Annotated in this window: 114 protein-coding genes, 6 tRNA genes and 3 rRNA genes (2 of these 123 running past the window's edge); 36 read left to right on the plus strand and 87 right to left on the minus strand. The window is 58.8% G+C overall.

The window, feature by feature from the left end; genetic code table 11:
* The 4 genes in view from HU724_RS24945 to HU724_RS24960 are tightly spaced (at most 35 nt apart) and all read right to left on the minus strand, a layout consistent with a single transcriptional unit that may run on beyond the window.
* Nucleotides 1-3,058, minus strand: partial view of an alpha-2-macroglobulin family protein gene (locus tag HU724_RS24945; protein ID WP_186568831.1) — the 5' portion only. The gene continues 1,517 nt to the left of window position 1, outside the view; only the first 3,058 of its 4,575 coding nucleotides appear in the window; the start codon lies at nt 3,056-3,058; its stop codon lies off the left edge, out of view.
* On the minus strand, nt 3,055-3,705 hold the full coding sequence (locus HU724_RS24950; protein ID WP_186568830.1) for a DUF1175 domain-containing protein: 651 nt from the start codon (nt 3,703-3,705) through the stop codon (nt 3,055-3,057). Before HU724_RS24950 ends, HU724_RS24945 begins: the two co-directional genes overlap by 4 nt.
* Complete coding sequence (locus tag HU724_RS24955) at nt 3,690-5,402, minus strand: DUF2138 domain-containing protein (RefSeq protein WP_186568829.1); 1,713 nt, start codon at nt 5,400-5,402, stop codon at nt 3,690-3,692. The genes HU724_RS24950 and HU724_RS24955 overlap by 16 nt, the downstream gene beginning before the upstream one ends.
* Nucleotides 5,403-5,437: 35 nt before the next feature.
* Nucleotides 5,438-6,229 carry a YfaP family protein gene (locus tag HU724_RS24960; RefSeq protein WP_024014479.1) on the minus strand — a complete coding sequence of 264 codons (792 nt, stop codon included), beginning with the start codon at nt 6,227-6,229 and terminating at the stop codon, nt 5,438-5,440.
* Nucleotides 6,230-6,507: 278 nt separating this feature from the next.
* Here HU724_RS24960 and HU724_RS24965 point away from each other — a divergent pair, with 278 nt between their 5' ends.
* From HU724_RS24965 to HU724_RS24985, 5 genes are all read left to right on the plus strand, one after another.
* Nucleotides 6,508-7,641 carry a Fic family protein gene (locus tag HU724_RS24965; RefSeq protein WP_186568828.1) on the plus strand — a complete coding sequence of 378 codons (1,134 nt, stop codon included), beginning with the start codon at nt 6,508-6,510 and terminating at the stop codon, nt 7,639-7,641.
* 105 nt (nt 7,642-7,746) lie between these two features.
* Complete coding sequence (locus tag HU724_RS24970) at nt 7,747-7,989, plus strand: exodeoxyribonuclease VII small subunit (RefSeq protein WP_016772991.1); 243 nt, start codon at nt 7,747-7,749, stop codon at nt 7,987-7,989.
* The gene (gene ispA / locus HU724_RS24975) at nt 7,986-8,873 is read left to right on the plus strand and encodes a (2E,6E)-farnesyl diphosphate synthase (protein WP_186568827.1); all 888 of its coding nucleotides are present in this window, start codon (nt 7,986-7,988) and stop codon (nt 8,871-8,873) included. Before HU724_RS24970 ends, ispA begins: the two co-directional genes overlap by 4 nt.
* Before the next feature lie 91 nt (nt 8,874-8,964).
* The gene (gene dxs, locus HU724_RS24980) at nt 8,965-10,863 is read left to right on the plus strand and encodes a 1-deoxy-D-xylulose-5-phosphate synthase (protein WP_186568826.1); all 1,899 of its coding nucleotides are present in this window, start codon (nt 8,965-8,967) and stop codon (nt 10,861-10,863) included.
* Nucleotides 10,864-11,003: 140 nt separating this feature from the next.
* Nucleotides 11,004-12,887: a TonB-dependent receptor domain-containing protein gene (locus HU724_RS24985; RefSeq protein ID WP_186568825.1), complete on the plus strand. Its 1,884-nt coding sequence runs from the start codon at nt 11,004-11,006 to the stop codon at nt 12,885-12,887.
* A gap of 137 nt (nt 12,888-13,024) precedes the next feature.
* Here HU724_RS24985 and HU724_RS24990 read toward each other — a convergent pair whose 3' ends face one another.
* The 12 genes from HU724_RS24990 to nrdR all read right to left on the minus strand — a co-directional run bounded on the left by HU724_RS24990 (nt 13,025) and on the right by nrdR (nt 21,741).
* Nucleotides 13,025-13,825, minus strand: a complete 801-nt coding sequence (locus HU724_RS24990; RefSeq protein ID WP_186568824.1) for a cobalamin-binding protein — start codon at nt 13,823-13,825, stop codon at nt 13,025-13,027.
* Nucleotides 13,825-14,244, minus strand: coding sequence for an MFS transporter (locus HU724_RS24995; RefSeq protein WP_186568823.1), 420 nt, complete (start codon nt 14,242-14,244; stop codon nt 13,825-13,827). The genes HU724_RS24990 and HU724_RS24995 overlap by 1 nt, the downstream gene beginning before the upstream one ends.
* Nucleotides 14,241-14,858 carry a GTP cyclohydrolase II gene (gene ribA / locus HU724_RS25000; RefSeq protein ID WP_024014485.1) on the minus strand — a complete coding sequence of 206 codons (618 nt, stop codon included), beginning with the start codon at nt 14,856-14,858 and terminating at the stop codon, nt 14,241-14,243. Before ribA ends, HU724_RS24995 begins: the two co-directional genes overlap by 4 nt.
* 144 nt (nt 14,859-15,002) lie before the next feature.
* Nucleotides 15,003-15,740, minus strand: coding sequence for a substrate-binding periplasmic protein (locus HU724_RS25005; RefSeq protein ID WP_186568822.1), 738 nt, complete (start codon nt 15,738-15,740; stop codon nt 15,003-15,005).
* Nucleotides 15,741-15,765: 25 nt separating this feature from the next.
* Nucleotides 15,766-16,269, minus strand: coding sequence for a phosphatidylglycerophosphatase A family protein (locus tag HU724_RS25010; protein ID WP_130888587.1), 504 nt, complete (start codon nt 16,267-16,269; stop codon nt 15,766-15,768).
* Nucleotides 16,266-17,231, minus strand: coding sequence for a thiamine-phosphate kinase (gene thiL / locus HU724_RS25015; protein ID WP_125925914.1), 966 nt, complete (start codon nt 17,229-17,231; stop codon nt 16,266-16,268). The genes HU724_RS25010 and thiL overlap by 4 nt, the downstream gene beginning before the upstream one ends.
* Before the next feature lie 27 nt (nt 17,232-17,258).
* Nucleotides 17,259-17,759, minus strand: coding sequence for a transcription antitermination factor NusB (nusB, locus tag HU724_RS25020; RefSeq protein WP_024014489.1), 501 nt, complete (start codon nt 17,757-17,759; stop codon nt 17,259-17,261).
* Nucleotides 17,756-18,232, minus strand: coding sequence for a 6,7-dimethyl-8-ribityllumazine synthase (gene ribH / locus HU724_RS25025; RefSeq protein WP_003228649.1), 477 nt, complete (start codon nt 18,230-18,232; stop codon nt 17,756-17,758). The genes nusB and ribH overlap by 4 nt, the downstream gene beginning before the upstream one ends.
* A 91-nt stretch (nt 18,233-18,323) precedes the next feature.
* Entirely contained in the window at nt 18,324-19,415 is a 1,092-nt protein-coding gene (gene ribBA / locus HU724_RS25030; RefSeq protein ID WP_039761895.1) for a bifunctional 3,4-dihydroxy-2-butanone-4-phosphate synthase/GTP cyclohydrolase II, read from the minus strand.
* A gap of 21 nt (nt 19,416-19,436) precedes the next feature.
* Entirely contained in the window at nt 19,437-20,099 is a 663-nt protein-coding gene (locus HU724_RS25035; RefSeq protein ID WP_016772981.1) for a riboflavin synthase, read from the minus strand.
* Nucleotides 20,100-20,146: 47 nt separating this feature from the next.
* Entirely contained in the window at nt 20,147-21,280 is a 1,134-nt protein-coding gene (ribD, locus tag HU724_RS25040) for a bifunctional diaminohydroxyphosphoribosylaminopyrimidine deaminase/5-amino-6-(5-phosphoribosylamino)uracil reductase RibD (protein ID WP_186568821.1), read from the minus strand.
* Nucleotides 21,277-21,741 (minus strand): transcriptional regulator NrdR, encoded by a 465-nt coding sequence (gene nrdR, locus HU724_RS25045; RefSeq protein ID WP_007910946.1) that lies wholly within the window; start codon nt 21,739-21,741, stop codon nt 21,277-21,279. The genes ribD and nrdR overlap by 4 nt, the downstream gene beginning before the upstream one ends.
* Before the next feature lie 128 nt (nt 21,742-21,869).
* Between nrdR and HU724_RS25050 the strand changes: the two genes are divergently transcribed.
* From HU724_RS25050 to trxA, 3 genes are all read left to right on the plus strand, one after another.
* Nucleotides 21,870-22,334, plus strand: a complete 465-nt coding sequence (locus HU724_RS25050) for a YbaY family lipoprotein (protein ID WP_071173724.1) — start codon at nt 21,870-21,872, stop codon at nt 22,332-22,334.
* Nucleotides 22,331-22,987, plus strand: coding sequence for a class I SAM-dependent methyltransferase (locus HU724_RS25055; RefSeq protein ID WP_186568820.1), 657 nt, complete (start codon nt 22,331-22,333; stop codon nt 22,985-22,987). Before HU724_RS25050 ends, HU724_RS25055 begins: the two co-directional genes overlap by 4 nt.
* Nucleotides 22,988-23,168: 181 nt before the next feature.
* Nucleotides 23,169-24,041, plus strand: a complete 873-nt coding sequence (gene trxA, locus HU724_RS25060; protein WP_016772977.1) for a thioredoxin — start codon at nt 23,169-23,171, stop codon at nt 24,039-24,041.
* Nucleotides 24,042-24,045: 4 nt separating this feature from the next.
* On the opposite strand, the gene HU724_RS25065 is transcribed toward trxA, so the two are convergent.
* On the minus strand, nt 24,046-24,405 hold the full coding sequence (locus tag HU724_RS25065; RefSeq protein WP_186568819.1) for a hypothetical protein: 360 nt from the start codon (nt 24,403-24,405) through the stop codon (nt 24,046-24,048).
* Between the two features lie 128 nt (nt 24,406-24,533).
* Between HU724_RS25065 and HU724_RS25070 the strand changes: the two genes are divergently transcribed.
* From HU724_RS25070 to HU724_RS25095, 6 genes are all read left to right on the plus strand, one after another.
* Nucleotides 24,534-25,100, plus strand: coding sequence for a hypothetical protein (locus HU724_RS25070; protein WP_186568818.1), 567 nt, complete (start codon nt 24,534-24,536; stop codon nt 25,098-25,100).
* A gap of 155 nt (nt 25,101-25,255) precedes the next feature.
* A complete protein-coding gene (locus HU724_RS25075) occupies nt 25,256-25,849 on the plus strand; it encodes a DUF2796 domain-containing protein (RefSeq protein ID WP_133339259.1) in 594 nt (197 codons plus the stop codon).
* A gap of 139 nt (nt 25,850-25,988) precedes the next feature.
* Nucleotides 25,989-26,699, plus strand: coding sequence for an ABC transporter ATP-binding protein (locus tag HU724_RS25080; protein WP_041477850.1), 711 nt, complete (start codon nt 25,989-25,991; stop codon nt 26,697-26,699).
* Between the two features lies 1 nt (nt 26,700).
* Nucleotides 26,701-27,966, plus strand: a complete 1,266-nt coding sequence (locus HU724_RS25085; protein ID WP_071173729.1) for an ABC transporter permease — start codon at nt 26,701-26,703, stop codon at nt 27,964-27,966.
* A gap of 11 nt (nt 27,967-27,977) precedes the next feature.
* Entirely contained in the window at nt 27,978-28,496 is a 519-nt protein-coding gene (locus HU724_RS25090) for a DUF3299 domain-containing protein (protein ID WP_024014502.1), read from the plus strand.
* 220 nt (nt 28,497-28,716) lie between these two features.
* Nucleotides 28,717-29,415 (plus strand): OmpW/AlkL family protein, encoded by a 699-nt coding sequence (locus HU724_RS25095; protein ID WP_016772968.1) that lies wholly within the window; start codon nt 28,717-28,719, stop codon nt 29,413-29,415.
* A gap of 354 nt (nt 29,416-29,769) precedes the next feature.
* Here HU724_RS25095 and HU724_RS25100 read toward each other — a convergent pair whose 3' ends face one another.
* Both HU724_RS25100 and HU724_RS25105 read right to left on the minus strand, forming a co-directional pair.
* The gene (locus tag HU724_RS25100; protein ID WP_186568817.1) at nt 29,770-30,702 is read right to left on the minus strand and encodes an NAD-dependent epimerase/dehydratase family protein; all 933 of its coding nucleotides are present in this window, start codon (nt 30,700-30,702) and stop codon (nt 29,770-29,772) included.
* Nucleotides 30,695-31,579 carry a sugar nucleotide-binding protein gene (locus HU724_RS25105; protein ID WP_038860943.1) on the minus strand — a complete coding sequence of 295 codons (885 nt, stop codon included), beginning with the start codon at nt 31,577-31,579 and terminating at the stop codon, nt 30,695-30,697. Before HU724_RS25105 ends, HU724_RS25100 begins: the two co-directional genes overlap by 8 nt.
* A 276-nt stretch (nt 31,580-31,855) precedes the next feature.
* Between HU724_RS25105 and HU724_RS25110 the strand changes: the two genes are divergently transcribed.
* Nucleotides 31,856-36,142, plus strand: a complete 4,287-nt coding sequence (locus HU724_RS25110) for a DEAD/DEAH box helicase (RefSeq protein WP_186568816.1) — start codon at nt 31,856-31,858, stop codon at nt 36,140-36,142.
* A gap of 115 nt (nt 36,143-36,257) precedes the next feature.
* Here the strand turns inward: HU724_RS25110 and HU724_RS25115 are convergent, their stop codons facing one another.
* Nucleotides 36,258-38,360, minus strand: coding sequence for a mechanosensitive ion channel family protein (locus HU724_RS25115; RefSeq protein ID WP_186568815.1), 2,103 nt, complete (start codon nt 38,358-38,360; stop codon nt 36,258-36,260).
* 387 nt (nt 38,361-38,747) lie between these two features.
* On the opposite strand from HU724_RS25115, the gene HU724_RS25120 reads away from it, so the two are divergent.
* Genes HU724_RS25120 through HU724_RS25135 form a run of 4 tightly spaced genes read left to right on the plus strand, consistent with a single transcriptional unit; the run spans nt 38,748 to nt 42,722 of the window.
* Complete coding sequence (locus tag HU724_RS25120; RefSeq protein ID WP_186568814.1) at nt 38,748-39,674, plus strand: DUF72 domain-containing protein; 927 nt, start codon at nt 38,748-38,750, stop codon at nt 39,672-39,674.
* Entirely contained in the window at nt 39,671-40,468 is a 798-nt protein-coding gene (locus HU724_RS25125; protein ID WP_056790768.1) for an endonuclease/exonuclease/phosphatase family protein, read from the plus strand. Before HU724_RS25120 ends, HU724_RS25125 begins: the two co-directional genes overlap by 4 nt.
* Nucleotides 40,465-41,739: a cardiolipin synthase ClsB gene (gene clsB, locus HU724_RS25130; protein WP_016772961.1), complete on the plus strand. Its 1,275-nt coding sequence runs from the start codon at nt 40,465-40,467 to the stop codon at nt 41,737-41,739. Before HU724_RS25125 ends, clsB begins: the two co-directional genes overlap by 4 nt.
* Entirely contained in the window at nt 41,736-42,722 is a 987-nt protein-coding gene (locus tag HU724_RS25135; protein WP_024014510.1) for a lysylphosphatidylglycerol synthase domain-containing protein, read from the plus strand. The genes clsB and HU724_RS25135 overlap by 4 nt, the downstream gene beginning before the upstream one ends.
* Nucleotides 42,723-42,818: 96 nt before the next feature.
* Here HU724_RS25135 and HU724_RS25140 read toward each other — a convergent pair whose 3' ends face one another.
* From HU724_RS25140 to HU724_RS25150, 3 genes are all read right to left on the minus strand, one after another.
* Complete coding sequence (locus HU724_RS25140) at nt 42,819-43,577, minus strand: alpha/beta hydrolase family protein (protein ID WP_016772959.1); 759 nt, start codon at nt 43,575-43,577, stop codon at nt 42,819-42,821.
* Nucleotides 43,567-44,676 (minus strand): DUF3182 family protein, encoded by a 1,110-nt coding sequence (locus tag HU724_RS25145; protein ID WP_186568813.1) that lies wholly within the window; start codon nt 44,674-44,676, stop codon nt 43,567-43,569. The genes HU724_RS25140 and HU724_RS25145 overlap by 11 nt, the downstream gene beginning before the upstream one ends.
* A gap of 278 nt (nt 44,677-44,954) precedes the next feature.
* Entirely contained in the window at nt 44,955-45,956 is a 1,002-nt protein-coding gene (locus HU724_RS25150) for a GlxA family transcriptional regulator (protein WP_186568812.1), read from the minus strand.
* A gap of 101 nt (nt 45,957-46,057) precedes the next feature.
* On the opposite strand from HU724_RS25150, the gene HU724_RS25155 reads away from it, so the two are divergent.
* The 7 genes from HU724_RS25155 (at nt 46,058) to HU724_RS25185 (ending at nt 51,315) form a co-directional block, all read left to right on the plus strand.
* The gene (locus HU724_RS25155) at nt 46,058-46,612 is read left to right on the plus strand and encodes a cysteine hydrolase family protein (protein WP_186568811.1); all 555 of its coding nucleotides are present in this window, start codon (nt 46,058-46,060) and stop codon (nt 46,610-46,612) included.
* Nucleotides 46,613-46,842: 230 nt separating this feature from the next.
* On the plus strand, nt 46,843-47,424 hold the full coding sequence (locus tag HU724_RS25160) for a YjfI family protein (protein WP_225914461.1): 582 nt from the start codon (nt 46,843-46,845) through the stop codon (nt 47,422-47,424).
* Between the two features lie 17 nt (nt 47,425-47,441).
* Complete coding sequence (locus tag HU724_RS25165; protein ID WP_016772954.1) at nt 47,442-48,140, plus strand: PspA/IM30 family protein; 699 nt, start codon at nt 47,442-47,444, stop codon at nt 48,138-48,140.
* Nucleotides 48,141-48,350: 210 nt separating this feature from the next.
* Nucleotides 48,351-49,001, plus strand: coding sequence for a DUF2491 family protein (locus tag HU724_RS25170; RefSeq protein WP_186568810.1), 651 nt, complete (start codon nt 48,351-48,353; stop codon nt 48,999-49,001).
* 15 nt (nt 49,002-49,016) lie between these two features.
* The gene (locus tag HU724_RS25175) at nt 49,017-49,442 is read left to right on the plus strand and encodes a DUF350 domain-containing protein (protein WP_016772952.1); all 426 of its coding nucleotides are present in this window, start codon (nt 49,017-49,019) and stop codon (nt 49,440-49,442) included.
* 18 nt (nt 49,443-49,460) lie between these two features.
* On the plus strand, nt 49,461-50,156 hold the full coding sequence (locus HU724_RS25180) for a DUF1190 domain-containing protein (RefSeq protein ID WP_186568809.1): 696 nt from the start codon (nt 49,461-49,463) through the stop codon (nt 50,154-50,156).
* Between the two features lies 1 nt (nt 50,157).
* Nucleotides 50,158-51,315, plus strand: a complete 1,158-nt coding sequence (locus tag HU724_RS25185) for a glutathionylspermidine synthase family protein (protein WP_186568808.1) — start codon at nt 50,158-50,160, stop codon at nt 51,313-51,315.
* A gap of 194 nt (nt 51,316-51,509) precedes the next feature.
* Here the strand turns inward: HU724_RS25185 and HU724_RS25190 are convergent, their stop codons facing one another.
* Together HU724_RS25190 and HU724_RS25195 are read right to left on the minus strand one after the other, a co-directional pair.
* Entirely contained in the window at nt 51,510-52,025 is a 516-nt protein-coding gene (locus tag HU724_RS25190; RefSeq protein WP_016772950.1) for a single-stranded DNA-binding protein, read from the minus strand.
* A gap of 9 nt (nt 52,026-52,034) precedes the next feature.
* Nucleotides 52,035-53,432, minus strand: coding sequence for an MFS transporter (locus HU724_RS25195; protein ID WP_122747494.1), 1,398 nt, complete (start codon nt 53,430-53,432; stop codon nt 52,035-52,037).
* Between the two features lie 191 nt (nt 53,433-53,623).
* Between HU724_RS25195 and uvrA the strand changes: the two genes are divergently transcribed.
* Nucleotides 53,624-56,458: an excinuclease ABC subunit UvrA gene (uvrA, locus tag HU724_RS25200; RefSeq protein WP_186568807.1), complete on the plus strand. Its 2,835-nt coding sequence runs from the start codon at nt 53,624-53,626 to the stop codon at nt 56,456-56,458.
* Between the two features lie 65 nt (nt 56,459-56,523).
* Here the strand turns inward: uvrA and bfr are convergent, their stop codons facing one another.
* The 56 genes from bfr to tyrS all read right to left on the minus strand — a co-directional run bounded on the left by bfr (nt 56,524) and on the right by tyrS (nt 100,193).
* A complete protein-coding gene (gene bfr, locus HU724_RS25205) occupies nt 56,524-56,991 on the minus strand; it encodes a bacterioferritin (protein WP_039761939.1) in 468 nt (155 codons plus the stop codon).
* Nucleotides 56,992-57,158: 167 nt separating this feature from the next.
* The gene (locus tag HU724_RS25210; protein ID WP_122506582.1) at nt 57,159-58,595 is read right to left on the minus strand and encodes a catalase; all 1,437 of its coding nucleotides are present in this window, start codon (nt 58,593-58,595) and stop codon (nt 57,159-57,161) included.
* Between the two features lie 239 nt (nt 58,596-58,834).
* The gene (gene rplQ, locus HU724_RS25215) at nt 58,835-59,221 is read right to left on the minus strand and encodes a 50S ribosomal protein L17 (protein ID WP_003176402.1); all 387 of its coding nucleotides are present in this window, start codon (nt 59,219-59,221) and stop codon (nt 58,835-58,837) included.
* A gap of 42 nt (nt 59,222-59,263) precedes the next feature.
* Nucleotides 59,264-60,265: a DNA-directed RNA polymerase subunit alpha gene (locus tag HU724_RS25220; protein ID WP_016772946.1), complete on the minus strand. Its 1,002-nt coding sequence runs from the start codon at nt 60,263-60,265 to the stop codon at nt 59,264-59,266.
* Nucleotides 60,266-60,287: 22 nt separating this feature from the next.
* A complete protein-coding gene (gene rpsD / locus HU724_RS25225) occupies nt 60,288-60,908 on the minus strand; it encodes a 30S ribosomal protein S4 (protein WP_003176404.1) in 621 nt (206 codons plus the stop codon).
* An 18-nt stretch (nt 60,909-60,926) separates the two neighbouring features.
* Entirely contained in the window at nt 60,927-61,316 is a 390-nt protein-coding gene (rpsK, locus tag HU724_RS25230) for a 30S ribosomal protein S11 (RefSeq protein ID WP_002555466.1), read from the minus strand.
* Between the two features lie 30 nt (nt 61,317-61,346).
* A complete protein-coding gene (gene rpsM / locus HU724_RS25235; RefSeq protein WP_003186020.1) occupies nt 61,347-61,703 on the minus strand; it encodes a 30S ribosomal protein S13 in 357 nt (118 codons plus the stop codon).
* A 130-nt stretch (nt 61,704-61,833) separates the two neighbouring features.
* Complete coding sequence (gene rpmJ / locus HU724_RS25240; RefSeq protein WP_002555468.1) at nt 61,834-61,950, minus strand: 50S ribosomal protein L36; 117 nt, start codon at nt 61,948-61,950, stop codon at nt 61,834-61,836.
* A gap of 27 nt (nt 61,951-61,977) precedes the next feature.
* Complete coding sequence (gene secY / locus HU724_RS25245) at nt 61,978-63,306, minus strand: preprotein translocase subunit SecY (RefSeq protein ID WP_016772945.1); 1,329 nt, start codon at nt 63,304-63,306, stop codon at nt 61,978-61,980.
* Entirely contained in the window at nt 63,307-63,744 is a 438-nt protein-coding gene (gene rplO, locus HU724_RS25250) for a 50S ribosomal protein L15 (RefSeq protein ID WP_003228720.1), read from the minus strand.
* A gap of 3 nt (nt 63,745-63,747) precedes the next feature.
* A complete protein-coding gene (gene rpmD / locus HU724_RS25255; protein WP_003176408.1) occupies nt 63,748-63,924 on the minus strand; it encodes a 50S ribosomal protein L30 in 177 nt (58 codons plus the stop codon).
* A gap of 2 nt (nt 63,925-63,926) precedes the next feature.
* On the minus strand, nt 63,927-64,427 hold the full coding sequence (rpsE, locus tag HU724_RS25260; RefSeq protein ID WP_007955637.1) for a 30S ribosomal protein S5: 501 nt from the start codon (nt 64,425-64,427) through the stop codon (nt 63,927-63,929).
* A gap of 3 nt (nt 64,428-64,430) precedes the next feature.
* Entirely contained in the window at nt 64,431-64,781 is a 351-nt protein-coding gene (gene rplR / locus HU724_RS25265; RefSeq protein ID WP_003186037.1) for a 50S ribosomal protein L18, read from the minus strand.
* 10 nt (nt 64,782-64,791) lie between these two features.
* Nucleotides 64,792-65,325 carry a 50S ribosomal protein L6 gene (gene rplF, locus HU724_RS25270; protein ID WP_003228722.1) on the minus strand — a complete coding sequence of 178 codons (534 nt, stop codon included), beginning with the start codon at nt 65,323-65,325 and terminating at the stop codon, nt 64,792-64,794.
* Nucleotides 65,326-65,337: 12 nt separating this feature from the next.
* Complete coding sequence (gene rpsH / locus HU724_RS25275; protein ID WP_016772944.1) at nt 65,338-65,730, minus strand: 30S ribosomal protein S8; 393 nt, start codon at nt 65,728-65,730, stop codon at nt 65,338-65,340.
* A gap of 208 nt (nt 65,731-65,938) precedes the next feature.
* Nucleotides 65,939-66,244: a 30S ribosomal protein S14 gene (gene rpsN, locus HU724_RS25280; protein WP_003186042.1), complete on the minus strand. Its 306-nt coding sequence runs from the start codon at nt 66,242-66,244 to the stop codon at nt 65,939-65,941.
* Nucleotides 66,245-66,257: 13 nt separating this feature from the next.
* A complete protein-coding gene (rplE, locus tag HU724_RS25285; RefSeq protein WP_003210069.1) occupies nt 66,258-66,797 on the minus strand; it encodes a 50S ribosomal protein L5 in 540 nt (179 codons plus the stop codon).
* A gap of 20 nt (nt 66,798-66,817) precedes the next feature.
* A complete protein-coding gene (gene rplX, locus HU724_RS25290; protein ID WP_003186046.1) occupies nt 66,818-67,132 on the minus strand; it encodes a 50S ribosomal protein L24 in 315 nt (104 codons plus the stop codon).
* Nucleotides 67,133-67,143: 11 nt separating this feature from the next.
* Nucleotides 67,144-67,512: a 50S ribosomal protein L14 gene (gene rplN / locus HU724_RS25295; protein ID WP_002555479.1), complete on the minus strand. Its 369-nt coding sequence runs from the start codon at nt 67,510-67,512 to the stop codon at nt 67,144-67,146.
* A gap of 23 nt (nt 67,513-67,535) precedes the next feature.
* Nucleotides 67,536-67,802, minus strand: a complete 267-nt coding sequence (gene rpsQ / locus HU724_RS25300) for a 30S ribosomal protein S17 (protein WP_003194644.1) — start codon at nt 67,800-67,802, stop codon at nt 67,536-67,538.
* Between the two features lie 2 nt (nt 67,803-67,804).
* Nucleotides 67,805-67,996: a 50S ribosomal protein L29 gene (rpmC, locus tag HU724_RS25305; protein WP_002555481.1), complete on the minus strand. Its 192-nt coding sequence runs from the start codon at nt 67,994-67,996 to the stop codon at nt 67,805-67,807.
* The gene (rplP, locus tag HU724_RS25310) at nt 67,996-68,409 is read right to left on the minus strand and encodes a 50S ribosomal protein L16 (RefSeq protein ID WP_003228729.1); all 414 of its coding nucleotides are present in this window, start codon (nt 68,407-68,409) and stop codon (nt 67,996-67,998) included. The genes rpmC and rplP overlap by 1 nt, the downstream gene beginning before the upstream one ends.
* 12 nt (nt 68,410-68,421) lie before the next feature.
* Nucleotides 68,422-69,108, minus strand: coding sequence for a 30S ribosomal protein S3 (gene rpsC, locus HU724_RS25315; RefSeq protein ID WP_003176422.1), 687 nt, complete (start codon nt 69,106-69,108; stop codon nt 68,422-68,424).
* Between the two features lie 13 nt (nt 69,109-69,121).
* Entirely contained in the window at nt 69,122-69,454 is a 333-nt protein-coding gene (rplV, locus tag HU724_RS25320) for a 50S ribosomal protein L22 (protein ID WP_003103908.1), read from the minus strand.
* A gap of 11 nt (nt 69,455-69,465) precedes the next feature.
* Nucleotides 69,466-69,741 (minus strand): 30S ribosomal protein S19, encoded by a 276-nt coding sequence (rpsS, locus tag HU724_RS25325; RefSeq protein WP_011336172.1) that lies wholly within the window; start codon nt 69,739-69,741, stop codon nt 69,466-69,468.
* Between the two features lie 16 nt (nt 69,742-69,757).
* Nucleotides 69,758-70,582, minus strand: coding sequence for a 50S ribosomal protein L2 (gene rplB / locus HU724_RS25330; RefSeq protein ID WP_016772943.1), 825 nt, complete (start codon nt 70,580-70,582; stop codon nt 69,758-69,760).
* 14 nt (nt 70,583-70,596) lie between these two features.
* Complete coding sequence (rplW, locus tag HU724_RS25335; RefSeq protein WP_002555488.1) at nt 70,597-70,896, minus strand: 50S ribosomal protein L23; 300 nt, start codon at nt 70,894-70,896, stop codon at nt 70,597-70,599.
* Nucleotides 70,893-71,495 (minus strand): 50S ribosomal protein L4, encoded by a 603-nt coding sequence (rplD, locus tag HU724_RS25340; RefSeq protein ID WP_003228735.1) that lies wholly within the window; start codon nt 71,493-71,495, stop codon nt 70,893-70,895. The genes rplW and rplD overlap by 4 nt, the downstream gene beginning before the upstream one ends.
* Nucleotides 71,496-71,507: 12 nt before the next feature.
* The gene (gene rplC, locus HU724_RS25345) at nt 71,508-72,143 is read right to left on the minus strand and encodes a 50S ribosomal protein L3 (protein WP_003228738.1); all 636 of its coding nucleotides are present in this window, start codon (nt 72,141-72,143) and stop codon (nt 71,508-71,510) included.
* An 80-nt stretch (nt 72,144-72,223) separates the two neighbouring features.
* Nucleotides 72,224-72,535, minus strand: a complete 312-nt coding sequence (rpsJ, locus tag HU724_RS25350) for a 30S ribosomal protein S10 (protein WP_003186070.1) — start codon at nt 72,533-72,535, stop codon at nt 72,224-72,226.
* A gap of 154 nt (nt 72,536-72,689) precedes the next feature.
* Nucleotides 72,690-73,883: an elongation factor Tu gene (tuf, locus tag HU724_RS25355; RefSeq protein WP_024014521.1), complete on the minus strand. Its 1,194-nt coding sequence runs from the start codon at nt 73,881-73,883 to the stop codon at nt 72,690-72,692.
* Nucleotides 73,884-73,914: 31 nt separating this feature from the next.
* Nucleotides 73,915-76,020, minus strand: coding sequence for an elongation factor G (gene fusA, locus HU724_RS25360; protein WP_016772942.1), 2,106 nt, complete (start codon nt 76,018-76,020; stop codon nt 73,915-73,917).
* 30 nt (nt 76,021-76,050) lie between these two features.
* Nucleotides 76,051-76,524, minus strand: a complete 474-nt coding sequence (gene rpsG / locus HU724_RS25365) for a 30S ribosomal protein S7 (RefSeq protein WP_016772941.1) — start codon at nt 76,522-76,524, stop codon at nt 76,051-76,053.
* 107 nt (nt 76,525-76,631) lie between these two features.
* Nucleotides 76,632-77,003, minus strand: a complete 372-nt coding sequence (gene rpsL / locus HU724_RS25370; RefSeq protein ID WP_003186084.1) for a 30S ribosomal protein S12 — start codon at nt 77,001-77,003, stop codon at nt 76,632-76,634.
* A 216-nt stretch (nt 77,004-77,219) separates the two neighbouring features.
* The gene (gene rpoC, locus HU724_RS25375) at nt 77,220-81,419 is read right to left on the minus strand and encodes a DNA-directed RNA polymerase subunit beta' (RefSeq protein WP_186568806.1); all 4,200 of its coding nucleotides are present in this window, start codon (nt 81,417-81,419) and stop codon (nt 77,220-77,222) included.
* A gap of 64 nt (nt 81,420-81,483) precedes the next feature.
* Nucleotides 81,484-85,557 (minus strand): DNA-directed RNA polymerase subunit beta, encoded by a 4,074-nt coding sequence (rpoB, locus tag HU724_RS25380; protein ID WP_016772939.1) that lies wholly within the window; start codon nt 85,555-85,557, stop codon nt 81,484-81,486.
* A 221-nt stretch (nt 85,558-85,778) separates the two neighbouring features.
* Entirely contained in the window at nt 85,779-86,144 is a 366-nt protein-coding gene (rplL, locus tag HU724_RS25385) for a 50S ribosomal protein L7/L12 (RefSeq protein WP_007962228.1), read from the minus strand.
* 73 nt (nt 86,145-86,217) lie between these two features.
* Nucleotides 86,218-86,718: a 50S ribosomal protein L10 gene (gene rplJ, locus HU724_RS25390; RefSeq protein ID WP_008081912.1), complete on the minus strand. Its 501-nt coding sequence runs from the start codon at nt 86,716-86,718 to the stop codon at nt 86,218-86,220.
* Nucleotides 86,719-86,916: 198 nt separating this feature from the next.
* Nucleotides 86,917-87,612: a 50S ribosomal protein L1 gene (gene rplA / locus HU724_RS25395; RefSeq protein WP_016772938.1), complete on the minus strand. Its 696-nt coding sequence runs from the start codon at nt 87,610-87,612 to the stop codon at nt 86,917-86,919.
* Nucleotides 87,612-88,043, minus strand: coding sequence for a 50S ribosomal protein L11 (gene rplK / locus HU724_RS25400; protein WP_003176435.1), 432 nt, complete (start codon nt 88,041-88,043; stop codon nt 87,612-87,614). The genes rplA and rplK overlap by 1 nt, the downstream gene beginning before the upstream one ends.
* Before the next feature lie 118 nt (nt 88,044-88,161).
* Complete coding sequence (gene nusG, locus HU724_RS25405) at nt 88,162-88,695, minus strand: transcription termination/antitermination protein NusG (RefSeq protein WP_007957598.1); 534 nt, start codon at nt 88,693-88,695, stop codon at nt 88,162-88,164.
* A gap of 9 nt (nt 88,696-88,704) precedes the next feature.
* Complete coding sequence (secE, locus tag HU724_RS25410; RefSeq protein WP_016772937.1) at nt 88,705-89,073, minus strand: preprotein translocase subunit SecE; 369 nt, start codon at nt 89,071-89,073, stop codon at nt 88,705-88,707.
* Nucleotides 89,074-89,118: 45 nt separating this feature from the next.
* Nucleotides 89,119-89,194: transfer RNA gene (locus HU724_RS25415), tRNA-Trp, on the minus strand.
* A 53-nt stretch (nt 89,195-89,247) separates the two neighbouring features.
* Nucleotides 89,248-90,441, minus strand: coding sequence for an elongation factor Tu (tuf, locus tag HU724_RS25420; protein ID WP_024014521.1), 1,194 nt, complete (start codon nt 90,439-90,441; stop codon nt 89,248-89,250).
* Nucleotides 90,442-90,526: 85 nt separating this feature from the next.
* A tRNA-Thr gene (locus tag HU724_RS25425) sits at nt 90,527-90,602 on the minus strand.
* Nucleotides 90,603-90,629: 27 nt separating this feature from the next.
* Nucleotides 90,630-90,703, minus strand: a tRNA-Gly gene (locus HU724_RS25430).
* A gap of 25 nt (nt 90,704-90,728) precedes the next feature.
* A tRNA-Tyr gene (locus tag HU724_RS25435) sits at nt 90,729-90,813 on the minus strand.
* 142 nt (nt 90,814-90,955) lie between these two features.
* The gene (locus tag HU724_RS25440; protein WP_133336166.1) at nt 90,956-91,387 is read right to left on the minus strand and encodes a hypothetical protein; all 432 of its coding nucleotides are present in this window, start codon (nt 91,385-91,387) and stop codon (nt 90,956-90,958) included.
* 7 nt (nt 91,388-91,394) lie between these two features.
* A complete protein-coding gene (locus tag HU724_RS25445) occupies nt 91,395-92,147 on the minus strand; it encodes a pantothenate kinase (RefSeq protein ID WP_186568805.1) in 753 nt (250 codons plus the stop codon).
* Entirely contained in the window at nt 92,137-93,090 is a 954-nt protein-coding gene (gene birA, locus HU724_RS25450) for a bifunctional biotin--[acetyl-CoA-carboxylase] ligase/biotin operon repressor BirA (RefSeq protein WP_016772932.1), read from the minus strand. Before birA ends, HU724_RS25445 begins: the two co-directional genes overlap by 11 nt.
* Nucleotides 93,091-93,222: 132 nt before the next feature.
* A 5S ribosomal RNA gene (gene rrf, locus HU724_RS25455) occupies nt 93,223-93,338 on the minus strand.
* A 147-nt stretch (nt 93,339-93,485) separates the two neighbouring features.
* Nucleotides 93,486-96,379 (minus strand): 23S ribosomal RNA (locus HU724_RS25460).
* A 238-nt stretch (nt 96,380-96,617) separates the two neighbouring features.
* Nucleotides 96,618-96,693, minus strand: a tRNA-Ala gene (locus HU724_RS25465).
* Nucleotides 96,694-96,703: 10 nt separating this feature from the next.
* Nucleotides 96,704-96,780: transfer RNA gene (locus tag HU724_RS25470), tRNA-Ile, on the minus strand.
* Between the two features lie 123 nt (nt 96,781-96,903).
* Nucleotides 96,904-98,440: ribosomal RNA gene (locus tag HU724_RS25475) — 16S ribosomal RNA — on the minus strand.
* Together the 16S, 23S and 5S rRNA genes with 2 tRNA genes alongside form the textbook arrangement of a ribosomal RNA operon.
* 553 nt (nt 98,441-98,993) lie before the next feature.
* Nucleotides 98,994-100,193: a tyrosine--tRNA ligase gene (tyrS, locus tag HU724_RS25480; protein ID WP_024014528.1), complete on the minus strand. Its 1,200-nt coding sequence runs from the start codon at nt 100,191-100,193 to the stop codon at nt 98,994-98,996.
* 212 nt (nt 100,194-100,405) lie between these two features.
* Here tyrS and HU724_RS25485 point away from each other — a divergent pair, with 212 nt between their 5' ends.
* On the plus strand, nt 100,406-101,830 hold the full coding sequence (locus HU724_RS25485; RefSeq protein ID WP_186568876.1) for a peptidoglycan DD-metalloendopeptidase family protein: 1,425 nt from the start codon (nt 100,406-100,408) through the stop codon (nt 101,828-101,830).
* A 3-nt stretch (nt 101,831-101,833) separates the two neighbouring features.
* Nucleotides 101,834-102,925: an anhydro-N-acetylmuramic acid kinase gene (locus HU724_RS25490; protein ID WP_186568877.1), complete on the plus strand. Its 1,092-nt coding sequence runs from the start codon at nt 101,834-101,836 to the stop codon at nt 102,923-102,925.
* Between the two features lie 69 nt (nt 102,926-102,994).
* Here HU724_RS25490 and erpA read toward each other — a convergent pair whose 3' ends face one another.
* Both erpA and argC read right to left on the minus strand, forming a co-directional pair.
* Nucleotides 102,995-103,345, minus strand: coding sequence for an iron-sulfur cluster insertion protein ErpA (gene erpA, locus HU724_RS25495; RefSeq protein WP_007918905.1), 351 nt, complete (start codon nt 103,343-103,345; stop codon nt 102,995-102,997).
* A 168-nt stretch (nt 103,346-103,513) separates the two neighbouring features.
* Nucleotides 103,514-104,548, minus strand: a complete 1,035-nt coding sequence (gene argC / locus HU724_RS25500; protein WP_110603588.1) for an N-acetyl-gamma-glutamyl-phosphate reductase — start codon at nt 104,546-104,548, stop codon at nt 103,514-103,516.
* A gap of 134 nt (nt 104,549-104,682) precedes the next feature.
* Between argC and hemJ the strand changes: the two genes are divergently transcribed.
* The 6 genes from hemJ to coq7 all read left to right on the plus strand — a co-directional run bounded on the left by hemJ (nt 104,683) and on the right by coq7 (nt 109,216).
* Complete coding sequence (hemJ, locus tag HU724_RS25505) at nt 104,683-105,111, plus strand: protoporphyrinogen oxidase HemJ (RefSeq protein ID WP_186568878.1); 429 nt, start codon at nt 104,683-104,685, stop codon at nt 105,109-105,111.
* 33 nt (nt 105,112-105,144) lie between these two features.
* Nucleotides 105,145-106,113 carry an NAD(P)H-dependent flavin oxidoreductase gene (locus tag HU724_RS25510; protein ID WP_186568879.1) on the plus strand — a complete coding sequence of 323 codons (969 nt, stop codon included), beginning with the start codon at nt 105,145-105,147 and terminating at the stop codon, nt 106,111-106,113.
* Between the two features lie 66 nt (nt 106,114-106,179).
* The gene (locus tag HU724_RS25515; RefSeq protein ID WP_186568880.1) at nt 106,180-107,127 is read left to right on the plus strand and encodes a DUF805 domain-containing protein; all 948 of its coding nucleotides are present in this window, start codon (nt 106,180-106,182) and stop codon (nt 107,125-107,127) included.
* A gap of 61 nt (nt 107,128-107,188) precedes the next feature.
* Nucleotides 107,189-107,977, plus strand: a complete 789-nt coding sequence (locus tag HU724_RS25520) for an SDR family NAD(P)-dependent oxidoreductase (RefSeq protein ID WP_133336122.1) — start codon at nt 107,189-107,191, stop codon at nt 107,975-107,977.
* A gap of 56 nt (nt 107,978-108,033) precedes the next feature.
* On the plus strand, nt 108,034-108,372 hold the full coding sequence (locus HU724_RS25525) for a histidine triad nucleotide-binding protein (RefSeq protein ID WP_016772924.1): 339 nt from the start codon (nt 108,034-108,036) through the stop codon (nt 108,370-108,372).
* A 196-nt stretch (nt 108,373-108,568) separates the two neighbouring features.
* Complete coding sequence (coq7, locus tag HU724_RS25530; RefSeq protein WP_041476678.1) at nt 108,569-109,216, plus strand: 2-polyprenyl-3-methyl-6-methoxy-1,4-benzoquinone monooxygenase; 648 nt, start codon at nt 108,569-108,571, stop codon at nt 109,214-109,216.
* Nucleotides 109,217-109,326: 110 nt separating this feature from the next.
* On the opposite strand, the gene speD is transcribed toward coq7, so the two are convergent.
* Nucleotides 109,327-110,121 carry an adenosylmethionine decarboxylase gene (gene speD / locus HU724_RS25535; protein WP_024014530.1) on the minus strand — a complete coding sequence of 265 codons (795 nt, stop codon included), beginning with the start codon at nt 110,119-110,121 and terminating at the stop codon, nt 109,327-109,329.
* A gap of 237 nt (nt 110,122-110,358) precedes the next feature.
* The gene (locus HU724_RS25540; RefSeq protein ID WP_016772921.1) at nt 110,359-110,781 is read right to left on the minus strand and encodes an OsmC family protein; all 423 of its coding nucleotides are present in this window, start codon (nt 110,779-110,781) and stop codon (nt 110,359-110,361) included.
* 235 nt (nt 110,782-111,016) lie between these two features.
* Here HU724_RS25540 and crp point away from each other — a divergent pair, with 235 nt between their 5' ends.
* Nucleotides 111,017-111,661 (plus strand): cAMP-activated global transcriptional regulator CRP, encoded by a 645-nt coding sequence (gene crp, locus HU724_RS25545; RefSeq protein WP_016772920.1) that lies wholly within the window; start codon nt 111,017-111,019, stop codon nt 111,659-111,661.
* Nucleotides 111,662-111,670: 9 nt separating this feature from the next.
* Here the strand turns inward: crp and HU724_RS25550 are convergent, their stop codons facing one another.
* The gene (locus HU724_RS25550) at nt 111,671-112,372 is read right to left on the minus strand and encodes a lipoate--protein ligase family protein (RefSeq protein ID WP_186568881.1); all 702 of its coding nucleotides are present in this window, start codon (nt 112,370-112,372) and stop codon (nt 111,671-111,673) included.
* 127 nt (nt 112,373-112,499) lie between these two features.
* On the minus strand, nt 112,500-112,782 hold the 3' portion of the coding sequence (trpC, locus tag HU724_RS25555; protein WP_041476681.1) for an indole-3-glycerol phosphate synthase TrpC. 554 nt of this gene lie beyond the right edge of the window; only the last 283 of its 837 coding nucleotides appear in the window; its start codon lies beyond the right edge, outside the window — the gene reads right to left on this strand; its stop codon occupies nt 112,500-112,502.

The raw sequence follows: 112,782 nt of genomic DNA on the forward strand, positions 1-112,782 counted from the left end.
AGCTTTGTGTCTGGGTGACCTGCCAGCCTTCACCGGTGGCACTCAAGCGCACAGCCAGGGCATCGGCGACTTTGCCATCCTGCACCAGCTCCGCCGTCCACTCGCCAGAGGCCAAAGCGAACGCCGGCAGTGGCAGGTAATTGATGCCGCTGTTCAGAGTCACCGGCATACGTTGTTCGTTACCGGCATAGTGAGTCACCAGTTCAGCCTTGACCGGTTTCTCCGCCTGACTGAAAGCGAACACACCCAGTTGCGGCTGATCGCCCTTGCGGAATCTGCTCGGCCCGCTCCACTTCAGGTACAGCGGTTTTTCCGAACGGACAAACTGCTTCTTCTGCCCGACCTGACCGTCATCGGCAATCGCCCGCGCGGTGATGCGCCAGCGGGTCAGCGAGTCCGGCATCTTGAAGGTGAAGCGGGTTTTGCCGTCGGCGCCGGTCAACAACTCCGGCTGCCACGCAGCGGTGTCGACGTCTTCACGGCGCGGACGCTCAAGCACCTTCACGCCGCGCTCGCTGCGATTGGCCTTGCCCGGTGCGCCGGGGCTGCCCGGCAATGCCACGTCGTAGCTGATGAATGACAGGCTGGCACTGGTGCGCACGTTGTTGCGCCGTGGGTGATAGAAGAACTGATCGATGCTCGGCGCGACTTCCGGTTGCAGCGCGTAGACCATTTCGTCGACCACGCTGACCGTCAGATGCGCCGGAACCGCTTTGCCGGCGAACTGAGTCGTCAGGTCGACCGTGACCGTATCGCCCGGCAGATACACCGCTTTGTCGGTGCTGATCGCCACGTCGATTTGCGGCGCGACCACTTTGATCCCGGCGTTCTGGAAGCTGTACTGACCGCCCTTGGTGTAGAGCACGGAGAAGGTCAGGTTCGGCGCGAAGTTGTCTTTCACCGCAATGCGCGCGCGGTATTGGGTGTCGCTGAGTTTTTCCAGCTTCAACCAGTCAGCGCCCTTGGCCAGCAGCGCAGTGGCCTCGACCTTGTCGCGCTCCAGCGACAGCAGTGCATCGCTGACCGGCTCAGGGAAGGTGATCAGCGCCAGCGCTTCTTCGCCCGCCTTGTACTCGGGCTTGTCGAGGACGATTTCCACGGTACCCGGCACCGCTTTCACACCCTCGCCGGTGACCGAATGGCCGGTGGCGCCGAGGACGCGACCGTGTTGATCCTTAAGCGTCAGGTTGTAGGTGCCCGGACGTTCGAAGGCGAGGCTGAAACCTTTATCCGTTGCGGCGAGTTTGCCTTCGCCGGTGCTCTGATCTTCCAGGCGTACCCAGGCGTAGCTGCTCGGTGTTACGGCTTTGCTCTGTTCGGTGCCACCTTCATTCGCGTAGCTGAAGGCGACCTTGTCGCCGACCGCGCTGAACCGCTGCGGCGCGCTCAAGCGGAAACTCGCCGCACCACGGTCGATGAGGATTTCCTTGGTGGTCTTGACCCGATAAGCCGCGCCGTCGCTGGCGAACACGGTGAGCATGTAGCGGCTCGGTTTATCGGCTGCCGGCAAATCGAGGGTCGCGTTGCCCTTGCTGTCGGTAGTCAGTTCGGTGCTGGTCAGCTCTACCGGGAATTGCCCGAGGTATTGCAGCTCGTTGTCGACCATCGACAATTGCTGGGCGCGCAGGCTCAGGCTCAATTTGGCATTGGCCACCGGTTTGCCGTCGGGGTAGAGCAGCACCAGACTGCCTTTCACCGGCTCGCCGGTGCGGTAATCCTGCTTGGCCAGATTCAGCGAGATCTCGAAGTGCGGCTTGATGTACTCAGCCACACGAAAGGCGCTGCTGTAGGCCTGCGCCTTGTAGTTGAAACGGATCTCGTAACCACCGGCCACGGCGTTATCCGGCAACTGGAAACGGCCCTGAGTACCGGCCTTGGAATCAAGTTTCAGATCGAGGGTCTGCAATTCGGTCCCCGTGGCATCAAGCACGCTGACACTGACATCCGCCGCACCCGGCAACACCGAATCACGGGCATTCTTGAACTCGCGACCGACGATTTTCAACGACACCCAATCGCCCGGACGATACAGCGGCCGGTCGGTGAAGGCGTAAAGTTTGGTGTCGTAGATTTCGCTGTCGTAGTAGAAGTTTTCCGAGACGAACACGCCGCCCTCTTCGTCCTCGCCGATGACGAACGAGCGCTCCGGGCTGACGTGTTTCAGGCGCAGCAAACCATCGGCATCGGTAGCACCGCTGCTCATCACACCGAGGCCATCGGTCCACAGCACATTGACCTTCGGCACCGAGCTGCCCTCGTGTTTGCGCGCGGCCCAGACCAGTAATTCGTCACCGGCAATCTTGCTCACCGCGACGGTGTTGGAGACGAAAACCATGGTGGTCGCGCGGTACTTGCCGATCAGCGCTTCAACCAGGTACAGCCCCGGTTTCAGGTTACCCAGCGGGATGTAAACGTTGCCCGGCGCGACGCTGACGAAGTCGCTGGACGAGCCGGCCAGATTAACCCCGGCCGGCGGCTGGATAGGCTTGGCCTGCCACAGTGGATAACGGAACTGGCTGACCACCGGCAGACCCGGGATCAGCGCGAATTGCGGCTGCGCGTCGTACGGCGTCGGCGCGGCCATGGCCTCACCCATTTTCAACTCCGGCACTTCTTCGGTGACCTGCTTGCGCGACTCGTAGGAGAACGCACGCTGCATCACCCGGCGGGATTTGCGATACCAGTTGTCCCACAGATACGCGAGGGTGTTGGACAGACCTTCGCCCTTGAACTGGCCGTCGCTGACGACGCGATGCAGGTTCTTCTGGCGCTTGAGGAAATCCAGCGGCTTGTCGATGCGATATACGCGAATGTCGGCGCCGCCGTACGGCTCCATGCGAAAGCGCCGGTAGTCACGACCCGGGGCTTCGAGGCGGACCATCGCCGGCTCGTCGCTGGCAAAACTGCTGTCGGCGAGCAGGAAGAAACTCTCACCGGCCACCGGCGTGTAATTGCTCGGCTCCACCGAGTCTTCGGCGTTGACGCAGGAAAACGGCAGCAACAACGCCAACAGCAAGGAAATTCGCGAACAGATACGCAACATGCGGGCACCGGTCATTGGGAGAGAAAGTTCAGTCGATAGACGCCGATGAAGTTGGGGTTGGCTGCGTCGGGTATCCATCGGGTGTCCTTCCATGTCATGAGTTGCTGCAGGCTTGCCGAACGCATGCCGTTGTCAGTGGGGGTGGTGGTGCCGGTGTGATAGGCGATGTAGCGGCCCATCCAGATCATCAAGTGCTGGTCGTCGCCCTGATCGAAAAACATCAGGTCACCGGGCCGCGCCTGCGACACATCGCGGCCGACCAGATGGCTGTTGAACTGAACCAGTTTGATCGCGTTGACGTACGGCCCGACCTTGCCGCCGCCCTGCTGCCACTGTTGCGCGAGCTTGCGCTGGTCATCGTTGAGCGACAGTTCCGGCGGCAGATAACGATTGGACAGGCCATTGCTGCGCAGCCATTTGTCGTCATGGACTTTCAGCGCTTCGTTGGCGGCAAAGCGCACCAGCCCGGCGCAGTCCTGCTGATACCAGCGCGGGCTCGGGCCTTGGCTGAGCTGCTCTTGAGCGATGCGCACAAACCAGGCGCGGAATACCTGGGATTGCGCCGGGTCGAGCGCTGGAGCTTCAACCGCACGGGCGCCTGCGCTCAGCAGCAACGCAAGCAAGCCGAGGCTGCGGATCAGTGCGCTCACAGCGCTTTCCATTCCAGCGGCAGCCATTGCCAGTGGCCGTCAGGCTCGCTGCCTTCAGGCAGGGTCAGGGCATATTTGCCGTAACCGCCAAGGGTGCGCAGTTTCGGCATCAGGTAGGTTTGCGCAGCGTTGTAGAACACCGGCTCCATATCCTGCGGCAGGCTGTCGAGGGTTTCGCGCTGCATCAGTTGCGCCATCGCGTCCGGGCCGAAGTAGATCGGCATCAGTACGTCTTTTGGCAAAACGTCGGCCATCGGCGGGAAGCGCTTGTCGAGGGTGCCGAGGGCTTTGTCGACGAGTTTGTCGTCGAGGGAGAACAGCAGCGTCGAGCCGTGACGGGCGAGGCTGACTTTCATGAACGCCTTGCCGGAAATCGCCTCCGGGTTTTCAGCGGTCTTCGCCGCGTACGGACCGAAACTGGAACTGACCTGACGCTGCCAGACGTGGCTCTGGCCTTCCTGCTTGTCGATCACCGGGAATACGCTTTCGGCGACATTCGCTTCGAACGCGCCGACCATCGAGCCGAACAATTTGCCCAGATCACCGTCAAGCTTGCTGCTGTCCTCGTCTTTGAGGCTGGCGACCAGCAGCGGTGTGTACAACCGCGAATCGGCGTACCAGCACAGGCCGGCCGCGCCAGCGACGTGTTCGGTCAGCGTTTGCGCAACAGCTTCATCGGCACCGAGCTTGATCAATATCGGTTTCTGCGGCTCGGCCGCCACCGGCAGGGTCACGCAAGCGCTCGCCCCCAACGGCATCGCCTGCCAGACCGGTTTGAAATCGAAGTCCGGCTGGTTTTCCAGTTCATCCATGGCCAGATAGCTGTGCCAGCCCTTGTCGTCCATGTCGAAACGCAGCCCGGCGAAATTCGGGATGAAGCGCTGATAGCCCATGGCGAGCACGCTGGAATTGACCGACAGACGCTGCTTGGTTTCCGGGCTTTTCGCCGGCAAGCCGAACGCTTCGGGGAAGAGTTTTTCACCGTTGAGCAACGCCGCCAGCGCTTGCGCGGAAACGCGGCCCGACGCTTCCGAGACGCCGCTCTCGGGGTCGTAGTACTTGGCTGGATTGGACAGCATCACCAGTTTGTCGCCGCGCGACGCGAACAGCAGTGATTTGCTGGCGTTATAGCTGAGTTGATACAGCGGCACGTCATCGCCGCCGACTTTGAGAGTGCCGAACACGCTGAGCTGGGTGTCATCCAGCGCCACTTTCGCCAATGGCTCGAGCAGCTTGGCCAACCCGCCGCGATCCATCACCAGCAGGAAATCCTTCAAACGACCATCGGCGCCACGCCACAGCGCAACATCGGCCGGTTGATCGAAAAGCTGCTCGATCAGGCTGTCCTGCAACTTCAGGTCATGCTCGTAGATGATCCGGCGCAGGCTGCCGATCAGGCCGAGGCGGTCGGCGTGAGTTTCGTAATAGAAGACGAAATCCTCGGTAAGCGTGGCCTTGAGGAACGGCACCGTCAGCAGGTCCTTGGGCAACTGGCTCAGTGAACGGGTTTCGAGCAAGGCATCCGGACGGCCGAGGCCGAGCTTGTCACTGGCAAGTGTCGCCGGCGGCGCTTTGGGCTTGAGCAGCAGCCAGCCGAAACCGCCCGCCACACCGGCCACCAGGCACAGGCCGAGCACGACCAGCGGCCAGCGCCGCGAAGGTTTGGCCGCCGGTGTCGCGGCAGCTGGAGTCACAGTGTTATCGCTCATGTTCACAACATCCGAGTTCATCCGTGGCGGGATGCTTAATAGTTGAAAGTCTTGACCAGCAGCAGATCACCGATCGCCCGCAGGGGCACGATGAAGGTTTCGCGTTTTTCGTCGACGGTGTTTTCGTTGAGCACCAGGGTGATCTGCGAGGTGATCACCTCGTTCTGATTACTGGTTTCCTCGAAGTTATAGCCACCATCGCCGTAGTTGCCCCAATAGTTGACGTAGACCAGATACGTGCCGTGCAGCGGCGCGGTCATGGTGAACATTTCCGGGCCGGGGCCGTCGACACCATCCGGGTCGAGGCCGCCGCCATTGCTCAGCGCCGGCCGTGCCCAAAAGGCATGCTGACCGTCGGGGGTGACAATATGCAGATCCAGCTCGGCTTTCGGGTCGTCCCATCCCAAGACAAGACGAATCTTCGCCGGCGTGCGCAGATTATTTGCTTCATAAAATTGCACGCGCTTGAGCGACTGGCCTTCGGCGCTGATCACTTCGACGCTGTTGGAACCGGCGCCAAATGCGTAGGGCCGGGCAAAACGTCCCTGATCATCGGTGTACAGATTCAATGGATTGCCGTTGACGGCGAGGCTGTGCGGCGGACGCATGTGGCCGAGGGCTTTGAGCTGGCCCTGGATCATCGTGCGATTGCGCTGAATGCCGCGATCGATCGGCGGCGTCGGGTAGGCGACCTGCGGATTTTCCGAACGATCGAGCAAGCCGTGATAACGCCAGCCGCCGACCGGCTCGGACAACTGCGCAGTCGGCGCGGCCCACAGCGCAGGCGCGCAGGCGAGGCCGATCAGCAGCAAAAGAAATGAACGCATGTGACGCCTCCTGCCATGCCTTGAACGAAACCTTGCACCCGATCCTCGGTACTTCACAGCGGTGAACTGCGTTTCGTCTGAATGCCCCGCAACTGTCGGGGCCGTAGAAGCCGCGAAGAGTAGCGATTCGGCAGTTTTTTAACAATCGGATACATGTGTGATTGCTGTAGGAATCGCGCCATCCGGGTAGACGATGAGCCGAATAGCCGGCATATTCGGCTCACCAAATGAGCCGAATAGCATTTTTATTCGGCTCACGCTTCTACGACAGGTGATCAATGACCGCGCACTGGATCTGGCAACAACCGGATTGGCCCGACTTCAACTGGCAAGCAGAGCGCCTCGCCCCGCTGCTGCGCGAGTGCGTGCGGACGCAGGGCCGACTCTTGGGAATGGCCGGCTCAGTGGGCGATTCGATGAGCGCACAGAGCGAGCTCGATGCGTTGCTTCAGAACATCGTCACCTCCTCCGCCATCGAAGGTGAGCAACTGAATGTCGGCTCCGTGCGTTCTTCTCTGGCCCGGCGCCTGGGTCTGGAATGGATTGATCGCGATAGCGTCAGCCAGCGTAGCGAGGGCTTGGCGCAATTGATGCTCGATGCCACCCATGGCTTCGACGAGCCGCTGACCCTGGCCCGATTGCTGGAATGGCACACCTGGCTTTTCCCCGCCGAGGAAGCGATGTCCAGCGCGCGGCCAATACTCGTCGGTACCTTGCGCGGCGACGAACCGATGCAGGTGGTGTCCGGTCGGCTCGACCGGCCAACGGTTCACTTTGAGGCGCCACCGCGCCAAGGGCTGGAACAGCAAATTGAGCGTTTTTTGAGCTGGTTCGAAGCCAGCCGCGATCAGGTTTCGCTGGATCCGCTGTTACGCGCAGGCATCGCGCATTTCTGGTTTGTCACTCTGCACCCTTTCGACGACGGCAACGGTCGTCTGACCCGCACAATCACCGATCTGGCGCTGGCGCAAGGCGAAGCGCAGGCGATCCGCTTCTACGCGATGTCCGCAAGCATTCTCGAGGATCGCGCCGGTTATTACCGGATTCTGGAGTCGAGCCAAAAGGCCACGCTCGATATCACCGAATGGCTGACCTGGTTTTTGCAGACACTGCTGCGCAGCCTGCAGCAAGCCATCACCCGGATAGATTCGGTGTTGGGCAAGACTCGCTTCTGGCAGGCGCACCGCGAATCCGACCTTTCAGCGGAGCAGATCAAAGTGCTCAATCGCTTGCTCGATGGCGGTGAGCGCGGTTTCGAACAGGGCCTCAGCGCAGGGCAATATCAAGCGGTTGCGAAAGTTTCCAAAGCCACCGCAACGCGGCATCTGGCGGAGTTGCTGGACAAGGGCTGTCTGCAACGCCTGCCGGGCGGCGGACGCAGTACGCGTTACAAAATCAACTATCCGGATTAACTCGCCGACCGTTATGGAGAGGCTTGGCGACGGCCCGCTCATTTGCCCATACCCCCCCTATCTGCTAGTGTCGCGCCGGTTTAACGTCTACCGGAATTTGCCGCCATGGCCCGCAAAAAAGCTGCACTGGATTTCGAACAATCCCTCGCCGACCTGCAAACACTGGTCGAGCGTCTGGAGAACGGTGAATTGTCGCTGGAAGACTCGCTGACCGCTTTCGAGCAGGGCATCGGTCTGACCCGTGACTGCCAGGCGGCGCTGGCCCAGGCCGAGCAGAAAGTGCAGGTGCTGCTGGAGCGCGATGGCGAGCTCGCCGAGGAACCCTTCGACGCGGATGAGCCAGAATGATCGCGGCGTATTCGGCGAGCAGTCAGGCCCGGGTCAACGCGGCGCTGGAGACGCTGTTCAACGCGCCGCTGCCGGAACTGGCGCGGCTCTACGAAGCGATGCGCTACAGCGTGATGAACGGCGGCAAACGCGTGCGTCCGTTGCTGGCTTACGCGGCGTGCGAAGCCCTCGGTGGCCAGGCTGAACAGGCCAGCGGCGCGGCCTGTGCGGTCGAGTTGATCCACGCCTACTCGCTTGTGCATGACGATTTGCCGGCGATGGACGATGACGATCTGCGTCGCGGCCAGCCGACGACCCACAAGAAATTCGACGAAGCCTGCGCGATCCTCGCCGGTGACGGCTTGCAGAGCCTGGCCTTCAGCGCCCTGCTCGATCCGCGCCTGAGCGATTGCAGCAGCGACATCCGTCTGCAGATGGTCACGGCGCTGGCCCATGCAGCCGGTCCGGCGGGCATGGTCGGTGGTCAGGCCATCGATCTGGGTTCGGTCGGTCTCAAGCTCGATCAAACAGCCCTCGAACAAATGCACCGGCACAAGACCGGCGCGCTGATTGAGGTCAGCGTCAAGCTTGGTGCCCTGGCCAGCGGCCGCGCCCAGCCTGATCAGCTTCAGGCGTTGCAGACTTATGCACAGGCCATCGGCCTGGCCTTTCAGGTGCAGGACGACATCCTCGACGTGGAAAGCGATACCGCGACCCTCGGCAAACGGCAGGGCGCCGACATTGCCCGCGACAAGCCAACCTACCCGGCGCTTCTCGGCCTCGACGCCGCCAAGGCCTACGCTCTGGAACTGCGCGATCAGGCTCTGCAGGCGCTGCGACCGTTTGACGCGGCCGCCGAGCCGTTGCGCGAGCTGGCGCGGTATATCGTCGAGCGACGCAACTGACGGCGTATCGGCCAAAAAAGACCAACGCGTGGGCAGGGGGCGATGCATCAGGTAAACTGCCGCATCTTTTATACCTATAACGATTCGCCTGATGCCCACGACGTTTCATGAGATTCCCCGCAAGCGCCCGACCACGCCCCTGCTCGACCGTGCGAACACGCCGGACGGCCTGCGCCGGTTAGGCGAAGCCGAGCTGGAAACCCTGGCCGATGAGTTGCGCCTGGAATTGCTCTACACGGTCGGCCAGACCGGTGGGCATTTCGGTGCCGGCCTGGGCGTGATCGAGCTGACCATCGCGCTGCATTACGTTTTCGACACCCCGGACGACCGTCTGCTGTGGGACGTCGGGCATCAGGCGTATCCGCACAAGATCCTCACCGGTCGCCGCGAGCGCATGGCCAGCCTGCGTCAAAAGGACGGCATTGCCGCGTTCCCGCGCCGCTCCGAGAGCGAGTACGACACCTTCGGCGTCGGCCACTCCAGCACCTCGATCAGCGCTGCGCTGGGCATGGCCATTGCCGCCCGTCTGCAGGACAGCGATCGCAAGGCTATCGCCGTGATCGGCGACGGCGCGCTGACCGCCGGCATGGCTTTCGAGGCGCTGAACCATGCGCCTGAAGTCAACGCCAACATGCTGGTGATCCTCAACGACAACGATATGTCGATCTCGCGCAACGTCGGCGGGCTGTCGAACTATCTGGCGAAGATCCTTTCCAGCCGCACCTACGCGAGCATGCGCGAGGGCAGCAAGAAAGTCCTTTCGCGGCTGCCCGGCGCGTGGGAAATCGCCCGTCGCACCGAAGAATATGCCAAGGGCATGCTGGTCCCCGGCACCCTGTTCGAAGAGCTGGGCTGGAACTACATCGGCCCGATCGACGGCCACGACCTGCCAACCCTGATCGCCACCCTGCGCAACATGCGCGATCTCAAAGGCCCGCAGTTCCTGCACATCGTCACCAAGAAAGGCAAAGGCTTCGCCCCGGCGGAAGTCGACCCGATCGGTTACCACGCCATCACCAAACTCGAACCACTGGACGCCCCCGCCGCTGCGCCGAAAGCCGTCGGCGGGCCGAAGTATTCGGCGGTGTTTGGCGAGTGGCTGTGTGACATGGCGGCGGCTGACGCTCGTCTGGTCGGAATTACCCCGGCGATGAAGGAAGGCTCGGATCTGGTGGCGTTCAGCGAGCGCTTCCCCGAGCGTTATTTCGACGTGGCGATTGCCGAGCAGCACGCGGTAACGTTCGCCGCCGGCATGGCCTGCGAAGGCGCGAAACCGGTGGTGGCGATCTATTCGACATTCCTGCAACGCGGTTACGACCAACTGGTACACGATGTCGCGGTGCAGAACCTCGACGTGCTGTTCGCCATCGACCGTGCCGGCCTGGTCGGCGAAGACGGCCCGACCCACGCTGGCAGCTACGACCTGTCGTACCTGCGCTGCATCCCGGGCATGCTCATCATGACCCCGAGCGATGAAAACGAACTGCGCAAGATGCTCACCACCGGCCACCTCTACAACGGCCCGGCGGCAGTGCGTTACCCACGCGGCAGCGGGCCGAATGCAGTCATCGAAAAAGATCTCGAAGCGATCGAAATCGGCAAGGGCATCGTCCGTCGTCAGGGCAGCAAGGTCGCCATGCTGGTGTTCGGCGTGCAACTGAGCGAAGCCTTGAAAGTCGCCGAGAAACTCGACGCCACCGTGGTCGACATGCGTTTCGTCAAACCGCTCGATGAAGCGCTGGTGCGCGAGATCGCCGGTGGCCACGAGTTGCTGGTGACTATCGAAGAGAACGCAATCATGGGCGGCGCCGGTGGCGCGGTCAGCGAGTTTCTCGCCCGCGAAAACATCCTCAAGTCGATGCTGCATCTGGGCTTGCCGGACATTTACGTCGAGCATGCGAAACCGGCGCAGATGCTTGCCGAGTGCGGGCTGGATGAGGCCGGGATCGAAGCGTCGATTCGCCAGCGGCTGGATTTGCTCGCCCAATAAACGCAATACCCTTGTGGGAGCGAGCCTGCTCGCGAAAGCGGACTGTCAGTCACAGACGAACTGACTGATACACCGCCTTCGCGAGCAGGCTCGCTCCCACATTTGATTTGTGTACACCTGAAACTCCCGTTGGACTGTCCATGAACCTCTCGCGCCTCGCCCTGCCCTTCCTCCTGCTGCCAACCGCCAGCGCCCTTGCCGATACATTCGAACGCGATCAGGCGCTGAAGCTGCCGGACACGTTGATCAGCGCCAATCGTCAGGTCGAGGCGCGCAACGACAGCAGCGCCGCCAACACCGTGTTCACCCGCGAAGACATTGATCGCCTGCAACCAAGCGACGTGCCCGATCTGCTGCGGCGCGTGCCCGGCGTGCAAGTGGCGCAGACTGGCGGGCGCGGCAGTCTGCCGGGGATCTACATTCGCGGCACGCAATCGGCGCAGAGCCTGGTGCTGGTCGATGGCCAGCGCATCGGCAATTCGACTTCCGGCGACAGCAACCTGCAGCATCTGAACATCGAGCAGATCGAGCGCGTCGAAGTGCTGCGCGGTTCGCGCTCGGTGATTTACGGCAGCGACGCGATTGGCGGGGTGATCCAGATCTTCACCCGGCGCGGCACCGAGCAAGGCTTGCAGCCACGCCTGCATCTGGGCTTCGGCAGTCAGCAGACCTGGGAACGCAGCCTCGGCTTGTCCGGCGGCGACGAGAAAACCCGCTTCAACCTCGGCGCCAGCCTCGACGAAACGGCCGGGATCGACCGTACCCACGAGTCGTATCCAAGCGACAGCGACCATGACGCCTACCGCAACAAATCCCTGAGCCTGAGCCTGAGCCACGCGCTGACCGATGACGTCGAAGTCGGCGCCAATCTGCTGGATAACCGTGGCAGGAGCGAATTCGACAATCCGTTCGGCCGCTTCGACATGGCCACGTTCGAGTCGGTGCAACAGCAGCCATACAGTGATTTCAATGTCAGCAGCATCAGCAGTTATGTCGATGCGCAGGTCAACGAAACCTGGAAAACCCGCATCGAATTCGGCCACAGCGAAAACCGCGAAAAGACCTTCGACAAGCTCAGCGACGAGCGCACGGTGTTCAATACCTATCGCGACTCGGTGAACTGGCAGAACGACCTGACGCTGGACGCGCGCAACAGCCTTATCCTCGGCGGCGACTGGTACGAAGACCGGGTCAACAGCAGCACTGCGTTTGACGAGGACAGCCGCTGGAATCGCGCAGCGTTCATCCAGCATCGCTATCAGGCCGACAGTTTCTCCACCGAGATCGGCCTGCGCCACGACGACAACCAGCAGTTCGGCAGCCAGAACACCTGGAGCGGCACTTTCACCCTGCCGCTGAACCCGGACAACGACGTGCTGCTGAGCTACAGCGAAGGGTTCCGTGCGCCGACCTTCAACGACCTGTACTACCCGGATTTCAGCAATCGCGACCTGAAACCGGAAACTTCGAAAAGCTACGAACTGCAATGGCGCAGCCAGTTGAGCGACAGCGCGCGGCTGGAAGCCTCGATTTACCGTACCGACCTGGAAGACGCGATCATCTTCGGCAGCAACTCACGCCCACAGAACGTTGCGTCAGCGCGCATCAACGGTTTTGAAGCAGCGTTGAAGCAGGAGCTGTTTGGCTGGCAGAGCAATCTCGGCGTGGCGATCATTGATCCGCGAGATCGCGATACCGGGCATACCCTGGCGCGACGGGCGCGGCGCACGGCCAGTTGGGATCTGGATCGGCAGTTTGATCGCTTGGGACTCGGCGCCAGTTGGCAATTGGTCAGCGGCAGTTACGACGACTTGAACAACACCCAGTCGCTGGGTGGCTACGGCACGCTCGGGCTGCGCAGCAGTTGGGCGCTGAACCGTGAGATCAAGCTGGATCTGAAGGTGGATAACCTGCTGGACAAGGGTTACAGCCGGGCGAATTACAGCTATGACGGTGCGCAGTATGGCTATCGCGAGGAAGGTCGGGCGTGGATGTTCGGGGTCACCTGGATTCCTGAACTCTGAACTGACATTTGTGTTGGTTGGCAGGCCTCTTCGCGAGCAGGCTCGCTCCCACAGTAGATTGAGTGCGGCCACACCTTTTGTTTTCACCGCAACTCCAGTGTGGGAGCGAGCCTGCTCGCAAATACAGGCGATGCGGTCTACCGATCCGGCGCGATCAATTGGCAGAGTTTGGCGGTCGCACTGATCATCTGACCACTGGGCCTTTCCAGACCTTTATCACTGACCAATAACAGTCTCCCCTGCCTGACTGCTGCCACCTGCGGCCAGGTCTTCCACGCCCCAAGCTGCGCCTGATCACCGGCGACAATCACTTCGGGATCACGCTGCAATACCGCCTCGATACTCACCTGCGGTGCCGGCAGATTCAGCTCGGCGAAGACATTGCGCGCGCCGCACACCTCAAGCGCATCGCTGATGATCTGCCCGCCCCCCACGGTATACAGCGGCTTGTCCCAGACCTGATAAAACACCCGCAGCGGCACATCACGACGATAACGCTGACGAAGGTCATCCAGTTGTTTACGCAATTCGGCCGCTCGTTGCGCCCCGCGTTCAGGACGCCCGAGCTGTTCGGCAATGGCTTCGATCTGCGCCGCGAGTTGCATCAACGTATGCGGCTCGGCGACGAAGGTTGGAATGTTCAGGCGCTTGAGCTGATCACGCTGCCCGGCGCCAACACTGCCGGGCCAGAGCAGCAGCAAATCCGGTTTCAGGCTGAGCAAGCGCTCCATGTCGAGCTGGCCGTAGCGGCCCACAGATGGAACATCGGCAATCGCCGGCGGCCGCTCGCCCGCATCCAGTACGCCGACCAGCAGGTCAGCGGAATCCAGTTCAACGACGATTTCAGACAGTGAGGGGGCGAGGCTGACCACACGCAGTGCGGCCAGCGCCGGGCTGCTCAGGGCGAGCAGCAGAACCGCCAGCCACAGGCGATGCATCAGCCGAGTTGACGCGGAATACGATAGAGGTAGAACAGCACGGCGGTGGACAGCGCCAGCAACATCAACGGCACGGCTTCGAGGCCGACGAATACCGCCAGTGCGCCGATCCAGGCCGGCAAGGACGCTACCAGCAACGCCGTACGCCGACGCGCCGCAAGGGCAATCCAGGCGGTGGGTTCTTCGGCGGTATCGAGGGCTTTTTGCGTGGCGATCAGGGCGTGTTTGTAGCGGGCGAAATACTTCAGGCTGACAAACATCGAGGCGACGCCGGCGATGAACAAAGGCATTGCCAGCACTGGCAGCAGGCCCTGGCCTTCACCGAACAGCGCGTTGAGCACAAACAGCGGCAACAGGGCCAGCGCCAGGTATTGCCACCAGGCCACCGCCAACCGCCGCCGCACCTGGCCACGGGTCACGCGCGGTCGACCTCGCCCTGATGTTCGTTGCCCATCATGTGGTCGAGCTTGCTGGCCTTGGTCGCCAGATAGAGTTTGTTGTGCGGATTGTGCCCGGTGTGCAGCGGCACGCGCTCGGCGACGACGATGCCCATATCGGTCAGCGCTTTGACCTTGCGCGGGTTGTTGGTCATCAGGCGCAGGGATTTCACGCCCAGATGCTCAAGCATCGGCAGGCACATGGCGTAGTCGCGCTGATCGGCGGCAAAGCCCAGACGCTCGTTGGCTTCCACGGTATCGGCGCCGCCGTCCTGCAACTCGTAAGCGCGGATCTTGTTCAGCAGACCGATGCCGCGCCCTTCCTGACGCAGATACAGCAGCACGCCGCGGCCTTCGCGGGCGATCGCCTGCAACGCGGCTTCCAGTTGCGAGCCGCAGTCGCAACGCTGGCTGAACAAGGCATCGCCGGTCAGGCATTCGGAATGCAGGCGACCGAGTACCGGGGCGCCATCGGCAATTTCACCGAGGCTCAGCACGACGTGCTCACGCCCGGTGCTCTCATCGAGAAAGCCGTGCATGGTGAATTGCGCAAAAGGCGTTGGCAGCTTGGAAGCGGCGACGAAGACGACAGGCACCGATGTGCTCCTGATCTAGAAGACTGAAAATTCGCAGGCGGGCATTGTAACAGCAGGTTCCTGTGGACGCTTAGGCTGAATTATCGGGCATAACCATCAAAAAGTTTGATGACAGCTGCCATACGCTCCCACAGGACATTGTGATCATTTTGGATCAAACGGATACGGCTGCTGCCACTTCTCGAAGACCGGCTTCAACTCTCCGCTCTTGACCAGCTCCGCCATGCGCCGGTCATACAGCGCCATCAACGCGCGAGCCTGTGGGGTATCGGCGAAACCGAGAAACAGCGGCAACTCAGCCAGATGCGAATAGCGATACTGCGCTGGATCCGCGGCATCGCGCACGACCGCTTCAATCTCGGTCAGCGCATCGATGTAGTAATCCGCCCGGCCCTGCTTGAGCATCAGCAGAATGCCGGTACGTCGTTCGATCTGGTTGAAGCGCTGGATGTTCGGCAAGTAGTTTTCGTAGCGGTAGCCGCGCACCCAGGCCAACCGATATTTGTCCAAGGTCGCCTGGGTCGGCGGCGGGCTGCTCGCCAGGCCCAGCGCGTAGATGTGATCAGAATCGAACTTCGATTGCGGGTACAGCACGTGCTCGGCTTCGTCGCGGTAGGAGCCGACCAGCGCGTCGACTTCCTTCAACTGCACCAGCCCGATCGAACGGGTGTACGGCACCGTGCGGATGTCCAGCTTGACCCCGGCCGGCTCGAACACTTTGCGCAACACGTCCCAGGCCAGACCGTGACCATCGGCGGCGGTGTAATCCTCCCAGTCTTCGCTGGCCAGATGGATCACCCCAGGCACAGGCGCGGCGGCCTGCGCGTGGGCGAACGTGCCCAGCAGAGCCAGAAGCAGCAGCGCCAACCCGCGTCGCAGCATTGCGTGGTTCCTCACGTGAGTCGAATCAGGCGAATGCCCATACCAGCCCTTGCATCGCCAGCCAGGCGAACACACCGGCCAGCACGTCGTCGAGCATGATGCCGACGCCGCCATGCACGTGCTTGTCGATCCAGCGGATCGGCCACGGCTTGAGGATATCGAAGAAGCGGAACACCAGAAAACCCGCGAGCAACCAGTACCAGCCTTCCGGCACCAGCCACAGGGTGATCCACATGCCGACCATTTCGTCCCAGACAATGCCTTCGTGGTCGTGCACGCGCAAATCGTCAGCGACTTTGCCGCACAGCCAGAAGCCGAACAGCATGGTGATGCCGAGCATCAGCCAGTAGCCCCAGTCGGGCAGCATCTGCCACAGCGGAATGAACGGCAGCGCCACCAGCGAGCCCCACGTGCCCGGCGCTTTTGGCAAGGTGCCGGAGCCGAAGCCGAACGCGAGGAAATGCCACGGATTGCGCCAGACCGAGGGAGGCACGAATTCGGCAGGGACCTGTTTCGGGTGATCTGTCACGGTGTCTCCTGAAAATGTTGGTAGCCACGAATCTGCGGAGTGATGTCGTGCCCGTCGCGGTCCAGCAGCAGCACGCCCTGGCCCGGCAGCACTCGCCCGATCACATGGATCGGCCAGCCGTCGGCCAACAGTGCCGGCAACTCGGCGGACGGCAAGGTGAAGGCCAGTACGTAATCATCACCACCGCTCAATGCCGCGCGCTCGGCACCGCGCTGACCGAGAAACGCGACTAAAGCATCCGACAACGGTACACGCTCGCGTTCAATCTCAAGTCGCACCTGCGACGCCAGCGCGATATGCCCGCAATCGGCGAGCAGGCCATCGGAGATGTCCAGCGCCGCCGTAGCCTTGCCGCGCAGGGCCTGACCGAGGGCCAGTTGCGGCTGCGGCGACCAGTAATGCTCGAGCAGCGGCTGGGCGATATGCGCTTCGGCATCACGTTGAGCCAATACCAGCGGCAAGGCGCCGGCCGCATTGCCCAGTTCGCCGCCGACGCAGAGCAGATCACCGGCCTGCGCACCGCTGCGGGTCAAGGCCTGGCCAGCGGGTACGCGGCCGAACACGGTGACCGTCAGGCTCAACGGTCCGCGCGTGGTATCGCCGCCGACCAGCGCGACGCCGCAGCTTTGCGCCATGCGGTTCAAACCACGGGCATAGGCTTGCAGCCAATCGGCAGTCACCGTCGGCAAGGTCAGGGCAAGGGTAAAGGCAACGGGCGCGGCGCCCATGGCGGCCAGGTCACTGACCGCGACGGCCAGCGAGCGCTGGCCGAGCAGAAACGGATCGCAGGGGTCGGCGAAATGCACACCGGCCACCAGCGTATCGGTAGAAACCGCCAGCTGTTCCCCAGCGGGAACCGCCAGCAAGGCGCAGTCGTCGCCGATCCCCAGAGCAACGCCTTCGCCGCCCTGCGCACAAGGCGCGGCGGCGAAGAAATTGCGGATCAGCTCAAACTCGCCCATGGCCGAGAAAAAGTATTCAAGCGCCGATCAGCGCTTGAACGCCTTCACTTCAGCTTCACGCAGGCGCGGGGCCAGCTTGTCGAGCACGCCGTTGACGAACTTGTGGCCGTCGGTCGAACCGAACACTTTGGCCAGCTCGATACCTTCGTTGATCACAACGCGGTATGGCACGTCGACGCGCTTGAGCAGTTCCCAGGTCGACAGGCGCAGAACCGCCAGTTCAACCGGGTCCAGCTCTTCGATCGCCAGATCCAGGCAAGGCGTCAGGGCAGTGTCGATTTCGGTCTTGAACTGCGGAACCCCGTGAAGGATTTCACGGAAGTAGGCGCCGTCGACATCGGTGAAATCGTTATCAACGCGAAACTGCGCTTCGATCTCGTTCAGCGATTGCCGGGCCATGTGCCACTGGTACAGCGCTTGAGTCGCGAGCTGACGGGCTTCGCGACGCTTGGCGCTCTTCGACGGCTTGCCGGCATCCGCAGGTTTCGGATCGCGCGGGTTGAAACGATCGCTTTCGTCGCTAATCACTTGGCCTCCAACTGCGCCAGCAGGCTGACCATTTCCAGAGCGGACAGGGCAGCTTCGGCACCTTTGTTACCGGCCTTGGTGCCGGAACGTTCGATGGCTTGCTCGATGGAATCGACGGTCAGCACGCCAAACGCGACCGGTACGCCGAATTCCATGGAGACCTGGGCCAGGCCTTTGGTGCACTCGCCAGCCACGTATTCGAAGTGCGGAGTACCGCCACGAATGACCGCGCCGAGGGCGATGATCGCTGCGAACTCGCCTTTCTGGGCGACTTTCTGCGCAACCAGCGGGATTTCGAAGGCGCCCGGTGCGCGGATGATGGTGATGTCGCTTTCGCTCACGCCGTGGCGAACCAGGGCATCAACGGCACCGCTGACCAGGCTTTCAACCACGAAGCTGTTGAAGCGGCCCACTACCAGAGCGTAGCGGCCTTTGGGGGCGATGAAGGTACCTTCGATGGTCTTCAGGGTCATTCGTCAGTTCTCTTAAAGAGCCGGGACGCGTTTGCTACGCGTCCCTCAGTGATTTATTTGCCGCGAATCGGAGTCCGGAAACAGCCGGTCATTATTCGGAGGGCACGTATTCTACAACTTCCAGATCGAAACCGGATATCGCATTGAACTTCATTGGCGCCGACATCAAGCGCATTTTGCGCACGCCGAGGTCACGCAGGATCTGCGAGCCGGCCCCGACAATGCTGTAGGTGGTCGGTTTTTTCGGCGCTGCCTGCTCACCGGTTTCACGGATATGCGCCAGCAGCACGTCGCCATCGAGCGGGTGACCGAGCAGCAGCACCACACCGCTGCCGGCCTCGGCGACCGCAGCCATGGCGGCGCGCAGGCTCCAGCGCCCCGGTTGCTTGACCATCAGCAGGTCGCGCAGCGGGTCCATGTTGTGCACGCGAACCAGCGTCGGCTCCTCAGCGCAGACAGTGCCCAGCGTCAGTGCCATGTGCACGTCGCCTTCCACCGAATCACGATAGGTCACCAGGTTGAATTGGCCCAGTTCGCTGTCCAGCGGCTGCTCGGCAATCCGCTGAACGGTACGTTCGTGGATCATCCGGTAGTGGATCAGGTCGGCGATGGTGCCGATCTTGATGTTGTGTTCGGCGGCGAATGCTTCGAGTTCAGCGCGACGGGACATGGTGCCGTCGTCGTTCATCACTTCGCAGATCACCCCGCTCGGCTCGAAACCGGCCATACGCGCCAGGTCGCAAGCGGCTTCGGTGTGGCCGGCGCGAGCGAGAGTGCCGCCGGCCTGCGCCATCAGCGGGAAAATGTGACCCGGGCTGACAATGTCTTCAGCCTTGGCGTCTTTGGCGGCAGCCGCTTGCACGGTGCGCGCGCGGTCAGCGGCGGAGATGCCGGTGGTCACGCCTTCGGCAGCTTCGATCGAAACGGTGAACTTGGTGCCGAAACCGGAACCGTTGCGCGGCGCCATCAGCGGCAGCTTCAACAGTTCGCAGCGCTCGCGGCTCATCGGCATGCAGATCAGGCCACGGGCGTGCTTGGCCATGAAGTTGATGTGTTCGGCCTGGCAGCATTCGGCGGCCATGATCAGGTCGCCTTCGTTCTCGCGGTCTTCGTCATCCATGAGGATGACCATCTTGCCTTGGCGGATGTCTTCAACCAGTTCTTCGATGCTATTGAGCGCCACAAGGCACCCCCTTCTTTTGAATTATTTGAGGTAGCCGTTTTGGGCCAGAAAGCTTTCGGTGATGGTGCTGCCGGCGGTCTTCTCGGCGGCCTTGTCGCCCAGCAGCAGACGCTCCAGATAACGCGCCAGCAGGTCAACTTCCAGATTCACCCGGCGGCCCGGCTTGTATGAAGCCATGATGGTTTCGCTGAGGGTGTGCGGAATGATCGTCAGCATGAATTCGGCGCCATCGACTTCGTTCACGGTCAGGCTGGTGCCGTCGACGGTGATCGAGCCTTTGTGGGCGATGTACTTGGCCAGCTCTTTCGGCGCGCGGATGCGAAATTCCACGGCGCGGGCATTGTCGCTGCGCGATACCACTTCGCCAACACCATCGACATGACCGCTGACCAGATGCCCGCCAAGGCGAGTGGTCGGGGTCAGGGCTTTTTCCAGATTGACCGGGCTGCCGCTTTTCAGGTCATTCATGGCGGTGCAATCAAGGGTTTCGCGGCTGACGTCGGCGGCAAAGCCGTCGCCCGGCAACTCGACGGCGGTCAGGCAAACGCCGTTGACCGCGATGCTGTCGCCGAGTTTGACGTCGCTCAGATCGAGCTTGCCGGTTGCGACGTGCACCCGCACATCACCGCCCTTTGGGGTCAGTGCGCGGATACTGCCGATGGATTCGATGATGCCGGTGAACATGGGGTTCTCCTTGAGAACGAGGCCAGCGCTAACGCGATGGCCGGGAATTATACGCGGGCTGAAGGCACAGGGATCGCAGTGACTCGCCAGTCATCGCCCACCGCGCGGATTTCAGTGATTTTCAGTTCCGGCGCATCTTTCATCTGCGCCAGCGGCCAGTCGAGCAGCGGACGCGCCGTGGAGCCGAGGAACTTGCCGGCAATGAAGATCACGAATTCGTCGACCAGCCCCAGTTGCGCAAAGGCGCCGGCCAGACGCGGCCCGGCCTCGACCAGCACCTCGTTGGTGCCACGGCTGGCCAGTTCGATAAGCAATTGATGCAGATCGACCTGGCCGTCGGCACCCGGCACGATCAGGCATTCCGGGCCATTGGCATATTGCTCCTCGACCGCGACACAGGTGGCGACCAGCGCCGGCCCGGCCTTGAAGAACGGCGCATCCAGCGGCACCCGCAGGCGGCCATCGATCAACACGCGCAATGGCGGGCGACTCATGGCCAGCGCGGTTTGCTCACTGCCCAGACCGAGTTCGTCCGCGCGTACGGTCAAGCGTGCGCCATCGGCCAGCACCGTGTCGGCGCCGGTCAGCACCACAGCCGCCTCAGCGCGCAAACGCTGTACCGCAGAACGCGCCGCCGGGCCGGTGATCCACTGGCTCTCGCCGCTTTCCATAGCTGTGCGACCGTCGAGGCTCATGGCCAACTTGACCCGCACGAACGGCAAGCCAAGTTCCATGCGCTTCAGAAAACCTTGATTGAGCTTGCGTGCTTCAGCCTCCAGCACACCACTTTCGGTGGCAATACCAGCCTCGGCCAAGCGCTGCAAACCGCGCCCGGCGACCTGCGGATTGGGATCACGCATCGCCGCCACGACCCGGGCAACGCCAGCGATCACCAAGGCATCGGCACACGGCGGCGTGCGCCCGTGGTGGCTGCAAGGCTCGAGGGTCACGTACGCCGTCGCGCCCCGGGCCTGCTCGCCAGCGGCGCGCAGAGCGTGGACTTCGGCATGGGGTTCGCCGGCGCGCTCATGCCAGCCTTCGCCGACAATCTGGCCGTCACGCACCACCACGCAACCGACTCGCGGATTGGGATGGGTGGTGTAGTGGCCCTTGCGCGCCAGTTCCAGTGCGCGGGCCATGAAATGCGCGTCGAGGATCGCCTGCTCGGCGGCGGTGGTCATTCTTTCACCGGTTCGCGGGCGAGGCGGTCGATCTCTTCGCGGAATTCATTGAGGTCCTGGAAGCGCTTGTACACCGAGGCAAAACGGATATAGGCGACTTCATCAAGCTTTTGCAGCTCGGCCATCACCAGCTCGCCGACCACGAGGGATTTGACCTCGCGTTCGCCGGTGGCGCGCAGCTTGTGCTTGATGTGGACCAGAGAGGATTCGAGGCGCTCGACGCTGACCGGACGTTTCTCCAGCGCGCGTTGCATGCCGGCGCGGAGTTTTTCTTCGTCGAACGGTTGGCGGCTGCCGTCAGTTTTGATCAGGCGCGGCAACACCAGCTCGGCCGTCTCGAACGTCGTGAAACGTTCGCCGCAGGCCAGGCATTCACGCCGGCGGCGCACCTGTTCGCCCTCGGCGACCAGACGCGAGTCGATGACCTTGGTGTCGTTGGCACCGCAGAAGGGACAGTGCATGGTGGCTGGCAACAAAAAATGGGAGGGCCATGGTAGCGCATCCCCGTGGCAAGACAAGCCATAGGCTTTGCGGTATACAGAACGGCATGATCGTCTGATCCATGGAATTCATTCTGCCGGAGCCTCCAATGCCGTTACGTCCGCTTGTTCTGCTCAGTCTTTTCAGCCTGCTGGTGGCCTGTGGCAGCGACGCACCCAAGCCGCAACCGCCGACCCCAGGCCCCGCGCCGCAACAGGCGCAGAAAAAAGCCAAAGAGGCCGCCGAACTCGGCCCGCTGCCAGCGCATCAGCGCGAATTGAGCGGCACCCTGCAAGGCGTGCCAACCGGCGCCGAAGTCGAATTGGCGCTGCTGGTGATTGATGAAAAGGATCGCCCGCAACAATTGCTCGCCAGTTCCAGCCTGATCGGCAACAACCAGATCCTGCCGTTTCATCTGCGCTTCAACCCCGAGGCATTTCCGGCCGGCGCACGGGTTGAGCTGCGCGGTCGCGCCAGCCAGTCCGGACAACTGATCCTGCACCTGCCGTCGCAGACCATCACTCAACCGACCACTCAGGCTTTGGGCCAGCTGCAATTCGTCAAAGCGCCATGACAGCACCGCTCGACCTGCAACAGGCCTTGGGGGAATTGCTCGGCGACGCCAGACTGAAAGCCTGCGCGTTGCCTGGCACCGATTTGCAGCTGTGGTTGATCGATGGCGACAACATGGCCCGCGAATTCAGCCAGGAAGAAACCCAGCGCATCCTGCATGAACCGCCCTATTGGAGTTTTTGCTGGGCCAGCGGCTTGGCCGTGGCGCGTTATCTGGCACAGTTTCCAGAGTGGGTGCGCGGCAAGCGCGTGCTGGATTTCGGCGCCGGTTCCGGGATCGCCGGCATCGCAGCGGTGAAGGCCGGGGCGCTGGAAGTGGTGGCCTGCGATCTCGATCCGTTGGCGATCGCCGCGTGCAAGGCGAACGCCGAGCTCAACAATATGCAGATGAGCTACTCGACGGATTTCTTTGCCGAGGCCGATCGCTTCGATCTGATTCTGGTCGCCGACGTGCTGTACGACCGCGCCAATCTGCCGCTGCTCGACGCGTTTCTCACTCGCGGACGCGAAGCGCTGGTGGCGGATTCACGTGTGCGGGATTTTCGTCATCCGTTGTATGAGCGAATTGAAATGCTCGAGGCGATGACCTTGCCGGATCTGGCCGAGCCGGAAGAGTTTCGGCATGTGAGCCTTTACCACGCCACCCGCGCATGATCGTTCCCACGCTCTGCGTGGGAATGCAGCCCGGGACGCTCCGCGTCCCTTCGTACGGCGTAACGCAGAGCGTCACCGGAGGCATTCCCACGCGGAGCATGGGAACGATCAGTGTTACAGCTTTCAGCAGCCCCTCGCGAAGCTTTATAGTGAGCCCATCCACGCTTTGACGAGATCCCCCATGAGTCAGCAAACGCCGTACATCTTCGACGCCACGACTGCCGATTTCGACCAGTCGGTGATCGAAGCCTCCTTCAACAAACCGGTGCTGGTGGATTTCTGGGCCGAATGGTGTGCGCCGTGCAAGGCGTTGATGCCGATGCTGCAGGGCATTGCCGAGAGCTATCAGGGCGAGTTGCTGCTGGCCAAGGTCAACTGCGACATCGAGCAGGACATCGTCGCCCGCTTCGGCATTCGCAGCCTGCCGACCGTGGTGCTGTTCAAGGACGGTCAGCCGGTCGACGGCTTTGCCGGGGCACAACCGGAATCCGCCGTGCGCGCGCTGCTGGAACCGCATGTGCAGATGCCGCCACCGGCCGCTGCCGACCCGTTCGAACAGGCTCAGGCGATGTTCGACGAAGGCCACTTCGCCGAGGCGGAAGCGGTGCTGGTGACCATTCTCAATGAAGACAATACCAACGCCAAAGCGCTGATCCTTTACGCACGCTGCCTGACCGAGCGCGGTGAGCTGGGCGAAGCGCAAACTGTGCTCGACGCGGTCAAGAGCGATGAGCACAAGGCCGCACTCGCCGGCGCCAAGGCGCAGATCCAGTTCCTCGGCCTCGCCCGCGATCTGCCGGACGCCGCCGACCTGAAGAGCCGCCTGGCGCAAAATCCGCAGGATGATGAAGCGGTGTACCAACTGGCGATCCAGCAACTGGCGCGCCAGCAATACGAAGCGGCGCTGGACGCCTTGCTGAAGCTATTCATCCGCAACCGCAGCTACGGCGAAGGCTTGCCGCACAAGACCTTGCTGCAGGTGTTCGAACTGCTGGGCAATGATCATCCGTTGGTGACGGCTTACCGTCGCAAAGTGTTTGCGGCGCTGTATTAAGGCCTCACCCGATCCAGCTATAGAGCGGCGTATCCCCGCCGCTCGCCACTTTCACATCGGCACTGTGGCGCAGACGCACCAGCAAACGCTTGCCCGCTGCCGTACTGCCGGTGAGCGCCTCCAACTGATCGAGCAGATCCGGTCCACTGAGTTGCCCGGCCTTGCGCAGCAAGTCTTTGGCCACCTGCCACAGCGCATCGTCCTGATTCACCGGCTTCGCCGCCGGGGCCGACGCCACTGCCTCAGACTGCGCGACCGGCGCCTGCCCGCTCAGCGCCGAACCCAGCCTCGCCCAATCGCTGTCATCCAGCTCCACCGTCAAATCCACCGGCACCTCGCCGACCGTTCCGCGTATCCGCAACATCAAGTTCGCTCCTGCACTTTTCTGACCTGCATCCTCCCATGGGACTTGTGCAACGCCAAGCGACGTTGTCCAGTGTGGCGGTTATCGAGCATTCATCTACAGTGTCCTTTTTCTCACAGCACCCTGTAATGAAACGAAGTTACTACGCCCTATTGATGACCCCACTCTTGCTCATCGTGGCATGGCGCATCTGGTTGCCTGCCGATCTTTCGGCTTGTCCCGCTGACGGGGAAACTGCAGGTCCACTGACCCTTGTTATTCGTGATTACTTTGAGCGCAATAGCCGGACCGACTGGCGAGACATGGATGATCGTTTCGACATACTTTCAACCCCCGAAGGCCAGAGCATAGCGAGTCAACCGAATTCACACACTTGCGAAGCATTGCGGGTACTGCAGAGTCCGGCGTTCAGTCAGAGTGAAAAAATCTTCACCATGGCACTTATGTTCAGACTGCCAATCGACCAGTACATGGCCCTGATGGATCGCAGTCATCAACTCTACACGCAGGGCAAAATGGATAAGGAGGTGCTGACTCTGGTGGTATTTCCGCGCGGAACAGCCATCAACTACTGGTGGCTTCCGGCTTGGCGACAGCGTTTCAGTCGCGATGCCCCGAGCGTGCTCGACGCAAATATGATCAACGATGTTCTTTCGGGACGCTATTGGTTCGATTATCCAGGCGCAGGCTTCTGATTCTGTAAGCATGACATCCAATCCCAGCACCGCCCGCGAACTCATCCCGGGCGGTGCTTAGCCATGTCTTGCGCAATCTCAAGCGCACGGGCACACTCTGCGCACTTTCGTTATAAGATTACATAACAAACTTTTCATTTTTCTCGGAGTCCGTCATGCGTCGTTTGCTGCTCGCTTTGCCGTTTGCCCTGTTGCCGCTGGCCGCTGCCCATGCGGTTGATGAGCACGATCATGATCATGAGCACGGCAGCCTCGGCGCCCACGAACATGGCGTGGGCCGGCTGAACGCCGCGCTGGATGGTCAGACCCTGGAGCTGGAGCTGGAAAGCCCGGCGATGAATCTGGTGGGTTTTGAACACGCCGCGACATCGGATGCCGACAAGGCCAAAGTCGCTGCCGCTCGTGCGCAGCTGGAAAAACCATTGGCCCTGTTCAGCCTGCCCGCTGCGGCCGGCTGCAAGGTGGTCAGCCAGGAACTGGAAAGCCCGCTGTTCGGCGACAAGCCGGACGCCGATGATCACGACGAAGATGAAGCGGACAAGGACGGTCACGAGCATCACCACGACCACAGCGAAATCCATGCGCATTACCAGTTCAGCTGCGCCACACCGGGGGCACTGAACACGCTGAACCTGACGAACATCTTCAAGACCTTCCCGGCGACGCAGAAGATTCAGGTACAACTGATCAGCGCGACCGGCCAGCAAGGTACCGAAGTGACGGCGAAATCGGCTGCGCTGAAATTCTAGAATCCACCGAAATCCCCTGTGGGAGCGAGCCTGCTCGCGAAGGCGGCGTGTCATCTGACATGTGGGTGTCTGACCCAGCACTTTCGCGAGCAGGCTCGCTCCCACAGGGTTATGTGTTCACTTCATGAAAATCGGTGCCATGACCCAAGCACTCATCGAACTTTCCGACCTTGGCTTCAACTGGCCCGGTCACCCGCCGCTGCTGGACATCCCGGCGTTTCGTCTGGAAGCCGGCGAAACCCTGTTTCTCAAAGGCCCCAGCGGCAGCGGCAAGACCACTCTGCTCGGCCTGCTCGGCGGAGTGCAGAAGCCCGGTCGCGGCAGCATTCGCCTGCTCGGCCAGGAGCTGACAGAACTGTCTGCCGGCAAGCGCGATACGTTTCGCGTCGATCACACCGGTTACATTTTCCAGCAATTCAATCTGCTGCCGTTTCTCTCGGTGCGCGAGAACGTTGAGTTGCCGTGTCACTTCTCGAAACTGCGTGCGCAACGGGCGAAACAGCGCCACGGCAGCGTCGATCAGGCCGCCGCCACCCTGCTCGCGCACTTGGGTCTGAAAGACGAAAGCATCCTCAGCCGCCGCGCCGACTCGCTGTCCATCGGCCAGCAACAACGGGTCGCTGCCGCCCGCGCGTTGATCGGCCAACCGGAACTGGTGATCGCCGACGAACCGACCTCGGCGCTGGATTACGACGCCCGCGAGAACTTCATTCGCCTGCTGTTTGCCGAGTGCCGCGAGGCCGGATCGAGTCTGTTGTTCGTCAGCCACGACCAGAGCCTGGCGCCGCTGTTCGACCGTCATCTGTCCCTGGCCGAACTCAATCGCGCCGCCACGTCCGCCGAGGTCTGAGATGTATCTGTTTCGTCTGGCCATGGCCAGCCTGGCCAACCGCCGATTCACCGCATTGCTCACTGCTTTCGCCATTGCTCTTTCGGTGTGCCTGCTGCTCGCCGTCGAGCGCGTGCGCACCGAAGCCAAGGCCAGTTTCGCCAGCACCATCAGCGGTACTGACCTGATCGTCGGTGCTCGTTCGGGCTCGGTGAACCTGCTGCTGTATTCGGTGTTCCGCATCGGCAACGCTACCAACAACATCCGTTGGGACAGCTTTGAACACTTCGCCAACAACCCGAAAGTGAAGTGGGCAATCCCCATGTCCCTCGGCGATTCCCATCGCGGCTATCGCGTGATGGGCACCACCGAAGCCTACTTCGAGCACTACCAGTACGGGCGCCAGCAACACCTGGCGCTGGCCGACGGTCGCGCGTTTGCCACCGATCCTTTCGAAGTGGTGCTCGGTGCCGAAGTCGCCGAAGCGCTGCACTACAAGCTCGGCGACAAACTGGTACTGGCCCACGGCGTGGCGGCGATCAGCCTCGTCAAGCATGACGACAAACCCTTCACCGTGGTCGGCATCCTCCAGCGTACCGGCACCCCGGTGGACCGCACGTTGCACATCAGCCTCGGCGGCATGGAGGCGATTCACATCGACTGGCACAACGGTGTGCCGGCGCGCGGTAACGGGCGGATCAGCGCTGATCAGGCGCGCAACATGGACCTGACCCCGCAAGCGATCACCGCGTTCATGCTCGGCCTCAACAGCAAGATTTCCACCTTTGCCTTGCAGCGCGAGATCAACGAGTACCGTGGCGAACCGATGCTGGCGATCCTGCCGGGCGTGGCCTTGCAGGAATTGTGGAGCCTGATGAGTACGGCCGAGAAAGCCTTGTTCGTGGTCTCGCTGTTCGTTGTGCTGACCGGGCTGATCGGCATGCTCACAGCGATTCTCACCAGCCTCAACGAACGTCGCCGCGAGATGGCGATTCTGCGTTCGGTGGGCGCGCGGCCGTGGCACATCGCAAGTCTGCTGGTGCTGGAAGCTTTCGCCCTGGCGCTGACCGGGGTGATTGCCGGGCTGGCGTTGCTGTACATCGGCATCGCCGCTGCGCAAGGTTACGTGCAAGCCAATTACGGTTTGTATCTGCCGCTGGCATGGCCGAGCGAGTATGAATGGACGCTGCTCGGTGGCATTCTGGCGGCCGCGCTGCTGATGGGCAGTGTGCCGGCCTGGCGCGCGTATCGCCAATCATTGGCCGATGGCCTGTCGATCCGTTTATGAGGATGTTCACCATGCCCCGCGCCTTGCTTGCGCTGCTGATGCTGGTCGCCCTGCCCGTGTGGGCGGCGGCGCCGAAAGACCTGACCTGGTCGGAAATGATCCCGCCGGACGCCGCGCCGGAAGTACCCAACATGACCCCGCTGCACGACCTGTCGAAGATGGGCGACGCACTCTCCGCCGAGTCCGCGCCGGCGGCCAAGCAGGACATGCCGAATGCGCCGGTCGTGAAGAGCCTCGACGGGCAGAACATTCGCCTGCCCGGTTACATCGTGCCGCTGGAAGTCAGTGAAGAGGGGCGCACCACCGACTTTTTGCTGGTGCCGTATTTCGGCGCCTGCATCCACGTACCGCCACCGCCGTCGAACCAGATCGTCCATGTGAAAAGCGAACTGGGCGTGAAGCTCGATGAGCTGTATCAGCCGTATTGGGTTGAAGGACCGTTGCAGGTTAAAGCCTCGAGCAGTGAGCTGGCCGATGCCGGGTATCAAATGGAGGCGGAGAAGATTTATGCGTATGAGCTGCCGGAGTGAGTCCCGGTAGTTTTGTATTGGCTGGTCTATCGTCTTCGCGAGCAGGCTCGCTCCCACAGGTGATCACATTCCAAAGTGGGAGCGAGCCTGCTCGCGAATAGGCCCTCAAAGGTTCCACAAAACCCCGCCCCTTCACTGTTTCATTGAGCTGAGTCAAAACACCGTATCAGACGGCTTCGTACCCTAGGACATCGAATTTTTATGTCCTTTCGGAGCCCCCATGAACAAGTCCTTGCTCAGCGCCTCGCTGTTTGCCCTCGCGCTCGCAGCCCCGCTCGCCCACGCCCACGAAGCCGGTGACATTCTCGTGCGCGCCGGCGCGATCACCGTCAACCCGAAGGCCGACAGTTCCAGCGTCAAGGTCGATCAGGGTCCGCTAAGCGGCACCAATCTGGGCGGCAAGGCGACCATGAGCAGCGACACCCAACTGGGTCTGAACTTCGCCTACATGCTCACCAATAACATCGGTATCGAGCTGCTGGCAGCCACGCCGTTCGAGCATGACGTCAAGCTCAAGGGCACCGCCCTGCCCGCCGCCAACGGCAAGCTCGGCACCCTGAAACACCTGCCGCCGACCCTCAGCGTCGTCTACTACCCGCTGGATTCGAAATCGGCGTTTCAGCCGTATGTCGGTGGCGGCATCAACTACACCTGGATCTACGACGAACACGTCGGCAGCGAAGCCAGCGCCAACGGCTTCAGCAACTTCAAGGCGAAGAACTCCTGGGGTCTGGCCTGGCAGGTCGGCGCCGACTACATGATCACCGACAACATCATGCTCAACGCCCAGGTGCGCTACATCGATATCGACACGCGCGCGACCGTGGAGAACAACGCCGTCGCACCCGGCACCCGTGCACGGGTGAATGTGGATGTCGATCCGTTCATCTACATGGTCGGTCTGGGCTATAAGTTCTAAGTCGATTTTTTATTGAACGTTCACGTGGTGGTGAATGAGGCTTGGTGGCGGGCAGGCACAGACCTGACGACGACCGTACGCAGTTGATCGGGGGATAACATTCCCTCGCCACAGGGATAGCGATATTCCGGCCGTGAAAAAGGCGCCTGATGAAGGGCGCCTTTTTCATGTCTGGGGATTGGTGGTGCGTTTGAGGTCCAGGCCCCTCACCCCAGCCCTCTACCGGGGGAGAGGGAGCCGATTTATGTGTTCTTCAAAACCTGAGTTCGACTGGGTATCGCAAGTCGGCGTACTTCTCACAATCACCTTAGTCAGTTCCCTCTCCCCTGGGAGAGGGCTAGGGTGAGGGGGTTCTCAGGAGCGCCCGAGCAAGCGCGCCAAGCCCACACTCATCGGCGTCTGCGGCGGCATTTCGAAGCGCTGCAGCAAGCGTCGGTTATCGGCTCGCGAATGGCGGATATCACCTGAACGCGCCGGCCTGTAGCTCACGGGCGGCAGTTCACCGACCACTGATTTCAATGCTTCGAGCATCTGCTTCAGGCTCATCGCCTGATTCCAGCCAACATTGACCGCGCCTTCCTGTACATCAGGCTTTTCCAGCGCCTGCACCAGCAAATCGACCAGATCACCGACATAGAGGAAATCGCGAGTCTGCTCGCCATCGCCAAACACGGTGATCGGTAAACCTTTCGACGCGCGTTCGCTGAAGATGCTGATCACCCCGGAATACGGCGAGGACGGATCCTGGCGTGGGCCGAAGATGTTGAAGAAGCGAAAAATTGCCGGTTCCAGGCCATGCTGGCGACGGTAGAAATCGAAGTACTGCTCACCGGCCAGTTTGTCCGAGGCATAGGGTGTCAGCGGCGCTTTTGGCGTGTCTTCATCAATCGACTCGCCCTCGCCATTGTTGCCGTACACCGCCGCGCTGGAGGCATACACCACACGCTTGACCCCGGTCAGGCGCATGGCTTCGCAGACATTCAGGGTGCCGATGAAATTGCTCTGGTGGGTTTTCACCGGATCGTCCACCGAGGCCTGCACCGAGGCCACGGCCGCCAGATGCGCGACAGCGTTGCAGCCTTGCATGGCGCGGGCGACCAGGCCGGCATCAGCGACATCGCCGACCACCAGTTCGACCTTGGGATTGTCCAGCGGCAGGTTGCTGCGCTTGCCGGTCGACAGGTCGTCGAGCACGCGTACCGCATAGCCCTTGGCGAGCAAGGCGTCGGTCAGGTGCGAGCCGATGAATCCTGCTCCGCCGGTGATTAGAACCGTTGCTTCAGCCATGTCGGTAAAACCTGTCCAGTAGACCCGGGAGCGCGGCACGCCAGGCGCGCGGTTTGATCCCGAAAGTGTGGAGAATTTTCTTGCAAGCCAGCACCGCATGTTGCGGTTCTTCGGCGGCGTCCGGGCGCGCGGCGTGGGCCTGCGCGGTCGGTGCTTCGATCGCCAGCGGATGCAGGCTGCGTGCTTCGGTGAGAATCGCCTGGCCCAGCGCCAGCGGTGTGGTCGCTTCGTGGCCGGCGTAATGGTAAGTGCCCCACAGCGGCGCGGCGCAGTCGAGTTGCTTGAGCACGGAGATGATCACTCGCGCGGCGTCATCGACCGGAGTCGGATTGCCGCGACGATCATCGGCCAGCAGCAACTCTTCGGGTTGTTCCGCACGGGCGAGGAAGCGCCCGAGGGTGCCGTCCGGGCTGTCGTCGAGCAGCCAGCCGAAACGCAGCAGTACATGTTGCGGGCAGGTCGCGCGCACGCTTTGCTCGATGCGCCACAAGGCCTGACCACGCAGGCCCAGCGGCACCGGTTCGTCTTTTTCGCTGTAAGCGGTAGCACGTGAGCCGTCGAACACGCGATAGCTCGACGGCTGCACGAGGACAATGTTGTGGTGCTGGCACAGTTCGGCCAGACGCTCGATGGCGCGTTCCTGGCCGCTCATGCGGCTTTCGCTGACGCTCTCGGCCTGGAACCAGTCGAAATAGTAGGCGAGGTTGATCAACGCATCGGGACGGGTGTCGTCGAGCAGTTGGGTGAGGCTCGCGGCATCCCAGCCGTTTTCGGGCGGGCGGGGGGCGAGGAAACCGATGTCTTCTTCCGCACCGAGGCGAATCAGCGCCTGCCCAAGGGCATTTCCGCCGCCCAGTAACATAAGGCGCATTCGCATAGAGTCAGCAGGCCCAGTCTGATTGGAACGATGGCTTTGGCGACGGTTCTCGTGGAACCGTCGTCGATAATTGCCGGAATCGTTGCATTTTGCGGGTTTAGTGCGCAACCGTCATCCGTAAAGTGTAGATCCGCGAATTTGCGGCGTCCTGACCGGCCCCTTCGCGAGCAGGCTCGCTCCCACAGGGGACCGGGTTCCAAGGTGGGAGCGAGCCTGCTCGCGAAGGCGTCCGAACGGTACTTGCATCTTCCCGCCCCCGCCCGCATAACTTCAGTCATGAATCTGCCCCTCCCCGCCAACAGTGCGCTGGCCGGCTTTCACCCCGCCGTCAGCGCCTGGTTCAACAAGACTTTCCCAGCGGTCACCACCGCTCAGGCCCGTGCGTGGCCGTTGATCCGCCAGCGCCGGTCGACGCTGATTGCCGCGCCCACCGGCTCCGGCAAAACCCTGACCGCGTTCCTCGCCGTGCTCGATGAGCTTGTCCATCGCGGTCTTGAGCATCCTGACGGTTTGCCCGCCGAAACCCTGGTGGTCTATGTCTCGCCGCTGAAGGCACTGTCCAACGACATTCAGATCAACCTGCAGAATCCGCTCGCCGGCATCACTGCGCAATTGCGCGAAATGGGCCTGCCGGAGCTGACCATCACCACCGCCGTACGCACTGGCGACACGCCGCAGAAAGACCGCGCCGCCATGCGCAAGAGCGCGCCGCACATTCTGGTGACCACCCCGGAATCGCTGTACGTGCTGCTTGGCTCGGAATCCGGGCGCAGGATGCTCGGCACCACGCGCACGGTGATCATCGACGAAATCCACGCGATGGCCGCCGGCAAGCGTGGCAGTCATCTGTCCTTGAGCCTTGAACGGCTGCAAGCGTTGTGCGCCGAACCGCTGACCCGCATCGGCCTGTCCGCGACGCAGAAACCGGTAGAAGCCGTGGCGCAATTCCTGGTCGGTCACGATCGCCCCTGCGAAATCGTCGACATAGGCCACGCCCGTCCACGAGACCTCGGCATCGAAGTGCCGCCGGTGCCGCTGTCGGCAGTGATGGCCAACGATGTCTGGGAACTGGTGTACGAGCGCCTCGCCGAACTCGCCCGCGAGCACCGCACCACACTGATTTTCGTCAACACCCGACGCCTTGCCGAGCGCCTCAGCCGGCATCTGAGCGAACGCCTCGGCAAGCAGGCGGTGGCGGCGCACCACGGCAGCCTGGCCAAGGAGTTTCGCCTCGACGCCGAACAACGGCTCAAGCGCGGCGAGCTGCAGGTGCTGATCGCCACGGCATCACTGGAACTGGGCATCGATATCGGTGAAGTCGACCTGGTCTGCCAGATCAGTTCACCGCGTTCGATCGCCGCGTTTCTGCAAAGGGTTGGCCGTTCCGGACACCAGGTCGGCGGCACGCCCAAGGGGCGTTTGTTCGCCACCACCCGCGACGACCTGATCGAGTGCGCCGCCCTGCTCGACTGCGTGCGTCGGGGCGAGCTCGATACGCTGCACATTCCGGAAAAACCGCTGGACGTGCTGGCGCAGCAGATCATTGCCGAGGTCAGTTGCCAGGAATGGTCGGAGCACGCGTTGCTGGCGATGTTCCGCCGAGCCTGGCCGTATCGCGATCTCGATGAAAAACACTATCAGGCCCTGCTGAGCATGCTCGCCGAGGGTTACAACGGCCGCCAAGGCATCCGCAGCGCCTATCTGCACCGCGATGCCGTCAGTCGCACCTTGCGTGGCCGGCGCGGCGCGCAACTGACCGCCGTGACCAGTGGCGGCACCATCCCGGACAACGCCGACTACAGCGTGCTGCTCGAACCCCAGGGTTTGAACATCGGCAGCGTCAACGAAGACTTCGCCGTGGAAAGTATCGCCGGCGACGTGTTCCAGCTCGGCAATACCTCGTACCGCATCTTGCGGGTGGAAAGTGGCAAGGTGCGGGTCGAGGATGCGCAGGGGATGCCGCCGACCATTCCGTTCTGGCTCGGCGAAGCGCCGGGGCGCAGTGATGAACTGTCGGCTGCCGTCGCGCGCCTGCAAGCGCAACTGGATGAGCTGCTCAGCGCCAGTCCCGGCAATCTGCAACCGGCACTCGACTGGCTGACCGCAACACTCGGCCTCAACCTCGCCAGCGCCGAGCAACTGGTCGAATACCTCGCTCGCGCACGGCAGACCCTCGGCGCCCTGCCCTCGCAGGACACGCTGTTGATGGAGCGGTTTTTCGACGAGTCCGGCGGCACCCAACTGATCATTCACACGCCGTTCGGCAGCCGCATCAACCGCGCCTGGGGCCTGGCCTTGCGCAAGCGTTTCTGCCGCACCTTCAACTTCGAGTTGCAGGCCGCCGCCAGCGAAGACGCGATCGTGCTGTCGCTGTCCACCAGCCACAGCTTCGAGCTCGACGAAGTCTGGCGTTACCTGCACAGCAACAGCGCTGAACACACGCTCATTCAAGCCGTGCTTGATGCGCCATTGTTCGGCGTGCGCTGGCGCTGGAATGCCGGGGTGGCGCTGGCGTTGCCGCGCTTCACCGGCGGGCGCAAAGTCGCTCCGCAACTGCAACGGATGAAAAGCGAAGACCTCATCGCCAGCGTCTTCCCCGACCAGATCGCCTGCCTGGAAAACCTCGCCGGCGAGCGTGAAGTCCCCGAGCATCCGTTGGTGGAACAGACCCTCGACGATTGCCTGCACGAAGCGATGGACAGCGAAGGCTGGCTGACCCTGCTGCGGCGCATGGAGCGTGGCGAGGTGCGCCTGATTGCCCGTGATCTGCCTGCGCCGTCGCCGCTGGCGGCAGAAATTCTCAGCGCCCGACCCTACACGTTTCTCGACGACGCGCCGCTGGAGGAACGCCGCACGCAAGCGGTGATCAATCGACGCTGGAGCGATCCGCAGTCGACCGATGATCTCGGCGCGCTGGACGCCGATGCGATCACCGCAGTGCGCGAAGAAGCCTGGCCGTCGCCCAACTCCCTCGATGAGATGCATGAAGCGCTGATGAGCCTCGCCTGTATCAGCGACGCCGAAGCCCGCGCCAACGCGGGTTGGCCGGACTGGCTGCAAACGCTGATGGCCAGCGGCCGCGCCTGCCTGTTGCAGATCGACGCCGAGCATCAGTTATGGCTGGCTCGCGAACGCCTGAGTTGTCTGCAAGCACTTTATCCGCAGGCCACGTTGCTGACTGAGGCGGTGGTGCTGCCCGGCTTCGACGACACGTGGGCATTCGATGAGGCGTTGGTCGAAGTGATCCGCGCCCGCCTCGGTGCCTTTGGGCCGACCCCATTGCCAGCCATTGCCGAACCGCTCGCCCTGCCAGCCGCGCAAGTCAATCAGGCCCTCGCGCAACTGGAACGCGAAGGCTATGTGTTGCGCGGCCAGTTCACGCCGAACAGCGCGGTTGAAGAATGGTGCGAACGCCATCTGCTGGCGCGCATCCATCGCTACACGGTCAAGCGCCTGCGCCGGGAAATCGAACCGGTGGCATTGCAGGACTTCATGCGTTTTCTGTTCGACTGGCAGCATCTGACGCCGGCCACCCAAGGTCAGGGCAGTGCGGTGCTGCCGGCGATTGTCGGCCAATTCGAAGGCTACCCGGCGGCAGCTTCGGCGTGGGACAGCGACATCCTGCCGGCGCGCCTCAAGGACTATTCGCCGAGCTGGCTGGATGAACTGTGCCGCAACGGCAAACTGGTGTGGACGCGCATCAATGCGCGGCAGAAGGTCAGCGGCTCGGCATTGCGCAGTACGCCGATTGTGCTTCTGCCGCGCAGCCAGGTGGGTCTGTGGAGTGCATTGGCAGAACAGACACCAGTGAGTGAGTTATCGCCGAAAACACAGAAAGTCTTCGAGGCGCTGAGTCAGCATGGCGCGCTGTTTTTCGATGAGTTGATTCATGAAGCGCGCCTGCTGCGCAGCGAACTGGAAATCGCCTTGCAGGAACTGGTCGCCGCAGGTTTGGTGAACGCCGACAGCTTCGCCGGTCTGCGCGCGCTGATCACGCCGGCAAGCAAGCGCCAGCAGCGCAGCAGTCGACGCGGACGCGGCGCATTCATCGGCGGCATGGACGATGCCGGGCGCTGGGCATTGCTGCGCCGAGGTTCGTCAGCCGATGCCGCCGAGACGCTCGAACATGTCGCCATGACCCTGCTGCGCCGCTACGGCGTGGTGTTCTGGCGTCTGCTCGAACGCGAAGCGGACTGGTTGCCGAGCTGGCGGGAATTGCTGCGCACCTTTCATCGTCTGGAGGCGCGGGGCGAGATTCGCGGCGGGCGGTTTGTCAGTGGTCTGGCTGGCGAGCAGTTTGCCTTGCCTGAAGCCATTCCCTTGCTGCGCGAAGTACGCCGACGCCCGCAGGACGGCAGCCTGGTGGCGGTGTGTGGGGTTGATCCGCTGAATCTGGCCGGGACCTTGTTGCCCGGGGTGAAAGTGCCGGCGCTGGTGAGCAATCGGCTGGTGTATCGCGATGGGGTGCCGGTGGCGGCAGTGATTGCCGGCAAGCAGCAGGTTTGGGTAGAGCTGGATCCGATAGCCATGGGACAACTGCATGCCAAGCTGATCCGGCATTGAGAGTGTTCGCACCGGCGTCTTTCGCGAGCAGGCTCGCTCCCACAGTCCAATCCCGTTTCCCCTGTGGGAGCGAGCCTGCTCGCGAATGGCCGGCCCTGCACCCCAAAATCATGCTTCAGGTCCGCGACTCCTGCGGCACTTCACCCGCAACCACCGCCCCCTCCTCCTGCCGCTTCGGCAACAGCACCTGCTGTGGATAAGTCTGCGCAAAATGCACGTTCGGGGTGTTATCCACAAGCTTCTTCAAGCGCTGGTTGAACGCGCGGCTCACCGCATATTGTCCACCGGACACCGTGCGGAATTGCGCCGTCAACACCACGCCGTTCAAGTCCATCTTGTCCACCCCGAACACATCCAGCGGCCCTTGCAGGTTGTACTTGAGGAACGGGTCTTCGCGGATCGAATCGCCGGCCTCGCGGATCAGCTCGATGGCCTTGTCGACGTCGGTGTCGTAGGTGAACTGCACCGAGAAAAATGCGAAGGCGAACTGGCGTGACTGGTTGGTCACAGCCTTGATCTGGCCGAACGGCACCGAGTGCACAAAGCCTTTGCCGTCACGCAGGCGCAAGGTGCGAATGGTCAGGCCTTCCACGGTGCCGGCGTGGCCGGAATCAAGCACCACCCAGTCGCCGATCGACAGGGTGTCTTCGATGATGATGAACAACCCGGTGATGACGTCCTGCACCAGTTGCTGCGAACCGAAACCGATCGCCAGACCGACCACGCCCGCACCGGCCAGTAGCGGCGCGACGTTGATGCCGAGATTGGCCATGGTGGTAATCGCGCAGATCACCACGAGGATGATTTTGATCGCATTGCGCAGCAGCGGCAGGATGGTTTTCACCCGCGTGCTCGGCTGGCGTGCCGCGCGTTTGCTCATCGGCGGTTTCAGCGCTTCCTGAATCGCCGTGTCGAGCACCACCCACAGCAGCCACGTCACCAGGAAGATCAGACCAATGCTGCTCAAGGCATTGCTGATAGCTCGCCCGACGGTGCTGCTCTGGGCGAAATCGAGCAACGACACGCCCCAGATCCGCCCGAGAATATCGATGAACGCAATCGCCATGACGATCCGCAGCAAAGCATGCAACAGGCTGAGAAAGCGCTCCTTGTAAGCACTGCTGCGCTGGATCGCCTCGGCTTTGCGCGACTTGAACAGGTGCTGCAACACCGTGCTGAGAAACACCGTGGCGATCAGCAGCACGGTGGTGAACAAGGCACAGCGCAGGGCTTTCTGATTGTCCTCGCCAATGCCGATCAGACTGACCGCCGAGACGAGCACCATCAGCACGATCGGCCAGTACCACAACCCGGAAAATATCCGCAGCGACTCCTGCAGCGACGGTTGTTTCAAACGCTGAGCGAGCGGGCGATTGCGGATCAGATGCGCCACCGGGCGGCGCAGGCGAATCACCAGCAAACCGAAAATCACCGAGGCGATCAGCCCGGTGAACACGGCGATGCTGCTGGTGATATTGCCGCCCAATTGTCGGGCGATCTGCGGGCTGGTCAGGGCATCACTGAGGGCGGCGAGAAAGCCGATCAGGAACAGCGGGCGCGGGCAGTATTCACGGATGATTCGCGCGGCGGCGCGCTTGTGGCCGACGTTGAACATCACCACCACGCACAACAACATCGACGTGGAAAAAATGCCGCTGCTGGTGGCGTAGGCCAGACACAGCGCCAGCGCGCGCCCTACCGAAGCTTGCAGAAAGTGGCTGACATACAGCGTCAGCGGCAGGCAGATCAGCGCCGGCACAGTGTAAGGCAGCACGTAGCCGAGCAGATCCTGACTGCGCTGGCGGGTGCGCAACCAGCGGCCCTCACGCAGACGCTTGGCCAACAGGCTGCCGAGCACGGTCAGCAGGGCGAAACTGCCCAGCCATACGCCCGACAACGTGAGGAAATCCCCGGCCACGCTCCAGCCCGAGCGGTTTGACGGTTGCTTGACCAGCCGATCGACCTCATCCGCCGCGCGGTCGGCGCGCAGCCGCCAGGCGTCGACCAGGTGTTCGTTGAGATCGAGTTTTTCCTGCACATCGTCGATGCTCGTACTGATCGCCCCGAGCAAACCACCCTGCACCAGCGGTTCCGGTTCGGCGGGTTTTTCCGTCGTATCGGCGGCGGCCGGAACGCCCGGTAGCGCGGCGGCTTGCGATGCGTTGACGCCCAAGCACAGCAGCGCTCCCAGCAGAATGGCGATCCTGAAATTGCGCAAAGCTCCGATCTCCCGTGGCTGACCCTGGTAAGGAACTGATCGGTAATTGCGCGGCAAGTTCAAGAGCCCCCTCACCCCAGCCCTCTCCCCCAGGAGAGGGAGCCGACCGAGTTGCATGACCAAAATCACCAACTGCACGCCTTGAGTCGAACTCAAGTCCTGAAGACCATGCAGATCTGCTCCCTTCACAGTCGTACGCGATTTCAGGAGGCATGAAGATCTGCTCCCTTCCCCCTCGCCCCCTTGGGGGAGAGGGTTGGGGTGAGGGGGTAAGCTCTTGATCTTCGCTTCACCCGCGACCGTCCGTAACGCCACCGAAACTTTCCCGCCCCCGCCGCAGTCATCACAGAACATCGGCAACACGAGGACTTTCTACGGGAGGATGGGATGGCGACGATTCACATCGGTATTTCAGGCTGGCGCTACGCCCCGTGGCGCGGGGATTTCTACCCGAAGGGACTGGCGCAGAAGCGCGAATTGCAGTTCGCCTCCCGCGCGGTCAACAGCATCGAAATCAATGGATCGTTCTACGCCCTGCAACGCCCCGAACGTTACGCCCAGTGGTACGCCGAAACCCCTGATGACTTCGTGTTCAGCGTCAAGGCGCCGCGCTTCATCACCCACGTGCGCCGCTTGCGCGAAATCGAAAAACCGCTGGCGAATTTCTTTGCCTCGGGTGTGCTGGAACTGAAGGAAAAACTCGGGCCGATCCTCTGGCAGTTTCCGCCAAACTTCAAATTCGACGCCGAGCGTTTCGACCAGTTTCTCGCGCAACTGCCCCACGACACCCAAGCCGCAGTCGCCCTCGCCCGCCAGCACGATTCGCATCTGCCCGGCCACGCCAGCGTCAAAGCCTGGCGCAAAAAGCCGTTGCGCCATGCCGTGGAAATTCGTCACGAGAGCTTTATCGACCCGGAGTTCGTACGCCTGCTCAAGCGCCACAACGTGGCTCTGGTGGTCGCTGACACCGCCGGCAAATGGCCGTACCGCGAAGACCTCACCAGCGACTTCGTCTATCTGCGCCTGCACGGCGCCGAAGAGCTTTACGCCAGCGGCTATTCCGAACAAGCGCTCAAGCGCTGGGCCGAGCGCATCGACGCTTGGCATCACGGTAAACAGCCGGAGGATGCACACCTGATAGCGCCACGCCTGAAACCCCGCGCCCGCAAATCCCGCGAAGTGTTCTGCTACTTCGACAACGACATCAAAGTCCGCGCGCCCTACGACGCACGCAACCTCTTGCAGCGCTTCGACCTCGATAGAGACCTCGCCACGACTCCCGGGCAAGTTGCCGCAGAAGGAGTTCTGTCATGAGTATTCCCGAACCGGTCGGTTTCACCGACGAAGGCTCCGTGGTTGCGCCCTCGGTGCGCACTTTCACCGTACTGACGGTCAACACTCACAAGGGTTTCACTGCGCTGAACCGGCGTTTCATTCTGCCGGAGCTGCGTGAAGCGGTGCGCAGCGTCGCCGCCGACGTGGTGTTTCTGCAGGAAGTCCACGGCACGCACGAGCAGCATCCGAAACGCTACGACAACTGGCCGACGATGCCGCAATACGAATTTCTCGCCGACAGCCTCTGGCCGCAATTCGCCTACGGGCGCAACGCGGTGTATCCGGCGGGCGATCACGGCAATGCGCTGCTGTCGAAATTCCAGATCATCCGCCACGACAACCTCGATGTGTCGATCAGCGGCCATGAGAACCGCGGCCTGTTGCATTGCGTGCTGCGCCTGCCCGGAGACGGCACCGAAGTGCATGCGATCTGCGTGCATCTGGGCCTGCGCGAGAGCCACCGCAACGCGCAACTGGATCTGCTGATGCAACGTCTCGCTGAATTGCCCGCCGATGCCCCGGTGATCGTCGCTGGCGATTTCAACGACTGGCGCCAGCGTGCCGATGCGCAGCTCAAGCCCTGTGGCCTGCGCGAAGTGTTCGCCGAGCAGTACGGCAAACCCGCGCGCAGTTTTCCCGCGCGGCTGCCAGCGCTACGACTCGACCGCATCTACGTACGCAACCTCAAGGCCAGCCGGCCAAAAGTATTGACCAACCGGCCCTGGTCCCACCTTTCCGACCACGCACCGTTATCGGTGGAGATTGAACTATGAACAGTGCGCCACTGGAAAAATCCGCCGTCGACCCGGTCCCGCTGAATCCGCCGGTGCGCGAGCCCGGCCACGTTGACGTCGAGTATCAATGGCACAGCAATAACCGCGTAGAGCTGCTGGAGAACGGCGAGGAATATTTCCCCCGCGTGTTCGAAGCTATGCGCGCAGCCAAGAGCGAGATCCTGCTGGAGACTTTCATCGTTTTCGAAGACAAGGTCGGCGCCGAGTTGCAGCAGATCCTCATCGAAGCCGCCCAGCGCGGCGTGCGCACCACGGTCAGCCTCGACGGCTTCGGCTGTGGCGAGCTGAGCACTGGCTATCTGTCGGCCTTGAGCGATGCCGGCGTGCACTTGCAGATCTTCGATCCGGCGCCGAAGCACCTAGGCATCCGCACCAACTGGTTCCGCCGCTTGCACCGCAAGATCGTGGTGGTCGACGGCTTGATCGCGTTCATCGGCGGGATCAACTTTTCCGGCGATCACCTGGCCGACTTCGGCCCTGAAGCCAAGCAGGATTATTCGGTGGAGATCCAGGGCCCGGTGGTCGCCGATATCCATCACTTCGCCCTGCTGCAAAGCGGTCGTCCCGGACGCGCGCGGTTCTGGTGGCAACGCCGGCGCCAGCGTCTGGAGGAAATGGCCTTCACCGATCACGACGGCCAGGTGCGCCTGGTGTTCCGCGATAACGATCAACACAACACCGATATCGAAGACGTCTATCTGCAGGTGCTGCGCAAGGCCAAGCGCCGGGTGATCATCGCCAACGCCTACTTTTTTCCCGGCTACCGTTTGCTGCGCGAAATCCGCAACGCCGCCCGCCGTGGCGTCGAGGTGCGGCTGATCCTGCAAGGCCAGCCGGACATGCTCGTGGCGAAACTGGCGGCGCGCATGACCTACGATTATCTGCTGCGTGCCGGCGTGCAGATTCACGAATACTGCCAGCGCCCGCTGCACGGCAAGGTCGCGCTGGTCGACGATGACTGGAGCACCGTGGGCTCGAGCAATCTCGACCCGCTGAGCCTGTCACTGAACCTGGAAGCCAACGTACTGATCCGCGATCGAGCGTTCAATCAGCACCTGTACGAGCGCCTCGAAGACCTCAGCCAGAACCACTGCAAAGCCATGGACGCCAAGCTGTTGCCGCGTGGGCGCATCTGGCACATGACCGTGGGCTTTCTGGTGTTCCACTTCCTGCGGCACTTCCCGGCCATGGCCGGTTGGCTGCCGGCGCATAAACCGCGTCTGAAGCCTTTCCGAGGTGCGCGTCCATGAGTCATTCCGAAGTGCACTCCGATAGCCATTCGGCACAAGCGGCGCCGTCGAAATGGAGCCGCTGGAAACGTCCGCTGACCATCCTGTTTTTCCTCGCGCTGATCGTCCTGCTGACGATGTTCGCCACCCGCATCGAATGGGCCGAGGTGTTGGAGACCCTTGCCGATTTCAAGGTGCGCACGCTGATTATCGCCGCCAGCCTGACCCTGCTGAGCTTTCTGGTGTACGCCAGTTTCGACCTTATCGGCCGCACCTACATTCGTCAGGACCTGACCTGGAAGCAGATCCTGCCGGTGGGCATCATCAGTTACGCCTTCAACCTCAATCTCAGCGCCTGGGTCGGCGGCATCGCCATGCGCTATCGCCTGTATTCGCGGCTGGGCGTAAGCAAAGGCAACATCGCCAAGATTCTTGGCCTGAGCCTGGCGACCAACTGGTTCGGCTACATGACCATCGCAGGCGTGGTGTTCAGCAGCGGTCTGGTGACTATGCCGCCGGGCTGGAAGCTCAGCAGTTCGGCCTTGCAACTGGTCGGGGTGTTATTGCTGCTGGTCAGCGCCGGCTATCTGGCGGCGTGTCAGTTTTCCAAGCGCCGCGAGTGGTCGATTCGCGGCGTGGAAATCAACCTGCCGTCGCTGCGCATGGCGGTGTTGCAATTGCTTTTGGGCGCGCTGAACTGGTCGCTGATGGCGGCGGTGATCTTCACTCTGCTGCCGAGCAAACTGGATTATCCGCTGGTGCTCGGCGTGCTGTTGATCAGCGCGATTGCCGGGGTCATCACGCACATTCCGGCGGGGCTGGGTGTGCTGGAGGCGGTGTTCGTGGCGTTGCTGCAGCATGAGGCATCGCGCGGCAGTCTGGTCGCGGGATTGCTGGCGTATCGGGCGATTTATTTTCTTCTGCCGCTGTTGATTACGGTGGTGATGTATCTAGTGGTGGAAGCCAAGGCCAAGGCGTTGCGCATCGAAAAGAAACCGTCCTGACCATGCATTGCTGCTGATGGCCCTTTCGCGAGCAGGCTCGCTTCCACAAACTGTGGGAGCGAGCCTGCTCGCGAAGGGGCCGGTACACGCGACAGATCATCTGGATTGGATAATGCTCAACCGCTCCCCCACCACCATCTCGGTAATCCAGTCCACCAGAATCGAGGTGTAGGCCTGCTGCGACACCGGGTCACTCAACGCGTGATCCGCGCCATCGATGATCCGGTGGGTCAACGAGTGGGTTTGCTGACACGCGGCGCGGTAACTCATGATCGTCGCGTGGGGCACGAAATCGTCGGTTTCCGACTCCACCAATAGCACATCGCCCGTGAATTGCGAGCAGGCATGCAGGGCGCGATTGCTGTCGGCGCGCACCAGCGTGCCGCGATAATCGCGCAGGTCGGCCTTGTCCAGATCGCGTTTGGGCGTGTGCCATTGCTCGTCGCGGTACAGCGCCGGTACGCGCAGCGCCAGCCAGCGCACCGGGCGCAGTGACGTCAGGATCGAGGCCAGATAGCCGCCATAACTGGTGCCGACCACGGCGATCGCCGAAGTGTCGAGGGCCGGGTGCGCCAGCAAGCGATCGTAGGCCGCCAGCAAATCTCGCAGATTGTCTTCACGGGTCACGCGGGTCAGCGGGATTCCGGTGCCGCCGGTATGCCCGCGCAGGTCGAAAGTCAGGCATACGCAACCCAGGCCGGCGATGCCTTTGGCCCGTTCCAGATCACGTTCCTGACTGCCGCCCCAACCGTGCACAAACAACACCCCCGGGACTTTCGATTTGGGACTGAGAAAAGTCCCGCTCATCTGTTCGTCATCAATGTCGATTTGAATGCTTTCGCTTCTAGCCGTCATAGGATTGGACCGTCACATATTTGAGAAGAAACGCGCTGTTTTCAGCCGGACCGCGATAGACCTCGATGGCGTCCGCCGGCAGCGCCTGATCGGTATAGGTCTCCACCGACGACACGCGAATCGCGCGCATCTGTGGATCGTTGACGAAGCTCTGCAGCGCCGCCACTTCGGCGCTGCTGGCACCGCCCATGCGCCAGGATTGTTCGAGCACGCCGCTGCGCGGGTTGCCGCTAGCGTCGAGGCCCTGGGCGATATCGTAATTGCGCCGCGAGGCGAAGAAGCGCGGGTAAGCTTCGTTGGCGGCACTGTCGAAGACCTGCGCCTGCTCGATGGCCAGACGCACATCATCAGGCAGATCCAGCGCGAGCAATTGGTCATAGCCCCCTTGCACCACCAGCAGATTCGAACCGCCGTAGACCTCTTCGCCCTGGCCGTCCTCGGTCAAGTATTGATCACCACAGTAGCTCAACACTTTGCCGCCGATGAACGACTGGCCGACGCTGTGGGTGACGACGTTGCTCAAGTCCTGCTCCAGCACTACGCCGTCCTTGAACAGATTTTGCGCCTCGGGCCGCGCGAGGATCTCATCGAACGCGTCGAGGCTTTTGATCACTTCCTGACCGCGACCGGCGCAAGCGTGAACCGGCTTCAAGCGAATCGGCCCGGCGTACAGCAGATGTTCGGCGGCGGGCCGTGCATCTTCCAGGGCAAATACGCTGAGACCGTCGAGCACAACGTTGCGCACCCGTTCCGAAAACAGCGGCGACCAGCCCTGCGGCGCCTGCGCCAGATGACTGCGCAAACCGTGGCTGATGGCTTTGGTGCAGATGAAATCGTATTCGACGTAACCGCCCCACAAGTCATCGGGGCCGTTGATGCCAAGTGCTTGCGCGTGGGCCGCGCCGACGATGGTTTGTGTTGGCAGCAGATAGAGGTCGCGGCCCGAATGTTTGGCCGGGTCGTAACTGCCGCCGAATTTGCAACCGAGAATCTGCGCCAGCCAGCGCGCCAGAGCCTTGTTGGTCTCGACTTCATGTTGCGGCGCCTCGGCACGCACCGAATGGGCCACGACGATTTTGTTGCTGGGTGTCGGGGTCATGCGTTCCCCTTTTATCAGTCGATGGGTTCTCAAAGGAAATTGCAGAGATCAGGCCAATCAGCGATCCCCACGAACCGCCCGATAATCGGGAGCCTGCCGTGACTGTGCTGGCATGAAGCCTGTTTCAAACTGCACGACGGCGCGCAAAACTCCGGCAAATTGCACGATCTGTCATCCTGCCGCGATCATTGTGGGAGCGAGCCTGCTCGCGAAAGCGTAGTGTCAGCCGACTACAATTCTGTAGATCCAGCGCCTTCGCGAGCAGGCTCGCTCCCACATTAGTTCATCGTCGTTCTGGGAGCGGGGTTCAGACCAAACCGCCCCCGGTACTCACTCGGCCCCAGCCCGGTAATCTTCTTGAAAATCGCACGAAACGCGCCCGGATCCTGATAGCCCACCGTCCAGGCAATGTGGTCGATCGTGCCATTGCTGAACTCGAGCATTTCTCGCGCTTTACCAACCCGCAGGTGCTGGCAATATTCGGTCGGTTTCAAGCCTGTCGCGGCGCGGAATCGGCGCAGGAAAGTGCGTTCTTCCAGGCCCGCGCGCTCGGCCATCGCGTTCAGCGAAACATCCGTCGCCCCGGTGCTTTGCAGCCAGTGCTGGACCTTGAGAATCGCCGCGTCGCCATGGCTGAGGATCGGTGCGAAATTGCTTCCGCATTCACTGGCGCTGTCGCTGTGTTCCATCACCAGAAAACGCGCGGTCGCGGTGGCGATGCTCGGGCCAAGCAAGCGATCGACCAGACGCAGTCCCAGTTCCGACCAGGCCATCAGCCCCGCCGTGGTGATCAGGTCACCGTCGTCGACAATCGGCGTGTCGGCCTTGAGTTTGATCTTCGGGTAACGCTCGGCAAACGCCTGGGCCGAGGTCCAGTGGGTGGTGGCGCTGCGACCGTCGAGCAAGCCGCTTTCAGCGAGCATCAACGAGCCCACACAAACACCACCGAGGGTCGCGCCGTGTGCATGCTGATCGCGCAGCCATTGCGCAAGACTCGCGGTCATCTGCGCCGCATCGAACCCGCCGAGAGACGGCGGAATCAGCACGGCAAGCAAAACGTCCTCGTCGCCCGGATGACTGTCGTAAACCCGCGTCGGCAACTGCTCGCCCTCGACCTGCCAGTGACTGACCCGCAGCAAGGGCAATTGCACAGCCTGATACTCGGCGGCAATGCGGTTGGCCACCGCGAACAGGTCGGTCAGACCGTGCACCGCCGCCAGTTGCGCGCCGGGGTAAATCAGCACGCCCAGTTCAGCGGTGGCGGCTCTTTGTGCAGCCATTGTCAGTTTTCCCCCGTCTATTGTCGGTGCGGCCAATCCTCGAATCCTCGGCCAGCGTCAATACTGAGACCACACCCAATCACTGCCTCGAGGACAATCCCATGGCCAAGCAAGCGCTCATCGTAGTCGATATCCAGAACGACTACTTCCCCCAAGGCAAGTGGCCGCTGGTCGGCGCCGACGCCGCTGCGGACAACGCCGCACGGCTGATCGCAGCCTTTCGCGCAGCGGGCGATCCGGTGGTGCACATTCGGCATGAATTCACTTCCGACGAGGCACCGTTTTTCACTCCCGGCTCCGAGGGCGCGAAACTGCATCCGAAAGTGCTCAACCATGCCGATGAGCCGGTGGTGCTCAAGCACTTCGTCAACTCGTTCCGTGAAACCGAACTGAAAGCGGTGCTAGACGAACAAGGCATCACCGACCTGGTGGTGGTCGGCAGCATGAGCCATATGTGCGTCGATGGCATCACCCGCGCGGCGGCGGACATGGGTTACAGCGTGACCGTGATTCACGATGCCTGCGCCAGCCGTGATCTGGAATTCAACGGCCTGACGGTGCCGGCCGCCCACGTGCACGCAGCCTTCATGGCGGCGCTGGGTTTCGCCTATGCCAGCGTGGTATCGACTGAGCAGTTCCTGGGCAGCAACGCCTAGCAACAACTGCGCAATCCCCTGGCCCGCCCCGTTGCGGGCCTTTTTGCGTCTGTCTTGAAAATCTCACGCGTGAGTCATTGATGGCACTTTGCATTGGTTGTAGTGTGGCCCACGCGTGAGACGCTCATAACCGGATTCCAGCCATGACAAGCCGCACTCCGACGCCTGCCGCAGCCAGCCCCAAGGGCGAGCGTGGCAAGACGTCAGCGAAAAAACCGTCGAGCTTCTACATGAAGCAGATGCGCGCAGGCCTGGCCGCCGCCGGTTATGTGAAACACGAAACTTGGGTGCTTCCGGAAAACCGAAGCTTGCTCAAGCAAATGGAGCAACAGCTACGCCAACCGATTCTGGCTGGCTCTTTCATGTCGGAGAAATACATGAGCGCAGGCAACAACTGGACCATCGACAGCCTCTTCAATGCCCTCAAGGCGCTGGACGAGGTGGCTTCCCAAGAGATTTCGCTGTCCCTGATCCAGAGCTCCGAACCGAGCATCAAGCTGGAAATGAACGAATTCGGCGGCCTGCCGATTCACATCGCCCTGGCCGGCCAGCAGATCATCGTCGACACCGTGCTGGTGGACATCGATTCGATCAGCAATGTCCAGGCGTTCAACGATGCCGTGCTGCGCAGCCGCGAGATGTTCCCGCTGTCGTCGATCGGGATCGAGTCGATGCCCAATGGCCAGACCGTCTACAACATGTTCGGCGCCCTCAGCGCAGACTCGAGCCTGACCAACGTCGTTACCGAGGTGAAAACCCTGGTCGACAATGTGCAGCGCGCCAGCGAAGCCTTCGAACACTTCTTCAAGTAATCAACAGGGAATATCCAATGACTCAGTCCATCTGGAGCAAGTTGTTCACCGCACTGCGCGGCGGCGCCAATGAAGTCGGCGAAGCCATCGCCGACCAGCAGGCCCTGCGCATCCTCGATCAGGAAATCCGCGACGCCGACACCGCGCTGTCCAATGCCCGCCGCGAACTGGTGACGATCATGGCCAAGCACAAACTGGCCGCCGACCGCGTCAGCGAATACGACGCCAAGATCAAGGACCTCGAAGCCAAGGCTGTAGCCGCGTTGAATGCCGGCCGTGAAGACCTGGCGCTGGAAGTGGCCGAAGCGATTTCGACCCTGACCAACGACCTCGCTGCCGAGAAGAAACTCAGCGATGAATTCGGCGCCTACGCCGACAACATGCGCAAAGACATCAGCAAAGCCGAATCGCGAATCAAGAGCCTGCGCCAGCAAGTGGACATGGCCAAGGCCCGCGACAGCGTGCAGAAAGCCCAGGTCAGCGCCTCGATTGCCAGCGGCGGCGCCAACGGCAAACTGGAAACCGCGGTCGGCACCCTGAACCGCCTGCAAGCCAAGCAGCAGCAACGCGCTGCCGAACTGAACGCCGCAGACGAACTGGCCGACGCCTCCACCGGCAACGACCTGGAACGCAAACTGCGCGACGCCGGCATCACGCCGAACGAAGGCAGCGCCAATGCGATCCTTGAGCGGCTGAAACAGAAGTCCGCGCAGTAATGACTGAACGGTAACTTGTGGGAGCGAGCCTGCTCGCGAAAGCGTCGTGACAGTCAAATAATCGAGTGACTGACACAACCCATTCGCGAGCAGGCTCGCTCCCACATGGTTTTGCGGCGTAATTGCCTCTGCTCGTTCACCGCTTCGCCCGTTACACTACCGCCACTTTTTCACCCCCGAACACCTCCACCCGCTTCAAGGAACGTACCCATGGGATGGTTTAAAGACTTGCTCGGCACCAGCAATTGGCAGACCGCTGCGCCAACGAGCACCGGCGCCAGCGGTCCACTGGGCATGGCACAAGGCAAAGGCGTGCGCTTCGACACGACCCTGGCATTGCTGCTGGAAGGCTCGACCTCGGTGCGGGTGCCATTCGATCAAGCGGTGTGGAGCGCCGGCTGGGTCGATCTCGGCCAGTCCAACAAGCTGCACCGCTACTACATGAACGAAGAGGATTTCTGGGTGCAGATCCACGTCACCGGCGACGATCAGGTCGAGTCGGTCACCCTGCTCAATTACCTCAGCTATGTAACGGTCAACAGTGACGCCGAACTGCAGCGTCTGGCCGGCCCCAACAGCCTGATCGGTCTGCCGACCTACACCCACGACGGTGTTGAATACACCCGCGAATGGGGCACCGAGTTGCATCAGACCGAACTGGTGCCAATGACCGAACACGTGGTCAACCCGGACGAGTCCTACACCATCAAGCACCACGCCATGCTGTATGCCCGCGACACCGGCCTGACCGATCGCCGCGAACTGCTGCTGTTCTCCGTCGAACAGGACGAAGAAGGCACCGTCAGCCTGAGCACCTCGCTGGGCATCTCGCTGTACACGACTGATTTGAGCGCCATTTAAAAAAGGAAGTTTTTCATGCTGGAAGTCTTGGCCGTTTCCCTGAACAAAACCGCGCTGGTCGGTTTTGTCGTCTACCTGATCGGCGCCGTGTTGCTGTTCATGCTGTTTCAATTCGTCTACACGCGCATTACCGCGCACAAGGAATTCGAGCTGATCCGCGCCGGCAACACTGCCGCCGCCATTGCCCTGTCCGGGGCGATCATCGGTTTCGCGATTCCGGCGAGCAACGTGATCGCGTATTCGGTCAACGTGCTCGACTTCGTCCTCTGGGCGGTCATCGCCGCCGTCGTGCAATTGCTGGCATTCGTTGCGACCGGGCTGGTGCTCAAGGGCACGTCCCAGCGCATCGCCAACGGCGAAGTCGCCGCCGGCATTTATGTCGCCGCCGTGGCGATCAGCGTCGGCATGCTCAATGCCGCGTGCATGACCCCGTCCCACTGACCGGCAGGAAGCCTCTCGATGAAACGCAGCAAATACGTGCAATTGTCCCTCGCCGCATCGGTGGCGATGGCGATTTCCGGTGAAGCAGCGGCGCTGGATCAGCCGCGCAATTTCCAGAGCGTTGAACAGTGTGTCGACGCCGAAGTGGCCGCCGATCTCTGCTCCAGCGCCTACGTCGCCGCACTGAACGAGCACCGGCGTATCGCCCCGGCCTACACCGACAAGGCCAAGTGCGACGCAGACTTTGCCGCTGGCTGGTGTCAGAAAAATTCCGATGGTCGTTTCGTGCCGAAACTCGGCGGCTTCAAAGTGCCGGGCAATGCCGAGACGCCGCAGGATCTCGATGCCATCGCCAATTCGCAAATGCCGGCGGGCGACACCAGCAGCAGCGCAAGCCACGGCGGCTCGCACTATTCCGGTGGCTCAGGTGGCGGCGGCAATGGCTGGCTGACCGGCTGGCTGATCGGCAACGCAATGAGCAACAACGCCGAACGCACCGTTTACCGTGATCGCGAAACGCGCCAGCCGTACAACACCTCAACGCAGTACCGCCGAGCTGACACAACCTCGCGCAGCCAGTCGGATTACGAGAGCAGCAAGAGCAAACCGGTGAACGTTGCGTCGTCGACTTCGCGCGGCGGCTTCGGCAGCCAGTCCAGCGCCCGCAGCGGTTGGGGTGGCTGGGGCAGCAGTTCCGGACGCTCGAGCAGCTGACATGAAAAAGATCCACTGCGCCGAGCGCCCCGACTGGAAACACACCGCCGAAAGCCTCGGTTTCCTGTTCCACACCATCGACGACGAACCGTACTGGGACGAAAGCGCCTACTACCAGTTCAGCCTGGCGCAGATCGAAAACGATCTCGAAGATCCGACCACCGAACTGCACGAGATGTGCATGGATCTGGTTGATCGCGTCGTCAACAGCGAGGAGTTGCTCGATCGCCTCAGCATCCCGGCGGCGTACTACGACATGATCCGCACCTCCTGGCGCGAGGGTCATCCGCATCTGTACGGTCGCATGGACTTTTCCTACAGCGGCAACGGGCCGGCGAAACTGCTGGAACTCAACTACGACACGCCGACCAGCCTTTATGAGGCGGCGGCGTTTCAATGGGGCTGGCTGGAACAATGCATCGAGCGTGGCACGCTGCCGCCGCATGCTGACCAGTTCAACAGCATCGACACCAAGCTGCATCAGGCCTTCGCCGAATTGCAGTTGAAGCGGCCGTTCTACTTTGCCTCGATGAAGGACTCGGTCGAGGACAAAGGCACCACCGACTATCTGCGGCTGATCGCGGAAAAGGTCGGCATCGAATCACGCCACATCGATATCGAAGACATCGGCCTGACGGCTGAGGGCCGTTTCGTCGATCTGCAGGATCGCTGGATCCCGCATCTGTTCAAGCTGCACGCCTGGGAATTCATCTTCCACGAACCGTTCGGCGCGGCGATCGCCGAATGCGATACGCAGTTTTTCGAGCCGGCGTGGAAGGCGATCCTGTCCAACAAGGGTGCGCTGCCGCTGCTGTGGGAAGCGCACAAGGAACATCCGAATCTGCTCGCTGCGCACCTTGATCCGAATCCGCAGAGTGCGGTGCCGAAGGGCTGGGTGCGCAAGCCGTACTTTTCCCGCGAAGGTGCCAACATCGAACTGCAAACAGCGGAAGGTCTGATCATCAAAGAGGACGGGCCCTACACCGACGCGCCATTCATCCTGCAGGAGTTCGCACCGCTGCCGAAGTTTGGCGACAGCTACACGCTGATTGGCTCGTGGGTGATTGGTGATGAGGCGGCAGGGATTGGTGTGCGCGAGGACAACAGTCTGATCACCAGGGACTCCAGCCGCTTCCTGCCGCATCTGATTCTGGATTAAGACGAAGTTACCTTGTGGGAGCGACCCTGCTCGCGAAAGCGTCCTGTCAGTTAGTGGTGCGCCGACTGATCTGACGCCTTCGCGAGCAGGCTCGCTCCCACAGGAGATTGCGAGTAGCCAGGAATTTCCTGAACAAAAAAGGCCCGTCGTTTAAGCGACGGGCCTTTTTCATTTAAGACGGTTACAGCGGCAAATCAGAACGGAATATCGTCATCGAAGCTGTCGAAATCCGGAGCCGGTTGCGGTGCGGCCTGCTGAGGTGCCGGAGCCGAACGCTGCTGGGGAGCCGACTGCTGCGGGCGTGGAGCCTGCTGACGTGGCGCCTGCTGCTGGTAGTTGTTGCCGCCTTGCTGATCGCCCTGTTGTGGACGGCCGCCGAGCAGTTGCATGGTGCCTTGCATGTCGACCACGATTTCAGTGGTGTAACGCTTGATGCCGTCCTTTTCCCACTCGCGGGTCTGCAGTTTGCCTTCAATGTAGACCTGCGAACCCTTGCGCAGGTATTCACCGGCGATCTCGGCAACCTTGCCGAACATCGACACACGGTGCCACTCGGTCTTCTCGACCTTCTGACCGGTCTGCTTGTCGGTCCATTGTTCGCTGGTGGCCAGACTCAGGTTGGTCACGGCGTTACCGTTAGGCAGGTAGCGAACTTCGGGATCCTGGCCGCAAGTGCCGACCAATATGACTTTGTTAACCCCACGGGCCATAACGTTCTCCTAAGCGTCGCACGCAGCCCCGGCCGGGTTGTTGACCAGGCGTTCGAGGGTGCTGCGATCCACTAATTCTTTGTCCAGTTTGATGTAAACAGCCGCCTCTTCGGCGACTATCACTGCATCTGTTACCCCTACCAGGGCCTTGAGGCGCTCGACCAGACCCGCTTCGCGGATCGCTTCGGGCGACAACGGCAAGCGCAGGCTCGTCACGTAGGGAGGTTCGCGCATGGTAACAGCAAAGGCCAGCCAAAGTGCAGCCAGCGCGGCGCATCCGAGGAACACAACCGACAGACCGCCATGCTGGAACAACCAGCCGCCGAGTATCCCGCCGAGTGCCGAACCGAGGAACTGGCTGGTGGAGTACACGCCCATGGCCGTGCCCTTGCCGCCTGCCGGTGAAACCTTGCTGATCAGCGACGGCAACGATGCCTCGAGCAGATTGAACGCGGTGAAAAACACCACCGTACCGATCACCAGAGCACGCAGGCTATCGCCGAACTGCCAGAAGAATAGTTCAGTCAGCATCAATGTCATGACGGCGCCGAGCAAAACTCGTTTCATTTTGCGTTTCTTCTCGCCGTAGATAATGAACGGGATCATGGCGAAGAACGAAATCAGCAGCGCGGTGAGGTAGACCCACCAGTGCTGTTCCTTGGGCAGACCGGCTTTTTCCACCAGTGCCAGCGGCAAGGCGACGAAGCTCGACATCAACATGGCATGTAACACAAAGATGCCCAGATCCAGGCGCAGCAGGTCCGGGTGCTTGAGAGTCGGCATCAGCGCCTGCCGGGCCACGCCGGATTCCCGGTGCTGCAACGGCCCTGTGGACTGCGGCACCATGAACATGATGATCAGGATGCCGACCAGCGCCATGGCGCCAGTGGCAAGGAACAGCCCGGACAGCCCGAACGCACTGGTCAGTAACGGCCCGACCACCATGGCCACGGCAAACGACAGGCCGATGGTCATGCCGATCATCGCCATGGCTTTGGTCCGATGCTGCTCGCGGGTCAGGTCGGAAAGCAGCGCCATCACCGCTGCGGAAATCGCCCCGGCGCCTTGCAGGATCCGCCCGGCGATCACACCCCAGATCGAATCGGCCTGGGAAGCCAGAACACTGCCGAGAGCGAAGACGATCAGGCCGAGGTAGATCACCGGCCGGCGACCGATGCGGTCGGAAATGATCCCGAACGGAATCTGGAAAATTGCCTGGGTCAGACCGTAAGCGCCAATCGCCAGCCCGATCAGGGCCGGGGTCGCTCCCGCCAGATCCATGCCATAGGTCGCCAGCACCGGCAACACCATGAACATGCCAAGCATACGGAAGGCGAACACCAGGGCCAGACCGCTCGCCGCGCGGGTCTCGCTGCCACTCATGCGTTCGCTGTGGGGATCGTGCATGGAAAAACCTCGTGTGAACCGGCGGCGATTCTACCAGTCCCATCGGAAGACGGGGTATATCGCGACGCTATGACGCGTATAGATGAAACTCTCTTCATGAACGGCAAAACGCCCTTCGTTTGATAGTGTGCATCCATCCAGTATTTGCCCGTATACTCCTACGTTTTCGACGCCCGCCAAGCGAGGCCACTTTGGACAAGATCCTGATACGTGGGGCCCGTACCCACAACCTGAAGAACATCGACCTGACCCTGCCACGGGACAAACTGATCGTCATCACCGGCCTGTCCGGATCCGGCAAGTCGTCCCTGGCGTTCGACACGCTGTATGCCGAAGGTCAGCGCCGCTATGTCGAATCGCTGTCGGCCTATGCCCGGCAGTTCCTGTCGATGATGGAAAAACCCGACGTCGACACCATCGAAGGCCTGTCGCCGGCGATCTCCATCGAACAGAAGTCGACCTCGCACAACCCGCGTTCCACGGTCGGCACCATCACCGAAATCTACGACTACCTGCGCTTGCTCTATGCCCGCGTCGGTACGCCGCGTTGCCCGGATCACGACATTCCACTGGAGGCGCAGACCGTCAGCCAGATGGTCGATCTGGTGCTGGCGCAGCCGGAAGGCAGCAAACTCATGCTGCTGGCGCCGGTGATCCGCGAGCGCAAGGGCGAACACCTGTCGGTTTTCGAAGAATTGCGTGCGCAAGGTTTCGTCCGCGCCCGGGTCAACGGGCGGATCTGCGAACTCGACGAGCTGCCGAAGCTGGATAAACAGAAGAAGCATTCCATCGATGTGATCGTCGATCGCTTCAAGGTCCGCGCCGATCTGCAGCAACGTCTGGCCGAATCCTTCGAAACCGCGCTGAAACTGGCCGACGGCATTGCCCTGGTGGCGCCAATGGACGACGAGCCCGGCGAAGAAATGATCTTCTCCGCACGCTTCGCCTGCCCGATTTGCGGCCATGCGATCAGCGAACTGGAACCCAAGCTGTTTTCCTTCAACAACCCGGCCGGCGCCTGCCCGACCTGCGATGGCCTGGGCGTGAAGCAGTTCTTCGACATCAAGCGTCTGGTCAATGGCGAGCTGACCCTGGCCGAAGGTGCAATACGCGGCTGGGACCGGCGCAACGTCTATTACTTCCAGATGCTCGGCTCACTCGCCTCGCACTACAAGTTCAGCCTGGACAAGCCCTTCAACGAGCTGAGCGCCGAGCAGCAGAAGTTCATCCTGCACGGCAGCGGCTCGCAAAACGTCGACTTCAAATACCTGAACGATCGTGGCGATATCGTCAAACGCTCGCACCCGTTCGAAGGCATCGTGCCAAACCTGGAGCGCCGTTACCGTGAAACCGAATCGGCGAGCGTGCGTGAAGAGCTGGCCAAGTTCCTCAGCCATCAGGCCTGCCCGGATTGCCGTGGCACGCGTCTGCGCCGCGAAGCCCGGCACGTCTGGGTCGGTGAGAAAACCCTGCCGGCAGTGACCAATCTGCCGATCGGCGATGCCTGCGAATATTTCGGTGCGCTGAAGATGACCGGTCGGCGTGGCGAGATCGCTGACAAGATCCTCAAGGAAATCCGCGAGCGTCTGCAGTTTCTGGTCAACGTCGGACTCGACTATCTATCGCTGGATCGCAGTGCCGACACATTGTCCGGTGGCGAGGCGCAGCGGATTCGTCTGGCAAGCCAGATTGGCGCCGGCCTGGTCGGCGTTCTGTATATCCTCGATGAACCATCCATTGGCCTGCATCAGCGCGACAACGATCGGCTGCTCGGTACGCTCAAGCATTTGCGCGATATCGGCAACACGGTGATCGTGGTCGAGCATGATGAAGACGCGATTCGTCTGGCTGACTATGTCGTCGATATCGGCCCTGGCGCCGGTGTGCACGGCGGGCGGATCGTTGCCGAAGGCACGCCGGACGAAGTCATGGCGCACCCGGATTCGCTGACCGGCAAATACCTGTCCGGCCGGGTGAAGATCGAAGTGCCGGCCAAACGCACGCCGCGCAACAAGAAGCTCAACCTGTCGCTCAAAGGTGCGCGTGGCAACAATCTGCGCAACGTCGATCTGGACATCCCGATTGGTCTGCTGACTTGCGTGACTGGCGTATCCGGTTCGGGCAAATCGACACTGATCAACAACACGCTGTTCCCGCTGAGCGCAACGGCACTCAACGGTGCGACCACGCTGGAAGCCGCCGCGCATGACAGCATCAAAGGTCTGGAACATCTCGACAAAGTCGTCGACATCGACCAGAGCCCGATCGGCCGTACGCCGCGTTCCAACCCGGCGACCTACACCGGGCTGTTCACACCGATCCGCGAACTGTTTGCCGGCGTGCCCGAGTCGCGCTCCCGTGGTTACGGCCCGGGGCGTTTCTCGTTCAACGTCAAGGGCGGTCGCTGCGAAGCGTGCCAGGGCGATGGCCTTATCAAGGTGGAAATGCACTTCCTGCCGGACATCTATGTGCCCTGTGATGTGTGCAAGAGCAAGCGCTACAACCGCGAAACCCTTGAGATCAAATACAAGGGAAAGAGCATCCACGAAACCCTCGAAATGACCATCGAGGAAGCGCGGGAGTTCTTCGACGCGGTGCCGGCACTGGCGCGCAAGCTGCAGACGTTGATGGATGTTGGCCTGTCGTACATCAAGCTGGGGCAGTCGGCGACGACCTTGTCCGGTGGTGAAGCACAGCGGGTCAAGTTGTCGCGAGAACTGTCCAAACGCGATACCGGCAAGACTCTGTACATCCTCGACGAACCGACCACCGGCCTGCACTTCGCCGATATCCAGCAATTGCTCGACGTTCTGCATCGCCTGCGCGACCACGGCAATACCGTGGTGGTGATCGAGCACAACCTTGATGTGATCAAGACCGCTGACTGGCTGGTGGACCTCGGTCCTGAAGGCGGTTCCAAAGGCGGGCAGATCATTGCCACCGGTACGCCGGAGGAAGTTGCCGAGATGAAGCAATCTCACACCAGCCATTATCTCAAGCCGCTGCTGATCCGCGATCGGGCCTGACCGCCAGGCATGAAAAAGCCCCTGTCACCGTTGAAGTGACAGGGGCTTTTTTATAGCCGTTGCAATCAGGACGCGTGGGATTGCAGGTAATTCTCGAGACCGATCAGTTTGATCAGGCCCAGCTGCTTTTCCAGCCAGTAGGTGTGATCTTCTTCGGTGTCATTGAGTTGAACCCGCAGAATCTCACGGCTGACGTAGTCCTTGTGTTGCTCGCAAAGCTCGATGCCTTTGCACAGCGCAGCGCGGACTTTGTATTCGAGGCGCAGATCAGCTTCGAGCATCGCAGGCACCGTGGTGCCGACATCCAGATCATCCGGACGCATGCGCGGCGTGCCTTCGAGCATCAGAATCCGCCGCATCAGCGCATCGGCGTGGCCGGCTTCTTCTTCCATCTCGTGGTTGATGCGCTCGTAGAGCTTGGTGAACCCCCAGTCCTCATACATCCGCGAATGAACGAAATATTGATCACGCGCGGCCAGTTCGCCGGTCAGCAACGTATTGAGGTAATCGATTACATCTGGGTGGCCTTGCATCGCCCTACATCTCCCTTCCTGAAAGTCTGTAGTTTGAACCAACCTGACCGGAAGGTCACTCGCTTCGCGCAATAAAAGCGAAGATATTCTGAGAAAACCGAGCCAAATAACGCAAAAACCGCCCAAATGAGGGCGGTTCTGCTTCTCGTTTAGACTACGTTAAGCTGTCAGTTGAGCAGCTTTGCGATTGCTTCTCCATACGCCGGATCGGCTTTGTAGAAATGCTGCAACTGGCGATCGACGACGTCGCTTGAAACACCCGCCATTGCGCCGGCAATGTTGCTGACCAGCAATGCTTTCTGCTCGTCGCTCATCAAGCGGAACAAGGCACCGGCATGGCTGTAGTAGTCGGTATCTTCGCGGTGATCATAGCGATCAGCGGCACCGCTCAAGGCCAGCGCTGGCTCTGCGTAATGCGGCGCTTGCTTCGGCGACTCAACGTAGCTGTTCGGTTCGTAGTTTGGCGCCGCGCCGCCATTGCTGCCGAACGCCATGGAGCCGTCACGCTGATAAGTATTCACCGGGCTGCGCGGAGCGTTCACCGGCAATTGCTGGTGATTGGTGCCCACACGGTAGCGGTGCGCGTCAGCGTAGGCGAATACACGGCCTTGCAGCATGCGGTCTGGCGACAGACCGACGCCTGGCACCATGTTGCTCGGGCCAAACGCAGCCTGTTCAACTTCAGCGAAGTAGTTCAGCGGGTTGCGATTCAACTCCAGCTCACCGACTTCGATCAGCGGAAACTCCTTCTGCGACCACGTCTTGGTCACGTCGAACGGATTCTCGTAATGAGCCGCCGCTTGCGCTTCGGTCATGATCTGAATGCACACGCGCCATTTCGGGAATTCACCGCGCTCGATGGCCTCGAACAGGTCACGCTGCGCGTAGTCCGGATCGGTACCGGCCAAACGGGCGGCGTCGGCGGGCGCCAGGTTCTTGATGCCTTGCTGGGTCTTGTAGTGCCACTTCACCCAGTGACGCTCGCCTTTGGCGTTGATCAGGCTGTAAGTGTGACTGCCGAAGCCGTGCATATGGCGATAGCCGTCAGGGATGCCGCGATCAGAAAACAGGATGGTGACCTGGTGCAGCGCCTCAGGCGAATGCGACCAGAAATCCCACATCATCTGCGCGCTTTTCAGGTTGCTTTGCGGCAGACGCTTTTGCGTGTGGATAAAGTCAGGAAACTTCAGCGGATCACGGATGAAGAACACTGGCGTGTTGTTGCCAACGATGTCCCAATTGCCTTCCTCGGTGTAGAACTTCAAGGCGAAGCCGCGCGGATCGCGCTCGGTGTCGGCCGAACCACGCTCGCCACCTACGGTGGAAAAGCGCAGAAAGGTTGGCGTTTGTTTGCCTACCGACTCGAACAACTTTGCACTGGTGTATTCAGTGATGTCACGGGTAACGGTGAACGTGCCGTAGGCGCCCGAGCCTTTAGCGTGGACACGGCGCTCAGGAATGTTTTCACGGTTAAAGTGCGCGAGTTTTTCGATCAGATGGAAATCGTCGAGAAGCAGCGGACCGCGTGGGCCGGCGGAACGGGAATTCTGGTTGTCAGCGACTGGCGCGCCACTGGCGGTTGTAAGCGTCTTGGTCTGGCTCATGCGGTCTTCTTCCTCTGTCAGTCTTGAACTGCCGGCTAATGGGCTTGGCGGGAAGTATTGATCATCGACGTTACAGCTACAAATTCATTAACTTGCAGACATCGATAGATAATTACTAATTATGTTTTCCCGGCACATAGTGGCAGTTCAACCATGTCAGAAACTTGTACGGACGGCGCATTTCTTACAGGCACAAAAAACCGGGCACTAGGCCCGGTTCTTTGTTTCAGACTGACGTCTTACTCGGCGGATACAGCTTCGCCAGCAGTAGCACGATCAACCAACTCGACGTACGCCATAGGCGCGTTGTCGCCAGCGCGGAAACCGCACTTGAGGATGCGCAGGTAGCCACCCTCACGGGTAGCGTAACGCTTGCCCAGGTCGTTGAAGAGCTTACCAACGATAGCTTTCGAACGAGTACGGTCGAAAGCCAGACGGCGGTTAGCCAGGCTGTCTGTCTTGGCCAGAGTGATCAGCGGCTCGGCAACGCGGCGCAGTTCTTTGGCTTTTGGCAGAGTAGTTTTGATCAGCTCGTGCTCGAACAGCGACACCGCCATGTTTTGGAACATGGCCTTGCGGTGCGAGCTGGTGCGGCTCAGGTGACGACCACTTTTACGATGACGCATGGTTCATTCCTTACCAAACACTACGTTCGGTGATTACGACGATCAGGCAGTCGCCTTGTCGTCCTTCTTAAGACTTGCAGGCGGCCAGTTGTCGAGGCGCATGCCGAGGGACAGACCGCGGGAGGCCAGAACGTCCTTGATTTCAGTCAAGGATTTCTTGCCCAGGTTCGGAGTCTTCAACAGCTCTACTTCGGTACGCTGAATCAGGTCGCCGATGTAGTAGATGTTTTCCGCCTTAAGGCAGTTAGCCGAACGTACAGTCAGTTCCAGATCGTCAACCGGGCGAAGCAGGATCGGATCGATCTCGTCTTCCTGCTCGACAACCAGCGGCTCACTTTCACCTTTGAGGTCGACGAACGCAGCCAGCTGCTGTTGCAGGATGGTTGCAGCGCGACGGATAGCCTCTTCAGGATCCAGGGTACCGTTGGTTTCCAGATCAATAACCAGCTTGTCCAGGTTGGTACGCTGCTCGACACGGGCGTTTTCCACCACGTAAGCGATACGGCGAACCGGGCTGAACGAAGAGTCGAGCTGCAAGCGACCGATGCTGCGGCTTTCGTCTTCATCGCTCTGACGCGAGTCGGCTGGTTCATAACCACGACCACGAGCTACGGTGAGCTTCATGTTCAGGGCGCCGTTAGACGCCAGGTTAGCGATTACGTGATCGGGATTAACGATCTCGACATCATGATCCAGCTGAATATCGGCAGCGGTAACCACCCCCGAACCCTTCTTCGACAAGGTCAGCGTAACTTCGTCACGACCGTGCAGCTTGATGGCCAGACCTTTAAGGTTCAACAGGATTTCAATTACGTCTTCCTGTACACCTTCGATGGCGCTGTACTCGTGGAGCACACCGTCAATCTCGGCCTCGACTACTGCGCAGCCGGGCATTGAGGACAACAGGATGCGGCGCAGCGCGTTGCCCAGGGTGTGGCCAAAACCACGCTCGAGAGGCTCGAGAGTGATCTTGGCGCGGGTTGGACTGACAACCTGCACATCAATGTGGCGGGGTGTCAGGAACTCATTTACCGAAATCTGCATGGATGCACCTATTTTCTAGCCCTTACTTGGAGTAGAGCTCGACAATCAGGCTTTCGTTGATGTCGGCGGACAGATCACTGCGAGCAGGAACGTTCTTGAAAACGCCCGACTTCTTCTCAGTGTCTACTTCTACCCATTCTACGCGGCCACGTTGGGCACACAGATCGAGAGCTTGGACAATGCGAAGTTGGTTTTTTGCTTTCTCGCGAACTGCAACCACGTCACCAGCACGAACCTGATACGACGGAACGTTTACGGTCTGACCGTTTACGCTGATCGACTTGTGCGATACCAGCTGGCGGGATTCGGCACGAGTCGAACCAAAGCCCATACGGTATACAACGTTGTCCAGACGGCATTCGAGCAGTTGCAGCAGGTTTTCACCGGTTGCACCTTTCTTGCCAGCAGCTTCTTTGTAGTAGCCGCTGAACTGACGCTCGAGAACGCCGTAGATACGACGGACCTTCTGCTTTTCACGCAGTTGGGTGCCGTAGTCGGACTGGCGACCGCGGCGTTGGCCGTGGATACCAGGTGCTGCTTCAATGTTGCACTTCGATTCGATCGCGCGCACGCCGCTCTTCAGGAAGAGATCGGTGCCTTCGCGACGAGCGAGTTTGCATTTTGGACCAATGTAACGAGCCATTCTTTACAATCTCCTGGATTACACGCGGCGCTTCTTCGGCGGACGGCACCCGTTGTGCGGGATTGGCGTCACGTCGGTGATGCTGGCGATCTTGTAGCCACAGCCGTTCAAAGCGCGGACTGCGGATTCACGACCTGGACCTGGACCCTTGACGTTTACGTCGAGGTTTTTCAGGCCGTATTCCAGCGCAGCTTGACCAGCACGCTCAGCAGCTACTTGAGCAGCGAACGGGGTGGACTTGCGGGAACCGCGGAAACCCGAACCACCGGAGGTAGCCCAGGAAAGAGCGTTACCTTGACGGTCGGTAATGGTCACGATGGTGTTGTTAAAAGATGCATGGATGTGGGCGATGCCATCAACCACTGTCTTTTTAACTTTTTTACGAGGACGAGCAGCAGGTTTTGCCATGATTAAATTCCTGTCGATTCGCTGGGGCGATTACTTGCGGATCGGCTTACGCGGACCTTTACGGGTACGCGCGTTGGTCTTGGTACGCTGACCGCGTACTGGCAGACCACGACGATGACGCAGACCGCGATAGCAACCGAGGTCCATCAAGCGCTTGATTTTCATGTTGATTTCGCGACGCAGGTCACCTTCAGTGGTGAACTTCGCCACTTCGCCACGCAGCTGTTCAATTTGCTCGTCGCTCAGATCTTTGATCTTTGCTGCTGGGTTTACCCCAGTCACTGCACAGATCTTCTGCGCAGTAGTGCGACCAACACCATAGATGTAGGTCAGCGAGATAACAGTATGCTTGTTATCTGGAATGTTAACGCCTGCAATACGGGCCATTCAGTGGGACTCCAATTGACAGCTACCTACGCCCCGGAAGCCAAGAAATAGGGCGCGAGATAATATCGCTGTAATAACAAATAATCAACCCGGTAGCGCACTAGCTACCGGGCTTGAAGCACAATCACACTCAGCCTTGGCGCTGTTTGTGACGCGGTTCCGCGCTGCAAATTACTCGAACAACACCTTCGCGGCGAATAATCTTGCAGTTACGGCACAGCTTTTTCACCGATGCACGAACTTTCATCACCAACTCCTCGAACCTTATGGGTACTCAGCGCAACATGCCGCTGCCGTAACCCTTCAGGTTGGCTTTCTTCATCAGGGATTCGTACTGGTGCGAAACGAGGTGCGATTGTACTTGGGACATGAAGTCCATCACAACCACGACCACGATCAGCAACGAGGTCCCGCCAAGGTAGAACGGAACGTTTGCTGCAACCACCAGGAATTGGGGCAACAGGCACACGGCCGTCATGTAAAGAGCACCGAACAGGGTCAAGCGGGTCAGAACGCCATCAATATAGCGCGCAGACTGCTCACCTGGACGGATGCCCGGAATAAAGGCACCGGACTTCTTCAGGTTTTCCGCTACGTCTTTCGGATTGAACATCAACGCCGTATAGAAGAAGCAGAAGAAAATAATCCCTGCACTAAACAGCAGAATATTCAACGGCTGACCAGGAGCGATCGACTGCGAGATGTCCTGCAACCAGCCCATACCTTCAGACTGACCGAACCAGGCACCCAACGAAGCCGGAAACAGCAAGATGCTGCTCGCGAAAATAGCCGGAATAACACCGGCCATGTTCACCTTCAGCGGCAAGTGGCTTGTCTGCGCAGCAAAAACCTTGCGGCCCTGCTGACGCTTGGCGTAGTGAACAGCAATACGACGCTGACCACGCTCAATGAACACCACGAAACCGATAATCGCTACTGCCAGCAAACCGATGGCAACCAGGGCGAAGATGTTGATATCACCCTGACGCGCAGACTCGAAAGACTGCCCGATTGCTCTCGGAAGACCGGCGACGATACCCGAAAAAATCAACATCGAGATACCGTTGCCAACACCACGCTCAGTAATCTGCTCACCCAGCCACATCATGAACATCGCACCAGCCACAAATGTGGTTACCGCGACGAAATGGAAGCCAAAGTCACCAGTGAACGCGACGCCCTGCCCCGCCAGACCAATGGACATGCCAATAGCCTGGACCAGAGCGAGAGCGACGGTGAGGTAGCGGGTGTACTGGCTAATCTTGCGACGGCCAGCTTCACCTTCCTTCTTCAACTGCTCCAGCTGCGGGCTGACGGCGGTCATCAGTTGCATGATGATCGATGCCGAAATGTACGGCATGATCCCCAGTGCAAAGATGCTCATCCGTTCCAGCGCGCCGCCGGAGAACATGTTGAACAAGCTAAGAATGGTCCCCTCATTCTGTCGAAACAGGTCTGCGAGTCGGTCCGGGTTGATACCTGGAACCGGGATGTGTGCGCCTATTCGGTAGACGATAATCGCCAGGAACAGAAAACGCAGACGAGCCCAGAGTTCAGACATACCGCCTTTGCCGAGCGCAGAGAGAGCACCTTGCTTAGCCATTTATTCCTCGAACTTGCCGCCAGCTGCTTCGATAGCCGCACGCGCACCTTTGGTGGCGCCGATTCCCTTGCCGATAGTGACAGCGCGAGTCACTTCACCGGACAGCATGATTTTCACACGCTGTACGTTGACGTTGATCACGTTGGCATCTTTCAGGGACTGCACAGTAACGATGTCGCCTTCCACTTTGGCCAGCTCGGACAAACGCACTTCTGCGCGATCCATGGCTTTCAGGGAAACGAAACCGAACTTGGGCAGACGACGATGCAGCGGCTGTTGACCGCCTTCAAAGCCTGGAGCGATGGTGCCACCGGAGCGGGAGGTCTGACCTTTGTGACCACGGCCACCAGTCTTGCCCAAACCACTACCGATACCACGGCCCGGACGATGCTTTTCGCGACGGGAACCCGGCGCTGGACTCAGATCATTGAGTTTCATCGATTAACCCTCGACACGCAGCATGTAGTAAGCCTTGTTGATCATCCCGCGATTCTCGGGAGTATCCTGGACTTCTACAGTGTGACCGATGCGACGCAGACCCAGACCCTTAACGCACAGTTTGTGGTTAGGGATGCGGCCGGTCATGCTTTTGATCAGCGTAACTTTAACGGTAGCCATGATTACTTGATCTCCTCAACACGCAAGCCACGCTTGGCAGCGATGGACTCAGGAGACTGCATAGCCTTCAGACCCTTGAAAGTGGCGTGAACCACGTTTACCGGGTTAGTCGAGCCGTAGCACTTGGCCAGAACGTTCTGAACGCCAGCAACTTCGAGGACAGCACGCATAGCGCCGCCAGCGATGATACCGGTACCTTCAGAAGCAGGCTGCATGTACACCTTCGAAGCGCCGTGAGCGGACTTCATTGCGTACTGCAGAGTGGTGCCGTTCAGGTCAACTTGAATCATGTTGCGGCGAGCAGCTTCCATTGCCTTCTGGATCGCAGCAGGCACTTCACGTGACTTGCCACGGCCGAAGCCAACACGCCCCTTACCATCACCAACCACGGTCAACGCGGTGAAAGTGAAGATACGGCCGCCTTTAACGGTTTTGGCTACGCGGTTAACTTGAACCAGCTTCTCGATGTAGCCTTCGTCGCGCTTTTGGTCGTTATTTGACATAACTTAGAACTCCAGCCCAGCTTCACGAGCAGCATCAGCCAGCGCTTTAACGCGGCCGTGGTACTTGAAGCCAGAGCGGTCGAAAGCCACTTGCGAGACGCCAGCGGCCTTAGCACGCGTAGCGACCAGCTGGCCAACCTTTGTGGCCGCGTCGATGTTGCCAGTGGCACCATCACGCAGTTCTTTATCCAAAGTCGAGGCACTTGCCAGGACTTTGTTGCCGTCGGCCGAGATGACCTGGGCGTAGATGTGCTGCGACGAGCGGAACACGCAGAGACGCACGACTTCGAGTTCGTGCATTTTCAGGCGTGCTTTGCGAGCGCGACGCAGTCGAGTAACTTTTTTGTCGGTCATTTGCTATGCCCTACTTCTTCTTGGCTTCTTTACGACGGACGACTTCGTCCGCGTAGCGCACACCTTTGCCTTTGTACGGCTCTGGTGGACGGAAGTCGCGGATCTCGGCGGCCACTTGACCTACCAGCTGCTTGTCGATGCCCTTGATCAGGATATCGGTCTGGCTAGGAGTCTCAGCGGTGATGCCTTCCGGCAGTTCGTAATCCACTGGGTGCGAGAAGCCAAGAGCCAGGTTCAGAACCTGACCTTTTGCTTGCGCTTTGTAACCAACACCGACCAGCTGGAGCTTGCGCTCGAAGCCTTGGCTTACGCCCTGGACCATGTTATTTACCAACGCACGCGTGGTACCGGCCATTGCGCGAGTTTGTTGATCGCCATTGCGAGCAGCGAAACGCAGCTCACCAGCTTCTTCAACGATCTCCACGGACGAATGGATGTTCAGTTCAAGAGTACCCTTGGCACCCTTCACCGAAAGCTGTTGGCCTGCGAATTTGACTTCGACACCGGCTGGCAGCTTAACGGGGTTCTTAGCGACGCGAGACATGCTTATCCCCCCTTAGAACACAGTGCAAAGAACTTCGCCGCCGACACCGGCAGCGCGCGCAGCACGATCCGTCATCACACCTTTGTTGGTGGAGACGATAGACACGCCAAGACCGCCACGAACTTTCGGCAGATCTTCAACGGACTTGTACTGACGCAGGCCTGGACGACTAACGCGCTTCACTTCTTCGATAACCGGACGGCCTTCGAAGTACTTCAGCGAGATGGACAGCGACGGCTTGGCGTCGGTGGTGATCTGAAAATCCGCGATGTAACCTTCGTCCTTCAGGACTTTTGCTACAGCTGCCTTCAACGTGGAAGACGGCATGCTTACGACAGACTTTTCAGCCATCTGGGCATTACGGATTCGAGTTAGCATGTCCGCTAACGGGTCCTGCATACTCATGGGCTAGACGCTCCTAATACAAAAAAATTAGCCTTGCGGCTACTACTTGTCGCCGAGAACTTCCGGGCAGAAAAACACGGGCTCAGGCGAGCCGGTCATTCTAGACACACCCCAGAAATGAATCAAGCCCCAAAAGGGGCTTGATTCAGATTCAAGGCCACCGATGGTCAGGTTCTTGCGAACCCGAACATCGAGACTTTGACAACTGTTACCAACTGGCTTTAACCAGACCTGGTACGTCACCACGCATTGCAGCTTGACGCAGCATGTTACGGCCGAGGCCGAACTTGCGGTACACGCCGTGCGGACGACCAGTCAGGCGGCAACGGTTACGCATGCGCGAAGCGCTTGCGTCACGTGGTTGCTTCTGCAGAGCTACGGTAGCTTCCCAACGCGCTTCTGGACTTGCGTTCAGATCGACGATGATAGCTTTCAGCGCTGCACGCTTGGTGGCGTACTTGGCAACGGTGAGCTGACGCTTCAGCTCACGGTTCTTCATGCTCTTCTTGGCCATTTTCCTACTCCAATCAGTTGCGGAACGGGAATTTGAAAGCACGCAGCAGAGCGCGGCCTTCATCATCGTTCTTGGCAGTGGTGGTCAGGGTAATGTCCAGACCGCGGAGAGCATCGATCTTGTCGTAGTCGATTTCCGGGAAGATGATCTGCTCTTTCACGCCCATGCTGTAGTTGCCACGACCATCGAAGGACTTGGCATTCAGGCCGCGGAAGTCGCGAACCCGAGGCAGGGAGATCGACAGCAGACGATCCAGGAACTCATACATACGCTCACGGCGCAGGGTCACTTTGACGCCGATCGGCCATCCTTCGCGGACTTTGAAGCCAGCGATGGATTTACGAGCGTAGGTCACAACGACTTTCTGGCCGGTGATCTTTTCGAGGTCAGCAACAGCGTGCTCGATGACTTTTTTGTCGCCGATCGCTTCGCCCAGACCCATGTTCAGGGTGATTTTGGTAACGCGCGGAACTTCCATCACGTTCGAAAGCTTAAGTTCTTCCTTAAGTTTCGGAGCGATTTCCTTCCGGTAAATCTCTTTTAGTCGTGCCATGGTCTTCTACCTAGCAGTGTTCAAGCATCAACCGCTTTTTGGGTCGACTTGAAGACACGAATTTTCTTACCGTCTTCTACTTTGAAACCAACGCGGTCAGCCTTGTTGGTTTCGCCGTTGAAGATGGCGACGTTGGAAGCGTGCAGTGGCGCTTCTTTCTCGACGATACCGCCCTGTACGCCCGACATCGGGTTAGGCTTGGTATGACGCTTGACCAGGTTCAGACCACCAACAACCAAACGGTTGTCAGCAAGAACCTTCAGCACCTTACCGCGCTTACCTTTGTCTTTGCCGGCGATCACGATGATCTCGTCGTCACGACGAATCTTTTGCATGTCGGATCTCCTTACAGCACTTCTGGGGCGAGCGAGACGATCTTCATGAACTTCTCAGTACGAAGTTCACGGGTCACTGGCCCAAAGATACGGGTGCCGATCGGCTCTTGCTTGTTGTTCAGAAGAACAGCAGCGTTGCCATCAAAGCGGATAATGGAGCCATCAGCACGACGTACGCCGTGACGAGTGCGGACTACAACAGCAGTCATCACTTGGCCTTTTTTCACTTTACCGCGAGGAATTGCTTCCTTGACGGTAACTTTGATGATGTCACCGATACCAGCGTAACGACGATGGGAGCCACCCAGCACCTTGATGCACATAACACGGCGAGCGCCGCTGTTATCGGCCACATCGAGCATGGATTGAGTCTGAATCATATAATTTCTCCGACCCCTAGCCCTTAGACTTCCACAGCGCGTTCGAGAACATCAACCAGCGCCCAAGACTTGGTCTTGGCCATCGGACGAGTTTCACGAATAGTGACTTTGTCGCCGATGTGGCACTGATTGGTTTCGTCGTGCGCGTGCAGCTTAGTCGAACGCTTAACGTATTTACCGTAGATCGGGTGCTTTACGCGACGCTCGATCAGAACGGTGATGGTTTTGTCCATCTTGTCGCTGACAACACGGCCAGTCAGCGTACGGACAGTTTTTTCGGCTTCAGCCATGATCACTTACCTGCCTGCTGGTTGAGCACAGTCTTCACGCGAGCGATGTCACGCTTAACTTGCGAGAGCAGATGAGACTGCCCCAACTGGCCAGTTGCTTTCTGCATGCGCAGATTGAACTGGTCGCGCAGCAAGCCGAGCAGTTGCTCGTTCAGCTGCTGTGCGGATTTTTCACGAAGTTCATTCGCTTTCATCACATCACCGTCCGTTTAACAAAGGAGGTGGCGAGCGGCAGCTTTGCAGCAGCCAGGGCGAAAGCCTCACGCGCCAGCTCTTCAGAAACACCCTCGATTTCATACAGGACTTTGCCTGGCTGAATCTGGGCAACCCAGTACTCCACGTTACCCTTACCTTTACCCATACGAACCTCGAGAGGTTTCTTGGAGATCGGCTTGTCCGGGAATACACGGATCCAGATCTTGCCGCCACGTTTTACGTGACGGGTCAGAGCACGACGCGCTGACTCGATCTGACGAGCGGTGAGACGACCACGAGCAACAGACTTCAGCGCGAACTCGCCGAAGCTGACTTTGCTACCGCGCAGTGCCAGACCACGGTTGTGGCCGGTCATCTGCTTGCGGAACTTCGTACGCTTTGGTTGCAACATTTGGCGTACCCCTTACTTAGCAGCTTTTTTACGAGGCGCTGGTGCTTGTGGTTTCAGTTCTTCTTGGCGACCACCAATAACTTCGCCTTTGAAGATCCAAACCTTTACACCGATCACACCGTAAGTGGTGTGAGCTTCGTAGTTGGCATAGTCGATGTCGGCACGCAGGGTGTGCAGTGGCACACGACCTTCGCGATACCATTCAGTACGTGCGATTTCAGCACCGCCGAGACGACCGCTCACTTGGATTTTGATGCCTTTGGCACCAATGCGCATGGCGTTCTGTACAGCGCGCTTCATAGCGCGACGGAACATTACACGACGCTCCAGCTGCTGAGCTACGCTCTGCGCAACCAGCATACCGTCGAGCTCCGGCTTGCGGATCTCTTCGATATTGATGTGCACAGGCACACCCATTTGCTTGGTCAGGTCCTGACGCAGTTTCTCAACATCTTCACCTTTCTTCCCGATAACGATACCTGGACGAGCGGTGTGGATGGTGATGCGTGCAGTTTGGGCCGGACGATGGATATCGATACGGCTTACGGACGCGCTTTTTAGTTTGTCTTGGAGATACTCACGCACTTTCAGATCTGCGAACAAGTAGTCCGCATAAGTCCGACCGTCTGCGTACCAGACGGAGGTGTGCTCCTTGACGATTCCCAGGCGAATGCCAATGGGATGTACTTTCTGACCCATCTCTTCGACTCCGTTACTTGTCAGCAACCTTGACAGTGATATGGCAAGACCGCTTGACGATGCGATCAGCACGGCCTTTGGCACGCGGCATGATGCGCTTCAGCGAACGCCCTTCGTTGACGAAAACGGTGCTGACCTTCAGGTCATCAACGTCTGCGCCTTCGTTATGCTCGGCGTTGGCTACGGCCGACTCCAGCACTTTCTTCATGATCTCGGCGGCTTTCTTACTGCTGAAAGCCAACAGGTTGAGCGCTTCGCCCACCTTCTTCCCGCGGATCTGGTCGGCGACCAAGCGGGCTTTCTGGGCGGAGATTCGAGCGCCCGACAACTTAGCGGCTACTTCCATTTCCTTACCCCTTAACGCTTGGCTTTCTTGTCAGCCACGTGCCCGCGATAGTTGCGGGTACCGGCGAACTCGCCCAGTTTGTGGCCGACCATGTCTTCGTTAACGAGAACTGGGACGTGCTGACGACCGTTGTGTACTGCGATGGTCAGACCGACCATTTGTGGCAGGATCATCGAACGACGCGACCAGGTTTTAATTGGTTTGCGATCGTTCTTTTCCGCCGCCACTTCGATCTTCTTCAGTAGGTGAAGATCAATAAAAGGACCTTTTTTCAGAGAACGTGGCACTGTCGTATCCCTCTATTTACTTGCGACGACGGACGATCATTTTGTCGGTACGCTTATTACCACGAGTCTTCGCGCCCTTAGTCGGGAAGCCCCATGGCGATACCGGATGACGACCACCAGAGGTACGACCTTCACCACCACCATGTGGGTGGTCAACCGGGTTCATGGCAACACCACGAACGGTTGGGCGAACGCCACGCCAGCGTTTGGCACCAGCTTTACCCAGCGAACGCAGGCTGTGCTCGGAGTTCGAGACTTCGCCCAGGGTCGCACGGCATTCAGCCAGGACTTTACGCATTTCACCGGAACGCAGACGCAGGGTCACGTAGACACCTTCACGAGCGATCAGCTGAGCCGAAGCACCAGCGGAACGAGCGATCTGTGCACCTTTACCTGGCTTCAATTCGATGCCGTGTACGGTAGAACCGACTGGAATGTTGCGCAGCTGCAGAGCGTTGCCTGGCTTGATTGGAGCCAGAGCGCCTGCGATCAGCTGGTCGCCAGCACTCACGCCTTTAGGGGCGATGATGTAGCGGCGCTCGCCGTCTGCGTAGCACAGCAGTGCGATGTGAGCAGTACGGTTTGGATCGTATTCGATACGCTCGACAGTGGCGACGATGCCATCTTTGTCGTTGCGACGGAAATCGACCATACGGTAATGCTGCTTATGACCACCACCGATGTGACGAGTGGTAATACGGCCATTGTTGTTACGACCACCAGACTTCGATTTTTTCTCGAGCAGCGGTGCGTGAGGAGCGCCTTTATGCAGCTCCTGGTTGACCACCTTGACCACAAAACGGCGGCCAGGGGAAGTCGGTTTGCATTTAACGATTGCCATGATGCACCCCTTCCTTACTCAGCACTGCTGCTGAAATCGAGATCTTGGCCTGGCTGAAGGGAGATAACTGCCTTCTTCCAGTCATTACGCTTGCCCAGACCGCGAGCAGTGCGCTTGCTCTTACCCAGAACGTTCAGGGTAGTGACGCGCTCTACTTTCACGCTGAACAGGCTTTCGACGGCCTTCTTGATTTCCAGCTTGGTTGCATCGGTAGCAACCTTGAAAACGAACTGGCCTTTCTTGTCTGCCAGAACCGTAGCCTTCTCGGAAACGTGCGGGCCAAGCAGAACTTTAAATACGCGTTCCTGGTTCATCCCAGCAGCTCCTCGAATTTCTTCACGGCCGACACGGTGATCAACACCTTGTCGTATGCGATCAGACTAACTGGATCGGAACCTTGCACGTCACGTACATCTACGTGCGGCAGGTTGCGAGCAGCCAGGTACAGGTTCTGATCAACAGCGTCCGACACGATCAGAACGTCGGTCAGGCTCATGTTGTTCAGTTTGCCCAGCAGATCTTTGGTTTTCGGAGTTTCAACAGCGAAATCCTGAACCACGACCAGACGATCAGTACGCACCAGCTCAGCAAGGATGGAACGCATTGCTGCGCGATACATCTTCTTGTTCAGCTTCTGGGAGTGATCCTGTGGACGAGCTGCGAAAGTGGTACCGCCGCCACGCCAGATTGGGCTACGGATAGTACCGGCACGAGCACGGCCAGTACCTTTCTGACGCCATGGGCGCTTGCCGCCACCACGAACGTCGGAACGGGTCTTCTGCTGCTTGCTACCTTGACGGCCGCCGGCCATGTAGGCCACGACTGCTTGGTGAACCAGCGTCTCGTTGAATTCGCCGCCAAATGTCAGTTCGGAAACTTCGATCGCTTGAGCGTCATTTACATTTAATTGCATGTCAGCTTCCCCTTAACCGCGAGCCTTGGCTGCTGGACGTACAACCAGGTTGCCGCCAGTAGCGCCAGGAACAGCACCCTTGACCAACAACAGATTGCGTTCAGCGTCCACGCGCACTACTTCCAGGGACTGCACGGTCACGCGCTCAGCGCCCATATGACCGGACATTTTTTTGCCCTTGAATACACGACCAGGAGTCTGGCACTGGCCGATAGAGCCTGGGACGCGGTGGGATACGGAGTTACCGTGGGTGTTATCTTGCCCGCGGAAATTCCAACGCTTGATCGTACCCTGGAAGCCTTTACCCTTGGACTGACCGGTTACATCAACCAGTTGACCAGCGGCGAAGATTTCAGCGTTGATCAGATCGCCAGCCTGGTACTCGCCTTCTTCAAGGCGGAATTCCATGGTGGTGCGACCAGCGGCAACGTTCGCTTTAGCGAAGTGGCCAGCCTGAGCTGCTGTTACACGCGAAGCGCGACGCTCGCCGACAGTGACCTGCACTGCACGATAGCCATCGGTCTCTTCAGTTTTGAACTGGGTGACGCGATTCGGCTCGATCTCAATGACCGTGACCGGAATGGAGACACCTTCTTCGGTGAAAATACGGGTCATACCGCATTTACGACCGACTACACCAATAGTCATGTTGTAAACCTCATGAGTGTACGGGGCTTTCACCCGCTATGGCCGCCCATTTCAGAGCGTTACACGACCAAGACCGAGTCTTAGCCGAGGCTGATCTGCACTTCCACACCGGCCGCAAGATCAAGCTTCATCAGCGCGTCAACGGTTTTATCCGTTGGCTGGACGATGTCCAGAACACGCTTATGAGTGCGGATCTCGTACTGGTCACGCGCGTCTTTGTTGACGTGCGGGGAAACCAGAACGGTGAACCGCTCTTTACGGGTAGGCAGTGGAATTGGACCACGCACTTGAGCACCAGTACGTTTCGCGGTTTCCACGATTTCCTGGGTTGATTGGTCGATCAGGCGATGGTCAAAAGCCTTCAACCTGATACGGATTTGCTGATTTTGCATTGGATTTCAGACTCCGGCTGCTATTCCCACCGGGCGCAATACGCCCGTTAAAAGGAGGCGCAATTCTATAGACGCCCCCGATAGGTGTCAACCCAATAAAAAAGCCCCCGCTGAGCGGGGGCTTTTTCAATCCATCAAGCTGACTTTAAAAGTCTTACTCGATGATTTTGGCTACGACGCCGGCGCCGACGGTACGACCGCCTTCACGGATAGCGAAACGCAGACCGTCTTCCATCGCGATGGTTTTGATCAGGGTAACAGTCATCTGAATGTTGTCACCTGGCATTACCATTTCAACGCCTTCTGGCAGCTCGCAGTTACCAGTCACGTCAGTAGTACGGAAGTAGAACTGTGGACGGTAGCCTTTGAAGAACGGAGTGTGACGACCGCCTTCTTCCTTGCTCAGAACGTAAACTTCTGCGGTGAACTTGGTGTGCGGCTTGACCGAACCTGGCTTGACCAGAACCTGGCCACGCTCAACGTCGTCACGCTTGGTACCACGCAGCAGAACGCCGCAGTTCTCGCCAGCACGACCTTCGTCGAGCAGCTTGCGGAACATCTCAACACCGGTGCAGGTGGTGGTGGTGGTGTCACGCAGACCAACGATTTCCAGAGCATCCTGAACGCGAACGATACCGCGCTCGATACGACCAGTCACAACAGTACCGCGACCCGAGATCGAGAATACGTCTTCGATTGGCATCAGGAATGGCTTGTCGATCATACGAACTGGTTCTGGGATGTAGGTATCCAGAGTTTCAACCAGTTTACGAACGGCAGTGGTGCCCATTTCGTTGTCGTCTTTGCCTTCCAGCGCCATACGAGCCGAACCGATGATGATCGGAGTGTCGTCGCCTGGGAAGTCGTAGGTCGACAGCAGGTCACGAACTTCCATCTCAACCAGCTCGAGCAGCTCAGCGTCGTCTACCAGGTCAGCCTTGTTCAGGAAAACCACGATGTACGGAACGCCTACCTGACGGGACAGCAGGATGTGCTCACGGGTTTGCGGCATCGGACCATCAGCGGCCGAGCAAACCAGGATCGCGCCGTCCATCTGGGCAGCACCGGTGATCATGTTCTTCACGTAGTCAGCGTGACCTGGGCAGTCAACGTGAGCGTAGTGACGAATAGTCGAGTTGTACTCAACGTGAGCGGTGTTGATGGTGATACCGCGAGCTTTTTCTTCTGGTGCGCTGTCGATCTTGTCGAATTCAACGACGGCCGAACCGAAAACTTCGGAGCAGACGCGAGTCAGAGCAGCAGTCAGAGTGGTTTTACCGTGGTCAACGTGACCAATGGTGCCAACGTTGACGTGCGGTAGGGAACGATCAAATTTTTCTTTAGCCACGACAATTAACTCCTAGCCTAAAGGGGCTGAATCAGCCTTGTTTTTTGGTTACGGATTCGACGATGTGCGACGGAGCCGTATCGTATTTTTTGAATTCCATAGAGTAGCTTGCGCGACCCTGGGACATGGAACGAACGTCGGTCGCATAACCGAACATCTCACCCAGTGGAACCTCGGCACGGATAACCTTGCCGGACACTGTGTCTTCCATACCCTGGATCATGCCGCGACGACGGTTAAGGTCGCCCATCACATCACCCATATAGTCTTCAGGCGTAACAACCTCTACCGCCATGATCGGCTCGAGCAACTCACCACCGCCCTTCTGGGCCAGTTGCTTGGTCGCCATGGAAGCAGCCACCTTGAACGCCATCTCGTTGGAGTCGACGTCGTGGTAAGAACCATCGAACACGGTAGCCTTCAGGCCGATCAGCGGATAGCCGGCAACAACGCCGTTCTTCATCTGCTCTTCGATACCCTTCTGGATAGCCGGGATGTATTCCTTAGGAACCACACCACCTACAACTTCGTTCACGAATTGCAGACCTTCCTGACCTTCGTCAGCAGGAGCAAAACGGATCCAGCAGTGACCGAACTGGCCGCGACCACCGGACTGACGAACGAACTTGCCTTCGATTTCACAGTTCTTCGTGATGCGCTCACGATACGAAACCTGAGGCTTGCCGATGTTGGCTTCGACGTTGAACTCACGGCGCATCCGGTCAACCAGGATGTCCAGGTGCAGCTCGCCCATGCCGGAGATGATCGTCTGACCAGTCTCTTCATCAGTTTTAACGCGGAAAGACGGGTCTTCCTGAGCGAGTTTGCCCAGAGCGATACCCATTTTCTCCTGGTCATCCTTGGTCTTAGGCTCTACGGCAACCGAAATAACCGGCTCCGGGAAGTCCATGCGAACCAGGATGATTGGCTTGTCAGCATTGCAGAGGGTTTCACCGGTGGTGACGTCCTTCATGCCGATCAGGGCCGCGATGTCACCAGCGCGTACTTCCTTGATCTCTTCACGGGCGTTTGCGTGCATTTGCACCATACGGCCCACGCGCTCTTTCTTGCCCTTGACCGAGTTGATCACGCCGTCGCCGGAGTTCAACACGCCCGAGTAAACGCGGACGAAGGTCAGAGTACCCACGAATGGGTCGGTAGCGATCTTGAACGCCAGAGCCGCGAAAGGCTCGTTGTCGTCTGCATGACGCTCCATCTCTTCTTCCTCGTTATCAGGGTTGGAACCCTTGATAGCGGGAATGTCGGTCGGAGCAGGCAGGTAGTCGATAACGGCGTCGAGAACCAGGGGAACGCCCTTGTTCTTGAACGAAGAACCGCAAACGGCCAGAACGATTTCGCCGGCGATAGTACGCTGACGCAAAGCAGCCTTGATCTCTTCGATCGACAGCTCTTCGCCTTCCAGGTACTTGTTCATCAGCTCTTCGTTGGCTTCGGCGGCAGCTTCAACCATGTTGTTGCGCCACTCTTCAGCCAGCTCTTGCAGCTCGGCAGGAATGTCCTTGCGAACAGGGACCATACCTTTGTCGGAGTCGTTCCAGTAGACAGCTTGCATGTTGATCAGATCGATCTGACCCTGGAAGTTGTCTTCGGAACCGATGGCCAACTGGATCGGCACCGGAGTGTGACCCAGACGCTGCTTGATCTGACCGATCACGCGCAGGAAGTTGGCGCCGGCACGGTCCATCTTGTTTACGTAAACAAGACGTGGAACGCCGTACTTGTTGGCTTGACGCCATACGGTTTCCGACTGCGGCTCAACACCCGAAGTACCGCAGAACACAACGACAGCGCCGTCGAGTACGCGCAGGGAACGCTCAACTTCAATGGTGAAGTCAACGTGGCCCGGGGTATCGATTACGTTGAAACGGTGCTCGTGAGAGTACTGCTTCTCGGAACCTTTCCAGAAGGCGGTAATGGCAGCAGAAGTAATGGTAATACCACGCTCCTGCTCCTGAACCATCCAGTCTGTGGTCGCGGCGCCATCATGCACCTCGCCCATTTTGTGACTTTTGCCGGTGTAAAACAGTACGCGCTCGGTGGTGGTGGTTTTACCAGCATCCACGTGAGCGACGATACCGATGTTACGGTAGCGGCTAATCGGAGTAGTACGAGCCATAAAGCCCTCGCAAAATTAGTGAAGCTAAAATTAGAAGCGGTAGTGCGAGAAAGCTTTGTTAGCTTCGGCCATACGGTGCACGTCTTCACGCTTCTTAACAGCAGCACCTTTACCTTCAGCAGCATCCAGCAGTTCGCCAGCCAAACGCAGAGCCATAGACTTCTCGCCGCGCTTACGGGCGAAGTCTACCAACCAGCGCATTGCCAGAGCGTTACGACGGGAAGGACGAACCTCGACCGGAACCTGGTAAGTAGCACCACCAACGCGGCGCGACTTCACTTCGACCAGCGGAGCGATGGCGTCGAGTGCTTTTTCGAAGAGTTCCAGGGGATCGGTGCCAGCCTTACGGGCCGCAACGGTTTCCAGGGCACCATAAACGATACGCTCGGCAACGGCTTTCTTGCCGCTTTCCATAACGTGGTTCATGAATTTGGCGAGGATCTGGCTTCCGTATTTCGGATCGTCCAGAATCTCACGCTTTGCTGCTACGCGACGTCTTGGCATGATAAGCCCTCAAGCGGTCTTCAGGTTAGCTCGGGACAGATCCAGAGGATGCGTGCCCGACCTTACTCTTATCGACTCAATAAAATAAAAATCTGCAAAACGGCCGATTACTTCGGACGCTTGGTACCGTACTTCGAACGACCCTGGTTACGGCCTTTAACGCCGGAAGTATCCAAGGAGCCGCGAACGGTGTGGTAACGAACACCTGGCAAGTCTTTTACACGACCGCCGCGGATCAGTACCACGCTGTGCTCTTGCAGGTTGTGGCCTTCACCACCGATGTACGAGGAAACCTCGAAACCGTTGGTCAGACGCACACGGCATACTTTACGCAGTGCCGAGTTAGGTTTTTTCGGCGTGGTGGTGTACACACGAGTGCACACGCCACGACGTTGCGGGCAGTTCTGCAGCGCAGGCACGTCGGATTTCTCGACGATACGCTTACGCGGCTGACGTACCAGCTGGTTGATAGTTGCCATCTACTAGCTCCACTGTTGTCTTGCGACGCTATTGTCTTGCAAGAAAAGCAAAATGGCAGGAACGAATTCCCGCCAAATTTAGGGGATCAAGAGTCTAAAGAGGATCTTGATTCCAGTCAAGGCAAGGCCCCGACCTCCCCGCCCATCGAACCTTGACTTGATGTCTCGATTCGACGAACGGAGCGATCAGGGCCTCACTCTCGTTTATCGCAGAACTCAGTTACCGCTCGAGTTCAGCGCTTCGGTCAGTGCAGCTTCCACTTCACTGGCGCTTACGCGCAACGGCTTGTCGGCATCACGGCGACGCTTGCGCTCGCTGTGATAGGCAAGACCGGTACCGGCCGGGATCAGACGACCCACGACTACGTTTTCTTTCAGGCCGCGCAGGTAATCGCGCTTGCCGGTGACTGCCGCTTCGGTCAGTACGCGGGTGGTTTCCTGGAAGGAAGCCGCCGAGATGAACGATTCGGTGGACAACGACGCCTTGGTGATACCCAGCAGAACGCGAGTGAACTTGGAGACAAACTTGTCTTCCGCGCTCAGACGCTCGTTCTCTACCAGTACGTGAGTCAGTTCCATCTGGTCGCCCTTGATGAAGCTGGAATCGCCGGACTCGGAGATTTCAACTTTACGCAGCATCTGACGCAGGATGGTCTCGATGTGCTTGTCGTTGATCTTCACGCCTTGCAGACGATAAACGTCCTGGATCTCGTTGACGATGTACTTGGCCAGCGCGCTTACACCCAGCAGACGCAGGATGTCGTGCGGATCGCTTGGACCGTCGGAGATAACTTCGCCGCGGTTTACCTGTTCGCCTTCGAAGACGTTCAGGTGACGCCACTTCGGAATCAGCTCTTCGTACGGATCGCTACCGTCGTTCGGGGTAATGACCAGACGGCGCTTGCCCTTGGTCTCTTTACCGAACGCGATGGTGCCGCTGACTTCAGCCAGAATCGACGCTTCTTTCGGACGACGGGCTTCGAACAGGTCGGCAACACGCGGCAGACCACCGGTGATGTCACGGGTCTTCGAAGTTTCCTGCGGGATACGAGCGATAACGTCACCGATCGCAATCTTCGCACCGTCAGCCACACCGACCAGGGCGTTGGCTGGCAGGAAGTACTGAGCGATAACGTCAGTGCCTGGCAGCAACAGATCCTTGCCGTTGTCGTCGACCATCTTCACTGCTGGACGGATTTCCTTACCGGCAGCTGGACGATCTTTCGCGTCAAGTACTTCAATGTTGGTCATACCGGTCAATTCGTCAGTCTGACGCTTGATCGTGATGCCTTCTTCCATGCCCACGTAGGTCACGGTACCTTTCATTTCGGTAACGATCGGGTGAGTGTGCGGATCCCACTTGGCCACGATTGCGCCAGCGTCGACCTTGTCACCTTCCTTAACCGAAATCACAGCACCGTACGGCAGCTTGTAACGCTCGCGCTCACGACCGAAGTCGTCCGCGATTGCCAGCTCACCGGAACGGGACACAGCAACCAGATGGCCATCCACTCGCTCAACGTGCTTCAGGTTGTGCAGACGGACTGTACCGCCATTCTTCACCTGAACGCTGTCGGCTGCGGAAGTACGGCTTGCCGCACCACCGATGTGGAACGTACGCATGGTCAGCTGAGTACCCGGCTCACCGATGGACTGGGCAGCGATAACGCCGACCGCTTCACCGATGTTCACCTGGTGACCACGAGCCAGATCACGGCCGTAGCACTTGGCGCAGATGCCGTAGCGGGTTTCGCAGCTGATCGGCGAACGCACGATCACTTCGTCGATGCTGTTCAGCTCGATGAACTCGACCCACTTCTCGTCAACCAGAGTGCCGGCGGGAACGATAACGTCCTCGGTACCCGGCTTGAATACGTCACGGGCAATGACACGACCCAATACACGCTCACCCAACGGCTCTACAACGTCACCGCCTTCAATGTGCGGAGTCATCAGCAGACCGTGTTCGGTGCCGCAATCGATCTCGGTAACCACCAGATCCTGCGCCACGTCTACCAGACGACGAGTCAGGTAACCGGAGTTAGCGGTTTTCAACGCGGTATCCGCCAGACCTTTACGAGCACCGTGAGTCGAGATGAAGTACTGAAGTACGCTCAGACCTTCACGGAAGTTCGCAGTAATCGGCGTTTCAATGATGGAACCGTCCGGCTTGGCCATCAGACCACGCATACCGGCCAGCTGACCAATCTGTGCTGCGGAACCCCGCGCACCCGAGTCGGCCATCATGTACATCGAGTTGAAAGACTCTTGGTCGACTTCGTCGCCGTGACGGTCGATGACTTTCTCTTTCGAGAGGTTGGCCATCATCGCCTTGGAAACTTCGTCGTTCGCTTTCGACCAGAGGTCGATCACTTTGTTGTACTTCTCGCCCTGGGTTACCAGGCCGGAGGCGTACTGGCTCTCGATCTCTTTCACTTCGTCGGTGGCTGCACCGATGATGCGGGCTTTTTCATCCGGGATAACGAAGTCGTTAACACCGATGGAAACGCCGGAGATGGTCGAGTAAGCGAAACCGGTGTACATCAACTGGTCAGCGAAGATCACGGTCTCTTTCAGACCAACCACGCGGTAGCACTGGTTGATCAGCTTGGAGATCGCCTTTTTCTTCATCGGCAGGTTGACGACGTCGAACGACAGACCTTTCGGCACAACCTGGAACAGCAGCGCACGGCCGACAGTGGTGTCGACGATACGGGTACCGCTCACGCTGTTGCCGTCACGGTCGTTGACGGTTTCGTTGATACGAACCTTGACCTTGGCGTGCAGTGCGGCTTCGCCGGCACGGAACACACGGTCGACTTCCTGCAGATCCGCGAACACACGACCTTCGCCCTTGGCGTTGATCGCTTCACGAGTCATGTAGTACAGACCCAATACAACGTCCTGCGACGGAACGATGATTGGCTCACCGTTGGCTGGCGACAGAATGTTGTTGGTCGACATCATCAACGCACGCGCTTCGAGCTGGGCTTCCAGCGTCAGCGGTACGTGCACGGCCATTTGGTCGCCGTCGAAGTCAGCGTTGTACGCGGCGCAGACCAGAGGGTGCAGCTGGATAGCCTTACCTTCGATCAGTACCGGTTCAAACGCCTGGATACCCAGACGGTGCAGGGTCGGCGCACGGTTGAGCAGAACCGGGTGTTCGCGAATCACTTCAGCGAGAACGTCCCAAACCTCTGGCAACTCGCGCTCGACCATTTTCTTGGCCGCTTTGATGGTGGTCGCCAGACCACGCATTTCCAGCTTGCCGAAAATGAACGGCTTGAACAGCTCGAGAGCCATCTTCTTCGGCAGACCGCACTGATGCAGACGCAGGGTCGGGCCTACGGTAATTACCGAACGACCGGAGTAGTCAACACGCTTACCGAGCAAGTTCTGACGGAAACGACCCTGCTTACCCTTGATCATGTCAGCCAGGGATTTCAGAGGACGCTTGTTGGAACCAGTGATTGCGCGACCACGACGACCGTTGTCGAGCAATGCATCGACCGCTTCCTGCAACATACGCTTTTCGTTGCGCACGATGATGTCCGGCGCGGACAGATCCAGCAGGCGCTTCAAACGGTTGTTACGGTTGATCACTCGACGATACAGATCGTTGAGGTCGGAGGTCGCGAAACGACCGCCATCCAGCGGGACCAGTGGACGCAGATCTGGCGGCAGAACCGGCAGAACGGTCAGCACCATCCACTCTGGCAGGTTGCCGGAACCCTGGAAGGCTTCCATCAACTTCAGACGCTTGGACAGCTTCTTGATCTTGGTTTCCGAGTTGGTTTGCGGAATCTCTTCGCGCAGACGGCCAATCTCGTGCTCCAGGTCGATAGCGTGCAGCAGTTCACGGACAGCTTCGGCACCCATGCGGGCGTCGAAATCGTCACCGAACTCTTCCAGCGCTTCGAAATACTGCTCGTCGTTCAGCAGCTGACCTTTTTCAAGGGTGGTCATGCCTGGATCGATAACGACATAGCTCTCGAAGTAGAGAACGCGTTCGATATCACGCAGGGTCATGTCCATCAGCAAGCCGATACGCGACGGCAGCGATTTCAGGAACCAGATATGGGCAACCGGCGAAGCCAGTTCGATGTGCGCCATGCGCTCACGACGAACCTTGGCCAGTGCAACTTCAACGCCGCACTTCTCACAGATCACACCACGGTGCTTCAAGCGCTTGTACTTACCGCACAGGCACTCGTAATCCTTTACCGGGCCAAAGATCTTGGCGCAGAACAGGCCGTCACGCTCAGGTTTGAACGTACGGTAGTTGATGGTTTCCGGCTTTTTAACTTCACCGAACGACCACGAACGGATCATCTCCGGCGAGGCCAATCCGATACGGATGGCGTCGAACTCTTCGACTTGACCCTGGTTTTTCAGCAAATTCAGTAGGTCTTTCAAGGCCTTTCCTCCTGGCGGAGCAGAGAGCGGGCAATCCTGCCCCGCTCTCGATTCGCGTCACGTGTTATTCGGTTTCCAGATCGATATCGATGCCGAGGGAACGAATTTCCTTGATCAACACGTTGAAGGACTCGGGCATGCCCGGCTCCATACGGTGATCGCCATCCACGATGTTCTTGTACATCTTGGTACGGCCGTTCACATCGTCCGACTTCACTGTGAGCATTTCTTGCAGAGTGTAAGCAGCACCGTATGCTTCCAGTGCCCAGACCTCCATCTCCCCGAAACGCTGACCACCGAACTGCGCCTTACCACCCAGCGGCTGCTGGGTAACCAGGCTGTAAGAACCGGTAGAACGCGCGTGCATCTTGTCGTCTACCAAGTGGTTCAGCTTCAGCATGTACATGTAGCCAACGGTAACTGGACGCTCGAACTTGTTGCCAGTACGGCCGTCAGTCAGCTGCATCTGGCCGCTTTCCGGCAGGTCTGCCAGTTTCAGCATGGCCTTGATTTCGCTTTCCTTGGCGCCGTCGAACACTGGAGTGGCCATTGGAACGCCGCCACGCAGGTTGTTCGCCAGATCGAGGATTTCCTGATCGGAGAAGCTGTCCAGATCTTCGTTACGACCGCCGATCTGGTTGTAGATCTCATCCAGGAAGGTGCGCAGCTCAGCCACTTTACGCTGCTCTTCGACCATCCGGTTGATCTTCTCGCCCAGACCCTTGGCCGCGAGGCCCAGGTGGGTTTCGAGGATCTGACCAACGTTCATACGCGAAGGTACGCCCAGCGGGTTGAGGACCACGTCGACCGGGGTGCCATTGGCATCGTGCGGCATGTCTTCAACCGGCATGATCACGGAGACCACACCCTTGTTACCGTGACGACCGGCCATCTTGTCGCCCGGCTGGATGCGGCGACGGATTGCCAGGTAAACCTTGACGATTTTCAGCACGCCTGGAGCCAGGTCATCGCCCTGCTGCAGTTTGCGCTTCTTGTCTTCGAACTTGTCGTCCAGCAGACGGCGACGATCAACGATGTAGGCCTGAGCCTTCTCGAGCTGCTCGTTCAGAGCATCTTCAGCCATGCGCAGTTTGAACCACTGGCCGTGCTCAAGACCGTCGAGTACTTCGTCGGTGATGTCCTGACCCTTCTTCAGGCCGGCGCCGCCTTCGGCCTTGTGGCCTACCAGTGCGGAACGCAGACGCTCGAAAGTCGCGCCTTCAACGATGCGGAACTCTTCGTTCAGATCCTTGCGGATCTCGTCCAGCTGGGACTTCTCGATCGACAGTGCACGCGCATCACGCTCAACGCCGTCACGGGTGAAGACCTGTACGTCGATGACAGTACCTTTGGTGCCGGTTGGCACGCGCAGGGATGTGTCTTTAACGTCGCTGGCTTTTTCACCGAAGATTGCACGCAGCAGTTTTTCTTCCGGAGTCAGTTGGGTCTCGCCTTTCGGAGTGACCTTGCCAACCAGGATGTCGCCTGCGCCTACTTCAGCACCTACGTAAACGATACCGGCTTCGTCCAGCTTGTTCAGTGCAGCTTCACCCACGTTCGGGATGTCCGCAGTGATTTCCTCTGGGCCAAGCTTGGTGTCACGGGCCACACAGGTCAGTTCCTGAATGTGGATCGTGGTGAAACGGTCTTCCTGAACCACACGCTCGGACAGGCAGATGGAGTCTTCGAAGTTGAAGCCGTTCCATGCCATGAACGCGATGCGCATGTTCTGACCCAGTGCCAGTTCACCCATGTCGGTGGACGGGCCGTCGGCCATGATGTCGCTACGCTGAACACGATCACCTTTACGCACCAGCGGACGCTGGTTGATGCAGGTGTTCTGGTTCGAGCGGGTGTACTTGGTCAGGTTGTAGATGTCGACACCGGCTTCACCGGTTTCAACTTCGTCATCGGCAACACGAACCACGATACGGCTGGCATCGACGGAATCGATCACGCCACCACGACGAGCCACGACGCAAACGCCGGAGTCACGGGCTACGTTACGCTCCATGCCGGTACCTACCAGCGGCTTGTCAGCGCGCAGAGTCGGTACAGCCTGACGCTGCATGTTCGAACCCATCAACGCACGGTTGGCGTCGTCGTGCTCGAGGAACGGAATCAGCGACGCTGCAACCGACACAACCTGCTTCGGCGAAACGTCCATCAGGGTGACGTCTTCCGGCGCCTTGACGGTGAATTCGTTCAGGTGACGTACGGCAACCAGTTCGTCGATCAGGACTTTCTGCTCGTTCATGGTCGCCGAAGCCTGCGCGATCACGTGATCGGCTTCTTCAATAGCGGACAGGAACACGATCTCGTCGGTGACCACACCCTCTTTCACCACGCGGTACGGGCTTTCCAGGAAGCCGTACTGGTTGGTGCGAGCGTACGCAGCCAGGGAGTTGATCAGACCGATGTTCGGACCTTCCGGCGTTTCAATCGGGCAGACACGACCGTAGTGAGTCGGGTGTACGTCACGAACTTCGAAGCCCGCGCGCTCACGAGTCAGACCGCCAGGGCCGAGTGCAGAGACACGACGCTTGTGGGTGATCTCGGACAGCGGGTTGTTCTGGTCCATGAACTGCGACAGCTGGCTGGAACCGAAGAACTCTTTCACCGCCGCAGCCACTGGCTTGGCGTTGATCAGGTCTTGCGGCATCAGGCCTTCGCTTTCAGCCATCGACAGACGCTCTTTGACCGCACGCTCAACACGTACCAGGCCAACGCGGAACTGGTTCTCGGCCATTTCGCCTACGCAGCGAACACGACGGTTACCCAGGTGGTCGATGTCATCGACGATGCCTTTACCGTTACGGATGTCGACCAGAGTCTTCAGGACCGCGACGATGTCTTCCTTGCACAGCACGCCCGAACCTTCGATTTCGGTACGACCGATACGACGGTTGAACTTCATCCGGCCGACCGCAGACAGGTCATAGCGCTCGGGGCTGAAGAACAGGTTGTTGAACAGGGTTTCGGCAGCGTCTTTGGTTGGCGGCTCGCCTGGACGCATCATGCGATAGATCTCGACCAGCGCTTCCAATTGGTTGCTGGTGGAGTCGATCTTCAGCGTGTCGGAGACGAACGGACCGCAGTCGATGTCGTTGGTGTACAGGGTCTCGATGCGAACAACCTGGGCCTTGGCAATCTTTGCCAGGACTTCAGTGTTCAGCTCGGTGTTGCATTCAGCCAGGATTTCGCCGGTAGCCGGGTGCACGATAGCCTTGGCGGTGGTGCGGCCGAGGACGTAGTCCAGTGGCACGTCCAGCGTCTTGATACCGGCTTTCTCGATCTGGTTGATGTGGCGCGCGGTAATACGGCGGCCTTGCTCAACGATGACCTTGCCCTTCTCGTCCTGGATGTCCAGAACTGCAACTTCACCACGCAGGCGCGATGGCACCAGTTCCAGGCTGAGGGTTTCGCCGCTCAGGTGGAATACGTTGGTGGTGTAGAACGCGTCCAGCACTTCTTCGGTGGTGTAACCGAGTGCGCGCAGCAGTACCGAAGCCGGCAGTTTGCGACGACGGTCGATACGCACGAAGACGCAGTCTTTCGGGTCGAATTCGAAGTCCAGCCACGAACCGCGGTAAGGAATGATGCGAGCCGAGTACAGCAGTTTGCCGGAGCTGTGCGTCTTGCCGCGGTCGTGGTCGAAGAACACGCCCGGGGAACGGTGCAGCTGGGAAACGATAACACGCTCGGTACCGTTGATTACGAAGGTACCGTTCTCAGTCATCAGGGGGATTTCACCCATGTAGACTTCTTGCTCTTTGATGTCCTTGATCGCTTTGTTCGACGATTCTTTGTCGAAAATGATCAGGCGCACTTTTACCCGCAAAGGTACGGCGAAAGTTACACCGCGCAATACGCATTCTTTGACATCAAATGCCGGTTCGCCCAGGCGATAACCGACGTACTCCAGCGCAGCATTGCCGGAGTAGCTGATGATCGGGAAAACGGATTTGAAGGCCGCATGCAGGCCCACGTCGCGGAACTGATCTTTAGTCGCTCCCGCTTGCAAGAATTCACGATACGAATCCAGCTGGATGGCCAGGAGGTAAGGCACATCCATGACGTCCGGCAACTTGCTAAAGTCCTTGCGGATACGTTTTTTCTCAGTATATGAGTAAGCCATCAGCGTTCCCCAGCTTGGTCACCTGCTTGTTTGGCCCCTCCCGACGGGAGCAGCCAGAAAATCGTGCAAACCCCATGGTTTGCGCCACCGCATCGGGTGGTTACAGCGCCTTTACCGGCACCGACCCAGTCGGCTGCCAATAACGGAAAAAGGCCGGTGGCAAGAGCCACCAGCCATCAGCCTGTCGCTTGACGCTCGGGCTGGAGGAGCAAAGTCGATGCTTACTTCAGCTCGACTTTAGCGCCTGCTTCTTCCAGCTTCTTCTTGGCGTCTTCAGCCGCTTCTTTCGAAACGCCTTCAGCTACAACCTGAGGAGCGCCGTCTACTTTCTCTTTGGCTTCTTTCAGGCCCAGACCGGTCAGTTCACGAACTGCCTTGATCACGTTAACCTTCTTCTCGCCAGCTTCCAGCAGAACAACGTTGAACTCGGTTTGCTCTTCAACAGCAGCAGCAGCTACAGCTGGGCCAGCCGAAGCGGCAGCAGCGGTAACACCGAAGGTTTCTTCCATCGCTTTGATCAGCTCAACGATTTCCACTACGGATTTCTGGCCGATTGCTTCGATGATTTGTTCGTTAGTCAGAGACATGACTCAATTCCTGAATTGGGGGACGGCCTACGCGACCATCGAAATAAACAAAAAACGCGAGAAGTGACGAGCCTTAGGCTGCGGCAGCTTCTTTCTGGTCGCGAATTGCCGCCAGAGTACGAGCCAATTTGCTGGTAGCGCCTTGAATCACGCTCATCAGCTGGGAAATTGCTTCGTCACGGGTCGGCAGAGTTGCCAGTACGTCGATCTGATTAGCTGCGAGGAACTTGCCCTCGAACGCAGCTGCCTTGATCTCGAACTTGTCCTGACCCTTGGCAAACTCTTTGAAGATACGGGCAGCAGCGCCCGGATGTTCGTTGGAGAATGCAATCAGGGTCGGGCCGGTGAACACGTCGTTGAGGACACTGTATTGAGTGTCAGCAACAGCGCGCTTGAGCAGGGTGTTACGTACAACACGTACGTAAACGCCAGCTTCACGAGCCTCTTTACGGAGTCCGGTCATTGCGCCTACTGTTACGCCACGTGCATCAACCACGACAGCGGACAGAGCGACTTTGGCAGCCTCGTTGACTTCAGCGACGATGGCCTTCTTGTCTTCGAGATTAATTGCCACGGGTTTAACTCCTGCTTGTTACCGTTTCATTCGATCGGAACCGAATGTCGTTTTGGTGTCTGATTCGGTAAGGAACCGGGAGCACCATCTGCGTAGGCTTGAGGTTTAAGGCTTGCGCCGCCTACGGTCTTGGATAGCCCCCGCCAGGCAGGGACCCCAATCTTTCAATTGGCGCGACAATCCGCGCCAACCTTTGTCTTACGCGTCGAGCGAGCTCTGATCGATAACCAGACCTGGGCCCATAGTGGTGCTCAGGGTAACGCGCTTGACGTAAATGCCTTTCGACGAAGCTGGCTTGATACGCTTCAGATCAGCGATCAGGGCTTCAACGTTTTCCTTCAGCTTGACGGCGTCGAAGCCCATCTTGCCAACGGAAGTGTGGATGATGCCGTTTTTGTCGGTGCGATAACGAACCTGACCAGCCTTGGCGTTCTTGACCGCGTTGGCTACGTCTGGAGTTACTGTGCCGACTTTAGGGTTAGGCATCAGGCCGCGTGGACCGAGGATCTGACCCAGCTGACCTACAACGCGCATGGCATCCGGGGATGCGATCACTACGTCATAATTCAGGTCGCCGCCTTTCATTTCGGCAGCCAGGTCGTCCATACCTACACGGTCAGCGCCGGCAGCCAGAGCGGCCTCAGCAGCTGGACCCTGGGTGAACACAGCAACGCGAACGGTCTTACCAGTGCCGTGTGGCAGCACAGTAGCGCTACGAACAACCTGGTCGGATTTACGCGGGTCTACACCCAGATTTACAGCAACGTCGAACGACTCGCTGAACTTGACAGTCGACAGCTCGGCCAGCAGAGCAGCGGCGTCTACAATGTTGTAGGCCTTGCCTGCTTCGATTTTGCCGGCGATAGCCTTTTGACGCTTGGTCAGCTTAGCCATTACACACCCTCCACGTTAAGGCCCATGCTACGAGCAGAACCGGCGATAGTACGCACGGCTGCATCCATATCAGCTGCAGTCAGATCCGCGTTTTTGGTTTTCGCGATCTCTTCCAGCTGAGCACGGGTAACGGTGCCAACCTTAACGGTGTTCGGACGAGCGGAACCGCTGGTCAGACCGGCCGCCTTCTTCAGCAGAACCGAAGCAGGGGTGGATTTGGTTTCGAAAGTGAAGCTACGGTCGCTGTAGACAGTGATGATCACTGGAGTCGGCAGACCTGGCTCAAGACCCTGAGTACGGGCGTTGAAAGCCTTGCAGAATTCCATGATGTTCACGCCGTGCTGACCCAGAGCAGGACCAACCGGTGGACTTGGGTTAGCCTGAGCGGCCTTCACTTGCAGCTTGATGTAAGCGGTAATCTTCTTGGCCATGAGGCACTCCAATTACGGGTTCGAACGCCTCGAAAGGCTCCCCGGTTACTTGCGCGTTTATCCCAGTGACGACAAAACCCCACAGCCTAAGGCTGCGGGGTTGGGATTGCTTGCCCAGTTAGACCTTCTCGACCTGACTGAACTCGAGCTCCACCGGAGTAGAGCGACCGAAAATGAGCACTGCCACTTGGATCCGGCTCTTTTCGTAGTTAACTTCTTCCACAACGCCATTGAAATCAGCGAATGGACCGTCATTGACACGTACCGTCTCGCCTGGCTCGAACAACGTCTTCGGCTTCGGCTTGTCGCTACCATCAGCAACGCGACGCAGAATCGCTTCTGCCTCTTTATCGGTGATCGGTGCAGGCTTGTCAGCGGTACCGCCGATGAACCCCATCACCCGAGGAGTATCCTTGACCAAGTGCCAAGTACCCTCGTTCATATCCATCTGGACCAGCACATAGCCTGGGAAGAACTTCCGTTCGCTTTTGCGCTTCTGGCCGTTACGCATCTCTACCACTTCTTCAGTGGGAACCAGAATCTCGCCGAAGCCATCTTCCATGCCAGCCAGCTTTACGCGCTCGATCAGCGAGCGCATCACATGCTTCTCGTAACCCGAGTAAGCATGCACAACATACCAACGCTTAGCCACGGGACACCCTTAGCCGACAATCAAGGAAACAAGCCAGCCGAGCAGGGAATCAAGACCCCACAACAGCAACGCCATAACCAGAACAACAGCCACGACAATCAGCGTGGTCTGCGTGGTTTCTTGGCGAGTTGGCCACACGACTTTACGAATCTCGGTGCGAGCTTCCTTAACCAGTACAAAGAAAGACTTGCCCTTCGCGGTCTGCAGGCCTACAAAGGCAGCTACAGCAGCAATGGCAAGCAAAGCGAGTACACGGTACAGGATCGGCGACGCAGCGTAATACTGATTGCCAACAACGCCAACAACTACCAAAGCAACTACTACAAGCCACTTGAGCAGATCGAAGCGAGAGCCTTGAGCTTCAGCTTTAGGAGTCATCTATGAAGATCCTGTGAAAAGAAAGCCAGACACACCGAGTGAATCTGGCAGGTCAGGAGGGAATCGAACCCCCAACCTACGGTTTTGGAGACCGTCGCTCTGCCAATTGAGCTACTGACCTAAAACAAAATCAGGCCGACCATTATGCCGGCCCGAAAAATACATTACAACCGCTTATTCGATGATTTTGGCTACGACGCCAGCACCGACGGTACGACCGCCTTCACGGATAGCGAAACGCAGACCATCTTCCATCGCGATGGTTTTGATCAGGGTAACAGTCATCTGAATGTTGTCACCTGGCATTACCATTTCAACGCCTTCTGGCAGCTCGCAGTTACCAGTCACGTCAGTAGTACGGAAGTAGAACTGTGGACGGTAGCCTTTGAAGAACGGAGTGTGACGACCGCCTTCCTCCTTGCTCAGAACGTAAACTTCTGCGGTGAACTTGGTGTGCGGCTTGACCGAACCTGGCTTGACCAGAACCTGGCCACGCTCAACGTCGTCACGCTTGGTACCACGCAGCAGAACGCCGCAGTTCTCGCCAGCACGACCTTCGTCGAGCAGCTTGCGGAACATCTCAACACCGGTGCAGGTGGTGGTGGTGGTGTCACGCAGACCAACGATTTCCAGAGCATCCTGAACGCGAACGATACCGCGCTCGATACGACCAGTCACAACAGTACCGCGACCCGAGATCGAGAACACGTCTTCGATTGGCATCAGGAATGGCTTGTCGATCATACGAACTGGTTCTGGGATGTAGGTATCCAGAGTTTCAACCAGTTTACGAACGGCAGTGGTACCCATTTCGTTGTCGTCTTTGCCTTCCAGCGCCATACGAGCCGAACCGATGATGATCGGAGTGTCGTCGCCTGGGAAGTCGTAGGTCGACAGCAAGTCACGAACTTCCATCTCAACCAGTTCCAGCAGCTCAGCGTCGTCTACCAGGTCAGCCTTGTTCAGGAAAACCACGATGTACGGAACGCCTACCTGACGGGACAGCAGGATGTGCTCACGGGTTTGTGGCATCGGACCATCAGCGGCCGAGCAAACCAGGATCGCGCCGTCCATCTGGGCAGCACCGGTGATCATGTTCTTCACATAGTCAGCGTGACCTGGGCAGTCAACGTGAGCGTAGTGACGAATAGTCGAATTGTACTCAACGTGAGCGGTGTTGATGGTGATACCGCGAGCTTTTTCTTCTGGTGCGCTGTCGATCTTGTCGAATTCAACGACGGCCGAACCGAAAACTTCGGAGCAGACGCGAGTCAGAGCGGCAGTCAGAGTGGTTTTACCGTGGTCAACGTGACCAATGGTCCCAACGTTGACGTGGGGCAGGGAACGATCAAATTTTTCCTTAGCCATCGATATCACCCTCTACAGAAGAAATTAGACAAACAATATCAACCATTAAAACAAAGGCAGATATTTTCATATCTGCCTTGTTATATGGAGCTCTTGAGCGGATTTGAACCGCTGACCTCACCCTTACCAAGGGTGTGCTCTACCAACTGAGCTACAAGAGCAAAACCCTTTTGCACAACCTGCAAACTTGGAGCGGGTAGCGGGAATCGAACCCGCATCATCAGCTTGGAAGGCTGAGGTTCTACCACTAAACTATACCCGCGGAGCCTGCAGCTCACGCTTAAATCTGGTGGAGGGAGAAGGATTCGAACCTTCGAAGTCGTAGACGTCAGATTTACAGTCTGATCCCTTTGGCCGCTCGGGAACCCCTCCTAATCAGGCCGGCATTCTATATCATGCCAAACCCCTGTCAAGCATTTTCTCATTTAAAAACCTGAGGTTAGCTGCGTTGACACGCTTCACTTCGAATCCCGTTTAAGGTCTTCGCTGTGGAGCGGGCGCCATTCTATGCAAACTATTGAGCAGGTGCAACCCCTTCGCACAGCATTATTTTATGTTTTAACTCATTGAATTCCTTGGAAAGGTTTTGCAACTGCTGATCGCCTAACAAACGCTGGCTGTCGGGCGCAACTGCCAGCCAGTATCCGCTTCCAGCAGCATCTTTTGGCGCGGATTGCACATTGACCTTCATTGCCAACAGACGCTGCTGCAACTTGGCAATCGAATCCTCATCAGAAAACCCACCAAGGAACAGACACTGCTGACGCGGAGCAGCCTCTACTCTGCGCCCATCACCGGCTGTTTCGCTCAGCAGACGAATATCCTGCTGCGGACCACGATATAAATTCAAAGGCGTCACGTCTTTGGCTCGCAAGGGCGCTTCCTGCTGATGCCAGACATAATAGAAAACATTGAGAACGACGAGCAGGAGAAACAACCAACGCATAGAAACCTCAAGACAAAGGACACGCCATGGCCAGGCCGACAAACACCAGGTCGGGCACAACCCTGGCCTCAGGCACGACGCCATCCACCAACTCGGCATCCCCTCCTGTAATGAAGACCATGAAGTTTTCGCCCCAATATGCTCGAGCCAGCTCTAATTGAGTGAGTACGAAGCCCCTCAGCATCAGAGAACAACCGCGCTCCACCGCTTCAACGGTGGTCCGTCCCGGCACATGGCTGGATAGGGCCCGCTCCGCCGCCTCATCACCATAGCGAATTTTACGCGTATGGGTGCGCAGCTGGTTTCGCATCAAAGGCATGCCAGGACAAATGAACCCACCAAGATGCTCACCGTCAGCCGCAACAAAATCAGCAGTGACTGCTGTACCGAAGTCCAGAACCAGGCAAGCGTAGCCGGCTGCCAGGTGAAATCCACCAAGCACCGCCAGCCACCGATCAAGCCCTAAGCGCTCATAGTCTTCATAACCGTTTCGAACACCGGACATCTCGCGAGCGGGCTTCGCACACACGATAGGAATACTGAACTCGCGCTCAAGCATTTCGGTTAAAGCGCTGGTTTCCTCGCTGGTCCTGACGCTTACCAAACGACACTTGCGCAGCGAGAGTGACTTTATGATGCGTAGGCTCCCAAGCAAAGCCTGATTGGAATCTACAACTCCTTCCGAGACCAGCTCGCTCGCCGACGCATCCAGCACGCGCCATTTTATAAAGCTATTGCCGCAGTCAAGCTCAAGAATCATCACGCAACCTCAGGCTGAGCTCTCCGCCACTAAAAGCCTTTTCGACACCATCTACAATCAAGCGCAACCCGCCTTGGTTATCAATCCCGAGCACTACTCCATCGATACGGCTGTTACCCGCGATCAACGACACGGAGCGCCCCTGCCACAGATGATTTTCCGCCCATTCTGCCTGCAGACTTGCGAACCCGTTGAGCTGGTGTTTATGGATATAAGTCTTGAGTTGATTACTCAATTCAACCACCAGAGCATTGCGATCGCAGGCTTTGCCTGACTCCAGTTTTATAGAAGTCCATTGCTGGTCGACCTCATCGGCAACCTGCATATTCACGTTGATTCCTATACCCAATACAACATGACACACATCCGCCGGATCGCCGACGAGCTCGAGCAGAATGCCAGCTATTTTCTTGTTACCCACCAAAACATCATTGGGCCACTTCAAACCGGCATTGGGCACACCGGTGTTTCGCAAGGCCTGCATCACCGCCAAGCCAACAACAAGGCTCAATCCCTCAAGCTGACGCATGCCGCCTTCGATGCGGAGTACAAGGCTGTAATAAAGATTTTCTGCAAATGGGCTTACCCACTTACGACCTCGACGACCACGGCCTGCCAATTGTCTCTCCGCGAGCACCAAAAACGGCGCGGCGGCGCCGTCACTGATGGAGCGCAGAGCTTCGGCATTTGTCGAGTCAACAGAGTCGAACACACGCACCGGCCATTGAGGCATCTTCCTGGTTATTTCCAGAGGATCAAGGAGCGTCAGAGGCGTCGACAATTGATATCCGCGACCGCGAACTTTATGGATCGACAGGCCAAGTTCAGCTTCAAGCTGTTGTAGCTGCTTCCATACAGCACTTCGGCTTATTCCCAGGGCAACGCCCAAGTCCTGTCCGGAATGGAATCGTCCATCCTTCAGTAGATTCAACAACGTCAGCATGCAGGTATCGCCTCACAATGAGGCCCGCATAATAGCCATGCCCCGGGCCGTTGCATAGAAATCAAGCGGACACATTTCTCGCAGGCAAAACAAAACCCCAACTGCTTTCGCAATTGGGGTTTCGGAATTTAATCTTGACGATGACCTACTCTCACATGGGGAAACCCCACACTACCATCGGCGATGCATCGTTTCACTGCTGAGTTCGGGATGGGATCAGGTGGTTCCAACGCTCTATGGTCGTCAAGAAATTCGGGTACTGACTCGTGACCAGATGGCCTCGCTTCAGCAAATTGGGTATGTGACAGCTGGTGTTTGTGCGTTTCGAACTTTCGGTTCGTTTCGTCTTCACACACCGCAATCTGGCCTTTCGACGCAAATTGCTTGGGTGTTATATGGTCAAGCCTCACGGGCAATTAGTATTGGTTAGCTCAACGCCTCACAGCGCTTACACACCCAACCTATCAACGTCGTAGTCTTCGACGGCCCTTCAGGGAACTCAAGGTTCCAGTGAGATCTCATCTTGAGGCAAGTTTCCCGCTTAGATGCTTTCAGCGGTTATCTTTCCCGAACATAGCTACCCGGCAATGCCACTGGCGTGACAACCGGAACACCAGAGGTTCGTCCACTCCGGTCCTCTCGTACTAGGAGCAGCCCCTCTCAAATCTCAAACGTCCACGGCAGATAGGGACCGAACTGTCTCACGACGTTCTAAACCCAGCTCGCGTACCACTTTAAATGGCGAACAGCCATACCCTTGGGACCGGCTTCAGCCCCAGGATGTGATGAGCCGACATCGAGGTGCCAAACACCGCCGTCGATATGAACTCTTGGGCGGTATCAGCCTGTTATCCCCGGAGTACCTTTTATCCGTTGAGCGATGGCCCTTCCATACAGAACCACCGGATCACTAAGACCTACTTTCGTACCTGCTCGACGTGTCTGTCTCGCAGTCAAGCGCGCTTTTGCCTTTATACTCTACGACCGATTTCCGACCGGTCTGAGCGCACCTTCGTACTCCTCCGTTACTCTTTAGGAGGAGACCGCCCCAGTCAAACTACCCACCATACACTGTCCTCGATCCGGATAACGGACCTGAGTTAGAACCTCAAAGTTGCCAGGGTGGTATTTCAAGGATGGCTCCACGCGAACTGGCGTCCACGCTTCAAAGCCTCCCACCTATCCTACACAAGCAAATTCAAAGTCCAGTGCAAAGCTATAGTAAAGGTTCACGGGGTCTTTCCGTCTAGCCGCGGATACACTGCATCTTCACAGCGATTTCAATTTCACTGAGTCTCGGGTGGAGACAGCGCCGCCATCGTTACGCCATTCGTGCAGGTCGGAACTTACCCGACAAGGAATTTCGCTACCTTAGGACCGTTATAGTTACGGCCGCCGTTTACCGGGGCTTCGATCAAGAGCTTCGCGTTAGCTAACCCCATCAATTAACCTTCCGGCACCGGGCAGGCGTCACACCCTATACGTCCACTTTCGTGTTTGCAGAGTGCTGTGTTTTTAATAAACAGTCGCAGCGGCCTGGTATCTTCGACCGGCATGAGCTTACGGAGCAAGTCCTTCACCCTCACCGGCGCACCTTCTCCCGAAGTTACGGTGCCATTTTGCCTAGTTCCTTCACCCGAGTTCTCTCAAGCGCCTTGGTATTCTCTACCCAACCACCTGTGTCGGTTTGGGGTACGGTTCCTGGTTACCTGAAGCTTAGAAGCTTTTCTTGGAAGCATGGCATCAACCACTTCGTCACCCAAAGGGTAACTCGTCATCAGCTCTCGGCCTTAAGATCCCGGATTTACCTAAGATCTCAGCCTACCACCTTAAACTTGGACAACCAACGCCAAGCTGGCCTAGCCTTCTCCGTCCCTCCATCGCAATAACCAGAAGTACAGGAATATTAACCTGTTTTCCATCGACTACGCTTTTCAGCCTCGCCTTAGGGACCGACTAACCCTGCGTCGATTAACGTTGCGCAGGAAACCTTGGTCTTTCGGCGTGGGTGTTTTTCACACCCATTGTCGTTACTCATGTCAGCATTCGCACTTCTGATACCTCCAGCAAGCTTCTCAACTCACCTTCACAGGCTTACAGAACGCTCCTCTACCGCATCACCCGAAGGTGATACCCGTAGCTTCGGTGTATGGTTTGAGCCCCGTTACATCTTCCGCGCAGGCCGACTCGACTAGTGAGCTATTACGCTTTCTTTAAAGGGTGGCTGCTTCTAAGCCAACCTCCTAGCTGTCTAAGCCTTCCCACATCGTTTCCCACTTAACCATAACTTTGGGACCTTAGCTGACGGTCTGGGTTGTTTCCCTTTTCACGACGGACGTTAGCACCCGCCGTGTGTCTCCCATGCTCGGCACTTGTAGGTATTCGGAGTTTGCATCGGTTTGGTAAGTCGGGATGACCCCCTAGCCGAAACAGTGCTCTACCCCCTACAGTGATACATGAGGCGCTACCTAAATAGCTTTCGAGGAGAACCAGCTATCTCCGAGCTTGATTAGCCTTTCACTCCGATCCACAGGTCATCCGCTAACTTTTCAACGGTAGTCGGTTCGGTCCTCCAGTCAGTGTTACCTAACCTTCAACCTGCCCATGGATAGATCGCCCGGTTTCGGGTCTATTCCCAGCGACTAGACGCCCTATTAAGACTCGCTTTCGCTACGCCTCCCCTATTCGGTTAAGCTCGCCACTGAAAATAAGTCGCTGACCCATTATACAAAAGGTACGCAGTCACAGAACAAAGTCTGCTCCCACTGCTTGTACGCATACGGTTTCAGGATCTATTTCACTCCCCTCTCCGGGGTTCTTTTCGCCTTTCCCTCACGGTACTAGTTCACTATCGGTCAGTCAGTAGTATTTAGCCTTGGAGGATGGTCCCCCCATATTCAGACAAAGTTTCTCGTGCTCCGTCCTACTCGATTTCATTGATAAGAGATTTTCGCGTACAGGGCTATCACCCACTATGGCCGCACTTTCCAGAGCGTTCCGCTAATCTCAAATCAACTTAAGGGCTAGTCCCCGTTCGCTCGCCACTACTAAGGGAATCTCGGTTGATTTCTTTTCCTCAGGGTACTTAGATGTTTCAGTTCCCCTGGTTCGCCTCTTGCACCTATGTATTCAGTACAAGATAACCATCTTATGATGGCTGGGTTCCCCCATTCAGACATCTCCGGATCAAAGTCTGTTTGCCGACTCCCCGAAGCTTTTCGCAGGCTACCACGTCTTTCATCGCCTCTGACTGCCAAGGCATCCACCGTATGCGCTTCTTCACTTGACCATATAACCCCAAGCAATCTGGTTATACTGTGAAGACGACATTCGCCGAAAATTCGAATTTCTCAACTAAGAGAACTCACAAATTTTACCTTAGCCTGATCCGTTACCAGTGAAAGTAACGTTCAGTCTATCTTTCTATCACATACCCAAATTTTTAAAGAACGATCTAATCAAAAGACTAGAAATCAATATTCAGTGCGAATATTCATTTCTAAACTCTCAAACTTCGAAGCAGTTTATGGTGGAGCCAAGCGGGATCGAACCGCTGACCTCCTGCGTGCAAGGCAGGCGCTCTCCCAGCTGAGCTATGGCCCCATAACAAAATTGGTGGGTCTGGGCAGATTCGAACTGCCGACCTCACCCTTATCAGGGGTGCGCTCTAACCAACTGAGCTACAGACCCAATTTCGAGCTTGTAACTGTTAGCTCAGAGCTATCAGCTTGGAGCTTAAAGCTGCTTCTATCGTCTTCTTCAATGAATCAAGCAATTCGTGTGGGAGCTCATGCAGCAGCTGATGTCGTCGATTAAGGAGGTGATCCAGCCGCAGGTTCCCCTACGGCTACCTTGTTACGACTTCACCCCAGTCATGAATCACACCGTGGTAACCGTCCTCCCGAAGGTTAGACTAGCTACTTCTGGTGCAACCCACTCCCATGGTGTGACGGGCGGTGTGTACAAGGCCCGGGAACGTATTCACCGCGACATTCTGATTCGCGATTACTAGCGATTCCGACTTCACGCAGTCGAGTTGCAGACTGCGATCCGGACTACGATCGGTTTTATGGGATTAGCTCCACCTCGCGGCTTGGCAACCCTTTGTACCGACCATTGTAGCACGTGTGTAGCCCAGGCCGTAAGGGCCATGATGACTTGACGTCATCCCCACCTTCCTCCGGTTTGTCACCGGCAGTCTCCTTAGAGTGCCCACCATTACGTGCTGGTAACTAAGGACAAGGGTTGCGCTCGTTACGGGACTTAACCCAACATCTCACGACACGAGCTGACGACAGCCATGCAGCACCTGTCTCAATGTTCCCGAAGGCACCAATCCATCTCTGGAAAGTTCATTGGATGTCAAGGCCTGGTAAGGTTCTTCGCGTTGCTTCGAATTAAACCACATGCTCCACCGCTTGTGCGGGCCCCCGTCAATTCATTTGAGTTTTAACCTTGCGGCCGTACTCCCCAGGCGGTCAACTTAATGCGTTAGCTGCGCCACTAAGAGCTCAAGGCTCCCAACGGCTAGTTGACATCGTTTACGGCGTGGACTACCAGGGTATCTAATCCTGTTTGCTCCCCACGCTTTCGCACCTCAGTGTCAGTATCAGTCCAGGTGGTCGCCTTCGCCACTGGTGTTCCTTCCTATATCTACGCATTTCACCGCTACACAGGAAATTCCACCACCCTCTACCATACTCTAGCTTGCCAGTTTTGGATGCAGTTCCCAGGTTGAGCCCGGGGATTTCACATCCAACTTAACAAACCACCTACGCGCGCTTTACGCCCAGTAATTCCGATTAACGCTTGCACCCTCTGTATTACCGCGGCTGCTGGCACAGAGTTAGCCGGTGCTTATTCTGTCGGTAACGTCAAAATTGCAGAGTATTAATCTACAACCCTTCCTCCCAACTTAAAGTGCTTTACAATCCGAAGACCTTCTTCACACACGCGGCATGGCTGGATCAGGCTTTCGCCCATTGTCCAATATTCCCCACTGCTGCCTCCCGTAGGAGTCTGGACCGTGTCTCAGTTCCAGTGTGACTGATCATCCTCTCAGACCAGTTACGGATCGTCGCCTTGGTGAGCCATTACCTCACCAACTAGCTAATCCGACCTAGGCTCATCTGATAGCGCAAGGCCCGAAGGTCCCCTGCTTTCTCCCGTAGGACGTATGCGGTATTAGCGTTCCTTTCGAAACGTTGTCCCCCACTACCAGGCAGATTCCTAGGCATTACTCACCCGTCCGCCGCTGAATCCAGGAGCAAGCTCCTTTCATCCGCTCGACTTGCATGTGTTAGGCCTGCCGCCAGCGTTCAATCTGAGCCATGATCAAACTCTTCAGTTCAAACATCTTTGGGTTTTTAAGAAACCCTAAACTTGGCTCAGCAATCGTTGGTTACATCTTTGATTTCTCGCGGAGTAACTTGTGATGCTGATAATCTTGTTGACTATCAGTCTGACTGCACAAGCACCCACACGAATTGCTTGATTCAGTTGTTAAAGAGCGGTTGGTTAAGATCTTTCGTCTCAACCGAGGCGCGCATTCTACAGCAGCCTCATTTGCTGTCAAGTGATTATTTTCAGAAGTTTTCGAAGAATTCTTCAACAACTTCAACCACTTGCGCTTCCGATCTCTCGTTAGCGGGAGGCGAATTCTACAGCGTTAATCGCTGCTGTCAACACCTCTTTTTCTCCGCTTTCGACCGAGAAGATCGAACCGTTAAAAGAGCCACACATCACTGCTCTTTCAACTCCTTCCAGGCTTCGATGATCTGAAGCAAGCCGCTGTCGAAAACTGCGTAACCCTTTGAATCTCAAGGAGTTTTCCGTTTCGACTGCGCCGGAAGTGGGGCGAATTATAGACTTCTAGAATTCGCCGTCAACCCCCAATTTCAACTTTATTCAGATTTCAGCGTAATACGTGCGAAAGCCTTCTTGCCAGCCTGACAAACATGAGTCGCGCCCAGTGCATATATAAAGGAGCGATCAACCACTTCGCCATCGACCCGGACTCCGCCCGCCGCCAACAGATCTCGCGCCGCCGCTGAGTTCTTCACCAAGCCAGCCTTATTAAGGACGGCAGCGATTGGCATATCCTCAACCGAAGACAGTTCGATCTCAGGCAAGTCATCTGGAAGCTCGCCATCCTTCATGCGGTTGCCGGCGCCTCGGTGAGCATTCGCCGCAGCCTCCTCACCATGGAAGCGCGCAACGATTTCTTCAGCCAGCTTGATTTTGATGTCGCGTGGATTCGCCCCAGCTTCGACGTCAGCCCGGAATGCGTTGATTTCATCCATCGAACGGAAGCTGAGCAACTCGAAGTAACGCCACATCAGCGCATCCGGGATGGAAACCAGCTTGCTGTACATAACGCCTGGTGCTTCCTGAATACCGACATAGTTGCCCAGCGACTTGGACATCTTCTTCACGCCATCCAGACCTTCCAGCAATGGCATCGTCAGAATGCACTGTGCCTCCTGCCCATACCCACGCTGCAACTCACGCCCCATCAGCAAATTGAATTTCTGATCGGTACCGCCCAGCTCGACATCCGCGCGCAGCGCGACCGAGTCATAACCCTGAACCAGCGGATAGAGGAACTCGTGAATAGCGATTGGCTGATTAGTGGTGTAGCGCTTGTCGAAGTCATCGCGCTCAAGCATCCGAGCGACGGTGTATTGCGAGGTCAGACGAATGAAATCCGCCGGCCCCATCTTGTCCATCCAGGTGGAGTTGAAGGCAACTTCGGTTTTCGCCGGATCAAGGATTTTGAAGACCTGAGTCTTGTAGGTCTCAGCATTTTCCAAAACCTGCTCACGCGTCAGTGGCGGACGCGTGGCGCTCTTGCCACTTGGATCACCGATCATCCCGGTGAAGTCACCTATAAGGAAGATCACCTGGTGCCCCAGTTCCTGGAACTGACGCAGCTTATTAATAAGCACGGTATGCCCAAGATGCAGATCCGGAGCGGTAGGGTCGAAACCAGCCTTGATACGCAGCGGTTGGCCGCGCTTGAGCTTCTCGACCAGCTCGGACTCGACCAATAGTTCTTCCGCACCACGTTTAATCAGCGCTAGCTGCTCTTCAACCGACTTCATAACAGACCCGCAAGGCTCAGATTCAAAGGGAACCAACCATACAAGAACGCGCACCAATTACAAGTTTTGCCCGGCGCACGGACACCAATCCACAGACCCGAGGTCTGTAGACTTGCTTCAGCGATGATTTGGTTATATTTTATACAGTTATTTCATCTTCATCATGTCATTCATCTTTTCCAATTCATCTATTTCAAAGTCAAAAATTACCTATGACCACAGCACCGTCTAAAGCGCCCCCGCTTTACCCGAAGACCCACCTGCTCGCCGCAAGTGGAATCGCCGCCCTTCTCAGCCTGGCGCTGCTGGTATTTCCCTCCAGCGATGTTGAAGCCAAAAAGACGACTCTGAGTCTTGAACTGGAAAGTCCAGCTGAACAACTGACACAAGATCAAGACGCTGCTGATGCGACTCAAGCCACAAACGAGCCCGTAGCTTCGCCGTTCGCACAAATCGAAAACAGCGACGAAAACGCCGCGCAAACCGCTGAAACCGCGCCGGCACCTGTAGCGCCTGCTGAGAAACCAAAAGAGCCTGGGCACCGTGAGGTCGTGGTTTCCAAAGGCGATACGCTGTCTACCCTGTTTGAAAAAGTCGGTCTGCCTGCGGCCTCCGTGCACGAAGTACTGGCAAGCGACAAGCAAGCCAAGCAGTTCAGCCAACTCAAGCGCGGCCAGAAACTCGAATTCGAACTCAGCCCGGAAGGCCAGTTGACCAGCCTGCACAGCAAGGTCAGCGACATTGAAACCATTACTCTGACCAAGAACGATAAGGGCTATACGTTCAATCGGGTCACCGCCAAGCCAACCGTTCGCACTGCCTACGTCCACGGTGTCATCAACAGCTCACTGTCGCAGTCCGCAGCCCGCGCCGGCCTTTCTCACAGCATGACCATGGATATGGCCAGCGTCTTTGGCTACGACATCGATTTCGCGCAGGACATTCGTCAGGGTGATGAATTCGATGTGATCTACGAGCAGAAAGTCATCAACGGCAAGGCTGTCGGCACCGGCCCGATCCTGTCGGCGCGCTTCACCAACCGCGGGAAGACTTACACCGCTGTTCGCTACACCAACAAACAAGGCAACAGCAGCTATTACACTGCCGATGGCAACAGCATGCGCAAGGCCTTCATCCGTACGCCGGTTGACTTCGCCCGCATCAGCTCGAAGTTCTCCATGGGCCGCAAGCACCCCATCCTCAACAAGATCCGCGCGCACAAAGGTGTCGACTATGCAGCGCCGCGAGGCACGCCGATCAAGGCTGCCGGTGACGGCAAAGTGTTGCTGGCCGGTCGTCGTGGTGGTTACGGCAACACTGTGATCATTCAGCACGGCAACACTTACCGTACGCTCTATGGCCATATGCAGGGCTTTGCCAAAGGCGTGAAAACCGGTGGCAGCGTCAAGCAAGGTCAAGTCATTGGCTATATCGGTACAACTGGCCTTTCCACCGGCCCGCATTTGCACTATGAGTTCCAGGTCAACGGCGTTCACGTCGATCCGCTGGGCCAGAAGCTGCCGATGGCCGATCCGATCGCCAAGTCCGAACGCGCGCGCTTCCTCGCGCAGAGCCAGCCGTTGATGGCGCGCATGGATCAAGAGAAGGCCACCATGCTGGCTTCGAGCAAGCGCTAAGCCATGGCCCTGTATATCGGTGTGATGTCCGGAACCAGTCTCGACGGGCTGGACATCGCCCTGATCGAGCAGACCTCGGCGATCAAACTCATCGCCACCCACTACCTGCCAATGCCTGACTCCATGCGCGCCGAGCTGCTTGGCTTGTGCACCAGCGGCCCCGACGAGATCGCCCGCTCGGCGATTGCCCAGCAACACTGGGTCGAACTTGCCGCCTCGGGCATTCACAGCCTCCTCGCGCAACAACAACTCAAGCCCGATGCCATCCGTGCCATCGGGAGCCACGGTCAGACCATTCGCCATGAGCCGGCGCGCGGGTTTACCGTGCAGATCGGTAATCCAGCCCTGCTGACTGAGTTGACCGGTATTACCGTCGTCAGCGATTTCCGCAGTCGCGATGTCGCAGCGGGTGGCCAAGGTGCGCCTCTGGTGCCAGCCTTTCACGAAGCGTTGTTTGAAGAGCGTACTGGTAACCAGGCAGTCTTGAATGTCGGCGGATTCAGCAATCTCAGCCTGATTGAGCCGAACAAACCTGTAGCCGGTTTCGACTGCGGGCCGGGGAATGTTCTGATGGACGCCTGGATTAACCGGCAACGGGGCGAGAACTATGACCGGGACGGCAAATGGGCTGCGACCGGCAAGGTTGAACCAACCCTGCTCAAGGCACTGCTCAGCGACCCGTTCTTCGTGACCAAAGGCCCGAAGAGTACCGGCCGGGAAGTCTTCAATCTGCCATGGCTGGAACAGCATCTATCGCGTCTGCCGACTTTCGCAGCCGAAGACGTTCAGGCTACGCTGCTCGAACTGACGGCGCTGACCATCGTCGAGTCGCTACAAGGCGCTCAATCGGACACTCAGGAATTGCTGGTTTGTGGCGGCGGCGCGCACAACGCGACGCTGATGAGACGTCTGGCGGATCTGCTGCCAAATACCCAAGTCGCCAGCACCGCAACTCACGGCGTTGACCCTGACTGGGTAGAAGCCATGGCCTTCGCCTGGCTTGCGCACTGCTGCCTCGAAGGCATCGCCGCCAATCGACCAAGCGTCACCGGCGCTCGCGGCCTGCGCGTACTCGGCGCCATCTACCCGGCCTAAACTTCAGATACAAAAACGCCGCGGAACCGAAAGGCTCTGCGGCGTTTTGTTGTGTGCGGTGAAGCGCGATCAGATCGAGAACGACGACCCGCAACCACAAGTCGTGGTGGCATTCGGGTTCTTGATCACGAAGCGCGAACCTTCCAGACCTTCCTGATAATCCACCTCGGCACCGGCCAGGTACTGGAAGCTCATCGGATCGACCACCAGGCTCACGCCTTCGCGCTCGACGATGGTGTCGTCATCGGCCACGTCTTCATCGAAGGTGAAACCGTATTGAAACCCTGAACAACCGCCGCCCGTAACAAATACGCGCAGCTTCAAGCGATCATTCCCCTCTTCATCGACCAGGCTCTTCACCTTGTGCGCAGCACCTTGAGTGAATTGCAAAGCCGTGGGGGTGAAGGATTCGACGCTCATGCTGACTATCTCCCGGCGTTACGCCGCCATAATGCGTGATGACGCGCATTATCCGCTTGTCCTAGAAAATTGGTCAACTATTAGAGGAGCAGCGGCAAGCTTCAAGCGGTGAGCTTCAAGCTTGCCTCTGATCTCTTGTAGCTTGTGGCTTGAAGCTCGTAGCTGCTTTTAAGGCAGCATGCCGGCGTGGGACAGGCCGAAGCGCTCGTCCAGTCCGAAAAGAATGTTCATGTTCTGCACCGCCTGGCCCGAGGCGCCCTTGACCAGATTGTCGATCACCGAGAGCACGACCACCAGATCGCCATCCTGTGGACGATGCACGGCGATGCGACAGACGTTGGCGCCGCGCACGCTACGGGTTTCCGGGTGGCTGCCGGCTGGCATGACATCGACGAACGGTTCGTTGGCATAGCGCTTTTCGAACAGTGCCTGCAGATCAACCGAGCGATCCGCTACTGTCGCGTAGAGCGTGGAGTGAATACCGCGAATCATCGGCGTCAGGTGCGGGACGAAGGTCAGGCCGACATCCTTGCCCGCCGCGCGACGCAGGCCCTGGCGAATTTCCGGCAGGTGGCGATGACCTTTTACCGCATAGGCCTTCATGCTTTCCGACGTCTCGGAGTACAAAGAACCTACAGCCGCACCACGCCCGGCACCACTGACACCGGATTTGCAGTCGGCGATCAAACGCGATGCGTCGGCCAGACCTGCTTCCAGCAATGGCAGGAAACCCAATTGCGTTGCGGTCGGATAGCAACCCGGCACCGCGATCAGGCGCGCTTTCCTGATCTGCTCGCGATTGACTTCCGGCAGACCATAGACCGCTTCGTCCAGCAATTGCGGTGCGCCGTGTGGCTGGCCGTACCACTTGGCCCATTCATCAGCATCTTGCAGACGGAAGTCGGCGGACAGGTCGATGACCTTGGTGCCCGCCGCCAGCAGCTCGCCTGCCAAGGCGTGAGCCACACCATGTGGCGTGGCGAAGAAAACCACATCGCAGGCGCCAAGGGTTTTCACGTCCGGCACGCTGAACGCCAGCCCGTCATAGTGACCGCGCAGGTTCGGGTACATGTCGGCCACGGCCAGACCGGCCTCGGATCGGGAAGTGATGACGACCACTTCTGCCTGCGGATGCTGTGCCAACAGACGCAGCAGTTCGACACCGGTGTAACCCGTGCCGCCGACGATACCGACCTTGACCATAAACCTGCCCTCAACGAACCCACTGGAAAGCCGTCGATAATAGGGGCCGCGCGCGCCTGCGACAACCGCCAAGGTGACGCGTGGGCGCTCAAGCCTCTACTATCTGGCTACCGTGAATGAGGGAATAACCAAAAATGCTCTATCTATGGCTCAAAGCGTTTCACATTGTCAGCGTCGTCTGCTGGTTTGCCGGGCTGTTTTACTTGCCGCGCCTGTTCGTTTACCACGCGCAAAGCACCGACTCGATCAGCCAGGAACGCTTCAGCGTCATGGAGCGCAAGCTGTATCGCGGCATCATGGGCCCGGCGATGATCGCCACGCTGATCTTCGGTGGCTGGCTGATCTACCTTAATCCATCAATCTTCAGCCAGGGCGGCTGGATTCACGCAAAACTGACTCTGGTCGTATTGCTGATCGGCTACCACCACATGTGCGGCGCGCAGGTAAAACGCTTTGCCCGTGGCGAAAACACCCGCAGCCATGTCTTTTATCGCTGGTTCAATGAAGTGCCGGTTCTGATATTGCTGGCTATCGTAATTCTGGTCGTGGTCAAGCCGTTCTAACTTCAACCAATACAGGTCCTTGGGGGGTTCACAATGTCGCTGCCCGCTTTGCTCGAACAACGTCTGCGTCTGCCCGTAGTAGCAGCGCCGATGTTCCTGATCTCCAATCCGGAACTGGTGCTCGCCTGCTGCCGCAACGGCGTGGTCGGCAGCTTTCCGGCTCTGAACCAACGCGAAAGCAGTGGGTTCAAGGCCTGGCTGGAACAGATCGAAGCGGGCCTGGCGGCGCTGGATAATCCGGCTCCTTATGCGGTGAACCTGATTGTTCACCACAGCAACCCGCGTCTGCAGGCGGATCTGGACATCTGCGTCGAGCACCAGGTGCCGATCGTGATCACCAGCCTCGGCGCGGTGAAGGAACTGGTCGACGCGGTGCACAGCTACGGCGGTCTGGTGTTTCACGACGTGACCACGCGGCGCCATGCCGAGAAAGCCGCCGAAGCCGGCGTCGACGGGCTGATTGCCGTCGCGGCCGGCGCCGGCGGGCATGCCGGCACCTGGAGTCCGTTTGCGCTGATTGCCGAGATCCGTGAGTTTTTCGACAAGACGCTGTTGCTTGCAGGATGTCTGAACCACGGCCATGAGATTCTCGCCGCGCAGCTGCTCGGTGCGGATTTGGCCTACTTCGGTACGCGATTTATCGGCACCACCGAAAGTCACGCGCCTGACGCTTATAAAGAAATGCTGCTGACAGCCAAGGCTGCCGACATCATTCATACTCCAGCGGTGTCGGGAGTGCCGGCCAGTTTCATGCGCCAGAGCCTGGAGGCGGCCGGTTTCGACATGGCGGCACTGCAAGGCAAGGGCGAGGTCAATTTCGGCGACAAGCTAAAGCCGATCAACGATGAAGCCAAAGCCTGGAAGACCGTGTGGTCGGCGGGTCAGGGTGTTGGCCAGATTGGCGATCTGCCAAGCGTGGAACAGTTGATCGCGCGGCTCGACGCTGAATATCGTCAGGCCCAAGCGCGCGCTGCACAGTTGCCACAACGCTGGCCGCGCTGAAAAACATATCTGGCCAGTCCTGATCAGACTGGCTGCCAAATGAATCGCGACAAGGATGCCTCGGCCATGAGCGACACCCGTTACAAGATCGTCTTCGACGGCGCGCTGCAGCCCGGCGTCGACCTCACCACCGCCAAACTGAATCTGGCGGATCTGTTCAAAAGCGATGTGGCCGCCATCGAGCGCCTGTTCAATGGCCGCACCGTCGCCCTCAAACGTGATTTGTCTCACAGCGATGCGCAGACGTATCTGCAGGCGTTGAACAAAACCGGGATCGATGCGCGGATCGAAGCGGAAACAGCCATCGAGCTGAATCTCGCGGACGTACACGATAACCCTGCTGCGGTGGTGGAACCGGACTCGCCTTACGCACCGCCGCGCGCCAATGTCGGTGAAGCTCTGCCGCCATTCGCCACGCTCAAGCCATTCAGCGTCGAAGGCCGGATCGGTCGCCTGCGTTTTCTGGCCTGGACCATGGTCTTGAGTCTGGTGACCCTGCCCATCGTCGGCGTGTTTGCCTTGATTGCGTTGGGCCTGGTCAGCGGCGACTCGACTACCGGCCTGATCCTCGGCGGCATTCTGGCGGTCTTCCTGTTCATTGGCTTCATGATCGTCAGCATTCTGTTCAGCGTTCAGCGCCTGCACGATATCGGCTGGTCGGGCTGGCTGTGGTTGTTGAATCTGGTGCCGTTCGTGGGCAGTTTCTTCCCGCTGGTGATCATGGTTGTGCCCGGCAATACCGGCGCCAACCGCTATGGGCCGCCGCCGCCACCGAACAGCACGGCGGTCAAAGTGCTGTGCTCGTTGTGGATCGTATTCTTCGCACTGATTTTTGCCGGCGGCCTGCTTGGCGGCTTCTCGGCTGTGCAGGAAGAATATGAAAGCAATCTGGAGAGCAGCTATGACAGCGGCTCGGTGACCACCGACGAAGTTGAGGTTGTCGAGCCGCCAGCGATTTCCGCCGACGAGGCAGCCGAACCGGCGCAGGCCCCTGTAGACTCTGCGCAAGAATGAACAGCGCTCCCTGCCGCGACAACCGCGTCGCCGGCGCGGAGCTGTTGCGATGGAGAACTGCATGACCCGTTACGCTCTGATCACCGGTGCTTCCAGCGGCATCGGCCTGGCCATGGCCGAAGCACTGGCCCGGCGCGGCCGCAGCCTGATTCTGGTGGCACGACAGCGTGATCAGCTGGAAAGTATCGCCATCGAGCTGACCCAGCGTTTCGATGTCGAAGTATTGTTTCGCGCCTGCGACCTCGGCGAACCGTTGCGCCTGTCGGGCTTTTTGCTGGAACTGGAAGAAGGCGACCGGCAGATCGATCTGCTGGTCAATTGCGCAGGCATCGGCACTTGCGGGCCGTTCCTGGCGCAAGACTGGATGACCGAGCAGGACCTCATCGAGGTCAATATCCTCGCCCTCACCCGCCTCTGCCATGCGCTGGGTAACAGCATGGCGCTGCTGGGTGGCGGGCAGATTCTCAACGTCGCGTCGGTCGCCGCCTACAGTCCTGGCCCGTGGATGAGCACGTACTACGCCAGCAAAGCGTATGTGCTGCATTTTTCCGAAGCCTTGCGCGTGGAGCTCAAACAAAGCGGCGTGAAAGTTTCGGTGCTGTGCCCCGGCCCGACGCGGACACCGTTCTTCCGAACCGCACAGATGAGTAGCGAAAAGATCGAAAGCAGCCACTCGCTCATGAGTGCGGAAGAAGTGGCACTGCATGCCGTACGCGCACTGGATAAAAACCGCGCCATCATCATTCCGGGACGACGCAACCGCTGGCTGGCCTTTTTGCCGCGACTGGGTTCGCGCTGGCTTAACCGGACGATTGTCGGCATGGTCAACAAAGCTTACTGCCCCCGCTAGGAAGACGACTTCGAAGCGGTACACTCGATTCAGCCCAACTCAACGGAGAAACAGCAGTGGATACTCTGTTCACCAAGATCATCAACCGGGAAATCCCGGCCAATATCATTTACGAGGACGACCAGGTTCTGGCCTTCCACGACATCGCCCCACAGGCTCCGGTGCACTTTCTGGTAATCCCGAAAAAACCGGTGCGCACGCTCAACGACCTGACCGAAGACGACAAGGCGCTGGCCGGGCACATCCTGTTCACCGCGCAGCGTCTGGCGCTGGAACTGGGTTGCGAAGAGGGCTTCCGCGTGGTGATGAACTGCAATGAACTTGGCGGGCAGACTGTCTATCACATCCATATGCACGTGCTGGGGCAGCGCCAGATGAACTGGCCGCCGGGCTGATTGGCGACAACCAACCGTGGCAGCGAGCCTGCTCGCGAAGGCGCCAATACATCCAACACTTCAGTAGCCGATAATCCGCTTTCGCGAGCAGGCTCGCTCCCACAAAAAAGCCTGACCGCGCAGCAAGTGACCCAGCGCAAACCCTCGCCGGCCGATTCGGTTAAACTGGCCGCCGAGATTCTTCCCGGAGGTCAGCATGACTACCCAACGTCACTACTCGCCCATAGACCGTCTGCTGCTGCAAGCCGATGCCGCGATGCGCACCCTGTTGCCCTTCAGTGGCCAGCCGTACCGCCCGTCGCCAGCGATTCTGCAGCCGGATACGCAGATGAGCGATGAAGACACCCGCCACGTCGCCGGTTTGATGCGCATCAACCATACCGGCGAAGTCTGCGCCCAGGCGCTGTATCAGGGACAGGCGCTGACCGCCAAGTTGCCGCAGGTACGCGCAGCCATGGAGCACGCGGCTGAAGAAGAGATCGATCATCTGGTCTGGTGTGAACAGCGCATCCATCAGCTGGGTAGCCATACCAGCGTGCTGAATCCACTGTTTTACGGCATGTCGTTCGGTATCGGCGCGGTGGCCGGGCTGATCAGCGACAAGGTCAGCCTTGGTTTCGTTGCGGCGACCGAGCATCAGGTCTGCAAACACTTGAACGAGCATCTCGAGCAGTTGCCGGCCGAGGACGAAAAATCCCGGGCGATTCTCGAACAGATGCGCATCGATGAAGAACACCATGCGGAAAGCGCGTTGGATGCGGGCGGATTTCGTTTTCCGGCGCCGGTGAAGTTCGGCATGAGTTTGTTGGCGAAGGTGATGACCAAGAGTACTTATCGGATCTGAGATCTGTGTCGGTGCTGATGACCTCTTCGCGAGCAGGCTCGCTCCCACAGGGTTTTGGGTGAGGCATGAAAAAGGCGACCAGGAGGTCGCCTTTTTTGTGTCCGGGAATCTTAGGTCGGCATGTTGCGCGCGTAGAAGATTTCCAGCATTTCGTGTTTCACACGGTCGGTCACCTGGGCACGCTGCTCGGGCGAGAGGTTGCTGGTGGCGTCGCCGAACAGGTAGTTATCCAGTTCGAAGTTCTTCAGCAGCATTTTGGTGTGGAACAGGTTTTCCTGGTACACGTTCACGTCGGTCATCTGGTACGCGTCGCGGGTGTCTTCGGAGAGGTAGTTCTGGATCGAGTTGATCTCGTGGTCGATGAAGTGCTTGTTGCCTTCAACGTCACGGGTGAAGCCGCGCACACGGTAATCCACGGTCACGATGTCCGAATCGAACTGGTGAATGAGGAAGTTGAGCGCTTTGAGCGGTGAAATGACACCACAAGTCGACACGTCGATATCCACACGGAAGGTCGCAATACCGTCGTCCGGATGGATTTCCGGATAGGTGTGCACCGTGATGTGGCTCTTGTCGAGGTGGGCCAGAATGATTTCGGGCAACGGGCCCGGCGATTCTTCGATCTGGCTGTCAGTCGGGGTCACCGGCTCTTCCGAAATCAGAATCGTGACGCTGGCGCCCTGGGGTTCATAGTCCTGACTGGCGATGTTCAGGATGTTGGCACCAATGATCTCGACAACTTCTGTGAGAATCTGCGTCAGGCGTTTCGCGTTGTACTCTTGATTGATGTACTCGACGTAAGCCTGCTGGTCTTGCGGGGTCTCCGCGTAGCAGATGTCATAGATGTTGAAGCTCAAGGTCTTTGTCAGGTTATTGAACCCGTGGAGCTTGAGTTTGCTTTTCACCGTTAAAAACTCTCTATGTATGCGGCGCGGCCGCGTGATCAAGCATGCCCGTCAAGTGCGAACAACGCACCTGCGTAGGACGGTTAACACCTCTTCGCGATGGCGATTTTGGTTATCTGTTCAGGCGGATGACCTGTCGGCTGACCGATCACTGCCCTGAAAAAAGTGGCGCATTATGCAGACGTCAGCGGGGGATCGCCAGAGTCTGCACTCCTTTTATGATAGTTGAATGTCGGTTCAGCCGAGTTCGACGATTTCATAGTCGTGGGTAATTGCCACGCCAGCCGCGCCGAGCATGATCGACGCCGAGCAATACTTCTCGGCGGACAGCTCGATGGCGCGCTTGACCTGGGCTTCTTTCAGGCCCCGGCCCTTGACCACGAAGTGCATGTGGATCTTGGTGAAGACCTTCGGATCTTCGGTCGCACGTTCGGCGTCGAGGAAGGCTTCGCAGCTTTCAACGGCCTGACGCGACTTCTTCAGGATGCTGACCACGTCGAAGTTGCTGCATCCGCCGACACCGAGCAAGAGCATTTCCATCGGGCGAACCCCGAGGTTACGGCCACCGGCGTCCGGCGGGCCGTCCATCACTACGACATGACCGCTGCCGGATTCGCCGAGGAACATGGCTTCGCCAGCCCATTGGATGCGTGCCTTCATCGCCCAGACTCCACTGTAAAAAAAGGGTCGCCAGCTTAGCACAGCACTTTGTCCCGACAGGAACGACGTCCTAGGACGGATGCTTTCTGGCTGTAGGTAATTTCTCGAATTTACGACGAAGTGTCTGGTAAGCTGGCGCCAATTCGCTGGCGCCAATTCGTCAGCCCTGTAGCGACCGCCTTCAGCGCCTCATAAAAACTCAAACATCACCGTGCAGTCTTTTCGGGATACAACCATGGTTGCTATTACCCCCACACCCAAAATCAAGAACATCGACAAGCTGTTGATGCATTGCCAGCGCCGGCGTCATGCGGCCAAGAGCAACATCATCTGCGCCGGGGATCGCTCGGACACGCTGTACTTCATCATCAAGGGTTCGGTCACCATCCTCATCGAAGATGACGATGGCCGCGAGATGATCATCGCCTACCTCAACGCCGGGGATTTTTTCGGCGAACTGGGTCTGTTTGAGCAAGCCGGTCAGGAGCAGGAACGCAGCGCCTGGGTGCGGGCCAAGGTCGAATGTGAAACCGCAGAAATCAGTTATGCCAAGTTCCGCGAACTGTCGCAGCAGGATCCAGACATTCTTTACGCGCTCAGCGGACAAATCGCACAGCGCCTGCGCAACACCACGCGCAAAGTCGGCGACCTGGCGTTTTTCGACGTCACCGGCCGCGTCGCCCGCTGCCTGCTGGAGCTGTGCAAACAGCCGGACGCCATGACCCATCCGGACGGCATGCAGATCAAAGTCACCCGTCAGGAAATCGGTCGGATTGTCGGTTGTTCGCGAGAAATGGTCGGCCGCGTGCTCAAGGATCTTGAAGAACGCAATCTGGTCGACGTGAAGGGCAAGACCATGGTGGTCTTCGGTACGCGCTAAGCTCGTAAATCAGGCACTGTAAATCTGCGCCAGCATCAAACGAAACAATTCATCGAGACGCGCCAACGCTTGTGGCGCGTTGAATTTCTCATGCAGGGCAATGTGGCTTTGCGCCCTCACCCGCTGCTCCAGACCGCAGGCTTCGTTGAAGCGATTGACCGCGGCAACCATCGATTCGCGCTCGTCATCCATCAGCATCGCACCGTGCACCAGCCCCACCGAACGCTGGCCGCCCTGACTCTGGCGCCAGCGCTGGGCGGTGCCGACCATCTTGCGACCGTCGAGATTGACGTTGAAACGGCCGTCGCAGAATGCGCCGTCGATTTCCCCGACTGATGACGTGCCACCCAATTCATCCAACAACTGACAGATCGGATCGCACAGACGGCGGTAGCCGGTTTCGATGCGGTTCAGATCGCCTTCACTGCGAGGCGGGGCATACACCAAGGCAATGTTGATGGTTGCAGCGGATTGCGGGACGGGCTCGCCGCCGGTCTCGCGCAACAGCACCGGCCAGCCAGCGGCAGCGGAGACTTCGCAGGCGTGGTCGAATTGCGCGAGACGGTTAAGGCGGCGCGGCATGACCAGCGCGCGGTCGGTGGGTTGCCAGAACAGCAAGCCAAATTCGGCGTCGCCAGCGCAGACCGAGGCCAGCAAGTCCTGTTCGGCTTGCAGGCCGGATTCGATGGTCAGGGGGGTTGGCAGCGACATAACAGGCTCCGGCAACATGGAAATCTTTAGCGGTTTCGATGGCCGCTTCGCGAGCCGGCTCGCTCCCACAGGGGGAAATGCATTCCAAATGTGGAAGCGAGCCTGCTCGCGAATGAGGTCGACTCGGTCAGTCGAGGGTCGAACCGCTGATCGGCACGCCACGCTCCGGGAAGAACAGGCGCTGCAATTCAATCCCCGGATTTTCCGCACGCATGAACGCTTCGCCGACCAGGAACGAATACACGTCGCTGATTTCCATCAGCTCGACGTCGGCCCGATTGAGGATGCCGCTTTCGGTGATCACCAGGCGATCGCGCGGGATGCGCGGCAACAGGTCGAGGGTGGTTTCCAGGCTGACATCAAAAGTATGCAGGTTGCGGTTGTTGACCCCGACCAGCGGCGTGTCGAGG

Origin of the sequence: Pseudomonas iranensis, assembly GCF_014268585.2 — a bacterium.
Taxonomy (GTDB): domain Bacteria; phylum Pseudomonadota; class Gammaproteobacteria; order Pseudomonadales; family Pseudomonadaceae; genus Aquipseudomonas; species Aquipseudomonas iranensis.

What these genes read in the sequence shown, in the direction of transcription:
- HU724_RS24950 (WP_186568830.1), bottom strand. Translation starts at nt 3,705, where the DNA reads ATGGAAAGCGCTGTGAGCGCACTGATCCGCAGCCTCGGCTTGCTTGCG.
- rpsG (WP_016772941.1), bottom strand. Translation starts at nt 76,524, where the DNA reads ATGCCAAGACGTCGCGTAGCAGCAAAGCGTGAGATTCTGGACGATCCG.
- HU724_RS25160 (WP_225914461.1), top strand. Translation starts at nt 46,843, where the DNA reads ATGAAGCAGATGCGCGCAGGCCTGGCCGCCGCCGGTTATGTGAAACAC.
- rpsM (WP_003186020.1), bottom strand. Translation starts at nt 61,703, where the DNA reads ATGGCCCGTATTGCAGGCGTTAACATTCCAGATAACAAGCATACTGTT.
- argC (WP_110603588.1), bottom strand. Translation starts at nt 104,548, where the DNA reads ATGGTCAAGGTCGGTATCGTCGGCGGCACGGGTTACACCGGTGTCGAA.
- rpmD (WP_003176408.1), bottom strand. Translation starts at nt 63,924, where the DNA reads ATGGCTACCGTTAAAGTTACGCTGATCAAAAGCATGACCGGCCGCATC.
- HU724_RS25140 (WP_016772959.1), bottom strand. Translation starts at nt 43,577, where the DNA reads ATGACGGCTAGAAGCGAAAGCATTCAAATCGACATTGATGACGAACAG.
- HU724_RS25080 (WP_041477850.1), top strand. Translation starts at nt 25,989, where the DNA reads ATGACCCAAGCACTCATCGAACTTTCCGACCTTGGCTTCAACTGGCCC.
- rpsE (WP_007955637.1), bottom strand. Translation starts at nt 64,427, where the DNA reads ATGTCAAATAACGACCAAAAGCGCGACGAAGGCTACATCGAGAAGCTG.
- HU724_RS24965 (WP_186568828.1), top strand. Translation starts at nt 6,508, where the DNA reads ATGACCGCGCACTGGATCTGGCAACAACCGGATTGGCCCGACTTCAAC.
- HU724_RS24985 (WP_186568825.1), top strand. Translation starts at nt 11,004, where the DNA reads ATGAACCTCTCGCGCCTCGCCCTGCCCTTCCTCCTGCTGCCAACCGCC.
- HU724_RS25185 (WP_186568808.1), top strand. Translation starts at nt 50,158, where the DNA reads ATGAAAAAGATCCACTGCGCCGAGCGCCCCGACTGGAAACACACCGCC.
- HU724_RS25150 (WP_186568812.1), bottom strand. Translation starts at nt 45,956, where the DNA reads ATGGCTGCACAAAGAGCCGCCACCGCTGAACTGGGCGTGCTGATTTAC.
- HU724_RS25100 (WP_186568817.1), bottom strand. Translation starts at nt 30,702, where the DNA reads ATGGCTGAAGCAACGGTTCTAATCACCGGCGGAGCAGGATTCATCGGC.
- HU724_RS25005 (WP_186568822.1), bottom strand. Translation starts at nt 15,740, where the DNA reads ATGCTGCGACGCGGGTTGGCGCTGCTGCTTCTGGCTCTGCTGGGCACG.
- tyrS (WP_024014528.1), bottom strand. Translation starts at nt 100,193, where the DNA reads ATGAAGTCGGTTGAAGAGCAGCTAGCGCTGATTAAACGTGGTGCGGAA.
- HU724_RS25170 (WP_186568810.1), top strand. Translation starts at nt 48,351, where the DNA reads ATGGGATGGTTTAAAGACTTGCTCGGCACCAGCAATTGGCAGACCGCT.
- ispA (WP_186568827.1), top strand. Translation starts at nt 7,986, where the DNA reads ATGATCGCGGCGTATTCGGCGAGCAGTCAGGCCCGGGTCAACGCGGCG.
- rplQ (WP_003176402.1), bottom strand. Translation starts at nt 59,221, where the DNA reads ATGCGTCATCGTAAAAGTGGTCGTCACCTGAGCCGCACCAGCTCGCAC.
- HU724_RS25075 (WP_133339259.1), top strand. Translation starts at nt 25,256, where the DNA reads ATGCGTCGTTTGCTGCTCGCTTTGCCGTTTGCCCTGTTGCCGCTGGCC.
- rpsN (WP_003186042.1), bottom strand. Translation starts at nt 66,244, where the DNA reads ATGGCCAAGAAGAGCATGAAGAACCGTGAGCTGAAGCGTCAGCTCACC.
- HU724_RS25445 (WP_186568805.1), bottom strand. Translation starts at nt 92,147, where the DNA reads ATGATTCTTGAGCTTGACTGCGGCAATAGCTTTATAAAATGGCGCGTG.
- HU724_RS25550 (WP_186568881.1), bottom strand. Translation starts at nt 112,372, where the DNA reads ATGTCGCTGCCAACCCCCCTGACCATCGAATCCGGCCTGCAAGCCGAA.
- HU724_RS25085 (WP_071173729.1), top strand. Translation starts at nt 26,701, where the DNA reads ATGTATCTGTTTCGTCTGGCCATGGCCAGCCTGGCCAACCGCCGATTC.
- crp (WP_016772920.1), top strand. Translation starts at nt 111,017, where the DNA reads ATGGTTGCTATTACCCCCACACCCAAAATCAAGAACATCGACAAGCTG.
- secY (WP_016772945.1), bottom strand. Translation starts at nt 63,306, where the DNA reads ATGGCTAAGCAAGGTGCTCTCTCTGCGCTCGGCAAAGGCGGTATGTCT.
- clsB (WP_016772961.1), top strand. Translation starts at nt 40,465, where the DNA reads ATGAACAGTGCGCCACTGGAAAAATCCGCCGTCGACCCGGTCCCGCTG.
- thiL (WP_125925914.1), bottom strand. Translation starts at nt 17,231, where the DNA reads ATGGGCGAGTTTGAGCTGATCCGCAATTTCTTCGCCGCCGCGCCTTGT.
- HU724_RS25155 (WP_186568811.1), top strand. Translation starts at nt 46,058, where the DNA reads ATGGCCAAGCAAGCGCTCATCGTAGTCGATATCCAGAACGACTACTTC.
- HU724_RS25485 (WP_186568876.1), top strand. Translation starts at nt 100,406, where the DNA reads ATGACCACAGCACCGTCTAAAGCGCCCCCGCTTTACCCGAAGACCCAC.
- tuf (WP_024014521.1), bottom strand. Translation starts at nt 90,441, where the DNA reads ATGGCTAAGGAAAAATTTGATCGTTCCCTGCCCCACGTCAACGTTGGG.
- ribD (WP_186568821.1), bottom strand. Translation starts at nt 21,280, where the DNA reads ATGACCACCGCCGCCGAGCAGGCGATCCTCGACGCGCATTTCATGGCC.
- HU724_RS25440 (WP_133336166.1), bottom strand. Translation starts at nt 91,387, where the DNA reads ATGCGTTGGTTGTTTCTCCTGCTCGTCGTTCTCAATGTTTTCTATTAT.
- HU724_RS25210 (WP_122506582.1), bottom strand. Translation starts at nt 58,595, where the DNA reads ATGAGCCAGACCAAGACGCTTACAACCGCCAGTGGCGCGCCAGTCGCT.
- HU724_RS24955 (WP_186568829.1), bottom strand. Translation starts at nt 5,402, where the DNA reads ATGAGCGATAACACTGTGACTCCAGCTGCCGCGACACCGGCGGCCAAA.
- rplB (WP_016772943.1), bottom strand. Translation starts at nt 70,582, where the DNA reads ATGGCAATCGTTAAATGCAAACCGACTTCCCCTGGCCGCCGTTTTGTG.
- rplV (WP_003103908.1), bottom strand. Translation starts at nt 69,454, where the DNA reads ATGGAAGTAGCCGCTAAGTTGTCGGGCGCTCGAATCTCCGCCCAGAAA.
- HU724_RS25135 (WP_024014510.1), top strand. Translation starts at nt 41,736, where the DNA reads ATGAGTCATTCCGAAGTGCACTCCGATAGCCATTCGGCACAAGCGGCG.
- HU724_RS25035 (WP_016772981.1), bottom strand. Translation starts at nt 20,099, where the DNA reads ATGTTCACCGGCATCATCGAATCCATCGGCAGTATCCGCGCACTGACC.
- rplF (WP_003228722.1), bottom strand. Translation starts at nt 65,325, where the DNA reads ATGTCTCGCGTCGCTAAGAACCCCGTTAAGCTGCCAGCCGGTGTCGAA.
- rpsQ (WP_003194644.1), bottom strand. Translation starts at nt 67,802, where the DNA reads ATGGCTGAAGCCGAAAAAACTGTCCGTACGCTGACTGGCCGTGTTGTC.
- HU724_RS25540 (WP_016772921.1), bottom strand. Translation starts at nt 110,781, where the DNA reads ATGAAGGCACGCATCCAATGGGCTGGCGAAGCCATGTTCCTCGGCGAA.
- ribH (WP_003228649.1), bottom strand. Translation starts at nt 18,232, where the DNA reads ATGACCCTGAAGACCATCGAAGGTACCTTCATCGCCCCCAAAGGCCGC.
- HU724_RS25180 (WP_186568809.1), top strand. Translation starts at nt 49,461, where the DNA reads ATGAAACGCAGCAAATACGTGCAATTGTCCCTCGCCGCATCGGTGGCG.
- rplD (WP_003228735.1), bottom strand. Translation starts at nt 71,495, where the DNA reads ATGCAATTAAATGTAAATGACGCTCAAGCGATCGAAGTTTCCGAACTG.
- bfr (WP_039761939.1), bottom strand. Translation starts at nt 56,991, where the DNA reads ATGCAAGGCCACCCAGATGTAATCGATTACCTCAATACGTTGCTGACC.
- fusA (WP_016772942.1), bottom strand. Translation starts at nt 76,020, where the DNA reads ATGGCTCGTACTACTCCGATTAGCCGCTACCGTAACATCGGTATCGTC.
- HU724_RS25090 (WP_024014502.1), top strand. Translation starts at nt 27,978, where the DNA reads ATGCCCCGCGCCTTGCTTGCGCTGCTGATGCTGGTCGCCCTGCCCGTG.
- HU724_RS25125 (WP_056790768.1), top strand. Translation starts at nt 39,671, where the DNA reads ATGAGTATTCCCGAACCGGTCGGTTTCACCGACGAAGGCTCCGTGGTT.
- HU724_RS25520 (WP_133336122.1), top strand. Translation starts at nt 107,189, where the DNA reads ATGACCCGTTACGCTCTGATCACCGGTGCTTCCAGCGGCATCGGCCTG.
- HU724_RS25190 (WP_016772950.1), bottom strand. Translation starts at nt 52,025, where the DNA reads ATGGCCCGTGGGGTTAACAAAGTCATATTGGTCGGCACTTGCGGCCAG.
- nrdR (WP_007910946.1), bottom strand. Translation starts at nt 21,741, where the DNA reads ATGCACTGTCCCTTCTGCGGTGCCAACGACACCAAGGTCATCGACTCG.
- rpsC (WP_003176422.1), bottom strand. Translation starts at nt 69,108, where the DNA reads ATGGGTCAGAAAGTACATCCCATTGGCATTCGCCTGGGAATCGTCAAG.
- HU724_RS25070 (WP_186568818.1), top strand. Translation starts at nt 24,534, where the DNA reads ATGAAACGAAGTTACTACGCCCTATTGATGACCCCACTCTTGCTCATC.
- rplA (WP_016772938.1), bottom strand. Translation starts at nt 87,612, where the DNA reads ATGGCTAAGCTGACCAAGCGTCAAAAGGCTATCGCCGGCAAAATCGAA.
- coq7 (WP_041476678.1), top strand. Translation starts at nt 108,569, where the DNA reads ATGACTACCCAACGTCACTACTCGCCCATAGACCGTCTGCTGCTGCAA.
- rplX (WP_003186046.1), bottom strand. Translation starts at nt 67,132, where the DNA reads ATGCAAAAGATTCGTCGTGACGACGAGATCATCGTGATCGCCGGCAAA.
- rplN (WP_002555479.1), bottom strand. Translation starts at nt 67,512, where the DNA reads ATGATTCAGACTCAATCCATGCTCGATGTGGCCGATAACAGCGGCGCT.
- HU724_RS25175 (WP_016772952.1), top strand. Translation starts at nt 49,017, where the DNA reads ATGCTGGAAGTCTTGGCCGTTTCCCTGAACAAAACCGCGCTGGTCGGT.
- HU724_RS24970 (WP_016772991.1), top strand. Translation starts at nt 7,747, where the DNA reads ATGGCCCGCAAAAAAGCTGCACTGGATTTCGAACAATCCCTCGCCGAC.
- rplK (WP_003176435.1), bottom strand. Translation starts at nt 88,043, where the DNA reads ATGGCCAAGAAGATTACCGCTTACATCAAGCTGCAAGTGAAGGCCGCT.
- rplE (WP_003210069.1), bottom strand. Translation starts at nt 66,797, where the DNA reads ATGGCACGACTAAAAGAGATTTACCGGAAGGAAATCGCTCCGAAACTT.
- HU724_RS25105 (WP_038860943.1), bottom strand. Translation starts at nt 31,579, where the DNA reads ATGCGAATGCGCCTTATGTTACTGGGCGGCGGAAATGCCCTTGGGCAG.
- birA (WP_016772932.1), bottom strand. Translation starts at nt 93,090, where the DNA reads ATGCTGACGTTGTTGAATCTACTGAAGGATGGACGATTCCATTCCGGA.
- rpsD (WP_003176404.1), bottom strand. Translation starts at nt 60,908, where the DNA reads ATGGCTCGTTACATTGGTCCAAAATGCAAACTCGCTCGTCGCGAAGGC.
- rpsJ (WP_003186070.1), bottom strand. Translation starts at nt 72,535, where the DNA reads ATGCAAAATCAGCAAATCCGTATCAGGTTGAAGGCTTTTGACCATCGC.
- HU724_RS24990 (WP_186568824.1), bottom strand. Translation starts at nt 13,825, where the DNA reads ATGCATCGCCTGTGGCTGGCGGTTCTGCTGCTCGCCCTGAGCAGCCCG.
- HU724_RS25220 (WP_016772946.1), bottom strand. Translation starts at nt 60,265, where the DNA reads ATGCAGATTTCGGTAAATGAGTTCCTGACACCCCGCCACATTGATGTG.
- rpmJ (WP_002555468.1), bottom strand. Translation starts at nt 61,950, where the DNA reads ATGAAAGTTCGTGCATCGGTGAAAAAGCTGTGCCGTAACTGCAAGATT.
- HU724_RS25095 (WP_016772968.1), top strand. Translation starts at nt 28,717, where the DNA reads ATGAACAAGTCCTTGCTCAGCGCCTCGCTGTTTGCCCTCGCGCTCGCA.
- rpsH (WP_016772944.1), bottom strand. Translation starts at nt 65,730, where the DNA reads ATGAGTATGCAGGACCCGTTAGCGGACATGCTAACTCGAATCCGTAAT.
- HU724_RS25195 (WP_122747494.1), bottom strand. Translation starts at nt 53,432, where the DNA reads ATGCACGATCCCCACAGCGAACGCATGAGTGGCAGCGAGACCCGCGCG.
- HU724_RS25165 (WP_016772954.1), top strand. Translation starts at nt 47,442, where the DNA reads ATGACTCAGTCCATCTGGAGCAAGTTGTTCACCGCACTGCGCGGCGGC.
- HU724_RS25510 (WP_186568879.1), top strand. Translation starts at nt 105,145, where the DNA reads ATGTCGCTGCCCGCTTTGCTCGAACAACGTCTGCGTCTGCCCGTAGTA.
- hemJ (WP_186568878.1), top strand. Translation starts at nt 104,683, where the DNA reads ATGCTCTATCTATGGCTCAAAGCGTTTCACATTGTCAGCGTCGTCTGC.
- HU724_RS25145 (WP_186568813.1), bottom strand. Translation starts at nt 44,676, where the DNA reads ATGACCCCGACACCCAGCAACAAAATCGTCGTGGCCCATTCGGTGCGT.
- rpoB (WP_016772939.1), bottom strand. Translation starts at nt 85,557, where the DNA reads ATGGCTTACTCATATACTGAGAAAAAACGTATCCGCAAGGACTTTAGC.
- rpmC (WP_002555481.1), bottom strand. Translation starts at nt 67,996, where the DNA reads ATGAAAGCGAATGAACTTCGTGAAAAATCCGCACAGCAGCTGAACGAG.
- secE (WP_016772937.1), bottom strand. Translation starts at nt 89,073, where the DNA reads ATGACTCCTAAAGCTGAAGCTCAAGGCTCTCGCTTCGATCTGCTCAAG.
- rplP (WP_003228729.1), bottom strand. Translation starts at nt 68,409, where the DNA reads ATGTTGCAACCAAAGCGTACGAAGTTCCGCAAGCAGATGACCGGCCAC.
- HU724_RS24960 (WP_024014479.1), bottom strand. Translation starts at nt 6,229, where the DNA reads ATGCGTTCATTTCTTTTGCTGCTGATCGGCCTCGCCTGCGCGCCTGCG.
- HU724_RS25490 (WP_186568877.1), top strand. Translation starts at nt 101,834, where the DNA reads ATGGCCCTGTATATCGGTGTGATGTCCGGAACCAGTCTCGACGGGCTG.
- rplC (WP_003228738.1), bottom strand. Translation starts at nt 72,143, where the DNA reads ATGACTATTGGTGTAGTCGGTCGTAAATGCGGTATGACCCGTATTTTC.
- HU724_RS25065 (WP_186568819.1), bottom strand. Translation starts at nt 24,405, where the DNA reads ATGTTGCGGATACGCGGAACGGTCGGCGAGGTGCCGGTGGATTTGACG.
- HU724_RS25515 (WP_186568880.1), top strand. Translation starts at nt 106,180, where the DNA reads ATGAGCGACACCCGTTACAAGATCGTCTTCGACGGCGCGCTGCAGCCC.
- rplL (WP_007962228.1), bottom strand. Translation starts at nt 86,144, where the DNA reads ATGTCTCTGACTAACGAACAAATCATCGAAGCAATCGGCCAGAAATCC.
- rplW (WP_002555488.1), bottom strand. Translation starts at nt 70,896, where the DNA reads ATGAACCAGGAACGCGTATTTAAAGTTCTGCTTGGCCCGCACGTTTCC.
- HU724_RS25120 (WP_186568814.1), top strand. Translation starts at nt 38,748, where the DNA reads ATGGCGACGATTCACATCGGTATTTCAGGCTGGCGCTACGCCCCGTGG.
- HU724_RS25110 (WP_186568816.1), top strand. Translation starts at nt 31,856, where the DNA reads ATGAATCTGCCCCTCCCCGCCAACAGTGCGCTGGCCGGCTTTCACCCC.
- rpsK (WP_002555466.1), bottom strand. Translation starts at nt 61,316, where the DNA reads ATGGCAAAACCTGCTGCTCGTCCTCGTAAAAAAGTTAAAAAGACAGTG.
- HU724_RS25050 (WP_071173724.1), top strand. Translation starts at nt 21,870, where the DNA reads ATGCCGTTACGTCCGCTTGTTCTGCTCAGTCTTTTCAGCCTGCTGGTG.
- rplO (WP_003228720.1), bottom strand. Translation starts at nt 63,744, where the DNA reads ATGAAACTCAATGATCTGAGTCCAGCGCCGGGTTCCCGTCGCGAAAAG.
- erpA (WP_007918905.1), bottom strand. Translation starts at nt 103,345, where the DNA reads ATGAGCGTCGAATCCTTCACCCCCACGGCTTTGCAATTCACTCAAGGT.
- rplR (WP_003186037.1), bottom strand. Translation starts at nt 64,781, where the DNA reads ATGACCGACAAAAAAGTTACTCGACTGCGTCGCGCTCGCAAAGCACGC.
- HU724_RS25055 (WP_186568820.1), top strand. Translation starts at nt 22,331, where the DNA reads ATGACAGCACCGCTCGACCTGCAACAGGCCTTGGGGGAATTGCTCGGC.
- trxA (WP_016772977.1), top strand. Translation starts at nt 23,169, where the DNA reads ATGAGTCAGCAAACGCCGTACATCTTCGACGCCACGACTGCCGATTTC.
- dxs (WP_186568826.1), top strand. Translation starts at nt 8,965, where the DNA reads ATGCCCACGACGTTTCATGAGATTCCCCGCAAGCGCCCGACCACGCCC.
- rpsL (WP_003186084.1), bottom strand. Translation starts at nt 77,003, where the DNA reads ATGGCAACTATCAACCAGCTGGTACGTCAGCCGCGTAAGCGTATCGTC.